Here is a 114,806-nt window from a genome sequence, read left to right as displayed (position 1 = left end):
CGTCTTCATCTTCGAGCTTTTGCAAGCAGCACAGGCCACAGCCGTCGCACAGCGATTCCCACTCCTGCGGATCGAGTTGATCGAGGGTTTTGCGTATCCAGAACGGTTCGACTTTGGCGGCCATGGCTCAAGCATCAACATCAGGTGGTGAAAAGGCCGCCAGTCTAGTGCCAAGGCCCTTGTGGGCCAAGCGTTGGCGACTGCCGGTAAAAACGGGCTTGTCAGTTATTGCGCCGCCCAGTAGGGTTTTGCGTCGCCCCTCACCTTCAAACGTAGCAAGGAATCTCTTGATGAGTGCCAATCCACGCGTTGCCGACTATGCCATCCACCCTCAGTTCACCGACCGCTGGTCGCCCCGCGCCTTCACCGGCGAAGCGATCTCCGAAGAAACCCTGCTGAGCTTCTTCGAAGCCGCACGTTGGGCGCCATCGGCCTACAACTCGCAGCCTTGGCGGTTTCTGTATGCGCGTCGCGACACGCCAAACTGGGAGCGCTATCTGGGACTGCTGAACGAATTCAACCGCAGCTGGGCGCAACACGCCTCGGCACTGGTAATCGTGATCTCGAAAACCACCTTCGCGGTGCCTGGCGCCACCGAAGAAACCCCAGCGTTGTGGCACACCTTCGACACCGGTTCCGCGTGGGGCCATCTGGCGCTGCAAGCGAGCATCAGCGGCTGGCACACCCACGGCATGGCCGGTTTCGACCAGGACCTGACCCGCAAGGAGCTGAACATTCCTGAGGGTTATGCGCTGCACGCGGCGGTAGCGGTGGGCAAACTGGGCGACAAGGCAACGCTGGCGGACTATCTGCAAGCACGTGAAGAACCGAGCCCGCGTCGTCCGCTGAGCGAGTTGGCCGCCGAAGGCGACTTCACCCTCTAAGCGCTCTATCCGATCGTTCCCACGCTCTGCCTGGGAACGATCATTGCGGTGAATTCAATACCCGCGATCGAAATCCACTTCCCCGCGCAACGCCTCACCTGCCTGATACGCCCGCAGGTTCTCGACAAACAGGTTCACCATCATCGATGGCGAGGTCGGTGCCGAGCTGTGGCCGGTCAGCAGCAGGCCCCAAGCGGTCCAGAACGGATGACGTTGCGGCAGCGGCTCCTGACGGCAGACGTCGATCACCGCACCGGCCAGATGCCCTTCTTTCAAGGCTTCCACCAGGTCCGCATCGACCACTGCCACACCGCGCCCGACGTTGATGAACAACCCGGTCGGCTTGAACTGCTTGAACAGCGCTGCGTCGTACAGGTCGTGGGTATTCGGCGTATTCGGCAGCAGATTGATCACGTAATCCACTTCACCGACCAGACGCGGCAGATCAGCCAGCGCCCCGACTTCGACAAACGGCGCCTGCTCGCGGGCTTCGCTGGCGATGCCGTATAACTCGACGCCAAACGGCAGAAGAAACTGCGCCACGGTCTGGCCGATGTCACCGGTACCGACGATCAACACTTTGCGCCCGGCCAGGCTTTGGCCCTGGCGACTGTCCCACTTGCGCTCGACCTGGCTGACCAGCCGCGGCAGCACTTCGCGTTCGTGGCCGAGCATGTAGGTCAGCACGTATTCGGCCATGACCTGACCGAAAATCCCGACCGCCCGAGTCAGGCGATAATGACGTGGCAAGCCGTCGGCCAGCAGCGGCGTAATGCCCGCCCAGGTCGATTGCAGCCATTGTGGCTCGTGGCCCTGACGTAGCAAGGTCGCCAGCAGGTCCGGCTGACCGAGCCAGATCGGACAATCAGCGGCCAGGCTGGCCAGTTCGGCGGAGTCGCCGCTGGTCAGTACTTCCAGGTCAGGTGCTGCTTGACGCAGCAGTTGGGCGTACACCGGGTGGTCGTGTTCAGCAATCAGAACGCGCATGGTTCAAACCTTTCAAAAACAGTGCAGACGGCCGCCGATGGAGTAAAGCTCCATCGCCCTGGCCATCGCCAAAATCATTCCAGTGTTTCATAAAGGCTCTGAACAGAGCCTGTCTGCCGGTCACATCGGGTCGTTGCGGCGCAGCAATTCTTCCGGCAAGTGTTCGATGTACTCGTCTTCGGCCGGCGGCATTTGCAAGTGGTAACCCTGCTTCTCAAGGTTTTCCAGGACCACGGTGATGTCCTCGCGCGACAGTTTGCGCTCGGGGGTCAGCACCAGGTCGAAGGCGTGATGCGGTTTGCCGAAGGCGGCCATCAGACTTTCCGGGACCCGCTCCAGTGCATCGCTTTTGAGCACATAGAGGTACATCTCGTTTTTCTTCAAGCTTCGATAAATGGAGCAAATACGTTTCAAGGCTGTTCTCCGGCGGTGGCCAGGCTGTCGAGCAGCGCCTGGCCCATCAATTCGCGGCGCCAGCCACGCAGCGAATCAGGCAATTGGTAGGGACCGTTGGGATAGCCACTCTTGAGCAGCGCTTCCAGGGTTTTCTTGCGCAGCATCAGCTCCGGCGCAATGTTCAGGCGTTCTGCTTCGGCCTGGCCGATCGCACGCAGCTGTTTGACCAGCGTGGCGGCATCCACCGGCAAAGGCTCCGGCACTGCTGGCGGCCATTGATCAGGCGACACACTGCCAGAGCGTTTGATCAGATCAAGCAGAAACTCGCCGTCCTGACGCACGGTACGCGGGTGCATGTCTTCGATTTTCGCCAACGCGCCGAGGTTGTCCGGCTGAGTCCGCGCCAGCGGCCACAGGGAATGCTCACGCACGATGCGGTTGCGCGGTAGATCACGGGCGCGGGCTTCACGCTCGCGCCAGGCGCACAGTTCACGCAACACGGCGAGCTGGGCGCGGGAAAGCTTCCAGGCCAGCTTGGCTTCGCGGTAGACCTCATACGGATCAACTTCGCGGCGCAGGTTGGCCACCAGCTCGGCGCCGTCTTCCAGGACCCAGGCGTACTTGTCGTCAGAAAGCTTCGGACGAAGCTGTACGAAAACTTCCGCCAGGTGCAAAGCATCTTCGGCGGCGTAGCTGATTTGGGTGTCGGAAAGCGGACGTTGCAGCCAGTCGGATCGGGTCTCGCCCTTGGGCAGGTCGATGCCGAGCACTTCCTGCACCAGCCGCGAATAGCCCATGGAAAAACCGAGGTTCAGGTAAGCGGCGGCCAACTGAGTGTCGAACAGTGGCGCCGGCAGGCTGCCGGTCAGGCGCAGCAGGACTTCGAGGTCTTCGCTGCACGCATGGACGACTTTGACCACGGCCGGGTTTTCCAGCAACGCGGCCAGCGGCTGCCAGTTGTCGATGCTCAGTGGATCAATCAGGTAAGCGCGTACGCCATCGCCGATCTGCAGCAGGCCTGCAATCGGATAAAAGGTGTCGACCCGCATGAATTCGGTGTCGAGGGCAACGAATGGCAGCTGCTGCCACTCGGCGCAAAACTGACCGAGGCTATCGTTGTCGCGAATCCAGTGAATATCGATGGCCACACGGCTCTCCCTTGAAGAATGGCGCGCAGTATATATCGCCCCCGGCGATTTCCGCGCATTCACTGAACAAGAGCTTTAGCGAAAATGCCTGCCTGACGGCAAGAAATGTCTGACAAGCGGATACTAGCCGGCCTTACGCAGTACGTAGACGCGCATCCGCGCACAGCCGGGCAAGAAGTCCTGATGACTGAGCAAGCGCAGACCTGCGCGCTTGAACTCGGCTTCCACGTCGGCCTTGCTGGCCAGCGGTCGGGCCGGAACGCCCTGTTCATCCGTGCGCCGGCCTTTGAAATGAGCATCGACCCGTACCGCCACAATCACCGTATCGCGACTGACCCGATGGAATTCCTTAAGCATGGCCAAGCGATGCTCGGGGCAGGCGATGTGTTGAAACAGTTGCATGCAAAAAATGCAGTCAACCGCATTCGCCGGCAAGCCGATGTTGAACGCTGAACTCTGAAAGGTCTTGACCCGTTTCAGCAGATTCTGCGGATGGTGGGTGCGGGCATGATCGAGTATGTCCTGCGACGGGTCGGCCGCGAGAATCACCCGGTTGGCATGCTCGGCCAGTACCGGCCAGAAACGCCCGACACCGCAGGCCAAATCGAGAACCAGGCCCGGCTCGCCAGCAGCCTTGAGCGCGCTGCGCACCAGTTGCTCTTCACGCCAGAACGTCAACCGCCCGGCCAGGCCACGCGGTCGCGGCTGAAGACAGACGCGGGCATGCTCCTGATCGTAGCGCCGGGCGATCTCAAGCTCGATGGCGGATGGGGATTGAGCGGACATGTGCAATGGTTCTCGGGAGGGAACTCCAACCGACCGCAAGTTAGCGGCCGGTGCGTGAAAAAAAGGTTGAAGCACTCACTCTCTGGCCAACACGCCGTCGATCACCGCTCCGCGACACCCGGCAAACATATCCAGGTCCTGGTTGTAGACCTTGCTCTTGACCTCCAGCAAACCGAGCATCGAATGGAACAGGTTGTCCTGGCTCAAGGGCTTTTCGCGACTCAGTTGCAGGCAATGGGTGTCCACCGAGAACGACTTTTGATAGCTGTCGGAAAACCAGGCCAGCATCGCAACATGCTTTTGTTGTTCCGGCGCGAGCATGTAAGGCGTGCCATGCAGGAACAAGTTGTACTCGCCCAGGGATTCGCCATGGTCCGACAGATAGAGCATCGCAGTGTCGACTTTCTCCTGATTGTTACGCAACAGATCGATCAGGGTGGACAGCACGTGGTCGGTATACACCAGGGTGTTGTCGTAGCCATTGACGATACTTTCGCGACTGCAATTGTTCAGGGCGTTACTTTCACAAACCGGGGTGAAGCGCTCGTATTCTTTCGGGTAGCGCTTGAAGTATTCCGGACCGTGACTGCCCATCTGGTGCAACACCAGTACCGTGTCTTTATCCAGGGTATCGATAAAGTGCTGCAAACCCTGCAGCAGGATTTCATCGCGGCATTCGCTATTGGCGCACAGCACCGGGTCTTTCAGGTTACTGACGTCGTCGATGGTTACCCTATCGCAAGTGCCTTTGCAGCCCGATTGGTTATCGCGCCAGATCACGTCGAGCCCCGCGTGCTTCAGTACATCCAGCAGGCCTTCCTGGTTCTTGGCCTTGCTGGCGTTGTAATTTTTGCGGCCCATGTCGGAAAACATGCACGGCACCGACACCGCTGTTTCCGTCCCGCAGGAATGCACGTCGGTGAACGCGATCAAGCCGGCTTCTTTATTCAGTTTGGGTGTGGTGTCACGGTTATACCCCAGGATCCCGAAGTTCTCGGCCCGGGCACTTTCGCCCACCACCAGCACGGTCAGGGATTTGCGGCTGTGGGTTTGCCAGGCGGGATTTCGCTGGGCATCTTCGCCCAGTTTGACGAAGGGTTGCCGCGCAGACGCGACCTGCTCACGCAGAAAGCCGGCCGAGGCGCCGATGTAGTTGCTCGGCACCACCATCAGGCGCAACTCATGGTGATTGCGAAACAATGAGGACAAACCTTGATAGTTAACCAGTGCGACACCACCGATCACCGCAACTGACGCGACACTCACGAGAACCTTACTGAGCAGTTCACGGTGCCAGCGACGGTAACTAACCGGCGTCTTCCATAACAAAATGGACGGCAAAACACCGAGCAAGACAATATAGACAAGCAATTTGATCGAGAGTAAGTCACGCACTTCCGTCGCATTGGTTTGAGCAAAGTTACGCAACATGCCGGTGTCAATCAAAACACCATATTGGCTCATGAAATACGCCACCCCGGCGCTGATCATGAACATCAGGGTCAAGACCGGTTTGAGCACAGGCCGGAACGCGAGCAGGGTCAGCACAATGTTGAAGGCGGCCAGAATCATCAAGCCGAAAGCCACGCGCATGACGATGCCCTGACCGTCAGATGCCGTGATTTCAAACAGGTGTTTCCAGAGAACAAGATTGAAGCCCGTTAATAGAAAGGCACTGGCAATCAGTGTCACCCACTCGGGGCGCACGGCTTTAATCTTCAACATGATGATCGGCGGGTCCTGAAAAGAGGTGCCTTCGGTAAATGTGAAAATTTCGTTTACCGCGACAGCACTAATTTTAGGTAGCCAGCCATCAATTTTTTGTGAAAAAGAAGCCAACGATTAGTTGGCTCGTGGCACCAGGCCAAAAATTATTGGCTTATTTGAGAATGGTTCATGTTCTGCTCAGGCTTGATGCAAATACCAACGCCAATCCTGTTCGCCGACTTCGCCCATGAACTGTCGATACTCGGCACGCTTTACCGCCAGGTAAACGCCGAGGAACTCACCGCCAAACGCTTCCCGTGCCCAGCTCGAACCTTCCAGCGCCCGCAACGTGGTCAACCAGTCAGTCGGCAACAGTTCCGTGGCCTGGGCGTAGCCATTGCCCTCCACCGGCGCGCCAGGATCGAGTTGTTCGCGAATACCGCGATGGATCCCGGCCAGAATCGCCGCAGCCGCCAGATACGGGTTGGCGTCGGCGCCACAGATGCGGTGTTCGATATGCCGGGAAAACGCCGGCCCGCCGGGCACGCGCAAACTCACGGTGCGATTGTCCACGCCCCAGGTGGGTGCCAGCGGCGCATAGCTGTTGGTCTGGAAGCGACGGTAAGAGTTGGCGTTCGGACAGAACAGCAGCAATGAATCGAGCAACGTACTGAGCATCCCGCCGACCGCTTGTTTGAGCAGTGGCGTGCCGTCCGGGGCTTCGCTGGCGAACAGGTTGTTGCCCTCCTTGTCCGCCAGGCTGACATGCATGTGCATGCCAGTGCCCGCCAGGTCATCGAACGGTTTGGCCATAAAGCACGCAGTCATCCCGTGTTTGTGCGCCACGCCTTTGACCAGTCGTTTGTAGCGCACCGCCTCGTCCATCGCCTGCAAGGCGTCGGTACGGTGTTCGAGGGTGATTTCCACTTGCCCCGGCGCGTATTCGGAAATCGCCGTGCGCGCCGGAATGCCCTGGAGTTTACAGGCGCTGTAAAGATCAGCCAGAAACGGCTCGATTTGCTCCAGCTCACGCAAACCGTAGACCTGAGTGCCACGCGGCCGTCCACCATCGACATCCCGTGCCGGTTGCGGCCGACCATTGCTGTCGCGCTGCTGATCCAGCAGGTAAAACTCCAGCTCCGCCGCCATCACCGGGTAGTAGCCGTCGGCCTGCAAACCTTCGATGACTTTTGCCAGCAGGTGCCGTGGATCGGCAATCGTCGCGGGCATGCCCTCCTTCGGGTGCATGCTGACCTGCACCGCCGCCGTAGGAATCAGCCGCCACGGCATGCGCGTCAAACTGCCGCTGATCGGGTACGCCCGGCAGTCGATATCGCCAACGTCCCAGACCAGACCGGAGTTTTCCACGTCATCGCCATTGATGGTCAGGCCAAGAATGGTGCTCGGCAATGGCCGCCCGCTTTCGTACACCGCCAGCAATTCATCGCGGTGCAACAACTTGCCCCGAGGTACACCGTTGTTGTCGAGGATGAACAACTCGAACATCTCGATATCCGGGTTCTGTTCCAGAAAGGTCAGGGCTTCTTGCTTGGAGGCGAAAGATGTCGTGGCAACACTCATGGGAATTCTCTTATTTCCGCGTCAGGCAAACGCACAGGCGTCGCCGCTTTGATCCCGGCGCATAGCGCGGGACCTGTAAGAACAATCAACGGGAAATGCAGGAATCCGGTGGGCGCGCGTGACGGCAGTGCCACAGCGCCCAAAAGGCTAATTCGGAGGGAAGTGCGACGGGACAACCGTCCATAGATAAAACCGCAAAGAACAGATGACCCGCAGCGTCACACGGGAGGTTAAGTCGTTAAATCGGGATTTGAAGAACTTTGGTTGCAGGTTGGCTAAACATTCACATTGGGGCTCGCGTCGCTGCAGAACTATTTAATTTCTAAATACTGCTCCGGACTTTCTGATTTGCGGCCCGCAGGCCTGGCGCGCCTAATCGGCTCCTTGTCATTCAAGGTCCGATCGATGGAAAACGTTCGCGCAATCTCCCGCCCCGCCCTCTGGCTGATGTTCAGCATCATGCTTGTCGCCCTGAACCTGCGGCCTTCCATGGCCGCCGTCGGTCCTTTGCTGTCGGCGATTCGCGGCGACATTGCACTGAGTTTCAGCCTGGCCTCGCTGTTGACCATGCTGCCCGTGATGGCGATGGGGCTGGCGATGTTCTTTGGGTTGAGCGTCAGCCAACGAATCGGCGAACAACGCACCGTGGTGCTCTCGCTGCTGATCATCGGCGTGGCCACGGTGTCGCGGTTGTTCCTCGATTCGGCGGCCGAACTGATCCTCAGCGCCGTGCTGGCGGGAATCGGTATCGCGCTGATCCAGGCATTGATGCCGGCGCTGATCAAATCCCGCTTCAGCGATAACGTTTCCGTGTGCATGGGGCTCTACGTCACGTCGATCATGGGCGGCGCAGCGATGGCGGCGTCATTTGCGCCGCTGGTGATGATCCGTACCGGCAGCTGGCGAGCAGGCCTGGCAATCTGGGCGGCACTGGCGCTGGTCGCGTTGCTGTTTTGGTGCGTACAACGTGAAAGGCTCCCGGCGCAGCCCGCTCAGGCGCAGCGCAATGGCGCCTTCTTCGGCAATTCCCGCGCCTGGCTGCTCGCCATTTTCTTCGGCCTGGGCACGGCGTCCTACACCTGCGTGCTGGCCTGGCTGGCGCCGTACTACGTGGAAAAGGGTTGGAGCGAACAAAACGCGGGGTTGCTCCTGGGTTTCTTGACCGCCATGGAAGTGCTGTCCGGCCTGCTGACACCGGCCATCGCCAATCGCAGCCGCGACCGGCGCGTGGTGCTGGTGGTATTGCTGTCGCTGATCATGGCGGGTTTTGGCGGGCTTATTCTCAGCCCGCAGTACCTGAGTCTGTTGTGGCCATGTCTATTGGGGCTCGGCATCGGCGGGTTGTTCCCGATGAGCCTGATCGTGTCCCTGGATCATCTGGACAATCCCCAGCGTGCTGGCGGCCTGACCGCGTTCGTGCAAGGCATCGGCTACCTGATCGCCGGTCTATCGCCGCTGATTGCCGGGTTGATCCGCGATCAGCTCGGCAGCTTCGAATGGGCCTGGTGGTCACTGACCGGCGTCATGGCACTGATGATCCTCATGGTATTGCGCTTCGATCCGCGGCATTACGCCCGACACATTCACTGACCCGGACACCCCACCATGAAACACACCGGTTTCGTCGCCGCTCACGTCGGCATGCTGCTCTGGGCACTGTTGATCGCTGCATCGTTTTCTGCGGCAGCACAGGTCAGCCAGGCCATCGACCCGATCCTGCTGACCGGTTTGCGCCTGCTGTTCTGCGCCCTGGTGTTTTTGCCGCTGCTGCTGATCAAGGGCGATACCGCCATGACCGCCCGCGGACTGTCCGGCCATGCCGTGCTCGGCTTGCTGCTGGCGGTGTATTTCGGCTCGCTGTTCGAAGCACTGCGCTACACCTCGGCCGTCAATACCGGAACAATGTTCGCCTTGGTGCCACTGCTGACATTGCTCTTCGAAGCCGTATTGATGCCCGACAGCGCCCTGAAACAGCGGGTGCTGCCGATGCTGATTGCCGCTGCCGGAGCCGTGTTGCTGGTATTGAAAGGCGCAGGCCCTGGCGAGCTGCCTTCGCTATACGCAGTGTCGGTGTACGGCGTCGGTTGCCTGGCGATGGCGCTCTACTCGCCCCTGAGTCAACGGCTCAAGGCCAGCAGCCTCAAGGGGCGCGGCCCGGTGGGCATGACGTTCTGGAACATGTTGTTCGGCGCACTGTTTCTGCTGGCATTCTGCGGGTTTAGCGGCGGCTGGCGATCGGTGTCATTGCTGACCGTGAGCGATTTCTGGTGGCTGATTTACCTGGCGGTGTTCGCCACACTGGCGACCTTCTGGCTGCTGCATCGGGCCATCGGTGTTATCGCCCCCTCCTCGGTCATTTCCTACATTTACCTGAGCACGCTGTTCCTCACATTGTTTCACTGGTTCTGGTTACGTCAGTCGCCACTGCCGCTGGAAATCATCGGCGCGCTGCTGGTGGGCGTTGGCATGTGGGCACTGCTGATGTCCAGCCGCCGCGGGGTGCCTGCAGCCGTTCAGGGCTGAAGACCTCTGGAACCGCCCCACAACTTTCCATGAAAACTCCTACAAGGCATTCTCCTGGCACCATCGTTCCGTTAGGATCACTCGCACAAGTTTGCGCACAGTCAGCGCAAGGAGCACAGCGAGACGAACGGATGTTGAACAGTAACTTGCTTAGAAAGCTCGATATGCAGGACCTCATGGTGTTTATCGCCGTGTATGAGCAAAGCAGCGTCAGCGGTGTATCCGAGGCGCTCTGCGTCAGCCAGTCCACCGTGAGTTACTGCCTGAAAAAACTGCGTACCAGTTTCGAAGACGAGCTGTTCATCAATACCCGCGCGGGCATGCGCCCCACCTACAAAGCCAGCACCATGTACGCCCACGTGCTGAAGATCCTCGAAAGCATCAACCTGTGTCACGCCGGCGCACCCGCATTCGACCCCACCCTGCAACCCGTCACCTTCAATATCTGCGCACCGGAATACTTCGAGCAGTTGATCCTGCCGCGCCTGTTGAAAAGCTTCGATTTCGCCGACCTGCCAGTGATGGTCAACATGCACAAGTTCGAAACCGACATCCCGGCCGAAGAACTGCGCGACGGCAGCCTAGACCTGGTGATTTGCTTCGGCCCGAACTTTCATCGCAGTCACGGCGATTTCAAATCCCGGATGTTGCTGGAGGACGACCTGGTCTGTGTCTTCGATAAACGTGCCACACCGCCGGAGCCGCGTTTAAGCCTGCAAGCCTTCGTCCAACGCCGACACGTGTTCCCGACACCCTGGACGTCCACCACCAACATGGTCGACGGCTGGCTGGCGCAGCAGGCGCAAAAACGGCAGATCGTTGCGCGTTCCAACAGCTACAGCGCGGCACTGAAGATGATCACCGGCACCGACTTCATCCTGACCCTGCCTCGGCGTATCCAGCAATTGCTGGCCAACGACGCGATCTTCAATCATTGCGAAGCGCCCAACGGCTTGCCGGGTTTCAGCCTCGACATGCAGTGGAGCCAGAATGTCGATCAGGACAGCGCCAACACCTGGCTGCGCGAGCAAGTGGTCAAGGCCTGCACCGAGCAGGAAATGGCCTGAAACTCAGTGGCTGATGGCAATCTTGGTGTAGGACTCTCGATCGATGTCGAGGATTTCCACGGCCAGCTGGACTTCAATGTCCGTCGGCCAATTACACAGATCCTGCACGACGGCCAGCAAACTTTCGGACAACTGCTTCTTGATCTGCGGTGAGCGACCGCTCAACAGTGCCAGCTTCACATGCACAAAGGCTCGCTCACCTGACACCGTGCCGACCTTGAACGTCTCAACCTTCACCGCTCGGCTCTTGATGTCGTATTCGGCAGCAAACTGACCGGAAGCCACCAACGCATTGTTGAGCCGGATCAACGCCAGGTCGGCATTGAGCTCGGGCAGGTTGGCGGTGTATTCCATGTGCAGGTGAGGCATGACTGAGCTCCTGAAAGTGGGCAGAAAGGTCGTACATATAACACAGCACCGCCCTCACTCGGGCGGTGGCTACTCCGCGCGTTCACTCATGAACGCCTCCAGCCGCGACCTCAACCAGCGCTCGGCAGGGTCGGTATCGACATGACTGAGCCAGACCATGGACAGATCCAGGGTCGGCGTCTTGAACGGGAACGGTTCCTTGAACAGCTGGCCGGACGCGGCCATCGCTTCGGCGGCGTAGTCCGGCAGGCTGGCGATCAGATCGGTCCCGGCGAGCAAGGCCGGTAACGAGCTGTATTGCGGCACGGAAAGGACGACCTGGCGCGTACGACCAATCTCCGCCAGCCACTCATCGGCGTAACCACTGACATTGGCGGTGTGGGAAACCAGCACGTGTGGTCGCGCGCAATACTCATCGAGCGTCAGCGGTGTGTCCGATGCGTCCGCGCGCAAAATGCAGGGCAGGATGTGCCGCAACAACTTGCGCTTGGCGTTGGCCGGCAGCCCGCGAGTCTGGCTGATACCAACGGTGATATCGCCGGACGCCAGCAAATCCGGGATCCGCCAGTAATCGACATGCTGCACCACGAACACCACCTTCGGTGCTTCATGGCGCAAGGCGCGCAGCAACGGCGGCAGCAGGCCAAACTCGACATCGTCCGACAGCCCGATACGAAAGGTCATGGTGCTGCTGGCGGGGTCGAAATCATGGGTCAGGCTCAACGCCACCGACAACGAATCCAGCGCCGGAGACAGGTGCAGAATAATCTCCTCGGCCCGCGCCGTCGGCTCCATACGATGCCCGACACGTATGAACAGCGGGTCGTTGAACATCGTGCGCAAGCGATTGAGCGCCGAACTGATGGTCGGCTGGCCGAGAAACAATTTCTCCGCCACCCGGGTGACGTTGCGTTCGAGCATCAGCGTTTCAAACACCACCATCAGGTTGATGTCGGCCTTGCGTAGTTCGTTACGATTCATCCACTGACCCCTCTCCCAAATCTGATGACAGTTTAGGTAGGCGTCGCAATCGGCGTCTATGCGACTCAAGCAGTTTGCGTTTTATCCGGATTCAGGCAGCGGCACTCGCAACCGTAAGACCGCCCGTTGAAACGAAGCTGCTCTGACTGAGCAGCTTCACCGTCTGAAGCCTAGATTTCCTTGACCGGGGTCTGATCGTGGGTCCCTTTGATCAAACTGATGGCATGCACACAATCAGACTTGTTGACGTAAGCCTCCCCGCTGGCAATCGTTTCATGGTTTCCCGCTCTCAAACGCCACCGCCATTGACCTTTGCCGGTCTGTGCGATGCCACGGGTTTGCCTGTAAATCTCAAAATACATTACTCGCTCCTTGCGATTGCTGATGACGGCAGATCAGTGAACTGCGAAACCAGAGTAGATGAGGTTTTTTTGCGGCAACGGGTTCCAATGTCAGGGGATGTTTCGTAGATACAGCCTTAATTGGCGGGACATCCAATAGATTCGGGGGGCGGTAAATTGGGTGACTGCGTTGAGTAACTTTTCCCTTGAAGAGGCATATTTTTCTTACGCTGCGATGCTGACTGTTCCGACGCAAAAAAACCTGACTCGAGCCTTTGGTGATCGCCCGGTCATACATGCCATACAGACTGTTCACTGATTTTTCTGCTGAGTTGAATCGTCAGCTGACAGGGCCAAAGGCTGTTCTTCCATCAGCACGGCATCTTCCTCAAGTTCTGTTTGAGGTTGAGCTGCTACCGTGGGGGTGACTGGGGCCCGATGGGGCAGGAAAACCCGTACAACCCGTTCAATCAGTGAAAGGATTCCATAGGTGATGAAGCCAAAGATCAGTCCGACAACCACAATGCTCAAAGGGTGCATCTGCTCTGCGTCGGGACTTTCCAACATGTAGCTAAAAGCCTGAACAGCAACAGCCAGGCAGGCTGCAAATGCTGCCACCAGCTTCACAAACACCCAAAACCGTCGCCATCTGTTCATGCACTCACCCGTCATCCGGTGATTTGCTCTGTATTGCATGATAGCTAATGACCAGGGTTACACCGAAAGTCAGAAAAAACTCATGAGGGATCGCTGACAGAAAGGCGACTCTGTTCAACAGATTGCGCAATCTGTTGATCGAATTCACTCATCGATACAGCGTATCTTGGCGGAGGTAGCGGCAACGCGGCTGCAGGGGTGCGAGGCGCTATTAGAGGCCTATGCCAAACAGGCTTTCGAGGCTCATGATGAAAACCACTGACAAGTCGGATGGCACTTCGGTTACTGCGCCAATCAAGAAGACGTCAACCGGCAACGTCTGGCGCACCATGCCTGGCGGCATCTGGGCGTTGGGCTTCGTCTCGATGCTGATGGACATCTCCTCAGAGATGATCCATGCATTGTTGCCGCTCTATATGGTCACAGTACTGGGTACCTCAGTTCTGGCGGTGGGTCTCATCGAAGGCATAGCCGAAGCTACGGCCTCGATCACCAAGGTATTCTCCGGGGCACTCAGTGATCGATTGGGCAAGCGCAAACTGCTCGCGGCGCTGGGCTATGGACTGGCAGCATTGTCCAAACCGATCTTTCCTTTGGCGGGCTCGCTGGAGTGGTTGACCGGCGCTCGCTTTATCGACCGCATTGGCAAAGGTATTCGCGGCGCTCCGCGCGATGCGTTGGTGGCTGACATCACGCCGCCCGAGATCCGGGGGGCAGCATTCGGCCTGCGACAAACTCTGGATACCGTTGGTGCATTCCTGGGACCGCTGCTGGCGATCGGATTGATGTGGCTGACCGCGAACCACTTCCAGACTGTGTTCTGGGTGGCCGTCATCCCGGCCTTCCTTGCCGTCGCGGTGCTGCTGGTGTTCGTTCATGAGCCCAAACAAGTGGAAGGGACGCACCGGGTGCGGGTGCCTTTGAGCCGACGGGAATTGGCCCGACTGGGCGCTGGCTACTGGTGGGTGGTGGGTGTCGCGGCGGTGTTCACCCTGGCGCGTTTCAGCGAAGCCTTTCTGATTCTGCGCGGCCAGGCCGTCGGGTTGGCGCCGATGTGGGCGCCAGCGGTGCTTGTCCTGATGGGGGTGGCGTATTCACTGTCAGCCTATCCCGCCGGGGTCTTGTCTGATCGTGTCAGCCGCGTGGCGGTGCTCGGCGTGGGTCTGATATTGCTGATTGCTGCCGACCTGACTCTGGCGTTCGCGCCGGGTATCGATGGCCTGGCCGTCGGTGTCGTTCTATGGGGGCTGCACATGGGGTTTACCCAAGGGATATTCGCCGCCCTGATCGCCGATTGCGCGCCGCCTGAACTGCGCGGGACGGCATTCGGCATGTTCAATCTGTTGACCGGGTTGACCTTGCTGCTGGCCAGCGTCATCGCTGGGGCATTGTGGGACACAGTAGGCTTCCAAGGCACTTTCTTGATGGGCGGGGGCTTTGCTGTTCTGACTTTGCTGGGATTGTGGGTGATCCAGGCGAGGGTTCAGATTCGATAGCAAAGAGCGATACCGCCGGGAAAACAGGCGGCCAATTTGCCCTGAAACGAAACGCCAGAAACGAAAAAGCCCCTGAAACTTTTAACAATTTCAGGGGCTTAGTCTTATTCAATAATGGCGGAGAGATAGGGATTCGAACCCTAGGTACCGGTGAAGGTACAACGGATTTCGAATCCGTCCCATTCGGCCACTCTGGCATCTCTCCAACGGCGCGCATCATAACAACACTTTTGCCGGAAGCGAACCCCCTAAGCGAAATTTTTCCGTGCTATCAGATGCTTGCGTCGATTAAAGCGGTACGCCCAGGCGATTGGCAACTTCTTCGTAAGCTTCGATGACGTCACCGAGGCCCTGACGGAAGCGGTCTTTGTCCATTTTCTTGCCGGTCGCCTTGTCCCACAGACGGCAGCCGTCCGGGCTGAATTCGTCGCCCAGGACGATCGAGCCGTCGGAGAACACGCCGAATTCCAGTTTGAAGTCGACCAGCAGCAGGCCGGCATCGTCGAACAGTTTGCTCAGGACTTCATTGACCTTGAGCGACAGTTCTTTCATGCGAACCAGTTGCTCGGCGGTGCCCCAACCGAAGGCCACGACGTGGGATTCGTTGATGAACGGGTCGCCCTTGGCGTCGTCCTTCAGGAACAGTTCGAAGGTGTAAGGGTTGAGCTTCATGCCTTCTTCGACGCCCAGGCGCTTGACCAGGCTGCCGGCGGCGTAGTTACGCACGACGCACTCGACCGGGATCATGTCGAGCTTCTTCACCAGGCATTCATTGTCGCCCAGCAGTTTGTCGAATTGGGTCGGCACGCCGGCTGCTTCGAGTTTCTGCATGATGAAGGCGTTGAACTTGTTGTTCACCATGCCTTTGCGGTCGAGCTGCTCGATGCGCTTGCCGTCGAACGCCGAAGTGTCGTTGCGAAACAGCAGGATCAAGCGGTCAGCGTCGTCGGTCTTGAAAACCGATTTGGCTTTGCCGCGGTAGAGTTCTTCACGTTTTTCCATGATGGGCTCCGCTTGCTAAGTAGGTGGGCTAGGCGATGTGTCGCCAGTCGAGCCCTGAATCTTGATCGGCCAGTTGCAGCCAGTCCGGGTCGCACCCGAGGGTGTCGACAAAACATTGCCGGGCCAGCTGCGGCAGGTTGTTCTTGCTGCTCAGATGGGCCAGGACCAGGTGTTGCAGGCCTTGCCAGCCCAACTCGGACACCAGGAATGCCGCCTGATGGTTGTTCAAATGCCCCAGTTCACCGCCCACCCGCTGCTTGAGAAAGTAGGGGTAGTGACCGCGAGCCAGCATGTCACGGCAATGATTGGACTCGATCATCAACGCATCGAGGTCCCGATAGCCGTCCAGCACCTTGTTGCAATACGAGCCCAGGTCGGTCAACAGGCCGAAACGCCGTTCACCGTCACTGAAGACGTATTGCGTCGGCTCCTGTGCATCATGGGCCACGGCAATGACGCCGATGCTCAGTGCGCCGATCTGCAGTTGCTCGCCGCCAGCCAGAAGGCCAGCCGGTTCAATTGGTTTGCGCATCCCGCGCAGGGTACCGCGACTGAGGTAGACAGGCAGATTGTAGCGCCGAGACAGCAAACCCACGCCATGCACGTGGTCGGCATGTTCGTGGGTCACGAGTATCGCGCTCAGCTGCGCAGGGTTCACACCCAGGCGCAGCAGGCGTTTTTCGGTTTCCCGCAGGGAGAAACCACAATCCACCAGCACATACGTGTCAGCGCTGGCTATCAGCGTGCCGTTCCCTTGGCTACCGCTGCCGAGAACGGCAAAACGCATGTGATCAGCCCAGGTTGTCCTGAATCACGCTCAACACTTTGCGCGCCACGTCTGCTGGCGCCACGGTGTTGATGTTTTTCTCGACGGTGACCTGGACGTTGTCGCCAACCTTGCTCAGGCGAACCTGATAACGCTCGGCACGGGCTTCAACTTCTTCCTTGCTCGGCGCGCTGCCGAACAGGCCGCTGAAGAAACCAGGTTTCTCGTCTTTCTTCTCGGCTTTTTCAGACAGGTTGATGTAGTACAGACCCAGGCTGCGGTTGATGTCTTCAACGCGCCATTCTCCCTGTTCCAGCGCACGACCGACGCTCGACCAGGCACGATCCAGATCGGTGCCGACGTTCAGGACAGGGTTACCGCTGCCGTCTTCGCTCAGGCTGACACGACCTGGCGTATCGGAGTCACGCGAAGCCAGCATGGAGACCGAACCGCCCTTCTCCGAAGTGCGGCTCATGCTCGCGAGCATGTCGTCGACCAGTGCCGCGTCCAGGCCAGTGTTGACCGAACGGTTGGTGAAGGCCACGTCGGAGGTGCTACCGGCAGGACGCTCGGCGCTGACCACGTAGATTTCACTGGTGTTGCGCTGCACGCCTGGCTCGATGCGGACCCGCACGCGGGTTTCGCTGTCGGCGCCGACACCGGCTGCGCTCAGGCGCTTGGCCATCGCGGCGGACAGTTCGTCGGAATGCTGCCAGGTGGTCGTGAATTCGCCGGTTTGCGGACGCTGTTCGTCCAGACGGAAACCGTTGTCCTGGAAGAACTGCACGGCCACTGGCCAGGCTTCGGCCGGCGGGTTCTGAGCGACGATCCAGCGCGAATCACCGGTCTTTTGCAGGGAGTAGGCGCTGGCGTCAGCCGATGCCGACAACGGCTGCGGACGAGGAACGATGTACTCGCCCTTGACGGAGTCATCGGCCACGTTGCGTGGGATCGGCAACAGCGGATCCAGACGTTTGGCGGTGCTGACATCCGGCGGCAGTTGCATGGGTGCAGTCTGTTGCGCTTCCAGGTAATCGCTACCGCGGTCACGGAAATAACCTTCCGGGCCCCAGACCCATCCGCAGCCACTGGTGCTGGAGATGATCAAGGCAAGTGCGGAAAGTCCGGCCAATCGCTTCATGCGTAGTACTTCCTCAATTAAACCAGGACGCCGGACTGGCGCATGGCCTGCCGCAGCGGTTCGTGACAGGCAGCACTGAGCCAGGTGAGCGGCAGACGGATACCGTCCGGCATCAAGCCCATTTCATGCAGTGCCCATTTCACGGGGATAGGGTTGGATTCGATAAACAGGGTTTTATTGAGCGGCATCAGCTTTTCGTGAATCGCGCGAGCCGTGACAGCGTCGCCTTTCAGCGCAGCGTTGCACAGGTCGGCCATGTCGCGCGGTGCGACATTGGCGGTCACCGAGATGTTGCCTTTGCCACCGAGCAGGATCAGCTCGACTGCGGTGGCGTCGTCACCCGACAGCACCACGAAGTCTTTGCTCACGCCGTCGATGATGGCTTTGGCACGGCTCAGGTCGCCGGTGGCTTCCTTGATGCCGATGATGTTTTTCACGGTCGACAGGCGGATCACGGTTTCGGTCAGCATGTCGCAGGCCGTACGGCCCGGCACGTTGTACAGGATCTGCGGGATGTCGACGGCTTCGGCGATGGCCTTGAAGTGCTGGTACAAGCCTTCCTGGGTCGGCTTGTTGTAATACGGAGTGACCAGCAGGCAGGCATCGGCGCCAGCGGTCTTCGCATTGGTGGTCAGCTCGATGGCTTCGCGAGTCGAGTTGGCGCCGGTACCGGCGATCACCGGAATGCGCCCTGCAACCTGCTTGACCACGTAACGAATCACTTCGATGTGCTCGTTCACGTCAAGGGTGGCCGATTCACCTGTAGTGCCGACGGCCACGATCGCGTGGGTGCCGTTCTGCAGGTGAAAGTCCACCAGTTTGCTCAGGCTGTCCCAGTCGAGACGACCTTGTGCATCCATGGGTGTGACCAGTGCCACCATACTGCCCGCAATCATGCAACCGCTCCTGCCGGAAAAAGAGAGCCGTAATGGTACTGGCGCCAAGATGCTTGTACAAGCGAAGTACTGCGCTGCTGCCATTCCCCTTGGCGCTGCTTTTCGCTACCCTTCAGACTTTGATCGGTACTGATAAGCTCGTACGCCGGGTTCCAGCCTCCATTTTCGGCATCACAAGCCCCGATCCAGCGTTGCCACCCCTCGCTCCTGCCACTCTGGAGCACGTTGCAACCTTCGGCCCGGGTTTTCTGAATTCGCATCCGCAGGCTCGCCCCCGGTAAAAAAAGCCCGTAGAAGTATCGACCGCTCATCGCTTTAGGAATGCTGCATGTCCACCCCCACAGTTCGCGAACAATTCCTTGTCATCAGTGCCCTCGGCGCCAACCCCATGGAGCTGACTAACGTCCTGTGCCGCGCCAGCCATGAAAACCGCTGCGCCGTGGTCACCTCTCGCCTGACGCGTCATGGCGAGTGCAGTGCGTTGATCCTCGAGATCTCCGGCAGCTGGGACGCCCTGGCGCGCCTCGAAGGCAGCCTGCCGAGCCTCGCCAAGAAGCACGCCTTTACGGTCAATGTGGTGCGTAGTGCGGCGCTGGAGAATCGTCCTCAAGCCCTGCCGTACGTCGCGTATGTCAGCTCGGCTTACCGCTCGGACATCATCAACGAGCTGTGCCAGTTCTTCATGGACCACAACGTCGAGCTCGAGAACCTGACCTGCGACACCTATCAGGCTCCGCAAACCGGCGGCACCATGCTCAATGCCACGTTTACCGTGACCTTGCCGGCCGGTGTGCAGATCAGCTGGCTGCGCGATCAGTTCCTGGATTTCGCCGACGCGCTGAACCTGGATGCCCTGATCGAACCGTGGCGCCCACAAAACCCAATGTAAGGAAGCTTTCATGGCCGTTGCCATCGACCAACCGGTTGCCGACTTCGAAGCGCCCGCCACCAGCGGGCAGACCGTCAGCCTCGCGAGCCTCAAAGGCAAGCAAGTGGTGATTTACTTCTATCCGAAGGACAGCACACCGGGCTGCACCACCCAGGGTCAGGGCTTTCGTGATCTGCTTGATGCTTTTAAAGCCGCCAATACCGAAGTCTTCGGCGTGTCCCGCGACAGCCTTAAATCACACGAAAACTTCAAGGCCAAGCAGGCGTTCACCTTCGAGCTGATCAGCGACAAGGAAGAAGCGCTCTGCCAGCAGTTCGACGTGATCAAGCTGAAAAAGCTCTATGGCAAAGAATATATGGGCGTTGATCGCAGCACGTTCCTGATCGACAAGAACGGTGTGCTGCGTCAGGAATGGCGCGGTGTGAAAGTGCCGGGCCATGTGGATGCTGTTCTGGCTGCGGCTCAGGCGTTAAACAAAGCCTGAATATCTGGCGTCTGTGGGAGCCCGCTCCCACAGGCTCCTTACAACAGCGGCGCCACTATCGGCTCTTTACGCGGCCACGCGTCCAGTACGGCCTTGAACAGGGTCGCTAGCGGAATCGCAAAGAACACGCCCCAAAACCCCCACAGCCCGCCAAACAACAACACCGCGCAGATGATCGCCACCGGATGCAGATTGACCGCTTCCGAGAACAGCAGCGGCACCAGCACGTTGCCGTCCAGCGTCTGAATGATCCCGTAGACCGCCATCAAATAGATGAACTGATCGCTCCAGCCCCACTGGAACAGCGCAATCAGCATGACCGGCACGGTCACCACCACAGCGCCGACGTAAGGCACCACCACCGACACGCCCACCAGCAATGCCAGCAGTGCCGCGTAGTTGAGGCCTAGCACAACGAAACCGATGTAGGTCACGCCACCGCAAATGAAAATCTCGATGACCTTGCCGCGAATGTAATTGGCGATCTGCCGGTTCATCTCATGAGCGACGCGGGTGATCAGCGCCCGCTCACGGGGCAAGTAACCACGCACCCACTGACCGATCATCTCCCGGTCCTTGAGAAAGAAAAACACCAGGATCGGCACCAGCACCAGGTAGATCATGATGTTCACCAGCAACGGCAGACTCGACAGCGAGAACGTCAGCGCCCACTGACCGAACTTGCCGATCTCGCCTCGCGCCACTTCGATGGCCTGCAGCACCTGCTCGTCGGATACCAGATGCGGGTAGCGCTCTGGCAGCAGCAATAACAGCGACTGCCACTTGGCGAGCATGCCGGGTAACTCGTTGAACAGCGTGATCAACTGATGCCAGAGCAACGGCACCACAACCACGATGAACACCAGCAATAGCCCCATGAACAATGCAAAGACCAACCCCACCGCCACCCCGCCCGGCATGCGCAGGCGCTCGAGAGTGACGACCAACCCCTGCATCAGATACGCCAGCACCATCCCGGCCAGCACTGGCGCAAGCATGCCGCCCAGCGTTAACACGGCGGTAAACGCCAGAAACAGCAGGACCGCCAGCACAACGGCCTCTTCATCAGAGAAGTAGCGCTGAATCCAGTCGCGTAACACTTTGAACATCAATAATCCTTAGAAACGAACGCAGCAGAATTCAGGCTTTTTTCAACCAGTAGCGGTAAACACCCGCTTCATCTTCTTCACGAAGCAGCGTATGACCGGCCAATCGGGCAAAGGTGCGGAAGTCGCGCTGTGAGCCCGCATCGGTGGCGATTACCTTCAGCACTGCGCCGCTGGCCAGTCGATTGAGTTCCATCTTGGCCTTGAGCAACGGCAAGGGGCAGTTCAGGCCACTGGCGTCGAGCTCGGCGTCATGGGCTACAGCGTCGGTCATTGCATCACTCCGGGGTCAGGGGGTCGAGCGGCTAGAATATCTGGTCCGAAGCGTAGTGTCCGGCTACAGTAAGGTCTTTGTCGACTAAGGCTTTGTGCATGACTTTTTTGCGCCCTACCCTGCTGACGCTCGCTTGCCTGCTCGCCTCACCGGGCTTCGCCGACGACTTGCCGTCACTCGGCGACGCCAGTTCTGCCATCGTCTCGCCGCAACAGGAACACCAGTTGGGCCGTGCCTGGCTGGCTCTGTTGCGCAGCCAGGTTTCGCAGCTCAACGATCCGCAGCTCAAGGACTACGTCGAATCCAGCGTCTACAGGCTGGTCGAGACCAGCCAGGTCAATGACCGGCGCCTGGAATTCATCCTGATCAACAGCCCGCAACTCAACGCCTTCGCAGCACCGGGCGGCATTGTCGGGGTTAACGGCGGCTTGTTCCTCAACGCCCAGACCGAAGGCGAATACGCCTCGGTACTCGCCCACGAATTGGCTCACTTGTCGCAGCGCCACTTCGCCCGTGGCGTCGAAGCCCAACAGCGTATGCAGGTGCCAATGATGGCCGCGCTGCTGGCCGGGATCGTGATTGCCGCAGCCGGCGCCGGCGATGCCGGGATTGCAGCCATTGCGGGCACGCAGGCGGCGGCCGCTCAGGAACAGCGGCGTTTCTCTCGCCAGAACGAACAGGAAGCTGACCGCATCGGCATCCTCAATCTGGAAAAGGCCGGTTACGACCCGCGCTCGATGCCGACCATGTTCGAGCGATTGGCGCGCCAATACCGCTTTGACGCCAAGCCACCGGAATTTCTGCTGACTCACCCGGTGACCGAGTCGCGGATCGCTGATACGCGTAACCGCGCCGAACAGGCAAAACCCGGCGGCATCGAAGACACGATGCGTTATCAGCTGATTCGTGCACGGGTCCAGTTGATCTATGAAGAAACCCCAGGCCTGGGCGCCAAACGCTTTCGCGCCCAGCTTGATGAAAACCCGAAAAATGATGTCGCTCGCTATGGCCTGGCCATCGCCCAGATCAAGGGCGGCCAGCTGAATGAAGCACGGGAAAACCTCAAGCTGCTGCTGGCCAAGTCGCCGAACGAGATCATCTACAACCTGGCGCAGGTCGATCTGGACATCACCAACAATCGTCTGCCGGACGCCCAGTCCCGGGTTGACCGGATGTTGACGCAGTATCCCGGCAACTACCCGCTGAATTCGGTGCGAGTCGATCTGCTGCTCAAGCAGAACCGTGCGCCCGACGCGGAAAAAGCACTGGAGAGTCTGCTCAAGAGCCGTCCGGACGATCCGGACGTCTGGTACATGGTGGCCGAGACTCGCGGCCTGTCAGGCAACATCATCGGCCTGCATCAGGCCCGCGCCGAGTATTTCGCCCTGGTCGGGGATTACCGTCAGGCCATTCAGCAACTGGACTTCGCCAAGCGCAAGGCAGGTACCAATTTCCCGCTGTCGTCGCGGATCGACGCACGACAACGTGAGCTGATGGAGGAAGAGCGCATGATCAAGGACATGATGGGCTGACGCTTGTCAGAAAAAAATTTCAGACACAAAAAAACCGCCTCTTTCGAGGCGGTTTTTTATTCAGCCAACAACCGGATTATTCAGCCAGTTTGAAGGTGATGAAGCTGGCGCGTCCTTGACGCAGAACCCGCATCGACACCGAGCGGTTCTTCGGCAGCGCCTTGGCGATATCCGTGAACTCCTTGGTGGAACCGATTGCCTGATTGTTCAGGTGAGTGATCACGTCGCCTGGCTGCAGGCCAATCAGAGAAGCAGGACCGTCCTGGACTTCCTTGATGACGACACCGCCTTTGAGGTCGTAGGTTTTCTTCTGTTCATCAGTCAGCTCGACCACGGAAACACCCAAGCGATTGCTGCTGCGCTCGGTGCTGGATTTCGGCAGCGCATCCAGCTCTTTGCCTTCTTCCGGGATAGCGCCGACAGTCAACTCGACATTCTTGCGCTTACCTTCACGAATCACTTCCAGATCAGCTTTCGAGCCGGCCTTCAGCGCGCCCACCAGGTGTGGCAAATCGGCAGACATGACGATCGGTTGGCCGTTCATGCTCAGGATCACGTCCCCTACTTGCAGGCCACCCTTGGCAGCCGGGCCGTCATCCTGGATCTGAGCCACCAGTGCACCGGCTGGCTTATCCAGACCGAACGACTCGGCCAGGTCCTTGTTCACTTCCTGAATCACCACACCCAACCAGCCACGGCTGACTTTGCCGCCGCTTTTGAGCTGATTGGAAACGTCCATGGCGACGTCGATCGGGATCGCGAACGACACGCCCATGAAGCCGCCGGAACGGGTGTAGATCTGCGAGTTGATGCCCACTACTTCACCGGCCAGGTTGAACAGCGGACCACCGGAGTTACCCGGGTTGATCGGCACGTCGGTCTGGATGAACGGCACATAGTTTTCGTTCGGCAGGCTGCGACCGATAGCGCTGACGATACCTTGGGTCACGGTATGGTCGAAACCGAATGGAGAGCCAATCGCCACGACCCACTGGCCGGCTTTCAGATCCTGGGATTTGCCTAGTTTCAGGACCGGCAGATCCTTGCCTTCGATTTTCAACAGCGCCACGTCGGAACGTGGATCGGTGCCGATCAGCTTGGCCTTCAATTCGCTGCGGTCGGCGAGACGAACGAGAATTTCGTCGGCATCGGCGATTACATGGTTGTTGGTGAGGATGTAGCCATCAGGCGAGATGATGAAGCCCGACCCCAGGGACTGGGCTTCGCGCTGACGATCACCGCGTGGCGTACGAGGCTGTGGCGGCATGCCGCGCTCAAAAAACTCGCGCAGCATTGGCGGCAAGTCATCAAGGTTAGGCATCTCCTGGCTCGACACTTTGCGGTCCGGCAGTTTCTGCGTGGTACTGATGTTCACCACCGCGGGCGAGGCCTGTTCGACCAACTGTGTGAAGTCAGGCAACTCGGCCGCCTGAACAGCGACCGCCTGACCAAGCACCAGCACGGTGGCAAAAATTGAGAGATAAGACTTCAAGCGTGGTATCGACATACGGCTCCCGTTACGACGAGCATGGTTAAGCGATATGGAGCAAGGAACACCGGGAACGATACGCCGGTATTTTTGTTCCGGGAACAACAAACAAGGCCAGAGCCGAGAGGCTCTGACCTATAGAAAAATTCGGGAATATTTGCAAGTTGAAATGCTCACCAAACATTTCGATTTCAGCTCACTACTTGGTTGCAGTGGCGTCGCTGCGCATGGATAGCGCAATCCGTTCAGCGGTGCCAATCGGAATCTCACCGACCACGGTCACCATCATTTCGCCTTGCGGGGTAGTCAAGCGTCGGGAGACTGCGGCGGTCGGCCCCAACTGGGTGCGAGTGTCAGTAATGGTTGCGCCATTCAACGGCTCAAGGAAAACCGAGAAACGGGCCAGACCGTCGTCATACATCAGACTGTTGACTTGGGTTTTGGTCTCTGGATCCTTGCGGGAGGTACTGCTGGTCAGCTCGAAACCAGGTGGCAACCAGTCCGAACGCCATACTTGCGCAGCCTTGATTGCAGAAGCCTTGTCACTGTCGAGGGCAACCGTTTTGCAATCGGCGCCAGGCTGCAAGTCACTGTCGGACGGAACATCGGCGGTATCCAGTTGTGTGAACTGGAATCGCTCCAGCAACTGCCCTCGTTCATTCAGAAGCAATGATTTGAGAGGCAGGCCGGTTTCTTTATCCAGATGCAATTCAAAACCGTAGCGATGTTGATCGCGAGGTGTCAGTGAAACGATCACTGCCGCACGCCCGGCCACACGCGACTTGCCAATGACGGCAAGGTCGTACCAATTCTTTAACTTTTGTGGATCGAGTGCCCGAGCAGAGGAGCTGGGGGAATCTCCAAGCCCTGCGATCAGAATGCCGCTGACGCATTGAGTACGCCCATCAATGCGCACGACTTCCTGTGCCGAGCCGTCGAGCTGGAGTAACCGCTCGCGGACCTTGCCATCCTGGACACGGTGCCAGATGTTGTGGGTAGAAAAACTACCGTTACGCTCGTAGACGAATGTACCGTGATAACTCTGCTGTTGCTCGGCTTGGCCCAGACGGGTCAACCAGTCCTGGGCTTCATCAGCATGGGCTGGAACAACAAACCAGCCACCGAGCAGAAGCGTAAGTAGAGGGATGGCGCGCATGATCCTCCTTAACGGTTTTCCAGACTGGCTGCACGAGCGTAAGGCAGAGCGCTCTCAGTACCTTTCAGTGCAGCCTGTTGAGCATGTTGGCGCAAGTAGCCTGGCAAACGCTGATCGTGCCAGCCTGGCTGACCTTGCAATACGCCGTTGGCCATAGGGCCAGTGGCTTCCGAACTCTCATTGTAGCCTGCTAATACAGCTGGACCCTTGACCTGAGGAACGGCCAGACCAGGTTGACTGGATTGCTGAGCCAATTCGACCCCAGCGATCTCGTCCTGGTTATACAGACGAACACCTGCCAGTACGGCGAGGGTTACCGAAGCAGCGACCGCCAAACGACCCAGGCTACGCCATGGACCACGGGAAGCTTTTGCTGGTACAGCTTCGTCAGCCAGCGCAGCAGAGACTGCCGCAGCGATATCCAGACGTGGAAGCAGCAAATCCTTGTGCATAACTGCCCGAGCGATTTGATAACGAGCCCAGGTATCACGGGTTTCGACATCGTCAAAGGCATTCAATACCCGACGCAATTCCAATTCGTCCGCTTCGTTATCCATCACTGCGGACAGCGATTCCTGCAGGGCTTCACGACTCATGGCGTTCCTCTCTTGGCTATCGCCGCTGTCTCAGTTTTCCTGCAACAACGGCTGCAGGGCTTTATCGATGGCCTCCCGAGCGCGGAAAATCCGGGAGCGCACGGTACCCACCGGACATTGCATGACCGCTGCAATGTCCTCGTAACTCAGACCATCGAATTCACGTAAAGTTAAAGCCGTACGCAAATCTTCTGGAAGTTGCTGGATGGTTCGATGGACGGTGCCTTCGATCTCATCCCGCAGCAATGCACGCTCTGGCGACTCGAGATCCTTGAGGCCATGATCGCCATCGTAGAACTCTGCATCCTCGGAACTGACATCGCTATCCGGCGGCCGACGGCCGCGTGAAACCAGATAGTTCTTCGCCGTGTTGATGGCGATGCGGTAAAGCCACGTATAAAACGCGCTGTCCCCGCGAAAATTGCCAAGTGCGCGGTAGGCCTTGATAAAGGCTTCCTGTGCCACATCCTGGGCTTCATGGGTGTCGTGCACGAAACGCACGATCAACCCGAGAATTTTGTGCTGATATTTCAGCACTAGCAGATCGAAAGCTCGCTTGTCGCCGCGTTGAACGCGCTCGACGAGCTGCTGATCCTCTTCCTGGGTTAGCATGAACACTCCTCGATAAGCTTGGAGGAGACTTGCATAACTAAACGACCAGGCTTGCAAACATAGACTCGGGCTTTTCGCAAAAGTTCTCCCCCTCCAAGCAAGTTTCCTGCGGGCTCTGATTTGGCACGCACGAAAAGCGCAGCTCGGCATGACCCGGCTGCGCGAATAATCTTGTCATCGGATTCACCGGGAAGGACCAAACCGCAAGTCCACCCCGAAGCCGACACTGTCCTTCTTTTCAGGCACCGTCTATTGATCTTGGGCCTTTGGCAAAAGTTCCAATTATTTATAGCCGCGCGAAAGCGACATTGTGCAACCGCGAATAGAAAAAGAGTGTTAAATCGTTGATACAGTCGTCTTGTCACCGAACCAGCCGAAAAACCATCCGACGAAGCGTCAGATATTTTCCGTCACAGTAGTTTCACAATGCCATGTGTGCTCGCTATTGTGCCGCTCCCCCCCTCTATATACTAGTGGGCTGTGTGGCTGTCTTGACTCGCCGATCCAGCTGTCTTGCGCCAACCCCGACCCGGGTCGCTTTGAGCGGAATCCTGAAATGAGCCAACAGTTTCAACACGATGTTCTGGTAATTGGCAGCGGTGCTGCCGGCTTGAGCCTTGCGCTGACCTTGCCCGGTCATTTGCGCATCGCCGTACTGAGCAAAGGCGACCTCGCCAATGGCTCGACTTTCTGGGCCCAGGGTGGCGTCGCTGCCGTCCTGGATGACACCGACACCGTTGAATCACATGTCGATGACACCCTCAATGCTGGCGGGGGCCTGTGCCACGAAGACGCTGTGCGCTTTACCGTCGAGCACAGTAAAGAGGCGATTCAATGGCTGATTGACCAAGGCGTGCCCTTCACGCGCGATGAACAGTCCGGCACCGAAGATGGCGGATTCGAGTTCCACCTGACCCGCGAAGGCGGTCACAGCCATCGGCGCATCATCCATGCCGCCGATGCCACCGGCGCAGCGATTTTCAGAACCTTGCTCGACAAGGCCAGGCAACGACCGAACATCGAACTGCTGGAGCAGCGGGTCGCGGTCGACCTGATCACCGAAAAGCGCCTGGGCCTTGAAGGTGATCGCTGCCTCGGCGCCTACGTCCTCAATCGCGGGACCGGTGAAGTCGACACCTACGGCGCTCGCTTTGTGATCCTCGCATCGGGTGGCGCAGCAAAGGTCTATCTCTATACCAGCAACCCCGACGGCGCCTGCGGTGATGGCATTGCCATGGCCTGGCGTTCGGGCTGCCGGGTGGCGAATCTGGAATTCAACCAGTTCCACCCCACTTGCCTGTATCACCCGCAAGCCAAGAGTTTCCTGATCACCGAAGCCCTGCGCGGCGAAGGCGCACACCTGAAGCTGCCCAACGGCGAACGCTTCATGCAACGCTTCGACCCTCGTGCCGAACTGGCCCCACGCGACATCGTCGCCCGGGCCATCGACCATGAAATGAAGCGCCTGGGCGTCGATTGTGTCTATCTGGACATCAGCCACAAGCCGGAAGCGTTCATCAAGACTCACTTTCCGACGGTGTACGAACGCTGCCTCGAATTCTCCATCGACATCACCAAACAACCGATTCCGGTGGTTCCGGCGGCGCACTACACGTGCGGCGGCGTGATGGTCGATCAGCAGGGCCGCACCGATGTGCCGGGGCTATATGCCATTGGCGAAACCAGCTTCACCGGCCTGCACGGCGCCAACCGCATGGCCAGCAACTCGTTACTGGAGTGTTTCGTTTACGCGCGCTCGGCGGCGGCGGACATTCTTGAGCAGCTGCCACAGGTTTCGGTTCCGATCGCCCTGCCCGTCTGGGATGCGAGCCAGGTCACCGACTCCGATGAGGACGTGATCATTGCGCACAACTGGGACGAACTGCGCCGATTCATGTGGGACTACGTCGGCATCGTGCGCACCAACAAGCGCTTGCAACGGGCACAGCACCGTGTGCGGTTGTTGTTGGACGAAATCGACGAGTTCTATAGCAACTACAAGGTCAGTCGCGATTTGATCGAATTGCGTAACCTGGCCCAAGTGGCCGAGCTGATGATCCAGTCAGCCATGGAACGCAAGGAGAGTCGCGGTCTGCATTACACCCTCGACTATCCGAACATGCTGCCGGTTGCCCTGGACACTATTCTGGTGCCGCCCACCTACGTCGACTGAACGTGAGCCGAACCCGCAGGCGCCGGTGCAGATCCGCCGCCTGCGAGTCGCGGGGAACGCAGATTGATCTGACCCGCCGCTCGTCTCGCAGACGAAAACGCAGCACAACGAGCAAAGGTAACGCCAGGCTGTCCGGTCGTAGCTGCACCGATTGCCAACCCTCCTCCTGATTCCACAATTGCCAGCCATCGGCATTGCGACGCAAGCCGCGAAATGCCCTTGGGTGTGTCAGCAGAATCTGTCGCGGTAACGCCCAAGCGCCGTGAGTCAGACAGCAAAAAGCGCCGAGCAGACTGGCCCAGGCCGGTATAGAGAGAAGGCACAGCGAACCCAGCGCGAACAGCTGGGCCAGAAGATACGCCGCCAGCAATTGCCGTGAGGCATGCCAGCGGCATTCGAACGCATTACTTGGGCTGGACACGATCCAGGATCATGCGAACCATGCGCTGAAGCTCCGGATCTTCCGATTCGGCGCGTTCCATGAACCAGCCGAACATGTCCTGATCTTCACATTCGAGCAGCCGACGGTAGCAATCCCGGTCGACATCATTGAGGTGCGGATAGACCTCTTTCACGAACGGCACCAGCAACACGTCAAGCTCAAGCATGCCGCGGCGGCTGTGCCAGTAGAGGCGATTCAGTTCAACATCTTCGACCATGGAGCGCTCCTCAAATAGGCGGCAAGTATACAGCCCCAGGCACAGTCGAACACTCGGCTTTGGTCGGCCACCAACGATCCTTTGTGAACTACCCATTTCAAGAGCGCCCCCTTATGATGTCCCCCAGACTCTTTACCCTGCGATGACCCATGGCCGACTCTGCTTTTTTCTGCACCCTGTCTCACGAAGGCGTTCTCGCAGTACGCGGCGCGGATGCCGGCAAATTCCTGCAAGGCCAATTGACCTGCAACCTCAATTACCTGAGTGACACCCAGGCCAGCCTCGGCGCCCGCTGCACGCAGAAGGGCCGGATGCAGTCGAGTTTCCGCATCCTGCTGGAAGGCGACGGCGTTCTGATGGCCATGGCCACCGAATTGCTGGAACCGCAACTGGCGGACCTGAAAAAGTACGCGGTGTTTTCCAAATCCAAACTGACCGATGAAAGCGCTGCCTGGGTCCGCTTCGGCGTCGACCATGGCGATGCGGCACTGATCAGCCTCGGTCTTGAGCTTCCGGCCGACACCGACAGCGTCGCGCGCAATGACGGCTTGATCGCCATTCGCGTCTCGCCGGACCGCGCCGAGCTCTGGGTCGCCGCTGACCAGGCCAACCTGATCAAGGGCAAGCTGTCCGCCCTATTGGCCGAAGGCGATCTGAATCAATGGTTGTTAGGCCAGATCCGCGCTGGGATCGGTCAAGTCATGCCGAGCACTCGCGAGCTGTTCATCCCGCAGATGCTCAATCTGCAAGCCGTGGGTGGCGTGAGCTTCAAGAAAGGTTGCTACACCGGCCAGGAAATCGTTGCACGCATGCAGTACCTGGGCAAACTCAAGCGCCGCTTGTATCGCCTGACACTGGATGCCAGCGAATTGCCTGAACCCGGCACACCGCTGTTCTCCCCTACCCACGGAAGCTCTATCGGCGAAGTGGTACTGGCCGCCAAGGCAGGGCAAAACATTGAACTCCTGGCCGTGCTGCAAGCCGAAGCAGCAGAAGGGGGTGATATCCATCTGGGCGCGCTCGAAGGGCCAGCCCTGCACCTGCTCGACCTGCCTTACGAACTGGATCGCGATCGCGAAATCCAGCGTTAACAGCAGCATTTGTCGCAATACCTAGAGAAACGAAATGAGTGAGCTGGCGGAAAAGGTCCAACAGGATTTGGTTGAGGCCATCGATAACGATGACCTGGTTCTGCCAACGTTACCGGAAGTGGCCCTGCAGATTCGCAAGGCCGCTGAAGACCCGGAAATCAGTGTCAGCACCCTGAGCAAAGTGATCGGCCGCGATACCGCGCTGTCGGCGCGCCTGATCAAAGTGGTCAATAGCCCGCTGCTGCGCGCGACCCAGGAAGTCACTGACCTGCACACGGCAATCACTCGATTGGGCGTCAATTACAGCAGCAACCTGGCCATCGGCCTGGTCATGGAACAGATTTTCCATGCCCGCTCTGAGGTGGTGGAACACAAAATGCGCGATGTCTGGCGCAAAAGCCTGGAAATCGCCGGGATCAGCTATGCATTGTGCCGCCGGTACACGCAACTCAAGCCCGATCAGGCAGCCCTTGGCGGTTTGGTGCATCAGATCGGTGTGTTGCCGATCCTGACCTACGCCGAAGATCACTATGAACTGCTGGCTGACCCGGTCAGCCTCAACCATGTGATCGATCACATTCATCCACTGCTCGGCGACAAACTGCTCAGGGTCTGGGATTTTCCGGAAATGCTGGTACAGGTGCCGGGGCTTTATCTGGACTTCAATCGACAGTCCGAGCGGGTCGATTATGTCGATCTGGTGCAAGTGGCCAACCTGTATTGCCACAAGGACACCGACCATCCCCTCGCGCGCATCGACGTATTTAGCGTGCCGGCGTTCAAAAAGCTGGGGATTGATCCGGAGAACGAGGCGATGTGCCGCGATCTGGAAGAGTCGCGGTCGATGTTTTACTGATTTCTGTGGCGAGGGAGCTTGCTCCCTCGCCACAGGGTTGTGTTCACTCCCCGGCGATAAAACTCACCCGCACCTTCAACCCCGCCTGCTCGCCATCGTGCAGGCTGATTTGAGCCAGGTGTGCGCGGCAGATCTCGCCAACAATCGCCAGCCCCAACCCCGAACCGGCCACCTGCTGGTTGCGCCGGTAAAAGCGTTCGAACACCCGATCGCGCTCTTCAAGAGGAATGCCGGGGCCGTCGTCCTCGACCTCCAGCACGGCCGGTGCCGTGACCCGAAGAATCACGTTGCCACCCGACGGCGTGTGCGCCAGCGCGTTGTCCACCAGATTGCTCAACAGTTCGTTCAACAGCGTTGGCTCACCGCGCAACCACACCGGTTCGTCCGCTTCCAGCGCCAGCGCCACACCGCGTGCATGGGCCAGCGGCGCCATGGCCATGCCGAGTTCGCGAGCCAGCTGACTCAGGTCAAGCAACTGCGCGCCGCCCTCGGCGATGGCCCGGGCACCATTTTCGACCCGTGCCAGCGAGAGCAATTGATTGGCAAGGTGGGTCAAACGATCCGTGCCTTGGGCGGCGGATTCCAATGTACTGCGCCAGGTTTCAGGTTCGGTCGAGCGCAAACCCAGTTCCAGTCGTGCCTTGAGCGCCGCCAGGGGAGTACGCAGCTCATGGGCCGCATCGGCGATGAACTGCGCCTGACGCTCGAACTGCCCGCGCAGGCGCTCGGTGAAGTGATTGAGCGCGCGCACCAGCGGCCACAATTCATGCTGCACTTCCACCAACGGCAATGGCCGCAGATCGTCCGACTGACGCTCTTCCACCGCCGTGCGCAAGCGTTCCAGCGGACGCAACGCGGCGCTGACCGCAAACCACACCAGCAACAACGCCCCCACCGCCAGCATGCCCAGACGCAGCAACGTGTCCGCTGCCAGGCTGCGGGCCATGCTGACCCGCGCTTCATCGGTTTCCGCGACGCGGATTTCCGCCATGCCGTTCATGTTTGGCTCGCTCACGGGTTTGAGCAGGCTCACCACACGTACGTTCTGCCCTTGGTACTTGGCGTTATAGAAACGCGCCAGTGCCGGATAGTCATCCGTTCGCGGGGTTCCCGGCGGCGGTGGCGGCAGGTTTTCGTAGCCCGAGATCAGTTTCTGATTGATGTCGTTGACCAGGTAAAAAATCCGTCCTGCGCTGTCGTAGGCGAAGGTGTCGAGGGCCACGTACGGCACGTCAGCACTCAGTGAGCCGTCGCGCTGGGAGACGCCCGCCGCGATGGTCCGCGCAGAGGCCAGCAAGGTCCGGTCATAGGCGGTGTCGGCAGCTTCGCGACCGTTCCAGTAAGCGCTCAAACCACTGGCCAACATCAACACCACCAGCAACAACGCCAGATTCCACAGCAACCGCCAGCGCAGGCTGCTGGGCTTATGCATCGCGGCTTTCCAGCAAGTAGCCGAGACCGCGGAAGGTCACGATGACCACCGGTTGGCCGTCCAGCTTTTTGCGCAGGCGATGGACATAGATCTCGATGGCGTCGGGGCTGGCCTCTTCGTCCAGTCCGAAGACTTGCGAGGCCAGTTGTTCCTTGCTCATCACCCGACCGGGCCGGGCGATCAGCGCTTCAAGAACAGCTTGTTCGCGGGAGGTCAGGGTCAGCAATTCTTCGCCGAGGGTGAAACGCCGAGTGTCCAGGTCATAGGCCAGCACGCCGCAGCGCTGCAGTCGTTCACCGCCGAGCACACTGCGACGCAGCAAGGCTTTGACCCGGGCTTCGAGTTCGGTCAGTTCGAATGGTTTGGCCAGGTAATCGTCAGCGCCGAGGTTCAGGCCGTGGACCCGATCCTTGACGTCGCTGCGAGCGGTCAACATCAACACTGGCAGGTTCTTGCCCCGCGCCCGCAGGCGCGCCAGCACTTCGAAGCCATCCATACGCGGCAGGCCGACGTCGAGGATCGCCATGGCGTATTCCTCGCTGCTCAACGCCAGGTCCGCCGCCACACCGTCGTGCAGCACATCCACGGTCAGCCCGGTGCTCTTGAGCGCCTGGGCGACACTTTCGGCGAGCTGCAGATGGTCTTCGACGAGCAGAACACGCATGGATCTTTACCTCATTCAGGGATGGTCGGCGCCATTCTTTGGCGCGGAGTTTACAGCCGCAACCGCCGCTGTGAAGCCCGAAAACCGTGAAAGTCTTCTGAAAGGTTAGCGAAAGGTTGGCCGGTTAGAGTCCAGCCACGGACAGTTTCGACTGCCGTTCGCTACCGCCCATAGCGATACGAAAAACGCCTCGAAGCGTTTTCGCCAATAAGAACAATAAACGGAGTACTTCAATATGCTGTCCATGCAGCTCCAGGCATGCCCGCCTGCTCGCTTTTCCCGTCTCAGCCACACCGCCCTTGCCAGTGCCGCCGCCCTCGCCGGCTTTTCTCCGTTGAGCCAGGCTGCCTTCTTCGAAGACAGTACGGCAACGCTCGAAACCCGCAACATGTATTTCAACCGCGACTTTCGCGACGGTACCAGCGCCCAGCAATCCAAGCGGGACGAATGGGCTCAGGGGTTCATGCTCAACCTGAAATCGGGTTACACCGACGGCACCGTGGGGTTCGGTGTCGATGCGCTGGGCATGCTGGGGGTCAAACTCGATTCGAGTCCCGACCGCACCGGCACCGGCCTGCTGCCAACCCATGACGACGGCCGCGCAGCCGATGAGTACTCCAAGCTTGGCCTGACCGGCAAAGTGAAAATCTCCGCCACGGAACTTAAAATCGGCAGCCTGATTCCGGAATTGCCGATTCTCAAGCCCAACGACGGGCGCATCCTGCCGCAGACCTTCGAAGGCGGAATGCTGACCTCCAAAGAGATCAAGAACCTGACCTTCACCGGCGGGCGTCTGGAGAAAGCCAAGGACCGCGACAGTACCGACTTCGAGGACATCGCCCTCAACAACAAGAACAGCCGCTTCGCTGGCACCGTGGCCGGCAAGCATTTTGACTTTGGCGGCCTGGACTACAAGTTCACCGACAAAATCACCGGCAGCTACCACTTCGCGCAACTTGATCAAGTCTACAACCAGCACTTCCTCGGTGTTGTCGCATCGCAACCCTTCGGCCCCGGCACTTTCGGCACCGATCTGCGCCTGGCCATCAGTGATGACGAGGGCGCGGCCCGTGGCGGCAATATCGACAACAAATCCCTCAACGGCCTGGTGAGCTACGCCTTGAGCGGGCATAAATTCAGCGCCGGCTATCAGCACATGTCCGGCGACAGCGCGTTCCCTTATGTCGATGGCAGTGACCCGTACCTGGTCAACTTCGTTCAGATCAACGACTTTGCCGGCGCCGAAGAACGTTCCTGGCAGGCACGTTACGACTTTGACTTCGCCAGGCTTGGGGTTCCCGGCCTGAGTTTCATGAGCCGTTATGTGAGCGGCGACAACATCAAGCTCAAGAACGGTGACGAAGGCAAAGAGTGGGAACGCAACAGCGAGATTAAATACGTTGTACAAAGCGGCGCGCTCAAGGATGTCGCCGTGCGCCTGCGTAATGCCACTTACCGTTCCAACTACTCCGCTCGCGATGCCGATGAAGTGCGTCTGCTGGTGAGCTATAGCGTTGCCCTTTGGTAATTCAGTAAACCTATAACAACAACTCCCAAGGAGACTTGAATGAACCTATCACTGCGTAAAGTTGCTCTCACCGCCAGCGCCCTGCTGTTCGCCGGCCAATTGCTCGCCGAACCCAAACGCCCGGAATGCATCGCCCCGGCCTCGCCCGGTGGCGGTTTCGACCTGACCTGCAAACTGGCGCAAAGCGCGCTGGTGAATCAGAAACTGCTGACCAAACCCATGCGTGTGACCTACATGCCCGGCGGCGTTGGCGCGGTGGCCTACAACGCGGTGGTCGCTCAGCGTCCGGCCGATGCCGGCACGCTGGTGGCATGGTCCAGCGGTTCGCTGTTGAACCTGGCCCAAGGCAAGTTCGGTCGTTTCGATGAAAGCGCCGTGCGCTGGCTGGCAGCGGTTGGCACAAGCTACGGCGCCATCGCGGTGAAAAGCGATTCGCCTTACAAGAACCTGGACGATCTGGTTCAGGCGTTGAAGAAAGATCCGAGCAAAGTGGTGATCGGTTCCGGCGGCACCGTCGGCAGCCAGGACTGGATGCAGACCGCCCTGATCGCCAAGGCTGCCGGGATCAACCCGCGCGACCTGCGTTACGTCGCCCTCGAAGGTGGCGGTGAAATCGCCACCGCCCTGCTCGGTGGCCACATCCAGGTCGGCAGCACCGACATCTCCGACTCCATGCCGCACATCCAGAGCGGTGACATGCGCCTGCTGGCCGTGTTCTCCGAGAAGCGTCTGGACGAGCCGGAAATGAAAGACATTCCGACCGCCAAAGAGCAAGGCTACGACATCGTCTGGCCAGTGGTTCGCGGCTTCTACCTCGGGCCAAAGGTTAGTGACGAAGACTACGCCTGGTGGAAAGACGCTTTCGACAAGCTGCTGGCTTCCGAAGAGTTCGCCAAGTTGCGCGATCAGCGTGAACTGTTCCCGTTCGCCATGACCGGCCCGGAGCTGGACACCTACGTGAAGAAGCAGGTCGCGGACTACAAAGTGCTGGCCAAAGAGTTCGGCCTGATTCAGTGATCGCCTCTGTCTAGCGGCTGCGGCCCCCGTTCTGGAGGGCTGCGGCACAGGAGTTTCCCATGCTCTTACAACGCATTTTTGCTTCGGTGCTGTTACTGGCCTGTGTCGGCCTGGCGCTGATGGCGTGGCCGTACCAAGCGTCTTTTTCCTACGAACCGGTGGGGCCGCGAGCCTTTCCACTGTTGATGCTCGGCCTGATGGGGCTGGCATTGTTGTACATGGTGTTTCGGCCGACGCCCATCGTGCACAGCGACGACGACCCGAAACTGGACCGTGAAACCCTGATCAAAATCGGCATCTGCGTACTGCTGTTGCTGGTGTTCGCCGGGACCTTCGAACCCCTTGGTTTCATCGTCGCCAGCATTCTGATTGGAATCCCTATGGCACGCCTGTATGGCGGCCGCTGGCTGCCCAGTACGGTGATCATCAGCCTGATGGCTATCGGTCTTTATCTGCTGTTCGACAAAGTGATGGACGTGCCACTGCCGCTGGGCGTGCTCGACGTTCTGGAGAACTGATATGGATACTCTTGGCTATTTGGGTCAGGGCTTCGGCGTCGCGCTGAGCCCGTACAACCTGGTGACCGCGCTGTGCGGCACCCTGATCGGCACCGTCGTCGGGCTGTTGCCAGGCCTGGGCCCGATCAACGGCGTAGCGTTGCTGATTCCGATCGCATTCGCCCTCGGCCTGCCACCGGAGTCGGCTCTGATTCTGCTGGCGGCGGTGTACCTGGGTTGCGAATACGGCGGCCGGATCAGTTCGATCCTGCTGAACATCCCGGGTGAAGCTTCCACGGTAATGACCACCCTCGACGGTTACCCGATGGCCCGCAAGGGGCTGGCCGGTGTAGCGCTGTCGCTGTCGGCGTGGAGCTCGTTCATCGGTGCGTTCATCGCGACGTGCGGCATGGTGCTGTTCGCCCCGCTGCTGGCGAAATGGGCAATTGCCTTCGGACCCGCGGAATACTTCGTGCTGATGGTGTTTGCGATTGTCTGTCTCGGCGGCATGGCCGGCGACCGACCACTAAAGACCTTTATCGCCGCGCTGATCGGTTTGTTTCTATCGACCGTCGGGATCGATGCCAACAGCGGCGTGTACCGTTTCACCGGGGATAACATCCATTTGACGGACGGCATTCAGTTCGTTGTGCTGGTACTGGGCTTGTTCTCCATCAGTGAAATCCTTCTGCTGCTGGAAAAAACTCATCGCGGCCAGGAAGCGGTGAAAGCCACCGGGCGCATGATGTTCAACTTCAAGGAAGCTTCGGCGGTGTTCGTGGTGAACATCCGTTGCGGTTTGCTGGGCTTCATCATGGGCGTGTTGCCGGGTGCCGGCGCGACGTTGGCCAGCGCTGTGGCCTACATGACCGAGAAACGTATCGCCGGCGCCAACGGCACTTTCGGACAAGGCGACATGCGTGGCCTCGCGGCTCCGGAAACCGCTATCGGTGGCGCTGCCTGCGGTGCCCTGGTGCCTATGCTGACCCTCGGCGTTCCAGGTTCGGGCACCACGGCGGTGATGATCGGCGCACTGTCGCTGTACAACATCACTCCGGGCCCGCTGTTGTTCCAACAACAACCGGACATCGTCTGGGGCCTGATCGCTTCGTTGTTCGTCGCCAACATCATGCTGGTGATCCTCAACATCCCGATGATCCGCATTTTCACCCGCATCCTTGCCGTGCCGAACTGGGCGCTGGTGCCAGTGATCGCGATCATTACCGGGATCGGCGTCTACGCGGTGCATGCCACGACCTTCGACCTGTTCCTGATGATCGGCATCGGCATCTTCGGTTACATCCTGCGCAAGCTGGACTTCCCGTTGTCGCCGGTTCTGCTGGGTTTCATCCTCGGCGGTTTGATGGAGCAAAACCTGCGTCGCGCCCTGTCGATCTCCAACGGTGCGCTGGAAATCCTCTGGTCGAGCCCGATCACCTTCGGTGTCTGGGTACTGACCGCAATCATGCTGCTGATGCCGATCCTGCGAATCTGGCGCAAACGTTCGGTCGCCCGGCGCGTTATCGCCGATGTCTGATCGAACACCCTTCAAAGCCTGGTGGGGAACGCCGCTGGTCGGTCTGCTGGGCGGTTACCTGGCCAGCCAGATCGGCTGGCCACTGCCGTGGATGGTCGGCTCGTTGCTGGCGATCATCCTGGTGCGTTGCCTGACACCCTGGCAGTTGGCGGAAATCCCTGGCGGCCGCAAGTGCGGCCAGTGGATTGTCGGCATCGGCATTGGCCTGCACTTCACCCCGGTGGTGATGGAGCAGGTGTTTAGCCACTTCGGTCTGATCTTCTTCGGTGCATTGGTCACCAGCCTCTCGGCCGTGGTCGGGGTCTGGTTGATGCGGCGCACCGGTGAAGATCGCGCCACCGCGTTCTTTTCCAGCATGCCGGGCGGCTCCGGGGAGATGGTCAACCTCGGCGCGCGTAACGGCGCGGTACTCAGTCGCGTTGCGGCGGGGCAAAGTCTGCGGGTGTTGGTGGTGGTGCTGTGTGTGCCGGCGGCGTTCAAGTATTTGTTGGGTGACGGTGCGCCGTTGTCCCATGCAACTTCCGTTGACTGGCGCTGGCTGGCACTTCTGTTTCCGGCGGGCGCCCTCGCCGCCTGGCTCTGGGAACGTCTGCGTCAACCCAATCCATGGCTGTTCGGGCCATTGCTGGTGAGTGCGGCGGTGAGTATCGGTTGGGATCTGCACATCAGTTTGCCCAACGGCGGCAGCCAGATCGGCCAATGGCTGATTGGCAGCGGGTTGGGCTGTCACTTCAATCGGCAGTTTTTCCGTCGCGCACCGTCGTTCATGGGCCGGACTTTGATCGGCACGGTGTTGACCATGTTGATCGCCACACTGGCGGCATTGGGATTGAGTGCGCTGACGCATTTGGATTTGCGTTCGCTGACGTTAGGCATGATGCCCGGCGGGATTGCGGAGATGAGCCTGACGGCAGAGACGTTGCAGTTGTCTGTGCCGCTGGTGACGGCGATGCAGGTGATGCGACTTTTGTTTGTGTTGTTTCTGGCGGAGCCGTTGTTCAAGTATTGGAATCGGCAGCCGGATTCTGTCTGATAGACCGAGTTGTCGCCTTCGCGGGCAAGCCTCGCTTCTACAGGAGTCTCGCAAACCCTGTAGGAGCGAGGCTTGCCCGCGAAGCTTTTAGACTGGCGGCAACCGCCACTCAATCGGCGTCTCGCCATTCTGCTCCAGAAACTTATTGGTTCGACTGAAGTGCCCGCACCCAAGGAAGCCGCGATAGGCGGACAACGGTGACGGGTGCACCGACGTCAGCACCAGATGCTTGGTGGCATCGATCAGTTTCTGCTTGCTCTGGGCATGCGCGCCCCACAGCAGGAACACCAGATGTGGCTGGTGTTCGCTGACCACTTCGATAATCCGATCGGTAAAGTGCTGCCAGCCCTTGCCCGCGTGAGCGTTGGCGTTGGCGCGTTCCACGGTCATGGTGGTGTTGATCATCAGCACGCCCTGGTCAGCCCAGCTTTGCAGGCAACCGTGGCTCGGGATGTCGATGTTCAGGTCGCGTTTCAACTCTTTGTAGATGTTCACCAGCGACGGCGGCGCCGGTACGCCCGGTTGCACCGAGAAGCACAAGCCATGGGCCTGTCCCGGACCGTGGTACGGGTCCTGGCCGAGGATGACGACTTTGACTTTATCCAGCGGCGTCGAATTGAGCGCGTTGAAAATCATCGGGCCTGGAGGGTAGATTTCCTTGCCGGCCGCGCGCTCCTCTTGCAGGAAGTTGCGCAACTCTGCCATGTAGGGCTGGTCGAATTCGGCACGCAGTGCCTCCTTCCAGCTCGGTTCGAGTTTGATACGGTCGTCAGCAGTCATGGTTACATCCGGCAAAAACAATGGGGCGAACCCTAGGAAAGCCCATCACGCTTGTCAATTGATCTGACACAGATCCGGCACTTTCCTACATAGCGATCATACTGAACGCTCAAATTCCCGATCGAGGTCACGATGAATCTGCACTTCGAAGAACTCACTGGCACCGATGGCGCACGCATCGGAGTCGCCAGCCTGGATGCCGAAAAGTCCCTCAATGCCCTGTCCTTGCCGATGATCAACGCCTTGCGCGATCAACTGGACGCCTGGGCCAAAGAGCCGCAAATCGTCTGCGTCGTGCTGCGCGGCAACGGTGCCAAAGCCTTTTGCGCCGGGGGCGAAGTCCGCAGCCTGGTGGAAGCCTGTCGTGCCCATCCCGGCGAAGTGCCGCCGCTGGCCGCGCATTTCTTTGCGGCAGAATATCGCCTGGACTTCAATCTGCACACTTACCCTAAACCGCTGATCTGCTGGGGGCATGGCTATGTACTCGGCGGCGGCATGGGGCTGCTGCAAGGGGCGGGCATCCGGATTGTCACGCCGAGCAGCCGGTTGGCGATGCCGGAGATCAGTATCGGTTTGTACCCGGATGTCGGAGCCAGTTGGTTTCTGTCGCGCCTGCCCGGCAAGCTCGGATTGTTTCTCGGCCTGACCGGCGCCCATATGAACGGTCGCGATGCGATCGATCTGGACCTGGCCGACCGTTTCCTGCTCGATGAACAGCAGGAAGAGCTGATGGAAGGCCTGCTGCAGCTGAACTGGCAGGAACAGACGCCGATGCAGCTGAACAGTCTGCTAAAAGCCCTGCAGCAGGAAGCCATCGCGCAAATGCCTGAAGCCCAGTGGCTGCCACGACGCCAGCAGATTGATGAGCTGCTGGATGTCAGTGACGTGCGCTGCGCCTGGAAGGCCATCAGCCAGCTGCGCGACAACACGGATCTGCTGCTCAGCCGTGCCGCGAAAACCATGAGCGAAGGCTCGCCCCTGACCGCTCATCTGGTGTGGGAGCAGATCGCCCGCGCCCGGCACATGTCACTGGCTCAAGTCTTTCAGATGGAATACACCATGAGCCTCAACTGCTGCCGTCATCCGGAGTTCAGCGAAGGTGTACGCGCACGGTTGATCGACAAGGATCAAAAACCTCATTGGCACTGGCCAGACATCAATAATCTGCCGGATGCAGTGATAGAAGCGCATTTCCACAAGGCCTGGGAAGGCCGGCACCCATTGGCCGATCTGTAGGAATACTGAAATCCGAGCATTGCCCGCGATGGCTATCTCAAGGGCTTATCGCGGGCAAGCCATGCTCCTACACGCTGTTAACGGCACTTCGTCCCTGCCCTATTCCCGGAACGCGCCTCCTACCGCAAGCGGAGGAATTGTTTGTAGTCATCACCCGTTTTTCGGCATCGAAGTAATAATTAACCGTTAAGCCTATAAAATTGTGTTATTTCCTTCAATGCCTGCAACGCGTCATCGTCATTGCGCAACAAGATGTCTTCCACATCCCTAAGCGGGGGCAAAGCGTGTAGAAGTTCAACAAGTTGGTCCGCAGTGTAGTCTTGGGGAGTTCTGTCCACTGCTTGTACTCTGATAAAACTTATCGCAGCATCGCCTCCTAAAAAATGATTAACCACTCGTATCTTCGGAGACGAACCATAATTCACCACTACTACCAGATCATCATTATCGCGGTGAAATTTCAGCTGATGGATGGATGCATCGAAATCCGTAAAATCGACTCCATCAATGCCGCCAGATGCATTAACAATCAAATCTCTTCCCAGCCCGTCATATTTGTAAACGTCATTGCCCGCGCCACCGACGAGAGTATCGTCACCCGGTCCTCCCCAAAGAACATCGTCTCCTGGACCGCCCGAGATCGAGTCATCTCCCTGCATGCCTCTTATCTCACCTGACCCACTCAAAGTGTCATCACCTCGACCACCAACGAGAGGAAGCGCTTTATTATCACGAGAAGATCTGACTAAAGGAGCGTCGACCACCAAAACGCCATCACGGTAAATATCAGGAGCAGGACCTAATTTACTGTTAGCGATAAGCTGTTCCAAGCGAATGGTCACACCATCTGCAAACTTTATAACTTCAATACCAGAACCACCAAGATCACTTGCATTCGGCAATACAATACGCACTTGTTGTTCCTTACCCCAGGAAATATCAAGTGTTGAGTACAGCATTAGCCCACGGGGTGGACTGCGAAAGGTGCCGCGCTGTGGTTTTGGTGATAACTCTATATTGACTGCTTCAACCAATACGGCACCCCAACTTAATTGCAACTGCTCAAGAATCACCCCCTCCGGAAGTCTAACGGTATCAGTATCGTCTAGTCCGGACTCAGATTTCCACCCAGCAACCCCAACTTCAGGACGGAGAAAAACAGGGCTTAACATATCCGCAATAATGGTAGTCGCTCCTGCATGCGCACCTATTATATAAGTATCAGGACCGTTTTCACCGTAAAGCCAATCATGCCCAGAGCCACTCACTAAATAATCCGCACCGTCTGATCCAAGCAGCGTATCGTTTCCTGCCCCGCCTGAAAGAAACGCACCGAGTGTGTTACCTTCATGTTCACCATAATAAACGTCGGGATCCTTAACAGTGACGACTAAATCATCGCCCGTCCCTCCATGAAAAATATTGCCACCTTCAAGATTTACTCTACCGCCTGCGTCATCGCCCTGAACAACTTGGTGCCTAACGGTTTCAGTGGTGACATCCCAACTGAACTGCTTATAACTAACCGCACCATCTTCGAAGCTTCCAGCAGGATAAACATACCAACCTTGGATGACACCTGTAACGCTTTTATTTTCGATGATAATTTCCCCGGCACTTAAAGCAAAGCCACTATTGTTTGAGCCAGAGGGATAGTATTTCGGCTCTTGTTTTGGCGTATACTTCAGCCCACCCACCACTGAAGGTATTGACTCAGTGCGGGACATCGTATTAGAGGATCTCTCACTGAGTACTGCTCTACCAGAAACAAGACTCATTCGATCCGGAGTTTCCGACAATGATCCTGCCTGGAAGCTTTCAACAATTAAATTGGTTTTTTCGTGGTAGTTGTACTCATCATCAGTAATATGGCTTTTACTCCAGGCGCCCTGAGTATTTAGCACGAACCCCGATGCCAGTATAAATGCCGAGCGGCGCTTTTTCATGTTCGCCAGAAACTCTTCGCCCCACAGTTTGTCATTATCACCTTCAAGGCGAGGAGTATCGACCGCTGCGTTAGTGGTATCCGTCGCCCCATTAGAATTGTCATTACCGGATTGCTCCGTAACATTATGATTATCTATAGCCCCGACGCTAGTTCCGTCTGTGCCACCTACCAGAGATGTTTCTGCCAAAGGCGAAACGTCTACCGGTCTTTGGACTATTTTCATAACATCCTGAAAACTTAAAACAACCCCGCCAGTGAAACCAAATGATGAATTTTGCCATTTTTCAAAATTGCGAATCAGAATGGCGTCACCTGAACCATTCGATAGTCGTAATACCGGCCCAACATCGACAACAATGATGTCAACCTTTAAATTATCCGCAGTAAATCCAGATCCAAATTTTATGACGTTATTTCCGCCTGTATCTGCGATAACGTCGAGACCATCACCGGCACCAAAATGATAAATATCATCACCGTCTAGCCCATCCAGATAGTCGTTGCCGACGCCACCTGCAAAAACGTTATTGCCGGAGCCACCACGAAGATAGTCCACACCAGCATCGCCATATAATGTGTCGTTTCCACCACCGCCTAATAGAGTGTCGTTACCTAGACCTCCATCAAGATAATCTGCGCCATGTTCCATTTCGGGTGTTTGCTCATAGTCACCCAGCAAGAAGTCATCATCAGCACCTCCGTAAAGTGTATCGGCGCCTAAGCCTCCCCAGATCGTATCGTTTCCTGCATCGCCTTGAACGTAGTCATCATTGGCTCCACCCGATTGTAGGTTTTGCTCATCTCCATCCAGGGCGTCAGCCCCTTGCCCCCCGATCAGCGTATCGGAGCCTCCCATGCCTCGGAGAGTGTCATCACCAATGCCGCCATCAAGGAAATCGTCACCGTGGTAGCGAATTGGGTGATCGGCATAATCGCCAGATAGATCATCGTTACCTGCGCCGCCATAAAGTAAATCATCAGCACCGCCACCTTGAAGGGAGTCGTCACCCGCACCACCATCCAGAAAATCATTATCAAAAGAATTCGCGGCGTCACCCTCAATACCCTGCAATACAGGGTCATCTCCTTTTAGATCATCGTTACCCATTCCGCCGTACAACACATCGCTACCACCGTTACCAGCAAGTTCATCATTGCCATCCCCTCCAACCAACAAATCGTTACCGTGGTGCCTGCTTTGGAGACCACCAGCCCAATCAAGGTTGTCTCCCGCCAATGTGTCGTTGCCCTCCCCGCCGCTAAGCGTGTCATTTCCCCCATCGCCGCTCAGGACATCGTTTTCAGTTCCGCCATCGAGCAAATCGTCCCCCCAGCCGCCAGAGATAAAGTCCCGACCACCTTGACCGTAAAGAATGTCATTGCCCCCCTCCAAAGGGTTGCTAAGGGACGCTTTGGCATACACGTTACGCATGCTGACGACACCGTCGCCGAGAGGAACGTCAATCCTTTTAAAATTCCAGTTTTTCTCCAACACACCGGTCACTTCATCACCGGATAAATTGTCGTCGCCGGCTCCCCCAATGAGCGTATCTCGACCGTTGCCTCCGAGTAGCACGTCTCGGGACCCGGTGCCCACAAGAAGATCATCGCCCTGCCCCCCATCAAGCCAATCACCACGACTCGCCTTCCCGCGAAGGGTTCCATCAGCCAACGCTTGTTCGATTGTTGATTGCTTATCTCCAAACAACCGGTCATTTCCAGCTTTACCGAATAACCGATCAGAACCACCAAGCCCAATAATTACGTCGTCGTTCGGCGATCCGTAAAGTGAGTCGGCCTTGTTTCTCTGCTTTACATTCGGCATCACCACAACATTGCCTAGTTCATCGTAAGAGAACTGATCACCGGGAACATCTGGGTCGGTATCTTTTGCTTTCCAATCACCCATTACGGTTAGATCGGGTCTCGGAATCGGCCGAACTTTGTAATCCGGGAGTTGGACGCCCAACATTCCTGGTGTGTAGTGCTTTATAACAACCAGGTCATTCTGACCGTATTTGATATTAAGTGTTTTTTCAGCGAGCTCTTCGATGAGGGTTAAAGTAATAGCGCCATCTTCAGTAATCCAAGTATTGCCCAGAGGGCCACTACGTTTAAGGACAGGAATCGGAAAACCATTTATAAGTATATGACCATCTGCGTTCAAATCGAAAATCTGATCGACTCCATCGCCACTCGAAAATTCATATCGATCATTGCCTGCGCCGCCAATCAGAATATCGTTACCTTTACCACCCACTAATACATCATCACCCGACATCCCATGTAGCGCGTCACTCCCCTCTCTGCCGCTTAACGAATCGCGACTATGACCACCTTCAATATAATCGTTTCCTTCTAGCCCGTTGAGAGTGTCATTGCCCGCGCCACCGTAAAGATGGTCGATATTTGCTCCCCCGCTGAACGAGCGGCCTCCATCATCACCAAACATGACCAGCGGATTTGAAACCCCTGTAGTCATTGGCGCTTGCTTGCCTGACGCAAGATCTGAGTAGGAAAACTTCTGAGCGGTGTTTTCTCCAAATGATCCGTTGGTCCTGGCTATCAGGCGGCCTAACATATCTGCGCGATCAATAAGCCATTGCTCGGTGATGACGCCTTCGCCGGTTTTCGAGTCATAAAGTTCCAGCCCTTGCACTGAAAAACCGTCGTCTCTTTCTATAACTATTTCGCTCAGGTGTTTCAGAGAGTTCCGTAACGCCTGCCCGATAGACGTATCTTGGGCAGCTAGTACTCCCCACTCAGAAGCGCTGCCGTACTCCCCAATTGTCTTCGCAACAATGCTTTGGGATTGGCTCGGTGGGAGCGCCGAGAAAAACGTATAGGCGTTAGCGGCAAACGTTTCATCCGTAGTAGGTGTAACAGTAGAGTCTCCTTCGTATGTTCGTCTAAACATGTCAAAGAAGGCATTCACGCCATATCTTAATATCAGATCAACCACTGGTGAAATAGGCGTGCCTTTAACCACATACTGGATTAGCGGATTAACACTACCGCTACTAAGTGCCACATTTATCTGCTCTGGCACAACTGAAAACAAACTCTCAAAAATATTCCTGCCGAAATTTTTGATCACTGCTTCAAGCGCCACACTGTATGAATCTATGGCAAACAGGATGTTCTTGAAATCATCGACTCTATTAACCTTTGCTTGTTCATGACTGCCTTTTAATTCCGATCCAGGATCACCTGCCGACATCAATCTCCACGTTTCATAGGGGAACTCCCCCCCCCCAACAGACTGAACGCGATTGTCCCCGACCAACCTGAGTTACGGCTTGAAGCAGTGTCTTCTTCACCAATCTTCCGCCTGAACAATATTTCGCCAACGGCTCTTGCATCGATGGAAGCGATTTGGCTAATTAAAGGCACGGTCCACGGCGCCAAATTATCTTTAGCTGATCCGTATACCAGAGCATTTACAAAATTGGCTGCCACCCCATTAGATGCTTCTTGTATCAACTCAGTGCTAAGCGTTTCCTTGAGCCTCAACTGTCCTTGCCGTAGCGTATAGGCACGAATTAAAGTAGAGTAAGCACCATTTCCTCCATTGGCATCAATCGCCACATCAAGCCAGAGCTTGGCGCTTTTTAAAGTACGCTTAACGCTTTCATTAAAAACCACTCGACCAGAGAGTTTCTCTCCAATAATATCTGATAACGTCTGATAGAAAGGTACGCAATTCTTACCTTCTATCGCTACTGCTTTATAGTCTTCTTTTACCGAATCAAACACCATCCCATCGCACATACTGACAGCATCGAAAATTCTTTTTTTCTCTAAGACACTAAAAACATAGCTCATATTTACTTCCCTGTAATTATAGCATTCGAAAGATATTCACTAATCAACTGAAGCGCTATGGGAGCGCCAAGTAACGATTCAGTTCCAGTTCCTATACGAGCATCTCCACCTGCAAAATCGAAATCATGCAATCCGACTGTACAATAGGCACTCAAATCACCAAAATCTAAATTCTCCAGTTGCGTTTTATTAAACTTCAACAGATCCGCCTTACTCACTCCACTTTCTAAAATTGCTTTCCTCGGGGACCCCAAACCGTCACACGATATCGTGCGCGGTGTTCCGTCACGTCGGCGCCAGTCTCGTATTACAAAATCTGTAACTGAGAACTCATTCTTAATACTAGGAGGTCGCTCATTAAGCCAAAGCTCCAAGCCAGGATAATTTTTGAGTTTCACAATCAGTTCTTCAGGCCAATCAACAACCTTAAACCCCATATTGTACGGTTCGGTGGATGGCTTTCTTATATACAGCCTGGCAGCCACATTGAAATGACCCCAGCTAGATGGTTTTTCTTTCCCGCTCTCCTGATATTCCGTGCGCAGTTCCGTCCCCGTCCACCAAAAAGAACCCTCAAGAACATCTGCAATACACAGCCCGTCCCTCGTTGAAGAACCAAAATGAAACCCTGGTATTTTAGTTCTATCAAGGAGCCCCCCTCCCGATATAGGAACGTATTCCATACTGGCAAGTTTCTGACTACATTTTTTTGATTCCTGATAATGACGTTCTCTTGCTTCTGCCATGCGCTCCCATTCAATATAAAAATCCACAACCCAATAACACAGAGCAAAAACCAAACCGTACTTCAGTATCGCCTTACACCACCGACTTACACCTTTGCGAAACAACTTATGCATTTCAAACTCCATTTTAAAATGATCAAACAGCCAATCTAGAACAACAACCAGACATCACGCGATCAAAAATCTCAAAATAGCTTTTGACACCATGCTTTACATCAAACTCGCTCGCTGTCAAATCCGAAAATCTTTTAATTATCCTAAAATCACCAGGAGACCTTAGAACATTGCAAACTTTTCCTGCTATCGATTCACTATCGAAGAAATCCACTAACAATCCATTTACACCGTCAACAATCACCTCTTTGACTGGAGCGGTATCGGAACCTATAACGACACATCCAGACGCCATAGCCTCAAGCAATGACCAAGACAGAACGAAGGGATAAGTCAAATAAACATGAACTACTGAAACCCGCAAAATAGCCCTATAAGTTTCATAAGGCAGTTTGCCGGTAAAATGCACCCTGGAAAGATCCACTTTTAATTCAGCCACCATTTTGCTGCGCCAATTTTTATGCCCCACCGGCATTCGCCCATAACTTACGCCATCCCCTCCTACTATTACGATTTGAGCGTCTGGACACTGCGCTTGAATATATGGTATGGCTCTCATGAAACTATGAAACCCACGATAGGGTTCGAGGTTTCTGGCAACGTACGTCACGATTGATTGGCCGGCTTTTATTACGTGTCCACTGGGTAACTTTACAGAGGCAACTGGCACAGGTTCAGGAGATTGCAAAGGGACACCTTCATGAATCACATGAATTTTAGAGTGATAATTGGGTGGAAACAGACTGCGCTGCCAATGTGTTGGTGAAATTCCAACATCACATTGCTCAAGGTTCAAAAGATGCATCGAATTCAGGAGACGAAGCCTTGATGATGCATCTACGGCACACGGGAATTCTGGATCGAAACCCATATCCGCACCCTTTGAATGATAATAATATTCACAGAGATGTATGAGCGGAGTGTCAGGATATACATCCTTTACGAACAGTGTTTCACCCCATCCCGGGTGAGCGAGTATCACATCAGGGCAATAACCTTCTCGTTTGAGTTTACTCAACACTCTAAGGACTTGCTGACCATCAAGTATCGCTTCTTCATATTTATGCAAATATGGATGAACATGATCTGGTTTTTTTCTTATAGGCCTATATCGAAAGAGCTTTATTCCAGGAACACCTGGAGCAGTATTTCGCCCTATCGCAGTAACTGTGATGCTTGGTCGTCTCAGCGCCGCCAATGCAACATGCCGAAATTGACCGGGGAAGTTTTGATGAATAATGAGTAAATTCATGATTTGACCGACTTTCTTCCTTGGATACCCCCGTTAAATTGAAGTTTTTCCAACATCAATGTGATGCACAAACGCTAACAAATGCGCAGAAATAAAACTGTAGGAGGGTTCCGAGAACACCCGAGGAGATGGGCAAGACGAGTGATTTTTCGAATCGAGTTGGAGCGCCTCTCTTTCTTTCCCGCCACCGGCTGTACGATTTCGTTGAGGGCTTCCCCCCCCCACGCCAGTCACGACCCAACGAGCGATGCCTGACGCAGCGCAAAAAAAAGCGGCGCTTGATGCGCCGCTATTTTGTAGAGGTTTTTGTGAGGACTACCGGTGGCCGCCTCGGCCGTCGTGATCGCCGCGACCATTGTGGTCGCCCCTTCCGCCACGGTTGTCGCGTCCGCCATGGCCGCCGCGATAGTCGTTGTTTCCACCGCGGTTACGGCCGTCCCAACCGCCACGGTTATGGCCATCCCAACCTTGATTCTGATGGGCCCGATAGTCGCCTCGTTGCGGCTGGTAATAGCGTGGTGCCGGTTGATAAACCCGCGGCTGGTAGTAATACCGCGGTGTTGGCTGGTAGTACCGAGCTGGCGGTGCGTAGTACCGGCGTGGTTGCGTGTAATAACCGTCGCCACCTGAATAGTAACGTCCGCCGTCATAGACCTCGGAACGGTAATAGCTGGCTCCTCCATCGGAATAAGGCACGCATGCACCAAGAGACAATCCCAATACAGCAATCAGAAGAATTCGCAGATACATGGCGGCCTCCTGGACCGCGAGTGAGCCACACCAGCGACGCTGGCAGGCGACAGTCAATTATTCGGTGACTGTCGAAAGATCAGACATCGTTTTCCAAATCTGGTGCGTTCCTGAAACAGATTGAAACAAGTCGCCGATGAAAGGTTTGTCATCCATTCACCCGCTGATTAATGGTGGCCACCACGATATCCACCTCCGTAATGACGTGGCCCGTGCCCGCCCCAATAGTAGTAGCGATAGCCGCCATAAAAGCGCGGACCATAGTAATAATGCGGTCCGTAATAGTAGGAATAGGGCGAATAGCCAGGGTAGTAATAAGGCTCGGAATACACATCATAGCCACCGGCATAGTAGTAGCAGCCGGCTAGCCCAAAACCCAGAACAACACCAAGCAACAGTCGACGAAACATGGCGGCCTCCTGAAAGACCCACAACCGGAACAGGCCGGCTGACATCTGTTTTGACTGGCAATGTTGTACCGAGTGCCGAGCCGCCCGGACCTTCAGATCAGCGGCCAAGCCGATCCATTGCGGTGCACCCACGCACCATCACAAGGCAACGCCGCCACCTGCCTCCAACGCGCCAACGGCGCAATCGCCCACGCTAGAGCGCTCAAGCCGACTTGGCACGGCTCTCGCTTTAGCAAAGACGTGCAGGAGTCATCACAGGTTCGCGGCACCACAATTTGCAATGGCTGACTAGGGTTCCGGCTCGCTAAGGCGAGTGGCTGGTCCGAGAGTTGGCGACCTCCAGTTGAGGTTACACGGCGGGATAAAAGCCCGGGAGACAAGCCACCGTTCGCGGTGCCGCGTTGACTCCTGCCCGCCCTTGACCAACTGGAGAACCACCCATGTCCCAGCTTCGTTTACCCGCCCTGCTTGCCGCTGCTTTCGCCGCCTTCGTGAGCTTCTCGTCCCAGGCCGCCCAGAAAGACCACTTCAGCGTCTGCTGGACCATCTACGCCGGCTGGATGCCCTGGGAATACGCTGGCAGCCAAGGCATCGTCGACAAATGGGCAAAGAAGTACGGCATCAAGATCGATGTGGTGCAGCTCAATGATTACGTCGAATCCATCAACCAATACACCGCTGGCCAGTTCGACGGCTGCACCATGACCAACATGGATGCGCTGACCATTCCGGCAGCCGGTGGCGTCGACAGCACCGCGCTGATCGTCAGCGACTTCTCCAATGGCAACGACGGCATCGTGCTCAAGGGTGACGGCAAGAAAGTCACCGACCTCAAAGGCATGGACGTCAATCTGGTGGAGCTCTCGGTTTCCCACTACCTGCTGGCCCGGGCGCTGGATTCGGTCGATCTCACCGAGAAAGACCTGAAAGTGGTCAACACCTCCGACGCCGACATATCGGCAGCCTTCAACACCGATCAAGTCAACGCCGTCACCACCTGGAACCCGATGCTTTCGGACATCAAGGCCAAGCCTGCGGTGACCGAAGTGTTCAACTCCAGCCAGATCCCCGGCGAAATCATGGACATGATGGTGGTCAACTCATCGACCCTCAAAGACAACCCGGCCCTGGGCAAAGCGCTGACCGGTGCCTGGTTTGAAGTGGTCGAGTTGATGAACGCGAAAAACGCCGCCAGCAAAGCCGCGCTCGAACACATGGCTAAAGCTTCCGGCACCGATCTGGCCGGTTTCCAGGCGCAACTGGACACCACCAAATTGTTCGCCACCCCCAAGGAAGCCCTGGCGTTCTCCACCAGCAAGCAACTGCCGGAAACCATGCGCAAGGTGGCCGAATTCTCGTTCCAGCACGGCTTGCTGGGTGAAGGCGCCAAGGACACCAGCGCGGTCGGCATGGCGTTCGCCAATGGCGTGACCAGCGGCGACAAGACCAACCTCAAGCTGCGCTTCGACCCGACCTACGTGCAGATGGCTGCCGACGCCAAGCTGTAATCAGGAGGACCTGGCCATGCGCCTGATCAATCGCCACCCGGATCGCCCGAGTCGCCTGCTTTTGGTGATCCTGCCGTTCGCCCTGGTGCTGTTTGCCTACTTCATGGGCTCGGCCGAGCGGCTGACGGACAACCCCAATGACAAGCTGCTGCCGAGCGCCGTGCAGATGACCGACGCGGTGAAACGCCTGGCGTTCACCGCCGACACCCGCACCGGTGAATACGTGTTGTGGCAAGACACCGCATCGAGCCTGCGACGCTTGGCCATCGGCCTCGGCATCAGTGCGCTGGCCGGGCTGTGCCTGGGTATCGCCGCCGGTACGCTGCCGCTGTTTGGCGCGCCTTTATCGCCGTTGCTGACGGTGCTGTCGATGGTACCGCCGCTGGCGATTCTGCCGATTCTGTTCATCGTGTTCGGCCTGGGGGAGTTGTCGAAAGTGATGCTGATCGTGATCGGCATCACCCCGTGCCTGGCCCGTGATCTGGAGCAACGCGCCCGGGAAATTCCCGTCGAGTTGCTGATCAAGGCCCAGACCCTCGGCGCTTCGACCTGGACGCTGATGCTACGAGTGGTGCTGCCGCAACTGTTGCCACGCTTGTTGATCTCACTGCGGCTGATGCTGGGTTCGGCGTGGTTGTTCCTGATCGCCGCCGAAGCCATCGCCTCCACCGACGGCCTCGGCTACCGGATTTTCCTGGTGCGCCGCTACCTGGCGATGGACGTGATTTTGCCCTACGTGGTCTGGATCACCCTGCTCGCCTGGCTGATGGATTGGGGCCTCAAGCGCCTGACCCAACGGGCGTTTCCTTGGTATGAAGGGGCCCGCGCATGAGCTTCATCACGGTGAAAAATGTCTGGCAGCAATACGCTGATCAGGTGGTGCTCGAAGGGCTGAACCTGAACGTCAACGAGGGTGAGTTCTGCACCTTGGTCGGTGCGTCGGGTTGCGGCAAGTCGACCTTCCTGCGGTTGTTGCTGGGACAGGAACGCGCCAGTCGCGGCGAGATTCTGTTGGATGGCCAGGCCCTGGCTGGCGAGCCGGATGCCAGCCGTGGCGTGGTGTTCCAGCGCTACTCGGTGTTCCCACATTTAACGGTGCTGGACAACGTCGCCCTGGGCCTTGAACTGCCACGTTCGCCGCTGCTCGGGCGGTTGTTCGGCAGCGCTAAAAAAGACGCACGCGAACAAGCCTCAGTGTTGCTGCACAAAGTCGGTCTCGGTCACTCGCTGGACAAGTACCCGGCGCAACTCTCCGGCGGCATGCAACAACGACTGGCGATTGCCCAGGCGCTGATCATGAAACCGCGCGTGTTGCTGCTCGACGAACCGTTCGGCGCCCTCGATCCAGGCATCCGCAAAGACATGCACGGCCTGCTTCTGGAGCTGTGGCGCGAGACGCAACTGACGGTGTTCATGGTCACCCACGACCTGTCCGAAGGCTTCAGCCTCGGCACCCGCCTGCTGGTTTTCGACAAGGTCCGCGTTGATCCACACGCCCCCGGCGCCTATGGCGCGCGCATCACTTACGACATCCCTTTGAACAGCGACCGCCGCGTGAATCGCGCCGCCGTCGACGCCCTGCCTGAAGCGCTGGCGGGCACGCTTCGTATCGCTTAGAGGAATTTTGAAATGACTGATTCGACTCAACTGTTCCCGCCCTTCGCCGAAGAAGTGCTCCCCGGTGGCGGCCATCGTTCCTTCGTGTTGAAACGCGGCCAACTGCTGCGCCTGACCGACCTGCGCGGTGGCGCCAACGTCAGTCTGACGCTGCTCAACGCCAACGAAAAAACCGAACGCCTGAACCTGCCTGACAGCCTCAAATGCCAACACACCGCCAAACTCACCAGCGGCCATTGCCTGTATTCGGACATGGGCCGCGTGCTGGCCGCCATCACTGCTGACACCTGCGGCTGGAGCGACAGCCTCGGCGGTGTGCTCTGCGCTGAAGAGGTCGCAGAAAAATACGGCGAGGGGCGCTATCAGGAACTGCGCAACGGCTTCTTCCGCAACGGCACCGACAACCTGTTGGTGGAGCTGGGCAAGTGGAGTTTGGGTCTGTCCGACCTGCTGATGACGCTCAATTTGTTTAGCCGGGTGAACGTCGATGAGGCCGGGGGTTTTCACTTCGTCGAAGGCAATTCCAGGGCCGGCGACTACATCGAGTTGTATGCGCCGATGGACACGCTGGTGGTGCTCACCGCTCTGCAACATCCGATGGACCCTTCGCCTGAGTACGCGCCGAAACCATTGAAGTTGAGCTGGATGAACGCTGACGCCAGCGTCGCCGAACACTGCCGCACCTCGCGCCCGGAAAACGAGCGCGGCTTCATCAACACCGACCGTCTGTTCGCCTGAGGATCGCTGCCATGTCACTTGCAATCGCTACCACTCAACAGCTGCCCGAAACCGCGATCTACCGCGCCACCATCCCGGCCGGCGAACCGTGGCTGATGGAGGTCAAGGCTGGCCAGACCTTGCGCATCCTCGATCTGGAAGGCAATCAGGCTGTCGACACGTTGTTCTACAGCGTTGCCAACCCAAAGGAACGCTATGACGTGCAACGCACGTTGCGCCGACAGAACAGCGTCTACCTGAGCACCGGCAGCGTGCTGTATTCCAACCTCGGCAAGCCGATGCTGACCATCGTTGCCGACACCTGCGGCCGTCACGACACCCTCGGCGGTGCCTGCGCGCAAGAGAGCAACACCGTGCGTTATGCGTTGGAGAAACGCTACATGCACAGCTGCCGCGACAACTACCTGCGCGCCTGTGTGCACGACGGGCGACTGGTCAAGGGCGACATCGGGTCGAACATCAACTTCTTCATGAACGTACCGGTCACGGCGGATGGCGGGCTGACGTTTGAAGACGGCATCTCGGCGCCGGGCAAGTACGTCGATCTGCGGGCCGAGATGGACGTGATCGTGCTGATCTCCAATTGCCCGCAACTGAACAACCCGTGCAACGCCTACAACCCCACTCCTGCGGAGCTGCTGGTATGGAACTGAAATTCTCGCGGTTGCGTAGATGGTTGTTTGCCCTGTGCCAGGCCCGTTCAGGCCAATGCCTGAAAAAATAAGAACACCGCAATCCCAATGTAGGAGTGAGCCTGCTCGCGATGGCGTCAGCAAAGTCACCTTTGATGTCGACTGACCCACCGCTATCGCGAGCAGGCTCACTCCTACAGGGGAACGGCGGCGTTTGAGAAATCCGATTTTTCATCCGGGACGGCCCGGATGCATCAAGAAAAACTGCGGGACGGCCCGCATCCCCTCCAGGGGTTATGCCATGTTCGAAAAAGTCCTGATTGCCAACCGTGGCGCCATTGCCTGTCGCATCCTGCGCACCCTGCGTCAGTTGCAGGTCCAGGGCGTTGCCGTTTACTCCGAAGCCGATGCCGCCAGCCTGCACATCTTGCAAGCCGATGAAGCCCACAGCCTTGGTGAAGGCGCAGCCGCCGGCACCTATCTGGCAGTGGAGAAAATCCTCGCCATCGCCAAATCCACCGGCGCCACGGCGATCCATCCGGGCTACGGTTTTCTCTCGGAAAACGCCGCGTTCGCCGAAGCGTGCCAAGCCGCCAACATCGCCTTCATCGGCCCGACGCCAGAGCAGCTGCGAGTGTTCGGCCTCAAGCACACCGCCCGCGCCTTGGCCAAGCAACACGGCGTGCCGATGCTCGAAGGCACCGAGTTGCTCGACAGCCTCGACGCAGCACTGATTGCCGGCGAACAGGTCGGCTACCCGGTGATGCTCAAAAGTACCGCCGGCGGTGGTGGCATCGGCATGCGCGTGTGTCGCAGTGCGGTCGAGTTGAGCGAATCTTTTGAAGCCGTCAAACGCCTCGGCCAGAACAACTTCAGCGACGCCGGGGTGTTCATCGAAAAGTACATCCAGCGCGCCCGGCATCTGGAAGTCCAGGTGTTCGGCGACGGCCATGGTGAAGTGATTGCCCTCGGCGTGCGCGACTGTTCGGTGCAGCGGCGCAACCAGAAAGTCCTCGAAGAAACCCCGGCGCCGAACCTGCCCGAGGGCATGGCCGAAGCGCTGTGTGCGGCGGCGATCAAACTGGCCAAAGCGGTGAATTACCGCAGTGCCGGCACTGTTGAATTCGTCTTCGACAGCGAGACTCAGCGCTTCTACTTTCTCGAAGTGAACACCCGTTTGCAGGTGGAGCACGGCGTCACCGAGCAAGTCTGGGGCGTGGATCTGGTGCGCTGGATGGTGGAACTGGCGGCGGGTGATTTGCCGCCGCTGAGCATGTTGAGCCAAGGCTTGAAAGCCTGCGGCCATGCAATTCAGGCACGGCTTTACGCGGAAGACCCGGGGCGGGATTTTCAGCCGAGCCCAGGCTTGCTGACCGCCGTGAACTTCCCCACCGCCGATGGCAAACACCTGCGCATCGACACCTGGGTTGAGGCCGGTTGCGAGATCCCGCCGTACTTCGATCCGATGATTGCCAAAGTCATCAGTTGGGCGCCGAGCCGTGAACAAGCCGCTGCCGATCTGCATCAGGCATTGGGCGACAGCCTGCTCTACGGGGTGGAAACCAACCGCGATTATTTGCGGCAGATTCTGCTCGATGCGCCCTTCGCCAGCGGTCAGCCGTGGACCCGTTGCCTGGAAGGTCTGGTGTATCAGGCCAACACGTTTGAAGTGCTCAGCGCCGGTACCCAAACCAGCGTTCAGGACTATCCGGGGCGCCTTGGATATTGGGCGGTAGGCGTGCCGCCATCAGGGCCGATGGACAGTCGCGCGTTGCGTCTGGGCAACCTTTTACTGGGTAACGACGAAGGCGCCGCAGCACTGGAAATCACCATGAGCGGGCCGTTGCTGCGCTTCAATTGCGATGCGGTGGTGGCGGTCACAGGCGCGATGATTCCATTGGCGCTAAACGGTGAAACGGTACCGATGAACACCGCGCTGCTGGTTCCGGCAGGGGCGACTTTGAGCCTCGGCACGATTGCCGGCGCAGGCGCTCGCAGCTATTTGTGCCTGCGTGGTGGCCTGCAAGTGCCGGATTATCTGGGCAGCAAAAGTACCTTCACCCTCGGCCAGTTTGGCGGGCATGGCGGGCGTGCATTGCGGGCTGGCGACGTGTTGCATATACCGACCTTGAGCGACCGCAGCGCCGGTCAACAACTGGCTGCAGAACAGCTCACCGAGTTGCCCGTTCTGCGGCAGATCCGGGTGATCTACGGCCCTCATGGCGCACCGCAATACTTCACCGAAAACTACATCGGCACCTTCTTCGCCACCCAGTGGGAAGTGCATTTCAACTCCAGCCGGACCGGTATGCGGTTGATCGGGCCGAAGCCGGAATGGGTACGTGCCGATGGTGGCGAGGCGGGTCTGCATCCGTCGAATATTCATGACAACCCGTACGCCATTGGTGCAGTGGATTTCACCGGTGACATGCCGGTCATCCTCGGTCCCGACGGCCCGAGCCTCGGCGGGTTTGTCTGCCCGGTGACGGTGATCGAGGCGGATCTTTGGCAGCTGGGCCAGCTCAAGGCTGGCGACAAAGTGCAGTTCCTCCCCGTCGACCTGAAGACCGCCCGCAACCTCGCCTTGAAATGGAATCCCCCCTGTAGGAGTGAGCCTGCTCGCGATGGCGGCAGTACAGCCAACATTGATGTGACTGACACACCGCTATCGCGAGCAGGCTCGCTCCTACAGGGGATTGTGTCGCCTGTGGTTTTGGACTTGGGTCAGGAGGATACGCGGCTGGTTGCCAGATTGTCGGGAGATACTCACTTATTGCTAGAGATCGGCGCACCTGAGTTGGACCTGGTCCTGCGCTTCCGCGCCCACGCCCTGATGCAAGCACTGGAAAGCCAAAACCTGCACGGCGTCATCGACCTGACACCCGGCATCCGCTCGCTGCAAGTGCACTACCAACCCGAACAACTGCCGCTGGCCGATCTGCTCGGCATCGTCGCCGGCGAATGGGACGCCGTGTGCGCCGCCAAGGACCTGCAAGTGCCCTCGCGCATCGTGCATTTGCCGCTGTCCTGGGACGACCCGGCCTGCCAGTTGGCGATCGAAAAATACATGACCACCGTGCGCAAGGACGCCCCGTGGTGCCCGAGCAATCTGGAGTTCATCCGCCGCATCAACGACCTGCCAAACCTCGACGAAGTGCAGCGCACGGTGTTCGACGCCAGCTACCTGGTGATGGGCCTGGGCGACGTCTACCTCGGTGCACCGGTCGCCACGCCACTCGACCCGCGGCATCGTCTGGTGACCACCAAGTACAACCCGGCCCGCACCTGGACCGCGGAAAACTCGGTGGGCATCGGTGGCGCGTACATGTGCGTGTACGGCATGGAAGGCCCTGGCGGTTATCAGTTCGTCGGCCGCACTTTGCAGATGTGGAATCGCTATCGCGAGGTCGCCGCATTCGATGGCAAACCATGGCTGCTGCGCTTCTTCGATCAGATCCGGTTCTACCCGGTCAGTGCCGATGAACTGCTGCGCATTCGACGGGATTTCCCACTCGGGCGCTTCGACCTGAACATCGAGCAAAGTCAGCTGAATCTGGCGGATTACCAAGCCTTCCTGACGAAAGAAGCCGAGAGCATTGCCGCGTTTCGCGATCAGCAAAAAGGCGCGTTCAACGCCGAGCGCGAGCGCTGGATTGCCAGTGGCCAGGCGCATTTCGACAGCGAAGAACTTGTCCCGCAAGTGACCGAAGACGCGCCGCTGGCCAGCGGTCAGCAGAGCGTCGACAGCCACATCGCCGGCAACCTCTGGCAGGTTCAGGTGGAGACCGGCAGCCGCGTCGCCGCCGGTGATGTGCTGGTGATTCTGGAGTCGATGAAGATGGAAATCCCATTGCTCGCACCCATGGCCGGAGTGGTACGCGAGATTCGCGTGCAACCGGGTTCGGCGGTGCGCGCCGGACAGCGCGTCGTGGTGCTGGAACTCGACTGAACCCATTTTGAAAAGGATTAACGCCATGAACATCAATCTGCAACTCGACGCCCTGCGCAACGCCTATCGCGACGGCAGCATCGCACATCGGCAATTGCTGCTGAGCCTGCGCGATAAAGCCGCGGCGCTGAACCCGGATTATCACCTGTTCATCCACTTGCTCAGTGTTGAAGAACTGGAACCTTACCTCGCCGCACTCGACGGTCGCGACCCCGATAGCTTGCCGCTGTTCGGCGTGCCATTCGCGATCAAGGACAACATCGACCTGGCGGGTATTCCCACCACCGCAGCGTGCCCGGCGTTTGCCTACGTGCCGGAACGCTCGGCGACCATCGTCGAGCAATTGCTGGCGCTGGGCGCGATTCCGTTGGGCAAGACCAATCTTGATCAATTCGCCACCGGGCTTAACGGCAGTCGCTCACCGTATGGCGTGTGCCCGAACAGCGTGTTGCCGGAGTATCCGTCGGGCGGTTCCAGTGCCGGATCGTCGCTGGCGGTGGCGCTCGGCGTGGCGAGTTTCTCCCTCGGCACCGACACGGCGGGCTCCGGGCGCGTGCCGGCAGCGCTGAACAATCTGGTGGGGTTGAAAGCCACCAAAGGGTTGATCTCCACGGCCGGTGTGATCCCGGCGTGTCGCACTCTCGATTGCGTGACCACGTTCACCGCAACCGCTCGGGAAGCCAGTCAGTTGCTCGCGCTCACTGCGCACCTTGATCCCCGCGATGAATACAGCCGTAGCAATCCGTTGTGGAATGACGGCTCGGCGTTTGGTGCACCTCGCCCCTTCCGCTTTGGCGTGCCGCGTGTTCAGGATCTGCAGTTCTTCGGCTGCCCTGAGGGTCCGCTGTTGTTTGGTGATGCCATCGATCAGCTCAAGGCGTTGGGCGGTGAAGCCGTGGAACTGGATTTGTCGCCGTTCCTTGAAGCGGCGCGGTTGCTCTATGAAGGGCCGTGGGTGGCCGAGCGCTACAGCGTCGCCGGCAAATTGATGGAACAAAATCCTCAAGCCGTACTGCCGGTGATCCGCGCGGTGCTGGCCAAGGCGCCGGCGGTGAGCGGCGTGCAAACCTTCCGCGCCCAGTACCGGCTGCAAGCGCTGAAAGCCCTGTGCGATCAGGCACTCAACGACCTCGACTGCGTGCTCACACCCACCATCGGCCGCTCCGTCACGCTGGCGGAACTGAACGCCGAGCCGGTGCTGCGTAATTCGGAACTGGGCTACTACACCAATTTCATGAACCTGCTCGATTACGCCGCCGTCGCCGTACCCAGCGGTTTCATGGGCAATGGTTTGCCTTGGGGCGTGACGTTGTTCGGGCGGGCGTTTACTGATCAGTATTTGTTGGGTGTGGCGGATGCCTTGCAGCGTCAGCAAGGTTTGCTCGCGCCTGCGCCGACGGCTGTCGCGCGCAATGACCTGGCGCGATTGGTGGTGTGTGGCGCGCATCTGGATGGGCTGGCGCTGAATTGGCAGCTCAAGCAGCGCGGGGCCCGACTGGTCGAGACGACATTCAGCTCGCCGGACTATCAACTGTATGCCTTGGCCGGCGGCCCGACGTTTCGTCCCGGGATGGTTCGTGTGAAGGATGGAGGTGTGGCTATTGCCGTGGAGGTTTGGGAACTGCCGAGCCGCGAATTGGGTTCGTTTTTGACCGGGATTCCGGCACCGCTGGGATTGGGCAAGGTGCAATTGGCGGATGGGCGTTGGGAGAGCGGGTTTATTTGTGAGGCGTATGGGTTGGAGGGGGCGGTGGATATTAGTCACCTTGGTGGGTGGCGTGCGTATCTGGAGACTCGTGTCTGATCCGGAATCCACCCCTCACCCTAACCCTCTCCCCAAGGGGTAGAGGGGACTGACCGAGGTGTTTGTTTGAGCTACAGCGACCTGAAATATCGAGCCGAACTCTGGTTTTGAACAACATACAAATCTGCTCCCTTTCCCCTCTCCCCTATGGGGAGAGGGCTGGGGTGAGGGGTGGCCCTACCTGACACCATTCCCCCCACAAATGCAGCAGTTATTTCCCGGCAGTGCCATTAGAATGCCTGCCATCGGGTCACTGCCAACGGAATCGTCATGCCGCTTCGCTCGTCGCTGTATTCGCAACGTTCGTTGGTCCTCACGCTGATCGCGCTGCTGGGCGCAGGTTTTCTCGCCACGTCCTTCCTCAGTTACTACGCCTCGCGAGCGTCGATCCGTGACAGCATCGTCAACACCGAACTGCCGCTCACGTCGGACACGGTCTACTCGGAAATCCAGAAAGACCTCGTCAGACCGATCCTGATTTCCTCGATGATGTCCCGCGATACCTTCATGCGTGACTGGGTGGTAAACGGCGAGCAAGACCCCGAAAAAATGACCCGCTACCTCAACGAGGTCATGACCCACTACGGCGCCTACACCGCATTTTTCGTCTCCAACACCAGCCTCACCTACTACCACGCCAAGGGCGTACTCAAACAGGTCAAAGCCACTGAACCCCGCGATGCGTGGTATTTCCGCGTACGGGACATGGCCGATCCCTACGAGATCAATGTCGACCCGGACCTTGCCAACCAGGACAACCTGACCTTCTTCATCAACTACAAGGTCTACGACTACAACAACCGTTTCATCGGCGCGGCCGGCGTCGGTCTTACAGTCGATGCGGTGATCAAGCTGATCGACAAGTATCAGCAGCGCTACCAGCGCAGTGTGTACTTCGTCGACAATTTCGGACGCCTGGTGCTCACCGGAGCCGAGGGCGGCCCGCAAGGCGCGAAGATCGGGCAGCGCCTCGGCGAACTCGACAGCATGAAAAGCCTCGTCAGTCAGTTGCCCAAGCCCCACAGCGGCAGCTACGAATATTCCGCCCAGGGCCAGGGACATTTCCTCAATGTGCGTTTCATCCCGGAGCTGAACTGGTACTTGTTCGTCGACAAACGCGAAGACAGCGCCCTCAGTGAAATCCGCCAGTCGCTGTACCTCAACCTCTTGATCTGTCTGATCGTCACGCTAATTGTGCTGGCCCTGCTCAACCGGGTGATCAAGCGTTACCAGGGCAAGATCCAGGCCCAGGCGATCCTCGACAGCCTGACCGAATTGCCGAACCGCCGCGGTTTCGACCTGTTGGCGGCGCAAGCCATGCACGAAGCCCTGCGCGAGCCCAAACCGCTGACCGCGTTGCTGCTGGATCTGGACCACTTCAAGGCGTTGAACGACACCTACGGTCACCTTGCCGGCGACCAGGTGCTGATCGGCTTTGCACGGGATCTGGAGAGTTGCCTGCGGCACTCCGACATCGTCTGCCGTTGGGGCGGGGAGGAATTTATCGTGTTGCTCAAGGACACCGATGGTGAGACCGGTCTGATGGTCGCAGAGAAAATTCGTCGGCATATCGAACAACAGCGTTATGCCTACAACGATAAGGCCTTGCAGCTGACCGTCAGCATCGGCTTGACCACACTGCAGACCGATGACACCTTGCACACGCTGCTCTCAAGGGCGGATCATGCGATGTACCGGGCCAAGCAAGCCGGCCGTAACCGCACCTGCGTGGAAATGCCTCACTCCAGTTATGCATACCCCTAAATGAACAAGCAAGATTTCTGCCCGGCCTGCGGCGCCTCCAACGACTGCACCCTGGCCGACCCGCGAACCGCCGATCGGGCCTGCTGGTGCTATGGCGTCAGCATCGACCCGGCGGTGCTCGAAGCGCTGCCGCCCGAACTGCGTGACAAATCCTGTTTGTGCCCACGCTGCGCGCAAGTCGAGGCGCAGCTGTAAGCAACCGCACAACCGATCACGTAAGATACGCGCCCCTTTCCTACCGATCCCTCGTCATGCGCATTGACCGTTTCCTCAGCAACCTGCCGCGCTTCAACCGTAAGCAGGTGCGTCTGTTGCTGGTGGAAAAGCGCGTCAGGATCGACGGAAAAGTCGTCAGCGACCCCCACGCCGACGTACTGGAATTCAGCCGTGTGGAAGTCGACGATGAGCTGCTGCAAGTCGGCAAGCCTGCACGCTACTTCATGCTGCACAAACCGTCTGGCTGCGTCAGCGCCACCCGAGATCCGCAACACCCGACCGTGCTCGACCTGATCCATGAGCCGGACAAGGAGGACCTGCACATCGCCGGGCGCCTGGACTTCAACACCACCGGCCTGATGCTGATCACCAATGATGGCAGCTGGTCGCGACGCCTGACCCAGCCGCAAACCAAACTGCCCAAGGTCTACTACGTAGAAACCGAGCAAGAGATTGGCCCGCAATACGCATTGAAATTCACCGAAGGCCTGTACTTCGCTTTCGAAGACCTCACCACCCAACCCGCCGGGCTGGACGTGCTCAGCCCCAAGTCCGCACGACTGAGCATCGTCGAGGGTCGTTACCACCAGGTGAAGCGTATGTTCGGCCATTTCGACAACAAGGTGCTGCGCCTGCACCGCGAAAGCATGGGCCCGCTGGTGCTCGACAGTGCCCTGAAACCGGGCGAGTACCGCGCGTTACGCACCGAAGAGATTCAATTGATCTAAGCAGGCGACCGCTCAGCAGAAGTTGTCGAACAATTTGCCAAAGATACTTGCGCGATGACGTGACCCCTGCTTGAATCAGGACGTCGGCCGAAATGTGACCGACGAGTCACAACATACTTCTAAGAAACTTTTTGCCGGTAGAGAACCCTCAGGTTCCGCTTTCCCCCGGCAGACTGCCCGCCAATAACAATACCCGTCGACCGGACTGCATTGGATCGACATGGGCCTCCAAATTCCAGGCGTATGCCTACCTGTCACAAAACTCGTGCAATCTCATTTGCGCGCATACCCGCTTGCTTGGAGTCTTATGACATGAGGCCAGAAATCGCTGTGCTGGATATACAGGGTCAGTACCGGGTTTACACGGAGTTCTATCGCGCAGACGCCGCAGAAAAGACCATTATTCTGGTCAACGGCTCGATGGCCACGACTGCGTCGTTTGCACAAACCGTGAAAAACCTTCACCCGCAGTTCAATGTGGTCTGCTACGACCAGCCCTACGCGGGCAAGTCGAAAGCCCACAACCTGCACGAGAAATTGCTGACCAAGGAAATCGAAGGGCAGATCCTCCTCGAGCTGATCGACCACTTCGCCGCCGAACACGTGCTGTCGTTTTCCTGGGGTGGCGCCGCGACCCTGGTCGCCCTGGCCCACCAGCCACGACGCATCGAGAAAGCCGTGATCAGCTCGTTCTCTCCGGAGATCAACGCGCACATGCTCGATTACCTCGAGCGCGGCATCGATTACCTCGGCAGCCGGGACGGTGACCGGGTCGGCAACCTGGTGAACAGCACCATCGGCAAACACCTGCCGACACTGTTCAAGCGCTTCAATTATCGGCACGTCAGTTCCCTGGCCGAGCATGAATACGGGCAGATGCACTTCCACATCAGCGATCTGCTGCAAAGTGATCGCCAGTGCTTCTTCAAAGCCGCGGAGAAAATCAACGTGCCGGTGCTGTTCATGAACGGCGAATGGGACGAGTACACCGCTGCCGACGGCGCTCAACTGTTCGCCAACCACGTGCAACACGCTACTTTCACCACCCTGCAGGCCACCGGCCACTTTCTCGACATGGAACACAAATCTGCTTGCCGAGACAGCCGCAACGCATTGCTGGGCTTCTTGAAACCTTCGCAACACGAAAGTCGACCGCGTTATCACTACGTCCAGGACCAACATGCATTGGCCATCTGAAACAGCGTCATCGCGAGCAAGCTTCGCCCTACAGTGTTGAATGCATTCCTGTAGGCGCAAGGCTTGCCCGCGATAGACCGTTTCCCTTGCGCTAAACGCATCGCGCACAAAGAAAAACTTCATTTCCACGCGCACATCTGGTACAAAGTCAGCCGCTCTGAGCGGGTGTCGTATAATGGCATTACTCCAGCTTCCCAAGCTGATAACGAGGGTTCGATTCCCTTCACCCGCTCCAATCGAATTTCAATCTCACGTCGTTTTTTGACGGGGGATGCAGGTAAAGAAAAAACCGGCCTTGATGGCCGGTTTTTTTGTGTCTGGGGTTTGGTGGAATTGCCTTTTGCCCTTAGGGCCGTTACGACTAAGCTGAGATTCGTTAACGTTTTTTTGTGGAATGACAGTTTTAGTATCAAAATTCACACAGGATTAGTATTTTCGCGTCGCAGGAAATTAACGTTTTCGCGCCATATTGGTGTTTTATTAGCGTTTTCATTGCCCTGTTAAGGAATTCGTCAATGCCAGTCGGTTTCAAGGCCCTCGCCGATCGCTACGACATCGCACTTGCACAGCCTCTGCGTGTCGAGTCTGAGATCGGCACTGCACGTCTCAGCCGCGAGAGTGACGGGAATGTGGAGAACCGGTACCCGCCAAGTTACAGGCCCGAAGACGATTTCGCAGGGCATTTCGAATTCGGTCTGAAGTACGAAGAGATTCATCTTGAGTTCTTCTCTCGCCTGTTTGCGGCGATAGGCCCGCAGCCTATCGAAGACTGGTGTCGACGAGAGCCTTTCGGCCAGTACGCACGGCGCACCGGGTTCCTTTACGAATGGCTGACAGGGGAACGTCTGGATGTGCCTGACGTGACCAATGGCGCCTATGTCGATGCAGTTTCGCCCCAAAAATACCTGACTCGTTGCGAGTCACTGCGAACGCGACGCTGGCGAATCAATAACAACCTGCCGGGCACGGCTGAGTTCTGCCCCTTGGTTCGTCGTACCCCATCAGTGCAGGAAGCTCTGCAATTCGATTTGCGCGAAGCATTGGAAGAGTTGGATCACGCCTATGGCTCCGACATCCTGATGCGTACGGCCAGTTGGCTGACGTTCAAGGAATCGCGCGCGAGTTTTCTCATCGAGAAGGAAGCCGACCAGGCCGATCGCATTCAGCGCTTTGCCCATGTCATTGCCCAGCACTGCGGTCACATCAAAAACCCGTTGAGCAACGACAGCCTGCACTCCTTGCAAGCCGGCATCCTGGGGCGTGATGCCATCGGACTGGGCTTACGCGGCTCTCCTGTGTTTGTGGGTCAGGCCACAATGCGCGAGGACATCGTGCATTACATCGCCCCCCATTTCGCAGATCTTCCTCAGCTATTGGCAGGACTTACTGAGTTTGAGGTCGCGACGCGTGGTGCGGAGTCACTGGCACGTGCCGCTGTGTTGGCATTTGGCTTCGTGTATATCCACCCCATGCGAGACGGCAATGGCCGGATTCATCGCTTCCTGATCAACGACACCTTGATTCGAGATAAGGCAGTGCCGGACGGCGTGATACTGCCGGTGTCAGCCACCATTACCAGTTCGATCGACTTCAGGGCCGGCTACGATCGTACGCTCGAAGTGTTCTCGCGACCGTTCATGCGACGCTACGCAACGGCCTATCGGTTCGGCGAACTCGTGACCTACGAGGACGGCACTCTCAGTAACTTCATCTTCGATGAATACGAGGACGCATGCTTTGCCTGGCGGTATCCCGACCTGACCGAGCACGTCCTGTACACCGCACGCGTCGTCAAGCACACGATCCAAAAGGAAATGGCAGACGAAGCTAAAGTACTGGTGATCTTTCAGCGAGCTCAGGAGCAACTGAAAGAGGTGCTGGAGATGCCAGACCAGGACGCGAACCGCATTATCCGTTCCATCAAGGAGAATGGCTGGGTGGTGTCCGGCAAGCTAAAGAAAGGGTATCCGCAGCTTGAAGATGAGGCCATGGCTGAACGTGTCATAGAGGCGGTGCGCTCCGCGTTCGAGGATAGGGAGATGGGGGCCGGCAAGGAGTGACTTTCGACGGATTAGATAAGGCTTTGGGGTGGATCAGAGAAATGGCCCGCCCCCCACATTCCGGGCACAAAAAACCGGGCGAAGCATCAGACCGCCTGCATCCCGCCCCCATGCCTGAATGATATGCAGTGCTATACTTTTTTATGCTTTGAATGAAGCAAACAGCGTTGCCCACGGGTACTGATACCGACTGCAAATCTCGACTGGCAGCTACAAGACAAAGGAGGTCTACGGCAAGCACGAGATGGGAGGTGTGGCATGAATCGACACTATTACATCAGCAATAACCTCGACGATCTTGAAGCCGTTGAAAATGAGCTGGAAGCCAGCGGCATCAATTCCGAACAAATTCATGTGCTCAGTGAGCACGTTGCCGATGTTGAACAACATCACCTTCACGAAGTTACTTCGTTAATGGAACAGGATGTTGTCCACTCTGGCGAAATTGGTGCCGTGATCGGTATACCACTCGCTGCACTGGTTCTTGGCGGCGCTTATTGGCTGGGTTGGACCGAATCCGCCGCAGGCTGGATGCCTTTTATCTTTCTTGCCATTGTTGTATGCGGCTTCTGCATCTGGGAAGGCGGTTTTTTTGGTATTCAGGTACCAAACACTCACTTCCGCAGTTTTAAACAGGTGGTAGCGGAGGGAAAACATATTTTCTTCGTCGATGTCGAGCCGGATCAGGAGTCGGTATTGGACGGGGTTATCGAACATCATCCAATGCTGGAGATCGCCGGTACGGGAACGGCAGCCCCCCACTGGACGGTCGCCTGGCAGCACAAATGGCATCAGTTCAAGCGAGTGATATCGGGTTAGCCTCTGGAGACTGAAGGCCATCCAGACGCTGCTTATTGGCCGAAGGAAATGACCCGACTGAGGAACACATAGTCCGCCTCGGTGGCCATCAGTCCGACGAGTACCAGCAAACACAACGGTGGCACCAATATGGCGTAGACCATGGCCAACCGTTCCCAGGCCATATGCATGAAGATGGAGACAATTAAACCTGCCTTCAACAACATGAACGTGATAATCAGGGCCCACCGAAGATAGCCATGGAAGTGAAAATAGTCGACGAGATACGACATCGTGCTGAGGACGAATAACAGCCCCCAGATTTTGAGATACAAACTAATCGGATGTTGTTGACCCTGAGCATGTGCCATCACCCGTGCTCCTCTACCATAAATAGAAGAAAGCAAAAATAAACACCCACACCAAATCCACGAAGTGCCAGTAAAGCCCGGCTATCTCGACGTTCTGATAGTTTCCGGAGCGCTCATAATCTCCCCGCAATACTTTCCGCGCCACAATGCTGAGGTAGATCGCTCCGATTGACACATGCAGTCCGTGGAAACCGGTAATCATGAAAAAGCTGGCGCCAAACTGCGCCGCCCCCATAGGGTTCCCCCAAGGACGCACGCCTTCTGCGATGAGCTTGCTCCATTCGAATGCCTGCATGCCGACGAAGGTCACACCCAAGGCAGCGGTCGCCAGCATCAGGGCCGTGGTTTTCGCACGATCACGGCGATAGGCGAAATTGACGGCCATGGCCATGGTGCCGCTGCTACTGATCAGCACAAAGGTCATGATGGCGATCAGAATAAGCGGGATTTCTCTACCGCCGATCGTCAATGCGAACACTTCACTGGGGTTCGGCCAGGCGGTAGTGATGGTCATGCGTACCGACATGTAGCCGGTTAAAAAACAGGTGAATATAAAGGTATCGCTGAGCAGGAATATCCACATCATCGCCTTGCCCCAGGGGACTTGCTTGAAAGCCTCCTTATCCGAGGACCAGTCGCTGGCGATGCCCTCCCATCCCGGTACAAGCGGTGAGCCGGGGGGACTGGATGAACTGGACTCGCCTGGGGTTGCTGGGTGCGATGCCATGGCTGATTACCTCAGGCCGCAGAGTCTGGCGATGGCTTCATAGGTTTGTGGCGTGCTGGTCAGCAGAGCAAATAGCACGAACCACAGACCCAATAAGTAATGCCAATAAATGGCACAGAGTTCGATGCTGGCGCTGAGTTGCGGCAACGGCACACGTTGCAGGAATTTAGCAACGGTTCTGCCCCAGGCAATCAACCCACCCAGCAGGTGGAGCCCGTGCACACCGGTCAACAGGTAGAAGAAGCTGTTGGCCGGGTTGCCGGCGACAAAGTAGCCCCAGGCGACAAACTGCTGCCAGACCCAGAATTGCCCCAGCAGAAAGGCCATTGCAAATAGGCCTCCCAACACAAAGCCGATGACCGTTGCGTCGAGCCGAGCCTTGCGAGCGGCCATGCGCGCCCACTGCAATGCAATGCAACTCAAGACCAGAAATGCCGAATTCACCCATAGCTGCCCTGGATTGGCCAACGGCGCCAAGGGCTCTGTCAGGGGCTGCCAGTCGGTCATTTGTGAACGGGCGATAAAGGCGAGCAAGAACAGGAAAAATAACGAACTCACCACGACCAGAAACAAACGCAGGCCTGTTCTTGCGATTTGGTATCGATCGGCGCCCTCGCCGGCCTCTGTACCCCGCGGGTCGCGATTCCAGCTGCCGCCGGGGTCAGCGCCGTCGGCGTTTCTCAATAGCAGCCTGCTCATGGTTTAACGCCCGCTATCGTGGTTCCGGCACTGAGTTGGCGCATCTGCTCCAGCTCCTCGGCGGAGACTGTTTGCGGAACGAAATCCTGTTCTATCCCCGGCACGCTGTAGTCATAAGCCCAGCGATGCACGACCGGCAGCTTCGCTCCCCAGTTGCCGTGTATCGGTGGGGTGTTCGGCGTTTGCCATTCCAGACTGGCCGCGCCCCAGGGGTTACTGCCTGCGGGCCTGCCTTTAAACACACTCCAGGCCAGGTTGAACACGAACAGCAATTGGGAAACGCCGACCGTCAATGCGATCACCGTGATGAAGGCATTCAACTCCTGCGCCGACTGCGGGATAAACGCGTAGTTGTCATAGGCGTAGTAACGGCGTGGCATGCCCTGGAATCCCAGGTAGTGCATGGGGAAGAAGATGGCGTAGGTGCCCAGGAAGGTAATCCAGAAATGCAGCTTGCCCAAGGTGTCGTTCAACATCCGCCCAGTGACTTTCGGGAACCAATGATAGATGCCGCCGAATACCACCAGCACCGGTGCGACACCCATCACCATATGAAAATGGGCCACCACGAAATACGTGTCCGAGAGCGGTATATCCACGATCACATTGCCCAGAAACAATCCAGTCAGACCGCCGACCAGGAAGGTGACGATAAAGGCCAGGGCAAACAGCATCGGCACGGTCAGATGAATGTCGCCCCGCCAGAGGGTCAGCACCCAGTTGTAGACTTTCAGTGCGGTGGGCACCGCGATGATCAAGGTGGTGACGGCGAAGAAAAAGCCAAAGTACGGGTTCATTCCGCTGACATACATATGGTGCGCCCAGACCACAAAGCTGAGTACGCCAATCGCAATAATGGCCCACACCATCATTCGGTAGCCGAAGATGTTTTTACGCGCATGCGTGCTGATCAAGTCAGAGACCAGACCAAACGCAGGCAGAGCAACGATGTAGACCTCCGGGTGGCCGAAGAACCAGAACAGGTGCTGGAACAAGATCGGGCTGCCACCCTGGTGAGCGAGTGGCTGCCCCAGCGAGATGATCGCCGGCATAAAGAAGCTGGTGCCCAACAGTTTGTCGAACAGCATCATGACCGCACTGACGAACAACGCCGGGAAAGCCAGCAGGGCCATGATCGAGGCCATGAAAATGCCCCATACGGAAAGCGGCATGCGAAACAATGTCATGCCGTGCGTGCGCGCCTGCAATACCGTGGTGACGTAGTTCAACCCGCCCATGGTGGCAGCGACAATAAAAATCGCCAGTGAGACGAGCATCAGGACGATGCCCCACTCCACCCCCGGTGTCCCCTGAGAAATGGACTGTGGCGGATAGAGCGTCCAGCCCGAACCGGTGGGGCCGCCCGGTACAAAGAAACTGGAGAGCAACACTACTACCGCCAGCAGGTAGAACCAGTAACTCAGCATGTTGACGTAGGGGAAGACCATGTCGCGGGCGCCCACCATCAGCGGGATCAGATAGTTGCCGAAGCCCCCGAGAAACAAGGCCGTCAGCAAATAAATGACCATGATCATGCCGTGCATGGTCATCGCCTGATAGTAAGTACTGGCGTCCATGAACGCCAAGCTGCCGGGGAAGCCTATCTGTATGCGCATCAAGCCGGACAACACGATGGCGATAAGACCCACGAACAAAGCCGTCAAGGAATATTGAATGGCTATGACCTTGTGGTCCTGACTCCAGACATATTTGGTCAGGAAACTTTTGGGCTCGTGTAGCGCTTCTGTTTCGGCTTGCTCCGCATAGGCCATCACGTCATCCTCCTGTTCGAAGTTTCAGTGCATTCCTGGCTGCTTTACGGCTACTTCCCTGGCTCCGCCTTGCTCGCATCAGCGTCGGCATTCGCTTTGGATTTGATAAAAGCGATCAGCGCGTTCAACTCCTGATCACTCGGGGTAAAGGGCGGCATGACGGCTGCGTAGCCCTTGACGATTTTGGCGCCGGGATTAAGGATCGAATCCTTTATATAGCCCTCGTCGGCCTTTATCGTCGAATCGTCGGCAAGGGTTTCTGTCTTGCCGTACAGGCCCTGCCAGCTGGGGCCGACACCCTTGCTGCCATCGACACTGTGGCAGGCCAGACAGCCGAGCGACTGAGCCAGCCGTTGACCCTGTGCCACCAGGTCCTCACCCGGGGCCGACGCTTCGCCGGGAGAAGCTTCTTCAGCTTGCGGTCCGGTACCCAGTGATTTGATCAGGGTGATGACCGCACCCAGTTCATCGTCATTGAGAGTATAGGCCACCATCACCGGCGGGTAGCCTTGCACCAGGCGGGCCTTCGGATCGAGGATCGACTCTTTCAGGTAGGCTTCATCGACCTGCACGCTGGTGCCATCGGCCAGTTGTTCGGTGCGCCCGTAAAGGCCCTTCCATCCCGGGCCGAGACTGGCACTGCCGTCCTGGCTATGGCAGGCACGGCAACCATACTGCTCGACCAACAGGCGGCCTTTTTCCAACACGCTGTCCCGACTGGGTTTGGCAGCGGTCGCCAATGTTTGCGCAAAGGTCGGTTGGCTGCCCAGCCACTGGGCGAAGGTAGCCTGGTCTTCCACGATCATAGTGCCGCGCATGTTGTAATGACCGACACCACAATACTCGGCACACAGGACTTCATACTTGCCGATAACAGTTGGCGTAAACCAAAAGTACGACACCATCCCAGGCACCATGTCCATCTTGCTGCGAATCTGCGGTATATAAAAGTTGTGCAGCACATCTTTGGAACGCAATAACACTTTCACCGGTTGATCGAGCGGAAGGTGAACTTCATTACTTCTGACTATTACATCGTCCTGCCCGACAGGATCTTTGGGATCAACGCCGAGTGGATTGACCGAATTAACCAACTTTATATCCGACTTACCCAACTTTCCGTCCTGGCCCGGAAAACGGTAAGCCCATTGCCACTGCTGGGCGATCACTTCAAGTTCAGTAGCATTTTTAGGCACCCGGATGAAATCATTGTAAACAACCAGGCCGGGCGCCAACATCCCGGCAATACCGATCGAGGTCACGACAATCAACCAGAATTCCAGCCGTTTATTTTCTGGCTGGTAGGCCGCCCTGGAGCCTTCCTTGTGACGGAAGCGCATGATGGCCACCGCCATGAAAGCGGTAATGGCGATGAAAAATATGCCGCTGATGACCAGTGTGATAAACAGGGTGGTGTCTATAGAACCCCAGTTCGACGCGGGCGGCGCCGCATGCCAAGGCGCTACCAGATGGAACAGCACGGAGGCAATAACGATTAGCACAAGAATAATTGCTATTGCCATTTGCCTTCATCCTATTCCTGTTACTCATCGGCATGCCTAAGCATTCCCACAGAACAACATCGTCAAACTCATACTAATCTGACGCCAAAACAGGTTGGACAAATACCACTTATCTTCGTAGCAAAGTCCGCAGGAAGTATAGTTCATGGCCGGAGCAAACGCTTTTCCGGAAAAGCCTTGCCGCCTGGATATTCCAACTTCAGCATCAACTTGATCAGTTGAAATCTATTCGCTATATATAACTGTAACTATTGAGCAACACCTCTCGCCTGAACGACACGTCGAGCAAGCGAGGCCCGGTTGCCAGCTATAATTAAAATCTGATTACGGAAGGCAAAGATCGGCTAAAAGCGCCCGAAAGATCCTCGCCTATGCATAGCGGTCAGACAAATGACGGCCAAGGGCGATAGCGTCCATCCGTCCATAACGGAGATTTCGTCATGAGTGCCTTGACGATCGAAGGTCGGTGCAAACTCAACGGTGCAGAAAAGTCGGAACCAATAGGTGAAATCCATTTTTACGTCGATAACCCTCTCCGTCTGAGACTGGAGGAAGCTGAAGAACGCCTGCAGAAGACAGATGGGCGTGAAACCATGGTCGATGTCGACATGGATACACTGGAGTTGAAATTGCCGGAGGGATACGGCCCGTTGTCCGATTGCCAGATGCGCGTCTATATACACTACGAGCGCGGCCAGTTTCATCTGGTCGGGCATCGAGCGAGTGATGGAAGCTTGATCTATAGCAACGCTGTTTTGATCGATCAACTGCTTGATTAGCGGCGGCAGGTTGCTCGGCCATCAGTGCGAGAAAGGGACAGACGGAAAGAGCGGGATCTGTCCCTTTTTTCATTAATGCATCAACGCGTCGCAACGATAAACAACCGTGGGAACGGCAGCAGCACTGATCCATCGGCCAACGACGGATAGGCCCGCTCGATCGCCGCTTGGTACTGCTTGAGATACTGCGCCCGCTCCGCCTCATCCAGCGGATCAAGAAACGGCCGCAAACCGCTGCCCTTGAACCACTCGACGACACCAGACGCGCCGCCAGCAAGTGGATGATGGTAAGTCGTGCGCCACACATCGACACGGGAACAGTGGGCTCGCAGCATCGAGTAATACCCACTGGCATCTGCCATGTCCGTTCGCTGCCCGGCGGCGCCCGCCAGTTTGCCAACCCATGGGCCATCGGCTGCAACTTCGCGCATCAAGCGATGCGAAGGTTCGTTGAGATTGTCCGGCATCTGGATCGCCAGGCTGCCACCCGGCGCCAGCTTGCTCGCCAGTGCAGGCAGTAACTTCGCGTGGTCAGGAACCCACTGCAACACCGCGTTAGCGAAAATCACATCAAACGGGCCGTTTTCGTTCCAGGTATCAATATCAGCCGTATCGAATTGCACTTGCGGCAAGCGCTTGCGGGCGGCCTCGATCATATCGGTCGAACTGTCCAGGCCACGCACCGTAGCATTGGCGAAGCGCTCAACCAGCAATTCAGTGGAGTTGCCAGGGCCGCAACCGATGTCGATGGCCGAGCGCGCATCCGTGCCCGGAATGGCAGCCAGCAAGTCACGGGCCGGGCGTGTGCGTTCATCTTCAAAAGCGACGTATTGTTTGGCGGACCAACTCATTGCGTTCTCCTGTCGGTGCGAAGTTGCCTGAGGCAGACATCCGGTCAGCTAGGTTACATCGACCGGCGCGTGCGCCCTATCCCGACCTTCGGATGGCGACGCAACATAGAGGAATCCGGGCGGGCATTTTTATCGCCAAATCTTCTTGCGCCATAACCAAACCGACCGTTCGTCGAGACAGAAGCCAAGCAATTTTGACAGCCTGCATATCGCATCTATAGTCCTAATCGCGGCCCGTCGGAAGGAACCCGAACCCGTTAGTTTGCACGCAAGGAGCAAGGCCAGCTCATGCCCGTGACAGGTGGGTTCCGCCCGTAGTGTGTTCGCAACGGCCGTAAGGCAAGCAAGCGTTGTTGCGCCTGAAAAGTAACCAGGCATTCACTATGAACAAGGAGCTTTACTATGTCTCGAGTCACGGATGTACTTGTTTCAATCGACACTGAAACCATTCTGAAAAACTACCCGAACATCAGCAAAAACCCTGCGTCGCCGACGTTAATCGACGTCAATCATGTGTACATGGTGACCAATCAGAACAACGTGGTCAGCGGCCAGGCCGGTGGCGAACTTAACTTGAAAGCCCAGGTAGGCGACTTGATTCGCTGGCGTGAAACCAGCCTGTCGCAGAGCTTCGAGACTGCAGTGATTTTTTACAAGTTCGTTGGCAACGTCGGCAACGAGTTGATCTCCACACCCACGCCCCGCAAGGCTACAGCGTGCGTTGCCGTTCCCAACACCAGCAACCCGTCGGTGCCTAGCTGCCAGAAAGTCGATAACCATTACTGGTCTTCGGAAACACTTTCGTGCGGTAGCGTGACCTACCACTTCCATTTCCTGATCGTTGATCGCGACTGCAAGATCGTAGGCTGCTGCTCGTGGGATCCTTTCATTACCATCCGTAACTGACGATGACCAGGCCCCTTGGCAACGAGGGGCCTACCGAGTTCGTTGCCGCTTCGGCCGGGACGGGATGTCTTGCTTGAACTGATGCGGCTGCCGTCTTGAATCAACATCATGAAAGGAATCCATGATGACTTCCGAACCGATTACCTCCCCCTCGACGAGTATCGCGCCAGCCAACAATGTGCTGCTGATCGTCGATGCCGAATCACTGCTGTCACGCTATCCGCAGCCCAGTCTTGAACCGCAAAACCCGACCGGTATTGAAGAAGGTTTCATCTTCGCCATCAGCGGAACAAAGTCAACACAAAGTACAACAAATGACAGCTTAATGACGCTCACCGCGAATAACGGCGAGAACTTCCACATCCGTGGCAGGACCGTCAGCTTGCTCGCCGAACACAGCGTGGTGTTCTACGAGATGTCTGCAGGTGATGCAGGGGTACTTTCACCGCCTGAACTGGTGGTCCACGCAAACCTGACAGTCCCCGCACCCGATCCCGAAAACCCGACCCAACCGGGCAGCCACATGGCCGATGATCATTACTGGCATTGCACGCAATTGGCGGCTGGGGTTGAGGCGTGCGAACTGAAATTCATGTTGATCAATAAAAGCTGCGAGGCACTGGGGTACTTCAGTTGGTCGGTGGACGTGAAGTTGGCGGAGTGAACAGAAACCCCCAAAACACCAGCTTCTAGGGCAAATGCCGATCAGTTAAGCCAAAACGCAATCCGTAGCAGCTGGCGCAGCCTGCGTTCGGCTGCGAAGCAGTCGTAAAACCTGAGTTTGCGGTACTCCTGAAACACCGCATCGTCTGATTTCACGACTGCTTCGCAGCCGAACGCAGGCTGCGCCAGCTGCTACGGATTGTGTCGTTCCTTAACTGATTGGCATTAGCCTCAAGGGCCAAATGCCCACAAAAAACCGGCCGCGATGGCCGGTTTTCTTTCGCGCCGAGCAAGCTCGGCTAGTCGTAATACCCAACAGTCTTCTTCAAGTGATCCGAGTATTCGTAGATATCGTCTATCGAGTTTATTGCATGCCGGGTTTCATTTTTCTCTTCGTCAAAAATCCCGATGTACTTCTGTGAACGATTGAAGTGCAGACGGCAGATCGGTTTGCGGTTGTTGTCGTCGAGCAGAATGCCGAAATAACTCTGTGTATCGCGCTGAACAATCCGCTTTGCATCGACAACAGACCGAACGACGGCACGGACGATGTGATATCCCTCCAGCTCTTCCAAGGTGGTCAGAACCTTGTCCTCGGACTCGTCTCGCAAATCCGGCTGCTCAGCGCCACTGGAGGAAACCGGCAAAGAGGCCAACGCGGGTTGAATGGCGCCGCTCATGGCCGACTTGAGCCTGTCGTTAATTTGGTCGTTGAGAAACTGCACCACAGCTTTTCTCGTTAGCTCATGGAACTGCTCACGGACCTTCTGAGTAATCACACCGTCGTATACACGCGAAGCGAACACTTTCACAAAGTCGTCATCAGGTTTGCTGACCTGCGAAGCAATGACCTTTTTGATTTGGCTGACGTACTTCAGCTCACCTGCGGCGCTAATAATCGAATCCACATCGAAGGCTGACTTGGTGAGCTTGACCAATTCGGGGACGGAATACTCATCGATATCCAGAAGGTCGAGTTCAAGAAATGGCTTCTCATCCATCTTGTTGGGCGCATCCAGGTCGGTGAAAAACTTGTAGACCTGACCGTTGGTAAGGATAGAGATTCGGGCGCTGGTGACGTGGAAGTAGCGAAACAACTGGGAGGCGTGATTGATGTGCAACGGCTCGCCTATTTTTTTGCACTCAATGAGGATTTGAACCTCTCCTCCCTTCATGATTGCGTAATCAATTTTTTCTCCCTTTTTCGTTCCAATATCGCAAACGAATTCGGGAGTTACTTCCGTCGGATCGAAGACATCGTAGCCCAGCACCGTACTGATAAATGGCATGACAAACGCGTTCTTGGTCGCTTCTTCCGTCTTAATGGCAGCGCCTTGCAAACGAACTTTGGCGGCTAAGCTTGCTAACTTTTCGAAGAATTCCATGAGTGGCCTCTTATCTGGTTCGGTCCGTGTGTTTGCATGCTGGCAAATTGATTGCCTTTGATACTAGACACAAACCGGCACAAAGAAAGAATCCAACCAAGAATTGGGAACAACAGAGATTTCTTCCATCCATATCCGGGTCAATTTGTCCTATAAGATCGCTAGCTCGCAGCCTTCGTCAGCTCCTCCGAGCTACCGGCTTATCATTGAACCCAGAATTTAATCAGAATTTTCATCATGCCCGTGCTGTCTGAAAACCAGGCGCATCCCTATAAGGAACACGGCAATGAAATTCGCAAAAGTCGCTCAGAAACTTGCCCTGTGGGCCGGCAGCCCCAAGACGTTCATGGGGGCGATCATTCTGATTTTTCTGTGGGGTCTGAGTGGGCCGATTTTTCACTTCAACGATACCTGGCAACTGATCATCAATACGTCGACCACCATCATCACGTTCCTGATGGTGTTCCTGATCCAGAACACCCAGAACCGCGACACGGACATTTTGCATTTGAAGATTGATGAGTTGCTGCGGGTGACGAAGGATGCGCAGAACGCAATGCTGGGCCTCGAGGCGCTGGATCTCAAGCAGCTGGAAGCGCTGAGAAAGCAGTATCGGCAACTTGGCGAGGGCGAAACAGTTTCCGTGGACGGGACCGTCGCCGAGGAAAAAGGCAAACCGGATTTGAATCAATGCTGATCGGGAAGTCGCGGGTGGCCCCAGACCACCCGCTCACTCCGATGGCTAGCGACTGGCTTGCAGCGCCTTGGCCATTTGCAGGTGGTTCTGCAGTTTGGGCAACGTTTCTTCGGCGAAGGCTTTGATTTCAGGCACGTCAGTGGTCTGCGCTGCCTGTTGAAGCTGTTCGATGGCTTCCTGGGTGGTTTTCACCTGACTGGCCGCGTAGGCCTGGTCGAAGCTCGCGTCGTCCTGCACTTGCGGCATCAAGGCTTTGGCTTTATCGACGACCTCTTCGCGCGGGGCCACCGGCAAATCCAGCTGCTTGGCGATTTTCGCCAGGTGCTGGTTGGCGGTGGTGCGGTCGTTGATGACGACGATGGTGTAGTCCTTGACCTCTTTGGATTCGGTTTTCTGGTGCGCCAAGCGGCTGGCTTCGATATCGGCCATGCCTTTGGCCGACGCATCGTTAATGAATTCGGCGGGGGACTGGGCAAAGGCGCTGCTGGCGCACAGGGCCAGCAACGTGGCAAAACTGGCATTGCGTAATCGGGTGGCCATCCGGCTCATGGTCGCGCCCTCCTCGTAAAAAATTCAAACGGGAGCTTACGCTCCCGCCTCTCAATCAAAACTACCTTCACCGCTACTTCGATTTCTGACCACCTTTGCGGCCCATATCGGGTTTCGCAGGGTCTTTATCGACAGTCGTGGTGGTAGTTTTCCCACCTTTGCGACCGGCTTCAGACGCCTTGGTTCGATCGTTGGCGAAGTTTCCCGAGTTCGAGTTTCTTGAATTAGGCATGATTCTCTACCTCTTGGTAATGATCGCGGCGAGCAGGAGCCCGCATAAAATCAGAATTTCGATCACCGCAAAGGTTTAGAGAAATTGAAATTTACGCGACGAACGGTGGCAGATTTTTCAGGCCCCGAGGCGCTGATGATGTTGGCGCTTGGCGGCGTACATGGCTTCATCGGCATGCCGAAACAACTGATTTTCTTCAGTGCCGTGGTCGGGGTATTGCGCAACGCCGATGCTCGTCTGGATGATCAGGCTGTGGCCGTCCAGACGCAGGGGCTGAGCCAGGACCTGTCGGATTTTTCCCGCCACGATGTCGGCGTCTTCCGAGGCGTGGATGCTGTGCAACAACACTACAAACTCATCACCGCCGATGCGCGCCACGGTGTCGGTTTCGCGCACGCAGCCTTTGAGCCGATTGGCGACCGCTTGCAGCAGCATGTCGCCGACCGTATGACCGTGGGTGTCGTTGACTTGCTTGAAGCGGTCGAGGTCGACGTACAGCAGTGCCATTCGGCCAGAGTCCGCTCGCGCCTGCGTCAGTGAGTCTTTAAGACGGTCACGGAGCAACTCTCGGTTGGCCAGTTGAGTCAGTGGGTCGTATTGGGCCATGCGCTGCAGTCTGGCATGCAATTGCTTGCGCTCAATCGCGGTGGCGACCTGGGCGCAAACGTATTGCAGCAGCTCCTTGTCCTGCTCGGTGTAACGCTCGCCGCCCGGTACGCTTTTGACGATCAGCGCACCGATGGTGCCGTTTTGAGAACTCAACGGCACACCCAGCCAGCAGGGTGAATGCTGGCCCGCGACCAGCGCCTCAAACCCTTCCGGCAAATTGTCCTGACCCGCGGTCAGCAGAATCGGCTGGCCGCTGCGAATCACTTCGGCGCAGAGACGTCCGGTGATCGTTCCGGGCTGCTCGGGTTGCAGCTCCAGGTCGTCCACGTGATAAGGGAAATTCAGCTGTGCACAGTGTTCGTCATACAGCGCCACGGAGAAATTCAGCGCCGGCAGCCATTCACCGATGATCAAATGGATGCGTTTGAACAACGCCAACAAGTCTTCCGCCGCGTGGGCCGCTTCGGAGATCGCATACAACGCCGCTTGTCGGGATTCGGCCTGCTTACGCTCAGTGATGTCGCGTGCCACGGCGATGCGCAGCTGGTCGACCTCAGACCAGCGCGCCGACCAGAGGATGTGCGCCACCCGGCCATCCTTGCGCAGATAGCGGTTTTCGAAGTTGAGCTTGGGGTCGCCGCCCATGATTTCCCGCGCGGCATCGAGGGTGCGCTGTCGATCGGCGGGATGCACCAGGTCGATCATCGGCTGGCCGATCAGCTCTTCGGGGGTATAACCGAAAATACGTTCGCAGGCCGCGCTGACAAATACGAAGCGACCTTGTTTGTCGACCGCACAGACGGCGTCCAGCAAGAGATCGATGAAGCTCGCCAACGGCGCGGAATTTCTGGTTGCCATAGTGCGGTGAGCGTGTCCGGATATGCAGCAATAATGAACCTTCCCTTCCCCAGCAATACAACTGACGCGTCCCTGCGATCAGCCTCACGCCTTGTTCGTCACCAGCCCCGGCAATGCATGCGCCAGGGCGTTGATGGCGAAACCGATAAACATCACCCCACACAACCGGGTGATCAACAGCTCATGGTGCTGGTACAAGCTGCGCACCTGCCGCGCACCGACAATGCCAATGAGGATAGCGTAGGCCATGAGGCCACCGACGAAGCTCAGAACAATCAGCCACGGCAGCATCGACCAGTGCAGCAATTCGGCACGGCTGGACAGCAACGCCGTAAAAGTCGCTACCGCCACCGGGTAAGCCTTCGGATTGGTCAGGCCAAACAGAATGCCGTGCCAGAACGGCTGCCGCGCCGGCCCCTGTGGCGCTTCGACACTGCTGCGACGGGCACGAACCGCGCGCAGGCCGAGCCAAAACAGGTACAGCCCACTGAGTACTCCCAGCACATCGAACGCGGTGCTACCGATTTCCCGCGCACCGACAATCGCAATCAGCGCCGTGCTGCACCAGACCACATCCCCCAGCAAATGCCCGCAGAGAAACCCCGCCCCAGCCCGCCGACCACGCGCCGCACCGATGCCGAACACCGCCAACACACCCGGCCCCGGCGTGATGCCGTAAATAAAGCCCGAGGCCAGAACAGCCATTAGCAGCGATGGGGTCATTGGAAGTCCTGTTGAGCCGGGTTGAATGCACGCAAGTCTATCTCAGGTCCCCGGAGCCTGACTTACTGATCGTCGCAGAACTTCATTGCCGCATAGGGTCGCTGTCGACAGGCCGCCAGTCGTGACGCCAGATCGCCAACATGGGCTTCTAGCTTGTGCCCGTCTGGGTCGAGGAAATAGAACGATGCGCCTTCGCTCCGGTTATCACGCCATTCCTGGACGTTGGATGATCGCAGGCGTTCGACGAACAGCGGGAAATTCGATGCACTGATACCGAAGGCGTAATGGGTGTAGTCGGCGGCGGGTTCGGATTTGCGCAGTGGATCGAGGGAAAGGCACAACCACAGACCCGGCAGCGAGAGATAGGCGCCGGTGTCCCAAATAGCTTCGAGGCGCAGTTGCAGCAGATCTTGATAAAACGTCACGCTGCGGTTCAAGTCGGTGACGGCGAGCGTCAGGTGGTTAAGGCCAGTGAGCAATTTTTTTACCTCAATCGCTAATTGATGAGCCCGTGGTTTGGTCGCCGCGCACTATCCCCTCCCCAATCCGCCCATTCAACCAGTTCAACGCCTGATCCCCACCCCGCCGCTTGTGCCAAACCAACACAAACGTAAACGACGGAATATGAAACGGCGGCGGGACTACGATCAACGACTGCTCATCGATATTGAGCAACCCTCGGGAAGCGACGGTGAGGATCAGGTCGGTGCCGCTGATGAATTCCGGGGCGACGCTCCAGTGCGGCAGGCTGATCGCCACGCGACGGCGTTCACGCAGGGCGGTCAGGGCCCGTTCGATTTCCGGGGTGCCGCTGCCGCGCATTTCCAGCAGGACGTGGGGTCGGGCGAGGTAGGTCGGCAGGTCGAGCACGCCATCGGCGGGCAGGCTGTTACGGTCGAGCAGGCAAGCGTAGTGCTCTTCGAACAACGGGGTGCTGCGCAACTCGTTCGGCAACTCTGGAAAGACGCCTGCCGCCACGTCGATGTCGCCGTTGAGCACTCCCTCGATCATGCCTTCGCGGCTGGCATGGCTGATTTGCAGATCGATGCCCGGTGCTTCCCGGCGCAAAGTCCGTATCAACCCCGGCAGGACGATGGCAGCGCCATAGTCGGACATCGCCAGTCGAAACGTGCGCTTGGCGGTGGCCTGATCAAAGGTATTCGGTGCCAGCAGCGATTGCACTTGGGCCAGGGCTTCGGCCAATGGAGCCATCAACTCCAGGGCTCGCGGGGTTGGCACAAGGCTCGCGCCAGCCCGTACCAGCAAAGGATCGCCGAGCAGATCACGCAATCGCGCCAAGGCATGACTGACGGCCGGCTGACTCAGGTGCAGGCGCTCGGCGGCACGGGTCACGTGTTGTTCGCTGAGCAAGGCGTCGAGGATCACCAGCAAATTGAGGTCGACGCGCCGAAGATCATTCATCTGATGCATGTTCTGCATAGCTATTTGGAATTTAAATCTGCGCGACGAATACTCTAGAGTCCAGCAAAACCTGTTGGAGAATCTTCATGAGTACGTTGCATTGGGCCGGGCTGTTGCTGCTGGCCGTGATAGCCGGGGCGGTGGTGCCTTTTCAAAGCGCAATCAACGCCAACCTCGGGCGCGGCTTGGGCCATCCGTTGTGGGCGACTCTCGCGTCGTTGTTGGTGAGTATTGTGGTGTTGCTGCCGGTGATGTTGGCGCTGCGTTTGCCGTTGCCGTCGCTGGCGTTCATCAGCAAGGCGCCGCTGTGGATATGGACCGGTGGCGCGTTTGGGGTGTGCTTTATTTCATTGGCGCTGATGTTGCTGCCCAAGCTCGGGGCATCGGGGTTTATTGCGTTGGCGCTGGCGGGACAGGTGGTGGCGTCGCTGGTGCTGGATCACTTCGGGTGGTTTGGGTTGGTGGAGCGGGAGATGACGTTGCCGCGGGTGTTTGGGGCGGTGTTGTTGATAGCAGGCGTGGCGTTGATTCAGTTCAGTGCCACACCGGTTAAAGGGGTGATCACGACTTGAAGATCAAAAGATCGCAGGCTGCGCCAGCTCCTACAGGGATGCGTGGTCCATGTAGGGGCTGAGGTAGCCTGCGAAACCTTTAAAACTTGTCGAGCGTGCGCAGCTTCTGCGGCAACCCCCACAGCAGCAGCGCGACGGCGATCAGTGCAGCGACGCCGATAACATACAGTGCTGGCGTGGTGCTGCCCGTCAGGTCTTTGATCCGCCCCACCATCACCGGGCTGACGATGCCGCCGAACTGGCCGAGGGTGTTGATGACTGCGATCCCGCCAGCAGCCCCTGCGCCAGCACCGGCCAGCAGTTTGGGCGGCAGGGTCCAGAAACTCGGGATGGACGCGATAATCCCGGCACCGAGCAAGCCCAGCGCGACAATCAGGAAGGTCGTGTGGTTAGCGAAGATCCCCGCACAGAAGAACCCCACCGCACCCACCGCAACCAGACCTGCGACAAACTTGCGCCGCTCACCGGTCGCGTCGGACAACCGCCCGATCACCACCATGCTGATCGCGCCGCAGATGTAAGGGATGGCGGTCAGTAAACCAATCATCACCGGGCTCTCGGTACCGGCGCTGCGAATCAGTTGCGGGGCCCAGAAGTTCAAGCCGTAGGACGCCACCTGAATCAGGAAGTAGATCAGCCCGAGGGTCAGGAAACCCGGAATCCGCAGTGCGGCGAGCAACGAGCCGCCACTCTTGTGCGGTTCATGGTGCGCGATGCGGCTGGCCAGCAGCGTTTTCTCGGATGGCGTCAGCCAATGGGCGTCTTCGATGCGGTCCTTGAGCAACGTCAGCACCAGCAAGCCAAGGCCAATGCAAGGCACGCCGCCCAGCAGAAACAGCCAGTGCCAGCCGCGCATATCCATAAAACCGTCGAGGTGTTGCAGCACCAGCCCGGAGAACGGTGCGCCGACCAGGCCGGCAAACGCCGACGACAGAAACAACATCGACGTGATGCGTCCGCGATAGTGCTGCGGGAACCACAGCGTCAGGTAATACAGGACTCCCGGCGCAAAACCGGCCTCCATCGCACCGATCACAAAGCGCAGCGCGTAGAACTGCCATTCGCTATTGACGAAGACCATGGCCGCAGTAGCGAGGCCCCAGGACATCATGATCCGGGCGATCCAGCGCCGGGCGCCGACCTTGTACAGCATCATGTTGCTCGGCACTTCGAAGATCACGTAACCGACCACAAATAACCCGGCGCCGAGGCCGTAAGCGGTGTCGCTCAGGCTCAGGTCGGCCTGCAACTGGAACTTGGCGAAGCTGATGTTGATGCGGTCGAAAAATGCGAACAGGTAGCAGACCATAATCAACGGCATCAGGCGCCAGGCGACTTTGCTGACCAGGGCTTTTTCTTCGTCGTGGCTAACGGACGGGCTCGCGCCCGCCTCCAGTACATTAAGGCTCATGATGGTTCTCCAGGCGGACTGCCCGTGGGTGTCCGATTGTTTTTGTTGTCTGGTTGAGAGGCTTTGTGGACGCTTTTACTGTAGGAGTGAGCCTGCTCGCGATGACGGAGTCATATCCGACATCGCATGAACTGACCCACCGCTATCGCGAGCAGGCTCACTCCCACAGGGTTTTGAGTTGGGTCAGGAAGGCACTGGATGCAGATCGCAATTGCGTCCGGCTTTGGCCAGCTGACCGGGCACTTCGTGGCCCAGCAGCGCGGGTAATCCTCGCGACAATTGCAGCAACAGCGGCAGATCGATGCCGGTATGAATGCCGATTTCATCGCACAGGTTGACCAGATCTTCAGTACAAATATTGCCCGAGGCGCCCGGCGCGAACGGGCAACCGCCGAGCCCGCCGAGGGCCGCGTCGAAGCGTCGGGCACCGGCCTCATAGGCGGCCAGCACGTTGCATAAACCGAGGCCGCGAGTGTTGTGGAAATGCAGGGTCAGATCAGCCGGCGAAACTCGCTGCAAGACCCGCCGCACCAGACGATCAACCTGCCGCGGATTGGCCATGCCAGTAGTGTCGGCCAAGGTAATGCCCCGAATCCCGAGTTCCTGATAGGCCTCGACGATTTGCAGCACGCGATCCTCATCGATCTTGCCTTCAAACGGACAGCCGAAGGTGGTGGCGATGCTGGCGTTGAGTCGCACCTTCGTCCCTTGGACGTATTGCACGATCTCGCCGAACGCGGCCAATGAGGCTTCGCAACGCATGCGCATGTTGGCCAGGTTGTGGGTCTGGCTGGCGGACATCACCAGGTTCAACTCGTCGGCCTTCGTCGCCAGCGCCCGTTGCGCGCCTTTCAGGTTGGGGATCAACGCGACGTAGATCACCCCCGGTTGCCGGGCGATGCCCTTGAACACCAGCTCACCATCGCGCAGCGCCGGAATCGCCTTGGGGGAAACGAACGAGCCGGCTTCGATGCGGCTGAAACCGGCCAGCGACAGCTGATCGATCAAGGCAATCTTGTCGACGGTTTCGACCCAGGTCGGCTCGATCTGCAAGCCATCGCGGGGGGAGACTTCCTGAACAATCAGGGTCTCGGAAAAATCAGTGATCATTGCACCACCCCTTGAGCTTTTAGTCGTTCGATGTCCGAACCGGTAAGGCCCAGTCCCGCGAGGATGCCGTCGGTGTGCTGGCCCAACGCAGGTCCGGACCAGTTCACGCCACCGGGCGTCTCGGACATTTTCGGCACAATGCCGGGCATCTTCACCGTGGCACCGCCCGGCAAGTCGGCGTTGAGCAGCATGTCCCGCGCCTGATAGTGCGGATCGGCGACGATGTCGGCGACTGAATAGATGCGCCCGGCCGGGACTTCGGCAGCTTCCAGTGCCGACAACACCTCGTCGATCGGCAGGCTGCTGGTCCAGTGAGTGATCGCCGCGTCGAGCACGTTGCTCTTGGCAGCACGCCCGTCGTTATGGGCAAACTCCGGCGCATCGGCCAGATCACGGCGACCGATGACGTCCATCAGGCGCTTGTAAATCGGGTCGCTGTTGCCGGCGATCACCACATAAGCGCCATCGGCTGTCAGGTAAGTATTGGACGGCGCGATGCCTGGCAAGGCGCCGCCGCTGCGCTCACGAACGTGGCCGAGCATGTCGTATTCCGGCACCAGGCTTTCCATGACATTGAACACACTTTCAGCCAGGGACACATCGACGACTTGCCCACCGCCCTGCCCGGTCTTGACCCGCAGCAGCGACATCAAGGCACCGATCACCGCGTGCAGCGAAGCCAGGGAATCACCGAGGCTGACGCCCACCCGAGCCGGCGGTGAACCGGGGGTGCCGGTGGTGTAGCGGATCCCGCCCATGGCCTCGCCAATCGCACCGAACCCCGGACGATCGCGGTACGGGCCGGTCTGGCCATAACCGGAAATACGCACCAGCGTCAGGTTGGGATTGAGGGCGTGCAAGACATCCCAGCCCAAGCCGAGTTTCTCCAGAGCGCCGGGACGCAGGTTTTCGATCAACACGTCGGCGCTGCTCGCCAGTTGCTTGACCAGTTCGATGCCTTCGGGGGATTTCAGATTCAGCGCCAGGGACTTCTTGTTTCGCGATTGCAGGTACCACCACAGCGACGTGCCTTCGTGCAGCTTGCGCCATTTGCGCAGCGGATCGCCCTGACCCATGGCTTCGATCTTGATCACTTCGGCGCCGAACTCGGCGAGCATGCGCGCGGCGAACGGCGCGGCGATCAGCGTACCGATCTCGATCACTTTGATTGCACTTAAGGGGGCAGTCATCGCGGGGTACCTCATGTTGTTCTTGGAATATGAGCCAAGGCTAGAGGACCACGGGTGAAGGAATCCAACCTTCAGTTGGCAACGTTCGTTCGCGAAACGCGAACGCTCAACCCGCTCCGCGCAAATGCTCGAACAACATCCGGCTCACCGGCGACAGCGCCGCCTCATCGCGCACCACCAGAACCAACGCACGATCCGACCAGTCATCCGTCAACGGCACCGCGTGCAAGCCCAGTGCCCGGCCAAACAGTTCATAGGCCTTTTGCGGCAGGATGCCGATGCCCATGTTGGCCTGGACCATCCGGCACATCGCATCGAAACCCGGTACATGAATCCGTAGCCGCAGCACTTTGCCGGCCTCTCGCGCGGCCGCATGAGTTCGCATATTGATCGAACTGGCGGAGTGCAGACCGACGTAATCGCTGCCCAGCGTATCGGCGAAGGCCAGGCTGGAACGACTCGCCAACGCATGATCGGGCAGCATCAACACCATCAGTTTGTCCTGTCGATAAAGCACGCTGTGCAGACCTTTGACGTCACTGTCACTGGAGCAGATCCCAAGGTCGGCCACGCCATCCAGCACACCCTGAATCACCCCGCTGCTGGGGCGTTCTTCGAGGTCGGTCTTGACCTCAGGATGACGCTCGGAAAAGTCCCGCAGGTCTTCGGGTAGAAACTGGATGATTGCCGACAGGTTGGCGAGCATCCGCACATAGCCGCGGATACCGTGGCTGTGTTCGCCCAGTTCGAGCCCCATTTTCTCGACGTTGAACAGCATCTGCCGGGCATGGTGCAACAAGGTTTCACCGGCCGGCGTCAGGGTCATGCCCTTGGCCTGGCGCACGAACAGACTGATGCCCAGCGCTTCCTCCAACTCCATCAGCCGCTTGCTGGCGGCCGACACGGCGATGGCTTCACGGGCGGCGGCACGGGTCAGCGTGCCCTCCTCATGAACGGCGACAAACAGCTGGAGAGTGATCAGGTCGAGGCGGCGGATCAGGCTTTTTTGCAGCATGGAGGGCTCGATGACTTCTGTTCGACTGAGTCGGCAGGATAGCCCGGTTTCTCCGCGACTCGGCAAAGCATTTAGCCCACAACATCACGAGGCATCGCCCTACACATAAATCTCTTGTAACACTCAGCCGTACCGGAAACAGCCGATTCAAAGCCTCCGCCGCGCTCTGTAAAGTCTGGAAACACACACGAACTGCAACACACCCATGGATCGTTTCACTCAAGGAAAGTCATCTTCACATGGACCAGACAGCACACGCGGCAAACCGCTACACCAACTACCGCAAAGTCATCGCGTTGGCCGACCACGATTGGGAGAGCGCTGAAGCCGGGAAAATTTCAGGGCTTAACGTCGAAATCAAAAGTGCCAACCGGATGCTCGATCAGCACGGGCGCGCGTTTCATCATTTCTGCACGACGTCATACCTGGGCCTGGATCACCATCCCGACATTCTCGACGGCGCCATAAATACCCTGTGGGAAGCCGGCACCCTACGCGTCGCCAATTCAAAGAACCGCTGCAAGCTGGCCATTCTGGAACAGTACGAAACCGAACTGTCCGAGTTGTTCGGCGCCAGCTGCCTGAGCACCTTGTCGTGCAGTGCGGCGAGTGCCGGAATCCTGCCGCTGCTGGCCAGCGGCGTGTTCACGGACAACCGCCCTCCCGTGATGGTCTTCGACCGGTTGGCGCATTACTCGATGAATCACCTCAAAGCCGCCTGCGCCGATGAAACCACGGTCGTGACCTGCCCTCATAACGACATGGATTTTCTCGAGAAGCAGTGCCAGCAGCACCGCACCGTCGCGTATGTCGCCGACAGCGCCTACAGCATGGGCGGGGTCGCGGACCTGGATAGTCTTTTGTATCTGAAGGACCGCTATGGGTTGTTTCTCTATCTGGACGATTCCCACGCGCTGTCCGCCGTCGGAACATCGGGCGCAGGCCTCGTGCGCCCCAGGTTGCATGCACTGGAGGATGACTGCCTGATCGTCGCCTCGCTGGCCAAGTCGTTTGGCGCCAGCGGTGGTCTGGTGATGCTGGGTAATGAACGGCAGAAGAAGCTCATTGCCCGTTACGGCGGCCCCAGCAATTGGTCGCAAAGCCTGAACAGTGCAGCCATTGGCGCGGGCAGAGCGTCCATCCTGCTTCATCGCACGCTGGAATTTGCCGCGTTGCAGGAAAAACTTCAGGTTAATATCCGGCTGTTCGACAGCCTCATACGCACCGATCAATACAACAGCAATATGGCTATTCGTCTGGTCAACTGCGGCGAAGCAGCGCTGGCCAACAACATCGCCATGGAACTGGCCAATCACGGTTTCTTCACCTCGGCCGTGTTTTTTCCGGTGGTCGCACAAGGCAAGGCAGCCATCAGAATCACCCTGCGCGCCGACATGGAGCCGACGCTGATCCGCCACTTTTGTGAACTCATTTCCGAGCTTTTACGCACCCAAGGCCGGGAAATCGGCTGTTGAACTGAAATCAGGGAAGATTCAATGAAGAGCAGCACCACCCTCCTCGTCACTTGCTGCACGGTTTTCCTCGCCCAGTTGGGCATGAGCATTTACCTGCCGGCGCTGCCGGACATGGCCCGGGATCTGTCCGCCGACGCCTCGCAGGTGTCCTGGGGGCTGGCGGTGTATCTGATCGGCATGGCGTTGCCGATGTTGTTCTGGGGCAGTCTTGGCCAGCGCATCGGCCGCAAACCGGTGCTGCTCGCCGCGCTGGGTATCTACGGGCTGGGCAATCTGGCCCTGCCCCTGAGCCAGAAGCTTGAGTCGTTCCTGGCGTTTCGACTGATTCAGGGCATTGGCGCCAGCGGCATTTCGGTCATGGCCCGGGTGCTGATCCGCGACAGTTTCCGCGGCGAGCTGCTGGCCAAGGCGTTGTCCTGGATTTCGATTTCCTTTGTGGTCGCGCTGGGGATCGGTCAATACCTGGGGTCGATCATTCAGGTGGCGCTGCGCTGGCCAGCGATTTTCTACCTGTTGGGTACTGTGAGTCTGATGATGGGGGTGGTCGTGGCTCGGGTGACGTTCCCGGTGCTGGCCGAGGAGAATGCCCCGTCATCCGCCTGGCCGAGCTACTGGCGCATTTTGCGTCATCGAGCCTTTCTGTTGCCGGCCCTCACCGGCGGCCTTGGGTACGGGGTGATTGTGGCGTTCAACACCGCAGCGCCGCTAATTCTGCAAGGACCGTTCAACTGGTCGGCCGTGGAATACGGGTTGTTGGGCTGGCCGATCAGTGCGGCGTATTTTCTGGGGGCTTTGGCGGTCAATGGCTTTGTACTTCGCACCGGTCAACGCGGATTGATGACGGCGGGCGTAGGGCTGGTGCTGGCTGGCAGCGCAGTGATGTTGCTGGGGAGTCTGGTGGGCACTTCAGTGGCGCTGCTGTTCTGGTTGCCCTATTGCGTTGCGGTGTTCGGCCAGTCTTTGACTTACCCGATCAGCCTGTCCCTGGCCAATGACGGTTCGCCGGTCGGCGGTGCGTATGCGATGGCGTTGAGCGGTTTCATTCATCAACTGATGGCTGCCGTTATCGGCGGGATCGCCAGTTTGATCGCGAGCCCGCAAGCATGGCCGCTTTCACTGTTGTGTACCTTGCTGGCATTGGGCGCGATGCTCTGCGTGATGCTCGCGCCCGGTCGCAAGACTTCCTAGAAGGCGCTGCGGAAAATCTCCTCGATCTGGCGCTGATCCGCCACGCGAGGATTGGTCAGGCCGCACGCGTCTTTCAAGGCATTGGTGGCGAGGGTCGGGATGTCGTTGAGCTTGGCGCCGAGTTCACGCAAACCGGCGGGAATTTCCACGTCTCTGGACAGGCTGCGGATCGCCACGATGGCCGCCTGGGCGCCCGCTTCCGGGGTGAAACCGTGAACATTGGCGCCCATCGCAAGGGCGACATCAGTAAGGCGATCGGCGCAAACCAGCGCGTTAAAGCTTTGTACGTGGGGCAGCAGTACCGCGTTGCACACACCATGAGGCAAGTCGTAGAACCCGCCCAACTGATGAGCCATGGCGTGGACATAACCCAGGGATGCGTTATTGAACGCCATGCCGGCGAGGAACTGCGCGTACGCCATGTTTTCCCGCGCGGCCATGTCACTGCCGTCGCGGACGGCCAGGCGCAGGTTGTTGCTGATCAACGTGATCGCCTTCAGTGCGCAGGCATCGGTGATTGGATTGGCCGCCGTGGAAACGTAGGCTTCGATGGCGTGGGTCAGTGCGTCCATGCCAGTGGCAGCCGTCAGGCCCTTGGGCATGGCGACCATCAGCGCCGGGTCGTTGACCGACAACAACGGCGTGACGTTGCGATCGACAATAGCCATTTTCACGTGACGGGATTCATCGGTGATGATGCAGAAACGGGTCATCTCGCTGGCCGTGCCGGCGGTAGTGTTGATGGCGATCAGCGGCAGTTGTGGCTGGGTGGATTGATCGACGCCTTCGTAATCGCGAATCTGCCCGCCGTTGGTTGCGCATAACGCGATGCCTTTGGCGCAGTCATGGGGCGAACCGCCGCCCAGGGACACAACGAAATCACAGCGGGTTTCTTTCAGCAGACCCAGGCCGCTCTCGACGTTGGCCATGCTCGGGTTGGGCTTGGCGCCGTCGAAAATCACCGAATCGATGTCCTGCATCGCCAGTTTCTCGGCAATCATCTTCGCTACGCCCGCCTTGGCCAGCCCGGCGTCGGTGACGATCAGCGCCTTGCGAAAACCGTACTTGCGAATGGCGTCCATGGCTTCGTCGAGGCAACCGATGCCCATGATATTCACGGAAGGGATGAAAAACGTGCTGCTCATGAGCGAGTCTCCTGGCTGAGGCCGAACCGGTAGCGCCGATCCAGCGGGTACCCACAGGATCGACCTATCGGTCTCGCAGTAACTTGATCTGGCTCAAGTCTTGGTCGTGATAAAGTCGCCGCCCATCAGACCTTCTGCTTTGAGACTTTGAACGCAATGACCGATTTCCAGGATGTTGATGCCCAACTTGAAGACTGGAACGCCTTGCGCGCCACCGCCTCGTTCAGCGGCCTGCTGGTGGGCAACGGCGCCAGTCGCGCCGTGTGGGACGACTTCGGCTACGACTCGCTGTTCGAAAACGCCCGTACCGTCGAAGAAAAACCCCTGAGCCAGTCTGAGCTGAGCGTGTTCGACGCGATGCAGACGCGCAGCTTCGAGCAGGTGCTCAGCGCGCTGAAAACCACCAGCCGGGTCAACAAAGCCCTGGCCGTGAGTTCCGCCGCACCACGCAATCGTTACTACGCGATCAAGGAAGCGCTGATCAACACCGTACACGCGGTGCATATCCCGTGGCGGCTGGTGGTGCCTTCGACGCTGGCGACGATCAATCAGGAACTGGGTCGCTATCGGACGGTGTTCACCACCAACTACGACTTGCTCAACTACTGGTCGATCCAGCACCAGCCTGATGCGATCAGCGACCTGTTTCAGGGTGCAGAATCAAGCTTTGATCTGAGCACCACGGCGACCGATAAAACCCGCCTGCTTTATCTGCACGGCGGGTTGCATCTGGTGCGCAATCAGGACGGCACGGCGCGCAAACTGATGTCGACCGAGGGCACGTTGCTCGGCAGTTTCGCGATCAACAACACGATCAAGACCCTCGACGACGTGCCGCTGTTCGTCAATGAAGGTCCGGCGCAGGACAAGCTCAAGACCATTCGCAGCTCGGACTATCTGTCGTTCTGCTACGACCAGTTACTTGGCCATGGCGACGGCTTGTGCCTGTTTGGCCATGCCCTGGGCGAGCAGGACAGCCACATTATTCACGCCTTGCGCCAGGCGAAACCGCCTGTGGTGGCGATCTCGATTTATCCGCGCAGCAAAGCGTTCATTCAGCACCAGAAGCGGCACTACGCGAAGGTGTTTGAGGGCACCGGGAGTGAGTTGCGGTTTTTTGATTCGAAGACGCATGCGCTGGGCAGCCCGAAGCTGACGGTGCCGGTCGAGGTCTGAATGTGATGATCGTTCCCGCGCTCTGCGTGGGAACGATCTCGGATCAGCGGTATGTTTAGAGCACCGGCAAGGTTTTGTCCTTGATCACCGTGGTCGGCCCGTTGGCCTTCACGCTGGCAATGCCTTTCTCCAGCGCAGCAGGGGAGGAGTAAGCCTCGCTGCTACCGATGATCTCGTGGTTACCAGCCTTGAGGTTGAAGTAAGGATGGCCATCCTTGGTGGTTTTCTTCTCGTAGCGTTCATCTTTGGGGCTGTTGCTCTGAACCGCCACGATGCCTTTGTCAGCGGCCGCGCGGGTGGTGTACAGCTCGCTGGTCAGAATGGTTTCCGCGTTGGCGGCCTTCAGTACAAATTTGAACTGACCATTGCTGCTTTTGCTCACTTCATACCATCCAGACATGCTCTTTCTCCTTGGCAATTGAGAGGTTTCGCGCTTCAGAGTAAAGACCAACCCCAGACATCTGTCGCCTGTACCGGCCCCATCGCGAGCAGGCTCACTCCTACAATGGAAATGCGATCCCCTGTAGGAGTGAGCCTGCTCGCGATGGGGCCGGTGAAGATGGCGCCCCCCCTACTTCACCACCGCGCGCACCACCGATAATTCCGGTGGCTGCACCCGTCGCTGACTCAGGTACCGCGTACAGCTGACCCGCAAAAACGAGGCGAAATTCACCACTTCGCCGCGGTAGTCCATCACCTCTTCATACAGCTTGGCGATCAACTGGTTGGTGGTCATGCCGTCGGCCTCGGCGATTTCGCTGAGGATGTCCCAGAACTGATTCTCCAGCCGCAGGGTGGTGACCACCCCGCAGATGCGCAGCGAGCGGGAGCGCGACTCGTAGAGAATCGGATCGGCTTTGACGTAGAGCTCGCACATGGAAAGGTCCCTCGTTACAGCGTGATTTTGGTGCCCAGCAACCCGAGGAAACCGGCGAGCCAGCTCGGGTGCGCCGGCCAGGCTGGCGCAGTCGCCAGATTGCCTTGTACGTGACCTTCCGTCACCGGAATATCGATGAACGTACCGCCGGCCAGGCGCACTTCCGGGGCACAGGCCGGGTAGGCGCTGCACTCGCGACCTTCGAGAATCCCCGCGGCCGCCAGCAATTGAGCACCGTGACACACGGCAGCGATCGGTTTGCCGGCCTTGTCGAACGCTCGCACCAGTTCCAGGACTTTTTCGTTCAGGCGCAGGTACTCCGGCGCACGACCGCCCGGCACCAGCAGGGCGTCGTAGTCCTCGGACTTGACCTTGGCGAAGTCGAAGTTCAGGGCAAACAGGTGACCGGGTTTTTCGCTGTAAGTCTGGTCGCCTTCGAAGTCATGGATCGCCGTGCGCACGGTCTGACCAGCGGTTTTGTCCGGGCAAACGGCGTGCACCGTGTGGCCAACCATCAGCAGCGCCTGAAATGGCACCATCACTTCGTAGTCTTCGACGTAATCGCCGACCAGCATCAGAATTTTTTTAGCCGCCATGGGGAGGACTCCTCTGGGAAATACGTGGGCCTGCAGGAGTATTCAAAGTAGTCCTTATCTGCGGGGTCGGGTAATAACCAGCTACTACCTGATGGACCGCGATGGCGTCCTCAAACTGTACGGATAACTCTGCACCTAGCTGTAACAGAGCAACGCCCACGGTTTATGGCTAGATGAAGGTCTTCCCGCCACCCTCGATTCTGGTTGCCATCATGTCCTCGCGCGAAAACACCGGCATGGCCCTCGGCCTGCTCGGCGTTGTGATCTTCAGCCTCACCCTGCCCTTCACACGGATCGTCGTGCAGGAACTCCATCCGCTGCTCAACGGCCTGGGCCGTGCGCTGTTCGCGGCGGTTCCGGCGGCGCTGCTGTTGCTATGGCGTCGGGAGAAGTGGCCGACGTGGAAACAGGTCAAAGGCCTGACCCTGGTGATTGCCGGGGTGATCCTCGGTTTCCCGGTGTTGTCGGCCTGGGCCATGCAAACCTTGCCGGCGTCCCACGGTGCACTGGTCAACGGCTTACAGCCGTTGTGCGTGGCGCTGTACGCGGCGTGGTTGTCCCACGAACGACCGTCGAAAGCCTTCTGGGCTTGCGCCGCGCTGGGCAGTGCGCTGGTGCTGGGGTATGCGTTGATCAGCGGTGCCGGCAGCATTCAGGCCGGTGATTTGCTGATGCTCGGGGCGATTGCCGTGGGCGGTTTGGGGTACGCCGAGGGCGGCCGATTGGCCAAGGAGATGGGCGGTTGGCAAGTGATCTGCTGGGCGCTGGTGCTGTCGACGCCATTGCTGATCGGGCCGGTGATGTACCTGGCACTGCAACATCAGGGCGAGATTTCGGCCAAGACCTGGTGGGCCTTCGGTTACGTCTCGCTGTTCTCGCAGTTCATCGGTTTCTTTGCCTGGTACGCCGGGCTGGCGATGGGCGGCATTGCCCGGGTCAGTCAGATCCAGCTGTTGCAGATCTTCTTCACCATCGCCTTTTCGGCGCTGTTCTTCGGCGAACACATCGAGCCGATCACCTGGCTGTTTGCCGCCGGGGTGATCGTGACCGTGATGTTGGGACGCAAGACCGCCGTGCGCCCGGCGCAACCGGGCACGTTACCGGCAGGGATTCAGGTCAAGCCTTAGCAACCAGCAACCCATCGGCCCGCAGCAGGGTTTCGAGGCAATGTTCGCTGATGTGGTAGAAATCCTTCAGTTCCTGAATCTTCACCAACAGCTGGGCCGGATCGACCGGCTCGGCACGCTTGACCGCCAGGATCATCTTGTTCTTGTTGGTGTGGTCCAGTGAGATGAACTCGAACACCTTGGTCTCGTAACCGCAGGCTTCCAGGAACAACGCACGCAAACTGTCGGTGACCATTTCCGCTTGCTGGCCCAAATGCAGACCGTATTGCAGCATCGGCTTGAGCAGCGCCGGGCTCTGGATCTGCAGGCGGATCTGCTTGTGGCAGCACGGCGAGCACATGATGATCGAGGCGCCGGAACGAATACCGGTGTGGATCGCGTAGTCGGTGGCGATGTCACAGGCATGCAGCGCGATCATCACGTCCAGCTCGCTCGGCGCCACGCTGCGCACATCACCGCACTTGAACACCAGCCCCGGATGTTCGAGCTTTGCGGCTGCGGCGTTGCACAAATCCACCATCTCTTCGCGCAGTTCGACGCCGGTCACAATGCCTTCGGCCTTCAGGGTGTTGCGCAGGTAGTCATGGATCGCGAATGTCAGGTAACCCTTGCCCGAGCCGAAGTCCGCCACCTGAACCGGTTTGTCCAGCGCCAGTGGTGACGTGGTCAGCGCGTGGCTGAAGACTTCGATGAACTTGTTGATCTGCTTCCACTTGCGCGACATCGCCGGGATCAGCTCGTGCTTGCTGTTCGTCACACCAAGGTCGGCAAGGAACGGCCGGCTCAGGTCGAGAAAGCGGTTCTTCTCGCGGTTGTGCTCGGCGGATGGCACTTCACGCAATTGCTGAGGTTTGCTCTTGAACAGCGAAGACTTGCCCTTTTTGCTGTATTCCAGCTGAGCTTCATCCGTCAGCGACAGCAAATGCGCATTTTTGAACGATGCCGGCAAGAGTGCGGCGATGGTCGCTACGCCCTCGGCAATCGGCAAATTCTTGGTGATGTCGCGCGTCTTGTAGCGGTAGACGAAGGACAGGCAGGGCTGATCCTTGACCGTCAGCTGTTTGATGATCAGCCGCTGCAAATCCACTTCAGTGCCGACGTACTTGGCCAGCACCAGTTTGATGAAGGCGTTATCGTCGAGGCTGGTTTGCAGCAAGTCGATGAACTGGGCGTGGTGATCCGGCGCGAGGCTGGCGGGAGTGGCGGTGACAGACATGGGAAAAACGGCCTCGGGCGGTGCGGATCGGGGAATGGCGGGTATTTTAGGGGGGATGGGGGTTGGGGACACGCAGTTATTTACCGAACGGTTTGAAAACCACCCCTCACCCCAGCCCTCTCCCCAGGGGGGAGAGGGGAAAGGGAGCCGATCGGGGGCTTTTCAAAACCTGAGTTCGACTCAAAATTTTCAGGTCGCAGTATCTCGAACATCCAACTCGGTAGGCTCCCTCTACCCCCTGGGGAGAGGGCTGGGGTGAGGGGTGGATCTCAAGTCGAACAAGAATCCAGAAGCCTACCCCAACACCACCAACCGATTCGGCAACTCATTCCTCACATGCGTCACCGGCACATGCACCTTGAGCAACTCGCCACACGCCTCCACACACGTCACAAACCCCTGCAACGTCTGCCCCTGCTTCACCTGTTGGGTAAACGCCGCAACAATTCCATCCCAGTTCTTGTTGTCCAGCCGTTTCGAAATCCCTTCATCCACCAGAATTTCCACATAGCGTTCAGCCTCACAGACAAAGATCAGCATGCCGGTGCTGCCCACCGTGTGGTGCAGGTTCTGCTCCAGAAACTGCCGGCGCGCCAGGTTCGAGGCGCGCCAATGACGCACCGAGCGCGGGATCAGGTGCGTGGTGATTTTCGGAATCCGGAACACCAGGCACAGCACGATGAACGAGATCCATTGCACCAGCAGCAAGCTGTGCAGGGTCAGCCAGCCGGTCAGGTAATGCACGATTCCCGGCACGACCAGCGCCAGCAGGCTGGCCCAGAGCAGCGGGATGTACGCGTAGTCGTCGGCGCGGGCCGCGAGCACGGTCACCAGTTCGGCGTCGGTGTCACGCTCGACCCGGGCAATCGCCTCGGCAACTTTGCGTTGTTCGTGTTCAGTCAGTAATGCCATGTTTAAGAATGCCCGCTCGCTATTGTTGTGTGATCACCAGCCGCCCGAGGAACCGCCTCCCCCGAAACTGCCCCCGCCGCCGCTGAAGCCCCCGCCGCCACCGCCGCCACCAAAACCTCCACCGCCGAACCCGCCGCTCGAACCGCCTCGACCGCCGCCGCTGGGCAGAATCCCGAGCATCTGGCAGACAAACATCGTCAGGATGAACAGCATCACCAGAAACACGAAGATCCCCGGATGCCGTGAGACGAAGTCGCTTTCCTGATTGCCGCCCGAGTCATACACCGTGGACGGCTCATCCAGCGGATTGCCGCCCAGCACCACAAGCATTGCCGCGACCCCGTCGCTGATGCCCTTGCTGAAGTTGCCGGTCTTGAACGCCGGGGTGATCACCTGATTGATGATCACCGAGCTCTGCGCATCGGTCAGCCGGTCTTCCAGGCCATAACCGACTTCAATCCGCAGCTTGCGATCGTCACGCGCCACGATCAGCAAGGCGCCAGTGTTCTTGTCCTTCTGGCCGATGCCCCAGTAGCGCCCCAGTTGATAACCGAAGTCCGCAATGTCGGTGCCCTGTAAATTCGGCAACGTGACCACCACCAACTGCTCGCCAGTGGCTTTTTCATGGGCCTGAAGCTGTTGCGTCAACTGCTCACGCACTGCTGGCTCGATCATCTGGGCGTTATCGACCACCCGTCCGGTCAGTTCCGGAAACTTCAACGCAGCCTGGGCCGTCAGGGTAAACACCCAGAGCAACAGCACCAGGCCAACTTTCAACACACGCATTGGCAACCTCATCCTTGGTGATGCTTCAAGCCCCTCGCGGCGCTTACTGGAACTTCACTTGAGGCGCTTTTTCCGCATCGGGGCTGGTAGCCTCGAAGGTTTCGCGGATCGGCAAATCGCTGTACATCACGCTGTGCCACAGGCGACCGGGGAACGTACGGATTTCCGTGTTGTATTTCTGCACGGCGAGGATGAAGTCGCGACGCGCCACGGCAATGCGGTTCTCGGTGCCTTCAAGTTGCGACTGCAACGCCAGGAAGTTCTGGTTGGCCTTGAGGTCCGGGTAACGCTCGGACACCACCATCAAACGGCTCAAGGCACCGGTCAACTGATCCTGGGCCTGCTGGAATTGCTTGAGTTTTTCCGGGTTATCCAGGGTTTTGGCATCGACCTGGATCGAAGTGGCCTTGGCCCGGGCTTCAATTACGGCGGTCAGGGTTTCTTCTTCGTGCTTGGCGTAGCCCTTGACGGTTTCCACCAGGTTGGGAATCAGGTCGGCGCGGCGCTGGTACTGGTTCTGCACCTGGCCCCAGGCAGCCTTGGCCTGTTCGTCGAGGGTCGGGATCGTGTTGATGCCGCAGCCAGCCAGCAGCGTGGTCAACAACATCAAGGCTGCAACCTGCAGGCTCGACCGATAGTGGTGTCGTACATTCATCTGGTTGACGCTCCCTTGCACATTCCGTTGAAAAACAACCTTCGAACTTTGAACCCGGCTCTTGGGGCATAATCTGCGGCCACCACTGGATTGCATCGAGCCAATGGGCTAAAAGATGCCCCAGCGCGAAAACACGCAGAAGTGTGCTGCATTTACCTGAACAACAATAGTCGCTCCCTAAATTTTGGCTGACCGGCGCGTATTCACTGCCGTTTAGGCTTTTGAGAAAACAATTCATGAAGAAGCTGTGTTTGCTGGGCCTGTTCGTCAGCCTGGCCAGTCATAACGTATTGGCCGCCACGACGCCCGCACCTTTGGAAAACAAGGACGCGTTCATCAGCAACCTGATGAAGCAGATGACCCTCGATGAAAAGATTGGCCAATTGCGCCTGATCAGCATCGGCCCGGAAATGCCGCGGGAGCTGATCCGCAAGGAAATCGCCGCCGGCAACATCGGTGGCACGTTCAACTCGATCACCCGCCCGGAAAACCGTCCGATGCAGGACGCGGCCATGCGCAGCCGGCTGAAGATCCCGATGTTCTTCGCCTATGACGTGATCCACGGCCACCGCACCATCTTCCCGATCCCTATTGCCCTGGCTTCGAGCTGGGACATGGACGCCATCGGCCTGTCCGGGCGCATCGCCGCCAAGGAAGCCGCGGCGGACAGCCTCGACATCACCTTCGCACCGATGGTCGACATCTCCCGCGACCCGCGCTGGGGCCGGACGTCCGAAGGCTTCGGTGAAGACACGTACCTGGTGTCGCGCATCGCCGGCGTGATGGTCAAAGCCTTCCAGGGCACGGGCGCGAACGCGGCCGACAGCATCATGGCCAGCGTCAAGCACTTTGCCCTGTACGGCGCAGTCGAGGGCGGTCGCGACTACAACGTCGTCGACATGAGCCCGGTCAAGATGTTCCAGGACTACCTGCCACCGTACCGCGCCGCCATCGACGCCGGTGCTGGCGGGGTAATGGTCGCGCTGAACTCGATCAACGGCGTGCCGGCCACCGCGAACACTTGGCTGATGAACGACCTGTTGCGCAAGCAATGGGGCTTCAAAGGCCTGGCCGTCAGCGACCACGGGGCGATTTTCGAGCTGATCAAACACGGCGTCGCCCGTGACGGTCGCGAAGCCGCGAAGCTGGCGATCAAGGCCGGCATCGACATGAGCATGAACGACACCCTGTACGGCAAAGAGCTGCCGGGGCTGTTGAAGGCAGGTGAGATCCAGCAAAGCGACATCGACAACGCCGTGCGTGAAGTGCTCGCCGCCAAGTACGACATGGGCCTGTTCAAGGACCCGTACCTGCGCATCGGCAAGGCTGAGGATGATCCGGCCGACACCTACGCCGAAAATCGCCTGCACCGCGCCGAGGCCCGCGATGTTGCGCGCCGCAGCATGGTTTTGCTGAAGAACCAGGGCGAAACCCTGCCGCTGAAGAAAACCGCGAAAATCGCCTTGGTTGGTCCGCTGGCCAAGGCACCGATCGACATGATGGGCAGCTGGGCCGCCGCCGGCAAACCCGCGCAATCGGTGACCCTGTTCGACGGCATGACCACTGCACTGGGCGCGCAATCGACGCTGATCTACGCCCGTGGCGCTAACATCACCAGCGACAAGAAGGTCCTGGATTACCTGAACTTCCTCAACTTCGACGCACCGGAAGTGGTGGATGATCCGCGTTCGGCCCAAGAGCTGATCGACGAAGCCGTGAAAGCCGCCAAGGATGCCGATGTGGTGGTGGCAGCGGTGGGCGAGTCCCGTGGCATGTCCCACGAATCGTCGAGCCGCACCGACCTGAACATCCCGGCCAACCAGCGCGATTTGATCAAGGCCCTGAAAGCCACCGGCAAACCGCTGGTGCTGGTGATGATGAACGGCCGTCCCCTGACGATTCTCGAAGAGAAGGAACAGGCCGACGCGATTCTGGAAACCTGGTTCAGCGGCACCGAAGGCGGCAACGCCATCGCCGATGTGCTGTTCGGCGACTACAATCCGTCGGGCAAATTGCCGATCACCTTCCCGCGCTCGGTAGGCCAGATTCCGACCTACTACAACCACCTGAGCATTGGCCGGCCATTCACGCCGGGCAAACCGGGCAACTACACCTCGCAGTATTTCGATGACACCACAGGTCCTCTGTTCCCGTTCGGTTTCGGCCTGAGCTACACCGATTTCAGTCTGAGCGACATGGCACTGTCGTCGACCACACTGAACAAAACCGGCAAGCTCGACGCCAGCGTCATGGTGAAAAACACCGGCAAGCGTGACGGCGAAACCGTGGTGCAGTTGTACATCCAGGACGTGACCGGCTCGATGATCCGTCCGCTCAAGGAACTGAAGAACTTCCAGAAAATCACGCTGAAGGCCGGCGAACAGAAAGTCGTGCACTTCACCATCACCGAGGATGACCTGAAGTTCTTCAACACCCAGCTCAAGTACGCGGCAGAACCGGGCAAGTTCAACGTGGAGATCGGCCTGGATTCCCAGGACGTGACGCAGCAGAGCTTTGAATTGCTGTAATTTTCAGGCAACACATAAAACCCTGTAGGAGTGAGCCTGCTCGCGATAGCGGTCTATCAGCTAGATCAATGCTGAATGACATGACGCCATCGCGAGCAGGCTCACTCCTACATTTTGTTTTGGGTGTGACGACTATCCCCGTCGATCCAGCAGATTCACCACCAGCCGATCCACCCATCCCCAAATCCTTTGCTTCACCCGCCGCCACAGCGGCCGGCGTTGCCATGCCTCCAGGCTGACTTCCTGGCTCTGCGCAAAGTCCCTCTCGAAACTTGCCGCCACCGCACGCGTCAGCCCCGGGTCCAACGCCTCTAGGTTGGCTTCCAGGTTGAAGCGCAGATTCCAGTGATCGAAATTGCACGAACCGATGCTCACCCAGTCGTCGATCAGGACCATTTTCAAATGCAGGAAACACGGCTGGTATTCGAAGATCTGCACCCCGGCCTTGAGCAATCGCGGGTAATAGCGGTGCCCGGCGTAGCGCACCGACGGGTGATCGGTGCGTGGCCCGGTCAGCAGCAGGCGCACATCGACACCTCGGACGGCTGCCCGGCGCAGTGAGCGACGGACTTTCCAGGTCGGCAGGAAATACGGCGTCGCCAGCCAGATCCGTTGCTGCCCGCTGTTCAGCGCACGGACCAGCGATTGCAGAATGTCCCGGTGCTGACGGGCGTCGGCGTACGCCACCCGGCCCATGCCCTCGCCCGTGGACGGCACGCGTGGCAGACGCGGCAAGCCGAAATGCGAAGCGGGTTTCCAGGCGCGCCGATGGCGGTTGGCGATCCATTGGCGGTCGAACAGCAACTGCCAGTCGATGACCAAGGGACCGGTGATTTCCACCATCACTTCGTGCCATTCGCTGGTGTCTTCGCCCGGTGTCCAGAATTCATCGGTCACCCCGGTGCCGCCCACCACGGCCAAGCTCTGATCGACCAGCAACAGCTTGCGGTGATCGCGGTAGAAGTTGCCCACCCAACGCCGCCAGCTCAGGCGATTGTAGAAACGCAGCTCCACACCCGCGGCCATCAAACGCTGACGCAAAGTCAGAGTGAACGCGAGGCTGCCGTAATCATCGAACAGGCAGCGCACGCGCACCCCACGTTCGGCAGCCAGGACCAACGCCTGAACCATCGCTTCGGCACAGGCACCCGCCTCCACCAGGTACAACTCCAGTTCGACCTGCTCTTCGGCGCGAGCAATCGCGACCAACATGCGGGGGAAGAACTGCGGACCGTCGATCAACAGTTCAAAACGGTTGCCTTCACGCCAGGGGAAAATCGCGCCGGCCATGTCAGCGCGCCGTGAAAATCAGTACCGCACCCACCGGCACCGACAGACTGATAGCCGACAAACCGGCGACCTTGCGCAAACTGTCCAGGCCGGGGGTCAAGTCGAAATCCGCGGCATTGATGATCAGCGGTTCGAGGGTCACCACCTGGAAGCGTCGGTCATCGAGACGGGTTGCCAGCAGTTCGGCGTTGTATTCATGTTGTTTGCCATGGAGGTTGACGGTCAGCGGCAGGCGCAATTCAAGTTGCGCGCCGGGCGCCAGATCGTTGATCGGGCGTAGATCAATCTGCGCGGTGATCAGTGCTTCGGGGAAAGTCTGGATTTCAAACAGCTCCTTGCGCATGCGTTCATCGCGCAGCGGGATGCCACTGTTGACCGAGTCCATCTCGACTTCCACCTCGGCCAGGCCTTTGGGATCGACCTTGCCGTGCAACACCAGAAAGCGCTGCACTTCGGAGATATTGGTGTTTTTGGTGCTGATGAACGACAGCCGCGAGGACTCACCATCCAGATACCAATCGGCGTGGGCCGACAGCGTGGCACTGGCCAGCAGCAGGAAGGCGAGGGTTTTGCAGAGGAAGCGGTTGAACATAGAGACTCGTGGGGCAGATAAACCTGCACGAACCTAAACCGCCCCTGAGCCAATTGCAAACTTGTGTAGCAGCTGGCGAAGCCTGCGTTCGGCTGCGAAGCAGTCGTAAAACCGGGCACCGCGGTGTTTCAGTAAAAACGAGGTGGCAGGATTGGCGACTGCTTCGCAGCCGAACGCAGGCTTCGCCAGCTGCTACAAGGACAGTGGTGTTCAGGGATTCAGTCGGCAGCCTTGGCGTTCGCCGATCCATTGCGCGCTGTTGCTGCGGCCCATGCCGCTGACGGTAACGCGCTTGCTGGCGGCGTCATCAGTAAAGCCACTGGTCGGCAGCCACTGCTTCACATAGCCGTGGCAATACTCGGCCGGGTTGTTCATCACGTAACGGCACGAACAATATTCCTTGGCGGTATAGCTGCTGATGATGTCCGGGAACGCCCACAGCGCCACGCGCTCCTGCCAGATCCAGCCGAGCAAGGCGACCAGCAGGATCAACAACAGCGTGCTGAACGGTCGGCGACGAACAAAGCTGCGACGGTTCATGGCTGCCCCTTCGCGGCAAATGCCTTGAGCGCGAGTTTGAGCAAATCGTTGTGCCGGTAGCTGCCGTCACGGTCATCGCCGTAGCGCACGATCACCAGGCTTTCGCTGGGAATTACGTACATCGCCTGCCCCCAATGACCCAGCGCGGCGAAGGTATCGTCGGGGGCAGCGGGCCAGGGTTTTGCCGCGCCTTCCACCGCGCGGTTAAGCCACCAATGGCCGCCGGGCACGGCGTCGTCCTGATTGGCTTGATAGCGGGCGAACGGTTCGCGGTTGAAGGCAACCCAGTCTTTAGGCAGCAATTGCCGCTCGCCCCAACGGCCGTCGCGGGCCATCAACAGACCGACTCGCGCGAGGTCCCGGGCGGTGAGGTAGGCATAGGACGAAGCGACGAAGGTTCCTGTGGAATCGCTTTCCCAGACGGCGTGGCGAATCCCCAAGGGTTCGAACAGAGCAGTCCATGGATAGTCCGGATAGCGGGTCGGGCCGACGATGTTTTTCAGCGCGGCGGACAACAGATTGCTATCACCGCTGGAGTAACGGAATGCCTGACCGGGTTTGGCGTATTCACCGTGATCGGCGGTGAACGCAGCCATGTCCGGGTGACCACGGGTGTCATGAGTTTTCACTTCGATTGGAATTCTTTTCATTAAGAATGGAACCAGCCAACCACAGCCAGCCGTGTCGCGAAAACCTTGAACGCCAACATGGGCGCCGTTTGTGAAAGGTTTTATGTCGTGAAGTCGGGCCGTTGCTAGAAGAATTTCCGCGGTGCGGCGCTGAACAGCCCCACTCCGAAGCACACCTCCTACTTGGCAATACTCTTGGCTCCCCAGCTAGTATCTCTCAAACATTGAACGACCTCGGAGAAGCTGCCGACTCCGGCGCTGCGCACAACGCATTCGATACTGCTGAAGGTTTCCATAGACGCCACTATAAACTTGTGGCTTAGACGGCCTATTGCATTTACTACCTACCTTTCCTTCAATGGTCATTAGAAAATCAAACGGAATCACCAGAAAATAAAATGCGAAGGTTGAAACGAGGGACTCGGAGCCACAACACGCCCTTACTTGGGTTGGGCCGCCGGCATTGGAAATGGGGCTCTGGATTGTTATCAGTAGAGCTGGACTGATCGCACCAGATTAGAGCAAGAACGGTGAAAAGCCACCTAAGCCGCAGAGGCATAGATGGTCGGACTGACCGCCTTCAGCTCGGCTCCGATGGCCGCGATATCGCAAAAGAACAAGGAAGCGTTCACCTTCCACCGCTCGTTCATTGCATTGCATTGCTGTGGGTAAATTTGATCTCGCGAGCGGATGAAAAAGAGAAAGCGACCGGTGCTCCCCCCGTTCGTGAATGAAACCTATGTACAACCCCTCCCCATAAAGGGGAGCATAACAACACCTTTTTTCTCGATCGCCTTTTGTGATATCTCCTCGTCTAAAAGTCTCAGGAACCCCATTCAGCCTTTGACCACTCAGGGTGCGACTATCCACATTGGGTCCTCCTCATGCAGATTAATCGTCCACCAGCCATTGATACTCCCCCCCCCTCCGTTGCCACTCATACCGCTGCAGCCTCAAGCACGACTGAGGCAGCAGTCCCTCCGAGGGCCAGCTTAAAAAATCGCCTCACGCCGCGTACCGAGGATTATCTCTTACGTCTGCAAATGCATGGCACTCCGACGCAGCGGTTACTAGCCAAATCTGCCTCCTTTGGATTAATGAACGACCTATTCATGGCTAATCCGGCTCGGGATAAACCAGTGTCCCAGTTCGGTGTCGGGATGAGCCTTGATGGGTGCATAGGTATTTTGCTAGCCAACTTCATGCCGCATGACGACAAATTTGAGCTTGAGGCGTTAGCCTTTCGCGCAGAGCGCATTTTCGATAGTGAATCTATCAGTATGGAAAAGGTGATGCTGGAGCATGCGCGAGAGTTGCCAGAAGTTGAAGTCGACAAACATCCCAGCCAATCTACGGTCACTCCAATGCCAGCAAATTCGGAGCAGACGCCACAGGGCGATATCGCCGCTGAACGGAAGGCGATACATAAAGAACTCCAGCGCGTTAATGGCCAGACTATGCATCGGAAAATGGCAAGTATGCTTGCGGATAGGCGTGTCAATGACGGACGTTCCAGTAGCCGTCTGACTGCGCTGCCCACCGCCCATGCCTATCTCGTAAAAGGCAAGTTACGGCAGATGTTCGGCAAGAGCGCTGCATTACAACCACAGCGGACCACTATGTCGGCGAAGACATCTGCTACTTCCGCGCTTATCCCGCTCCGTGGTCCGCAGTATCAATTCAGCCATCAAGAATTCGCCGACTTTTTCGAGGACCATTGGCTCATGGATCCGAAAAACACTCGGCAAGTCGAGGCCGTCCGGAAGAAAAAGAACGCCTCTTCTTCCAAGGAGGATAAAGTTGTAAACCCGCCAAATTCGGGTATTTCACCGCAGTTAGAACTGCGACGCGGACAATTCACTGGTGACTATATAAAGGCAGAGTTGCAAAAGCGTCTGGATCAGGATTTGGCATCTTCTGCAACTAACCAGGCTCCAACGCTGCCGAATCGGCGAGCTGGAAGGGTTGTCGACAACGGCCTCCGGCAACAACTAGCAGAGCATCTGGAGACCGGCCGGGCGCCGAGTGCAAATGTAACCCCGACGCCGCCCTCGCAAAATCAAAGCAGAAAATAGTGATATCGCCATAGGTTCACTGCAGATGACCAAGTCCTTCGCCGGATCGTTAAAAGCATTTTTCCATAGCAAACTGTTGGTTTGAAGAAAGGCAAATCGAATACCCAGCCTCTCCCGAGACACAGCCTCGTCAAGCCTAGGCGCGAGAAATGCCTCTAGATCATCCGTAATCGCGAGATTGAATACGTAGTGTGACTTTTGAGGGGAGACCGCAGTGTTGAACTGTTCAAGTAAATCCGGACACCGGTTACGGTGTGTATGCCGCTTTTTGCTCCATAGCTATTGGCGACAAGTATTTGTTGTAGCTATGGAGCCTTTATCGCAGAGCGACTCGTTAGCGCCGTCATGGTTCTGTTTACCTGCTTCAGGACCTGAATGTTTGCGACCATTGTCACTAGGTCTATTACGGCAAAAAATCCAAAAAGGCATCGGGCAAAAGTCAGCTTCGGGACTATGCCTATTATCATCGCATTGGAACCGATGCCTACCGCTTTGAAGGCGCACATGTCTGTGTGAATCAGCAGATATAAATGACCGTCTAGATGCACTTGTGTGGCAGCAAGTTGTTGAACTGCTTGCCCACCCGGTAAGGCTAAAGAGTGAATATGAACGCAAGTTGGGTGCCCTCGTTGATCCGGATCTCGGTTTTAACGCCAGCGAGAGTTCAACTGAACCAGACAGAAGAGAAAAACGTATGCAAGATCGTACGCGCCGTAAGCGGGCCGCCTTTCGGCGCCCCGCAGCCGCTCTCCTCGACCACGCCATTGATCAGCGTTCCCGCATCCAGATACGTCCGAAGCAGCCGGATAACCGCCCGATCCACAATCCGCCTGCGTAAGCGATCAACCAAAATATCGTGATCGACCCGGTCGAAGAACTTCTCCAGATCAACATTTGTTCGCCTCCCAGGCTGTGATCACCGAGAAAGCACAGCCGATTTTCGGAGAGTTTATTTTGCGACAGAACACTAGTAATTGATTTTGGAGTCCCCACCGCCAGCGGTGGCAACGTCTGTTGGATCCAGCGGCTTTGGTGGTTTGAGTTTTGCCAGATCACTCGCCGCGCTAGCGCCTTGCAGCACATTGGCGGCAGTGTCAGCAGCCTTAAGTACCTGAGGTAATCTAGTGACCGCTGCAGCTATCAAAGGAAACATATTAACTCTCCATATTTTGATACTAAGCGTTAATGCCTAGTAAAGGTGAGTGACCCCTTCGGGCACTTCGGTTCCCTCCACTGGGCATTTATTTCGGCATCAATTGGAAATACGCCTGCCACTATGCGTTCGCTGCTCAACAGTCCCGCACCAGCGGTTTAATCTGTCGAGACTGAATGTGAATACCCCAACGTTGAGCGTTTTTCTACGGCATCGCCGGAAAAACAAGTTCACAGATAAATTCATGGAAGTGCTTGCGTTAAAGAGTCAAGCGGGGATGTTGGCCGCTGGCCCAAAGTGGTGATGTGTTCGTCAGGCAGAAAGGTAAGTTTTGCTGGGGCCCGCGCCAGGCTCCAAGCCTTGGCACAGGATCGATTCGAGGCTTTTTAACTGCATGCGCTCAGTGCCAGCGCACTCTGGCAGGCGGCTTCCAGGCTTATCGAAAACCTGACCCACGAGTCTCGCGGCTCGCTGCGCTTGAAGTTTGCCAAGCGCAGCGAGCAGTTGAATCCGCAGTAGGCCAGCTTGCTCGATGACCTGATCGAGACCGATATCGCCGCGATTGAAGATGAGCTTCACCCCTTACAAACCCCTCCGCCACCGACCGAGAAAAAGCAAAAGCCTAAACGCAATGCGTTGTCAGCAGAGTTTCCACGCACGTTGATCCATCACAACCGGGACAACACTCACTGCCCAGGTGGCTGCGCACTCAACGTCAGCGAGAAGCTGGACTATTCGCCCGGCGTGTTTAGTATCGAACGTCATGTCGGGGGCAAATGGGTCGGTGATGACTGCGAAACGCTGATCCATTTACGCGGCTGAATACGGCAAGAAAAAGCGGTTCCGGTGATGAAGACCCTACACGCCTGAATGATCGCCAAGGCGATCTTGTGCGTGCTCGACTATTGGCAGAGCGCTGGATTACAGCTTAACTCTGGGCAGCGCGGTCGCGCTACCTCGATGACGGGGCCATACCAATTGATAATAATGAGTGCGACAACCAGATCCGCCCGTGGACACCAGGGTGCAAGAACTGGCTCTTCGCAGGTTCGCTGCGCAGCGGCAAACGGGCGGCCGCGATCATGAGCTTGATCCAGTCTGCGCGGCTGAATGGTCATGATCCGTATGCCTATCTCCTTAGGCAGATTGAAGCCAAAGCAAATGCAGGCCTTGCAATGCGCGCAGGCGCTTGAGAAAGGTTTCGTGCTATAGGAATTGCCCAAGTCGTAGTAGAGATACGACTCACTGTCCTGCCGGGCGATGACGTCATGGTCGATCTATAGTGAAATCATGGGGGACATATGGGTAGCGGCTCGCGCTCATCGCGACGGGCCCACACTGTCTGCAAATGGCGAATGGTCATTATTGTTTCAACTGAACTGTCAACTTGAAGTCTTAGACCCTGTTCCGTCCATGCGCACCGATGAATTAGCTTGCTGCTGTGGCATAGCCGCGAGGATGTATAGCTAGTGAGTGTACGTCCGTTCAAGTCATGCGCTTCATCGACGAACATGACGATGGGTTTCTTTCCCTTCAAAATCATCTCTTGAAGCTGTCGGTCGCGGCGCTCGATCTTCTTAGGTATCTGCACCTGTTTTTCAGACGATAAGTCGTAATAAAGGGCCTCGATCAACGTGGCCAGCTTGATATTGTGCTTATCCACGGCGACAGACTTGGAGACGATCACTTTCTTGTCGTCTTGCAGCATTTTGGTCAACCTGCGTAACAGCACAGTCTTACCGCTACCGATCACACCACAAATAGCGACCAGGCGACCTTCCATTACGGCACCGCGAACGTCCTTGATCAGATCCTTGTGGTGCTCCGTCTCGTAGTAACCTGACTGCTTGAATGGCACCGCCAACCCGAAATGCTGCATCACCTCAGCTCGCATGTTGAGACCCCTTTTTATTTTTATGTCGGAAGTTCTCACGCACGCGCGCTAGAACAAGGCTGCGCGTCAGCGTTTCGGCCAGCATCTGGTCGATGAATGTTTTGTCTTCAACCGTAAGCTTGGCCAGTGGTTTAGCCAACTCTTCGGCGATGGCTAATTTGGCCGCGATCACCGTCGGATAGTGATACTCGTGTGCGTGCGGGTCGAACGGCTGACGAGGAATACTTGCCGCCGATGTGGGAGCATCCGTCAAGCGCACGTCGGTGCCTGATAGGGCGGCAATCGGCAGTCCAAGTTGGTCAGCCAGCAAGCGAATACGGTCTGCGCGCTCATCCGCCTTGGTTCGTTTGACGGCCCGATAGCGGCGCAGCGGAATAGGGCCGTTTACCGGATAGTAGGGGCCGAAGCGCTCGCCCTCATACTCGGCGTACAACTCATTGTCGAACAGGCCCCACAGCAGAATCGCATGGTCGCCGGCCATGCCCGGATCAAGCTCATATTGCGTACCATCGATGGTGATACGTGCATCGATACCGACCTTGCGCCGCTCAAGCTCGCGCGCGAAGCGACAAAATTGCTCCCAAGTACACATCTCGCGCAAGCCATCGTCTGGCAGCATAGCGAGCCAGTCCGCCATGCGAGTGCGCGACTCTGAACGATGACGCTGCTGATTGTAGGTATGCACCAGATAGTGCGACAGCCATTCGTTCGCCTGCTGCTCAGTTTCCGGCTTGTGAAAGTGGTACAGAGTCTCGTGGGCTTCCTTGACCGTGCGAAACGGACGTTCGACCTTGCCCTTGGATCGAGCCGTTGTTCGCGTGCCGTCCTTGCCGGCAGGAAGATGTGTCTGCCATTCAATCGCGAGTGCTTGCATCACGTTCTGGAAAACGCGGGATGTAGCGACAGGGCCATTGTCTAGATAGATCATGTTAGGTCGACCCTAAAACGGGTTCTGCGCGTCGGCCTTGGGGGGTCATGGCATTGAACAGGAAACGCAGTGCTGTTTCCGCATCTTCACCGTAGATGCAGTGGTACTCCTGGTAAGCGGTACCACTTCGGTCATCAACCACACTGAAAATCGCCAGTGTAGGCTCGCCCTTGCTGGGGTCGATCCAGTTTGGCTTGTCGATGCGTTTGAGGTCGGACGGAGATATGTCGAACTGCCAGCAATCGTTGCTATGCTCAGCTTGGAAACGCACGGCAGCGGGCTCGCGCGTCAAATGTGAATGGTCCAAGTGCCAGCGGTCGAGATAACGATTGACGGTCGGCTTGGTCAACAGCCCCTTGGGCGCCTTTATTAAGCCTTGTTTCGTCTCGACGCCAAAATTCTCCAGCAACTTGATCGCGTTGGGTGTGGAAAGGTGGCGATTGTTCTTGTTGGTGGTGCGCAGTTTCAAGGCCGCGACTAGATCGCAGTAACGCTCTAATTCGGCTTGTGGAAGTACGCGCGGTTTGCCGTGGTCAGCGCGGTGTACCGAGTGTGGTTTTTTGAAGGCATATAATGCGCGATAAACAGTGGTGGACGACACACCGTATAGTTCGGCAACGGCCTGTACCTGCCTGGCGCGCTCAGGGCTTTTGCGTGGCAAACGATCAAGCCGCTGTCGCAGTTGCAACAGCGAATCTGTGGGGATTTGCTTATGCCGCGCGAACGGCATCGCTATCAGCCTTCGCGAGGTAGTTGTACAGCGTCTCGCGGCTAATGCCAAAATCGCGTGCAACCTGCACCTTAGTTTCTCCGGAGGCTACCCGCTGACGCAGTTCCGCGATCCGCTCCGGGGATAGTGATTTCTTCCGGCCCCGGTAGACACCGCGCTGCTTAGCTAGCGCTATGCCTTCACGCTGTCGCTCGCGGATCAAAGCTCGCTCGAATTCTGCGAAGGCTCCCATCACAGAAAGCATCAGCGTGGCCATTGGCGAATCATCGCCAATAAACGTCAATGCTTCTTTAACAAACTCGATGCGAATTCCGCGCTTGACCAACTTTTGGACAATACCGCGCAAGTCGTCGAGGTTACGCGCCAAACGATCCATGCTGTGCACGACTACGGTATCGCCCTCGCGGACAAATGCGAGTAATGCGTCGAGTTGGAGCCGCTGGATATCCTTACCCGACGCCTTGTCGATGAAAGTACGATCAACCTGAACATGCTCCAGCTGACGTTGAGTATTCTGCTCTAACGTACTGACCCGAATGTAGCCGACGCGTTGCCCTTGCATCTTTCTCTTACCTCAACTTTGTCAAGTTGACATCTTAGACCCTGCTCCATCCGTGTCAATCAATAGAGATACCCACCTTAAATTGGCGTTATTTGCCAGTGTGGCTGACTGTCAATCTGGGGTGTACCCATATGGAACAGTACAGGCGGCCGCTCACTTGCAATTAGTCTTGGTCGGCCGTGTTGGATTGCAGGTCGAAGCGGATAAATGCAAGTTCATTCGCCATTAACCCCGGTTCGCAGGCCGGATAGGCGCAATTAATTCCGGTCGAAAAACGCGCTAATTGCAGGTCGGCGTGTTTATGAATGCAGGTCGCTACAATTATCGATTCCCTTGCTCATCATCTGGTGAGGGAGACCGGGAATCATACCCGTCAGGCCCTGGAGATGCGACGGGCGGCCCTTGATAGGTAGCAGGCGGATTTTTAAATGGTGGATATTGAAAAGTGCCCTCAGGAGACGATGGGATGTCCGGGGAGTCGGGAGGCACCGGATGCCCGTGAGGGTTGGGTAGCGCAATATAGTGGCGTGGCGGGAAAGCACCGTTGAACTGCAGAATGTCCATCTCAGGCTTTCCTGCCACGTCAGGGACCTTTACAAAACTTTGAAGATGCGGCAGCTGTCGAGCTGTCGCTTGATCCCTAAGGGATGGTTCCCATGCTGTATGCGGGCCGGGTGGATGGCTGTGCCCCAAGGTGCGCCCGGACCGCTTTTCGGGATCGGGAAAATCGTCTAAACTGACATGCCCATGTTCTCCAACGGCAACTTCCCCTGCCTCCAAATTATTAGAACTGCCACTATAGTGGCTGACTTGTGCCTTCTCCTGAAATGTTGGATCTAGAGAGTAAGGGCGGTTAGGGTTTGATTCCACACCAGGAATCGATCTAAAGTTGTTAATTCCATCTCGTAGGTCAGACGATTGATACTTATAACCATTGAACTTGCTATTTAAACTGTTCTCTCCATCACTTTCCTGCTGTGCCATTTCATTTATCTTACGACAGTAAGGGTCAGTGGGGTCAGTGGAAAGAACAGGATTTTGTGGGTGTCGTTGTAGGGGCCATGAGTGGGGGTTTGGTTGGACCAATAGGGCAGGCTCGTAGTTAATAAAGTTGCCGTTAACAGTAGGCCTCAGCACATTGTCGGATGTCTCAATAATTGGCTGCCGCCTCACTGAGAAGCGTAGCCCCGTAGACGATGGATCAAGGGCAGCCTGGGACAACGACGTTTTTTGTGAGGGATTGCCCGGTTTGATCAGTGCGCCTGTCGCATCCGTACGTGCCGCGCGTTGTGGCTCTGGTGGCTCTGGTGGCGCTGTCGTTGAAGTCGAAGTTGAAATGGGGGCGACTGCCGAGGGTGGCTGGTCTGGCACAACCGCGTGTGGCGGCGGGCTGGCTGAGGAAATACGCATCGGTTATAGAGTCCTTACGGTACAGCGGACGGCCAGGCACACCGAGCTTGGGAGAGTCCGTGAGTTGACTCACGGCCTTGTGTCGAGAGTATTGAGTGGTCTGAGAGCGATTCGAGTTCCGGACACGAAAATACAATAATTGAGTTGTCCGGAATCGAGAGAATGTAATTAGTTTTTTGTAAAAAGTCTTGGCAGGAGACTGCCTACCTCTAGCGGCTCGCGTTTGAAAACACGCTGGCCGGCATTCCACTGTTAGGCAAAACCGCCATCCGCCATTTGCAGATAGCGTGAGCCCGTCGCAATGAAATGCGAGCCCGCGCCGTCGAATGCGAGCTCATTTGCAATTAATGTGAGCCGGCGGCTTTCGCTGGTTGCAGTTAATGTGAGCCAGAAATGCCGATGAATGCGAGCCAGCGTGTTTTCAAACGCGAGCCGCTACAGGTAGCGCCCCAGGTCAGATGGCGACTAACACTGATGTCGTGCGGTACCGATGACTTGGCCTGATTGGCGAGTGGGAAACGAAACAAGGGCGGGCTTGCCGCCCTCTTTTGGCGACGTTGCCTTCCTGTCTTTTAGTTTAGGAATGCCGTCCTCATTCTTCGAACCGAAGGCGCTGGGTCATATCGCCCGCGCCATGACCTTGTGTGTGCTATCACTGGTTTGGCCCGGGAAAAGAGGGTTCCCCAGAAGCAGGCCCTTGCTTTCTTGCACTGCGAATCTCCTCGACACGGACACCTAGCTGCGCCGCCAAAGCTAGTTCCTGAGCCTGAAGCGTTGCAAGATCAGCAGCCGTGGCCGTCGGACCTAATTCCCGAACGACTTGGGCGGCTATCATTGCGCGGTTGTAATCCGTGGCGCTGGCGTCGGGACCGAACATGGCCTTCGCGAGTTTGTCTTTGTTCGCGCGAGAGTAATCGTTGGCGGTGGCGTCGGGACCGGACCTGGCCTGCGCGAGTTTGTCTTTGTTCGCGCGGTCGTAATCCCTGGCGGTGGCGTCGGGACCGAACCTGGCCTTCGCGAGTTTTTCTTTGTTCGTGCGGGAGTAATCCTTGGCGGTGGCGTCGGGACCGAGCCTGGCCTTCGCGAGTTTGTCTTTGTTCGCACGGTCGTAATCGGCGACGGTGGCGTCGGGACCGAGCCTGGACTTCGCGAGTTTGTCTCTGTTCGCGCGGTCGTAATCGGCGACGGTGGCGTCGGGACCGAGCCTGGCCTTCGCGAGTTTGTCTTTGTTCGCGCGGTCGTAATCGGCGACGGTGGCGTCGGGACCGAGCCTGGCCTTCGCGAGTTCGTCTTTTTTCGCGCGAGAGTAATCGGCGGGGGTGGCGTCGGGACCGAACATGGCCTTCGCGAGTTTGTCTTTGGTCGCCCGGGCGTAATCGGCGGCGGTGGCGTCGGGACCGAACATGGCCTTCGCGCGTTTTTCGCTTTTCGCGCGGGAGTAATCGGCGGCGGTGGCCTCGGGACCGAGCCTGGCCTTCGCGAGTTTGTCTTTGTTCGCGCGCTCGTAATCGGCGACGGTGGCGTTGGGACCGAGCCTGGTCTTCGCGAGTTTGTCTTTGCTCGCGCTGAATTTCTCAGATAATACTTTTGGATATGGCGTAACTCCAGCGGAGGCATTCGCGTAGAAAGCAGCGGCCGCTTGTTGATCAATGGGTGTCTTTCCGGGCTGGGCATTGATCGCTGCGACACCCTCTTTAAATCGTTGATTTACCGCCGGACTATTTTTCCCTACTTTACCTTTTTGCGCATGGAGTATGGTGTTATTAACCAGTTGCTCCAGCGATTGCTTTCGTTCAAGGGGAATCCCCTGAATCTGTGTGCCCCCCAGTTGGG

The 114,806-nt window shown here is 57.7% G+C and carries 105 protein-coding genes, 2 tRNA genes, 4 pseudogenes and 1 riboswitch (1 of these 112 running past the window's edge); of the genes and pseudogenes, 44 read left to right on the top strand and 67 right to left on the bottom strand.

Features of this window, described 5'->3' with window-relative positions; all coding sequences use genetic code 11:
- On the bottom strand, window positions 1–124 hold the 5' portion of the coding sequence (locus QF010_RS17425) for a YcgN family cysteine cluster protein (RefSeq protein WP_033054039.1). Its footprint begins 326 nt before the window's first position; only the first 124 of its 450 coding nucleotides appear in the window; it begins with the start codon at window positions 122–124; its stop codon lies beyond the left edge, outside the window.
- Between the two features lie 166 nt (window positions 125–290).
- On the opposite strand from QF010_RS17425, the gene QF010_RS17420 reads away from it, so the two are divergent.
- Complete coding sequence (locus tag QF010_RS17420; protein ID WP_033054040.1) at window positions 291–884, top strand: nitroreductase family protein; 594 nt, start codon at window positions 291–293, stop codon at window positions 882–884.
- Between the two features lie 54 nt (window positions 885–938).
- Here the strand turns inward: QF010_RS17420 and QF010_RS17415 are convergent, their stop codons facing one another.
- From QF010_RS17415 to QF010_RS17390, 6 genes are all read right to left on the bottom strand, one after another.
- On the bottom strand, window positions 939–1,871 hold the full coding sequence (locus QF010_RS17415; protein WP_033054041.1) for a D-2-hydroxyacid dehydrogenase: 933 nt from the start codon (window positions 1,869–1,871) through the stop codon (window positions 939–941).
- A 120-nt stretch (window positions 1,872–1,991) separates the two neighbouring features.
- On the bottom strand, window positions 1,992–2,285 hold the full coding sequence (locus tag QF010_RS17410) for a YcgL domain-containing protein (protein WP_007898694.1): 294 nt from the start codon (window positions 2,283–2,285) through the stop codon (window positions 1,992–1,994).
- Window positions 2,282–3,415, bottom strand: a complete 1,134-nt coding sequence (gene rnd / locus QF010_RS17405) for a ribonuclease D (RefSeq protein ID WP_033054042.1) — start codon at window positions 3,413–3,415, stop codon at window positions 2,282–2,284. Before rnd ends, QF010_RS17410 begins: the two co-directional genes overlap by 4 nt.
- Window positions 3,416–3,538: 123 nt before the next feature.
- Entirely contained in the window at window positions 3,539–4,201 is a 663-nt protein-coding gene (locus QF010_RS17400) for a class I SAM-dependent methyltransferase (protein ID WP_033054044.1), read from the bottom strand.
- 75 nt (window positions 4,202–4,276) lie between these two features.
- A complete protein-coding gene (locus QF010_RS17395) occupies window positions 4,277–5,926 on the bottom strand; it encodes a phosphoethanolamine transferase (protein WP_429533598.1) in 1,650 nt (549 codons plus the stop codon).
- A 180-nt stretch (window positions 5,927–6,106) separates the two neighbouring features.
- Window positions 6,107–7,489 (bottom strand): glutamine synthetase family protein, encoded by a 1,383-nt coding sequence (locus tag QF010_RS17390; protein ID WP_033054048.1) that lies wholly within the window; start codon window positions 7,487–7,489, stop codon window positions 6,107–6,109.
- Between the two features lie 405 nt (window positions 7,490–7,894).
- Between QF010_RS17390 and QF010_RS17385 the strand changes: the two genes are divergently transcribed.
- From QF010_RS17385 to QF010_RS17375, 3 genes are all read left to right on the top strand, one after another.
- On the top strand, window positions 7,895–9,079 hold the full coding sequence (locus QF010_RS17385) for a cyanate transporter (RefSeq protein ID WP_429533597.1): 1,185 nt from the start codon (window positions 7,895–7,897) through the stop codon (window positions 9,077–9,079).
- A gap of 15 nt (window positions 9,080–9,094) precedes the next feature.
- Window positions 9,095–10,012: a DMT family transporter gene (locus QF010_RS17380; protein WP_429533596.1), complete on the top strand. Its 918-nt coding sequence runs from the start codon at window positions 9,095–9,097 to the stop codon at window positions 10,010–10,012.
- Window positions 10,013–10,143: 131 nt separating this feature from the next.
- Entirely contained in the window at window positions 10,144–11,079 is a 936-nt protein-coding gene (locus tag QF010_RS17375) for a LysR family transcriptional regulator (RefSeq protein ID WP_033054051.1), read from the top strand.
- Window positions 11,080–11,082: 3 nt separating this feature from the next.
- Here QF010_RS17375 and QF010_RS17370 read toward each other — a convergent pair whose 3' ends face one another.
- From QF010_RS17370 to QF010_RS17355, 4 genes are all read right to left on the bottom strand, one after another.
- On the bottom strand, window positions 11,083–11,448 hold the full coding sequence (locus QF010_RS17370) for a 5-carboxymethyl-2-hydroxymuconate Delta-isomerase (RefSeq protein WP_033054052.1): 366 nt from the start codon (window positions 11,446–11,448) through the stop codon (window positions 11,083–11,085).
- Between the two features lie 69 nt (window positions 11,449–11,517).
- On the bottom strand, window positions 11,518–12,429 hold the full coding sequence (locus QF010_RS17365) for a LysR substrate-binding domain-containing protein (RefSeq protein WP_033054053.1): 912 nt from the start codon (window positions 12,427–12,429) through the stop codon (window positions 11,518–11,520).
- 170 nt (window positions 12,430–12,599) lie between these two features.
- A complete protein-coding gene (locus tag QF010_RS17360) occupies window positions 12,600–12,791 on the bottom strand; it encodes a YegP family protein (RefSeq protein ID WP_008074435.1) in 192 nt (63 codons plus the stop codon).
- A gap of 291 nt (window positions 12,792–13,082) precedes the next feature.
- Entirely contained in the window at window positions 13,083–13,427 is a 345-nt protein-coding gene (locus QF010_RS17355; protein ID WP_033054102.1) for a hypothetical protein, read from the bottom strand.
- Between the two features lie 329 nt (window positions 13,428–13,756).
- Between QF010_RS17355 and QF010_RS17350 the strand changes: the two genes are divergently transcribed.
- A complete protein-coding gene (locus QF010_RS17350) occupies window positions 13,757–14,923 on the top strand; it encodes an MFS transporter (protein WP_429533634.1) in 1,167 nt (388 codons plus the stop codon).
- Window positions 14,924–15,038: 115 nt separating this feature from the next.
- Here QF010_RS17350 and QF010_RS17345 read toward each other — a convergent pair.
- The 5 genes from QF010_RS17345 to dapA form a co-directional block, all read right to left on the bottom strand.
- Window positions 15,039–15,128, bottom strand: a tRNA-Ser gene (locus QF010_RS17345).
- Window positions 15,129–15,211: 83 nt separating this feature from the next.
- Complete coding sequence (gene purC, locus QF010_RS17340) at window positions 15,212–15,925, bottom strand: phosphoribosylaminoimidazolesuccinocarboxamide synthase (protein WP_008034929.1); 714 nt, start codon at window positions 15,923–15,925, stop codon at window positions 15,212–15,214.
- Window positions 15,926–15,953: 28 nt separating this feature from the next.
- Window positions 15,954–16,712, bottom strand: coding sequence for an MBL fold metallo-hydrolase (locus QF010_RS17335; protein ID WP_008153089.1), 759 nt, complete (start codon window positions 16,710–16,712; stop codon window positions 15,954–15,956).
- Window positions 16,713–16,716: 4 nt separating this feature from the next.
- Window positions 16,717–17,832 (bottom strand): NlpB/DapX family lipoprotein, encoded by a 1,116-nt coding sequence (gene bamC, locus QF010_RS17330; protein ID WP_033054057.1) that lies wholly within the window; start codon window positions 17,830–17,832, stop codon window positions 16,717–16,719.
- Between the two features lie 17 nt (window positions 17,833–17,849).
- Complete coding sequence (gene dapA / locus QF010_RS17325) at window positions 17,850–18,728, bottom strand: 4-hydroxy-tetrahydrodipicolinate synthase (RefSeq protein ID WP_033054058.1); 879 nt, start codon at window positions 18,726–18,728, stop codon at window positions 17,850–17,852.
- A gap of 328 nt (window positions 18,729–19,056) precedes the next feature.
- Between dapA and QF010_RS17320 the strand changes: the two genes are divergently transcribed.
- Both QF010_RS17320 and QF010_RS17315 read left to right on the top strand, forming a co-directional pair.
- On the top strand, window positions 19,057–19,617 hold the full coding sequence (locus QF010_RS17320; RefSeq protein WP_008034925.1) for a glycine cleavage system transcriptional repressor: 561 nt from the start codon (window positions 19,057–19,059) through the stop codon (window positions 19,615–19,617).
- A 10-nt stretch (window positions 19,618–19,627) separates the two neighbouring features.
- Window positions 19,628–20,101: a peroxiredoxin gene (locus tag QF010_RS17315; protein WP_429533595.1), complete on the top strand. Its 474-nt coding sequence runs from the start codon at window positions 19,628–19,630 to the stop codon at window positions 20,099–20,101.
- A gap of 38 nt (window positions 20,102–20,139) precedes the next feature.
- Here the strand turns inward: QF010_RS17315 and QF010_RS17310 are convergent, their stop codons facing one another.
- Window positions 20,140–21,210, bottom strand: coding sequence for an AI-2E family transporter (locus QF010_RS17310; protein WP_033054061.1), 1,071 nt, complete (start codon window positions 21,208–21,210; stop codon window positions 20,140–20,142).
- Window positions 21,211–21,241: 31 nt separating this feature from the next.
- Window positions 21,242–21,481, bottom strand: a complete 240-nt coding sequence (locus QF010_RS17305) for a sulfurtransferase TusA family protein (protein ID WP_007930235.1) — start codon at window positions 21,479–21,481, stop codon at window positions 21,242–21,244.
- A gap of 98 nt (window positions 21,482–21,579) precedes the next feature.
- Here QF010_RS17305 and QF010_RS17300 point away from each other — a divergent pair, with 98 nt between their 5' ends.
- Window positions 21,580–23,013: a M48 family metalloprotease gene (locus QF010_RS17300; protein WP_429533594.1), complete on the top strand. Its 1,434-nt coding sequence runs from the start codon at window positions 21,580–21,582 to the stop codon at window positions 23,011–23,013.
- A 76-nt stretch (window positions 23,014–23,089) separates the two neighbouring features.
- Here QF010_RS17300 and QF010_RS17295 read toward each other — a convergent pair whose 3' ends face one another.
- The 4 genes from QF010_RS17295 to rpoE all read right to left on the bottom strand — a co-directional run bounded on the left by QF010_RS17295 (window position 23,090) and on the right by rpoE (window position 26,866).
- Window positions 23,090–24,520: a DegQ family serine endoprotease gene (locus QF010_RS17295; RefSeq protein ID WP_033054064.1), complete on the bottom strand. Its 1,431-nt coding sequence runs from the start codon at window positions 24,518–24,520 to the stop codon at window positions 23,090–23,092.
- Window positions 24,521–24,701: 181 nt separating this feature from the next.
- Window positions 24,702–25,658 (bottom strand): MucB/RseB C-terminal domain-containing protein, encoded by a 957-nt coding sequence (locus QF010_RS17290; RefSeq protein WP_429533593.1) that lies wholly within the window; start codon window positions 25,656–25,658, stop codon window positions 24,702–24,704.
- Window positions 25,659–25,666: 8 nt separating this feature from the next.
- Complete coding sequence (locus QF010_RS17285) at window positions 25,667–26,254, bottom strand: sigma-E factor negative regulatory protein (RefSeq protein ID WP_033054066.1); 588 nt, start codon at window positions 26,252–26,254, stop codon at window positions 25,667–25,669.
- Between the two features lie 30 nt (window positions 26,255–26,284).
- On the bottom strand, window positions 26,285–26,866 hold the full coding sequence (gene rpoE, locus QF010_RS17280) for an RNA polymerase sigma factor RpoE/AlgU (protein WP_007944079.1): 582 nt from the start codon (window positions 26,864–26,866) through the stop codon (window positions 26,285–26,287).
- A gap of 556 nt (window positions 26,867–27,422) precedes the next feature.
- On the opposite strand from rpoE, the gene nadB reads away from it, so the two are divergent.
- Entirely contained in the window at window positions 27,423–29,039 is a 1,617-nt protein-coding gene (gene nadB, locus QF010_RS17275) for an L-aspartate oxidase (RefSeq protein ID WP_033054068.1), read from the top strand.
- On the opposite strand, the gene QF010_RS17270 is transcribed toward nadB, so the two are convergent.
- Window positions 29,008–29,460 (bottom strand): protein YgfX, encoded by a 453-nt coding sequence (locus tag QF010_RS17270; protein ID WP_429533592.1) that lies wholly within the window; start codon window positions 29,458–29,460, stop codon window positions 29,008–29,010. The genes nadB and QF010_RS17270 overlap by 32 nt on opposite strands.
- Window positions 29,444–29,698: an FAD assembly factor SdhE gene (locus QF010_RS17265; RefSeq protein WP_033054070.1), complete on the bottom strand. Its 255-nt coding sequence runs from the start codon at window positions 29,696–29,698 to the stop codon at window positions 29,444–29,446. The genes QF010_RS17270 and QF010_RS17265 overlap by 17 nt, the downstream gene beginning before the upstream one ends.
- A gap of 149 nt (window positions 29,699–29,847) precedes the next feature.
- Between QF010_RS17265 and ygfZ the strand changes: the two genes are divergently transcribed.
- Both ygfZ and QF010_RS17255 read left to right on the top strand, forming a co-directional pair.
- Complete coding sequence (ygfZ, locus tag QF010_RS17260; protein ID WP_429533591.1) at window positions 29,848–30,789, top strand: CAF17-like 4Fe-4S cluster assembly/insertion protein YgfZ; 942 nt, start codon at window positions 29,848–29,850, stop codon at window positions 30,787–30,789.
- Window positions 30,790–30,823: 34 nt separating this feature from the next.
- Window positions 30,824–31,645 carry an HDOD domain-containing protein gene (locus QF010_RS17255; protein ID WP_033054073.1) on the top strand — a complete coding sequence of 274 codons (822 nt, stop codon included), beginning with the start codon at window positions 30,824–30,826 and terminating at the stop codon, window positions 31,643–31,645.
- Window positions 31,646–31,688: 43 nt separating this feature from the next.
- Here QF010_RS17255 and QF010_RS17250 read toward each other — a convergent pair whose 3' ends face one another.
- Together QF010_RS17250 and QF010_RS17245 are read right to left on the bottom strand one after the other, a co-directional pair.
- On the bottom strand, window positions 31,689–33,077 hold the full coding sequence (locus QF010_RS17250) for a sensor histidine kinase (RefSeq protein WP_429533590.1): 1,389 nt from the start codon (window positions 33,075–33,077) through the stop codon (window positions 31,689–31,691).
- A complete protein-coding gene (locus tag QF010_RS17245; RefSeq protein WP_008153060.1) occupies window positions 33,070–33,741 on the bottom strand; it encodes a response regulator in 672 nt (223 codons plus the stop codon). The genes QF010_RS17250 and QF010_RS17245 overlap by 8 nt, the downstream gene beginning before the upstream one ends.
- A 235-nt stretch (window positions 33,742–33,976) precedes the next feature.
- On the opposite strand from QF010_RS17245, the gene QF010_RS17240 reads away from it, so the two are divergent.
- The 5 genes from QF010_RS17240 to QF010_RS17220 are packed head-to-tail and all read left to right on the top strand — an operon-like array spanning window position 33,977 to window position 39,353.
- A complete protein-coding gene (locus tag QF010_RS17240) occupies window positions 33,977–35,269 on the top strand; it encodes an OprD family porin (RefSeq protein ID WP_429533589.1) in 1,293 nt (430 codons plus the stop codon).
- 39 nt (window positions 35,270–35,308) lie between these two features.
- Window positions 35,309–36,286 carry a Bug family tripartite tricarboxylate transporter substrate binding protein gene (locus tag QF010_RS17235; protein WP_046055726.1) on the top strand — a complete coding sequence of 326 codons (978 nt, stop codon included), beginning with the start codon at window positions 35,309–35,311 and terminating at the stop codon, window positions 36,284–36,286.
- Between the two features lie 59 nt (window positions 36,287–36,345).
- On the top strand, window positions 36,346–36,804 hold the full coding sequence (locus QF010_RS17230; protein ID WP_429533588.1) for a tripartite tricarboxylate transporter TctB family protein: 459 nt from the start codon (window positions 36,346–36,348) through the stop codon (window positions 36,802–36,804).
- Between the two features lies 1 nt (window position 36,805).
- On the top strand, window positions 36,806–38,320 hold the full coding sequence (locus QF010_RS17225) for a tripartite tricarboxylate transporter permease (protein ID WP_033054084.1): 1,515 nt from the start codon (window positions 36,806–36,808) through the stop codon (window positions 38,318–38,320).
- On the top strand, window positions 38,313–39,353 hold the full coding sequence (locus QF010_RS17220) for an AbrB family transcriptional regulator (RefSeq protein ID WP_429533587.1): 1,041 nt from the start codon (window positions 38,313–38,315) through the stop codon (window positions 39,351–39,353). Before QF010_RS17225 ends, QF010_RS17220 begins: the two co-directional genes overlap by 8 nt.
- Before the next feature lie 87 nt (window positions 39,354–39,440).
- Here QF010_RS17220 and ung read toward each other — a convergent pair whose 3' ends face one another.
- Entirely contained in the window at window positions 39,441–40,133 is a 693-nt protein-coding gene (ung, locus tag QF010_RS17215; protein WP_429533586.1) for a uracil-DNA glycosylase, read from the bottom strand.
- Window positions 40,134–40,265: 132 nt separating this feature from the next.
- Between ung and QF010_RS17210 the strand changes: the two genes are divergently transcribed.
- Window positions 40,266–41,369, top strand: a complete 1,104-nt coding sequence (locus QF010_RS17210) for an enoyl-CoA hydratase/isomerase family protein (RefSeq protein ID WP_033054092.1) — start codon at window positions 40,266–40,268, stop codon at window positions 41,367–41,369.
- Between the two features lie 179 nt (window positions 41,370–41,548).
- Here the strand turns inward: QF010_RS17210 and QF010_RS17205 are convergent, their stop codons facing one another.
- The 6 genes from QF010_RS17205 to QF010_RS17180 form a co-directional block, all read right to left on the bottom strand.
- Entirely contained in the window at window positions 41,549–46,537 is a 4,989-nt protein-coding gene (locus QF010_RS17205; protein ID WP_429533585.1) for a calcium-binding protein, read from the bottom strand.
- Window positions 46,537–47,142: a hypothetical protein gene (locus QF010_RS17200; protein ID WP_429533584.1), complete on the bottom strand. Its 606-nt coding sequence runs from the start codon at window positions 47,140–47,142 to the stop codon at window positions 46,537–46,539. Before QF010_RS17200 ends, QF010_RS17205 begins: the two co-directional genes overlap by 1 nt.
- A 2-nt stretch (window positions 47,143–47,144) precedes the next feature.
- On the bottom strand, window positions 47,145–48,002 hold the full coding sequence (locus QF010_RS17195; protein WP_429533583.1) for a hypothetical protein: 858 nt from the start codon (window positions 48,000–48,002) through the stop codon (window positions 47,145–47,147).
- Between the two features lie 22 nt (window positions 48,003–48,024).
- Window positions 48,025–49,254 (bottom strand): glycosyltransferase family 4 protein, encoded by a 1,230-nt coding sequence (locus tag QF010_RS17190; protein ID WP_429512181.1) that lies wholly within the window; start codon window positions 49,252–49,254, stop codon window positions 48,025–48,027.
- Window positions 49,255–49,569: 315 nt separating this feature from the next.
- Entirely contained in the window at window positions 49,570–50,004 is a 435-nt protein-coding gene (locus QF010_RS17185; protein ID WP_429533633.1) for a hypothetical protein, read from the bottom strand.
- A gap of 167 nt (window positions 50,005–50,171) precedes the next feature.
- The gene (locus QF010_RS17180; RefSeq protein ID WP_429533582.1) at window positions 50,172–50,414 is read right to left on the bottom strand and encodes a hypothetical protein; all 243 of its coding nucleotides are present in this window, start codon (window positions 50,412–50,414) and stop codon (window positions 50,172–50,174) included.
- Window positions 50,415–50,691: 277 nt separating this feature from the next.
- A riboswitch (guanidine-I (ykkC/yxkD leader) is annotated at window positions 50,692–50,792 on the top strand.
- 62 nt (window positions 50,793–50,854) lie between these two features.
- On the opposite strand from QF010_RS17180, the gene QF010_RS17175 reads away from it, so the two are divergent.
- The 14 genes from QF010_RS17175 (at window position 50,855) to QF010_RS17110 (ending at window position 67,446) form a co-directional block, all read left to right on the top strand.
- The gene (locus QF010_RS17175; protein ID WP_033054094.1) at window positions 50,855–51,922 is read left to right on the top strand and encodes a putative urea ABC transporter substrate-binding protein; all 1,068 of its coding nucleotides are present in this window, start codon (window positions 50,855–50,857) and stop codon (window positions 51,920–51,922) included.
- A 16-nt stretch (window positions 51,923–51,938) separates the two neighbouring features.
- Window positions 51,939–52,754 (top strand): ABC transporter permease, encoded by an 816-nt coding sequence (locus QF010_RS17170; RefSeq protein WP_033054095.1) that lies wholly within the window; start codon window positions 51,939–51,941, stop codon window positions 52,752–52,754.
- Entirely contained in the window at window positions 52,751–53,539 is a 789-nt protein-coding gene (locus QF010_RS17165; RefSeq protein ID WP_429533581.1) for an ABC transporter ATP-binding protein, read from the top strand. Before QF010_RS17170 ends, QF010_RS17165 begins: the two co-directional genes overlap by 4 nt.
- Window positions 53,540–53,551: 12 nt before the next feature.
- Window positions 53,552–54,277: an urea amidolyase associated protein UAAP1 gene (locus QF010_RS17160; protein WP_429533580.1), complete on the top strand. Its 726-nt coding sequence runs from the start codon at window positions 53,552–53,554 to the stop codon at window positions 54,275–54,277.
- Window positions 54,278–54,288: 11 nt separating this feature from the next.
- On the top strand, window positions 54,289–54,930 hold the full coding sequence (locus tag QF010_RS17155; RefSeq protein WP_429533579.1) for an urea amidolyase associated protein UAAP2: 642 nt from the start codon (window positions 54,289–54,291) through the stop codon (window positions 54,928–54,930).
- A 280-nt stretch (window positions 54,931–55,210) separates the two neighbouring features.
- Window positions 55,211–58,858 carry an urea carboxylase gene (gene uca, locus QF010_RS17150; protein ID WP_429533578.1) on the top strand — a complete coding sequence of 1,216 codons (3,648 nt, stop codon included), beginning with the start codon at window positions 55,211–55,213 and terminating at the stop codon, window positions 58,856–58,858.
- A gap of 25 nt (window positions 58,859–58,883) precedes the next feature.
- Window positions 58,884–60,662, top strand: coding sequence for an allophanate hydrolase (gene atzF, locus QF010_RS17145; RefSeq protein ID WP_429533577.1), 1,779 nt, complete (start codon window positions 58,884–58,886; stop codon window positions 60,660–60,662).
- A gap of 270 nt (window positions 60,663–60,932) precedes the next feature.
- A complete protein-coding gene (locus tag QF010_RS17140) occupies window positions 60,933–62,426 on the top strand; it encodes a sensor domain-containing diguanylate cyclase (RefSeq protein WP_429533576.1) in 1,494 nt (497 codons plus the stop codon).
- A complete protein-coding gene (locus QF010_RS17135; protein WP_429533575.1) occupies window positions 62,427–62,621 on the top strand; it encodes a cysteine-rich CWC family protein in 195 nt (64 codons plus the stop codon).
- A 56-nt stretch (window positions 62,622–62,677) separates the two neighbouring features.
- Window positions 62,678–63,370 carry a pseudouridine synthase gene (locus QF010_RS17130; RefSeq protein WP_033061404.1) on the top strand — a complete coding sequence of 231 codons (693 nt, stop codon included), beginning with the start codon at window positions 62,678–62,680 and terminating at the stop codon, window positions 63,368–63,370.
- A gap of 312 nt (window positions 63,371–63,682) precedes the next feature.
- Window positions 63,683–64,567, top strand: coding sequence for an alpha/beta fold hydrolase (locus QF010_RS17125; RefSeq protein WP_033061402.1), 885 nt, complete (start codon window positions 63,683–63,685; stop codon window positions 64,565–64,567).
- A gap of 161 nt (window positions 64,568–64,728) precedes the next feature.
- Window positions 64,729–64,802 (top strand) — tRNA-Gly (locus QF010_RS17120).
- A 280-nt stretch (window positions 64,803–65,082) separates the two neighbouring features.
- Window positions 65,083–66,627 carry a Fic family protein gene (locus tag QF010_RS17115; protein ID WP_429533574.1) on the top strand — a complete coding sequence of 515 codons (1,545 nt, stop codon included), beginning with the start codon at window positions 65,083–65,085 and terminating at the stop codon, window positions 66,625–66,627.
- Window positions 66,628–66,885: 258 nt separating this feature from the next.
- The gene (locus QF010_RS17110) at window positions 66,886–67,446 is read left to right on the top strand and encodes a magnesium transporter (RefSeq protein WP_429533573.1); all 561 of its coding nucleotides are present in this window, start codon (window positions 66,886–66,888) and stop codon (window positions 67,444–67,446) included.
- A 32-nt stretch (window positions 67,447–67,478) separates the two neighbouring features.
- Here QF010_RS17110 and QF010_RS17105 read toward each other — a convergent pair whose 3' ends face one another.
- From QF010_RS17105 to QF010_RS17085, 5 genes are read right to left on the bottom strand one after another with little or no spacing between them, the layout of a single operon-like run.
- Window positions 67,479–67,796, bottom strand: coding sequence for a cytochrome C oxidase subunit IV family protein (locus QF010_RS17105; protein ID WP_033061398.1), 318 nt, complete (start codon window positions 67,794–67,796; stop codon window positions 67,479–67,481).
- A gap of 13 nt (window positions 67,797–67,809) precedes the next feature.
- Window positions 67,810–68,523, bottom strand: coding sequence for a heme-copper oxidase subunit III family protein (locus QF010_RS17100; RefSeq protein WP_429533572.1), 714 nt, complete (start codon window positions 68,521–68,523; stop codon window positions 67,810–67,812).
- Between the two features lie 6 nt (window positions 68,524–68,529).
- The gene (locus QF010_RS17095) at window positions 68,530–69,222 is read right to left on the bottom strand and encodes a cytochrome c oxidase subunit 3 (RefSeq protein WP_429533571.1); all 693 of its coding nucleotides are present in this window, start codon (window positions 69,220–69,222) and stop codon (window positions 68,530–68,532) included.
- On the bottom strand, window positions 69,219–70,994 hold the full coding sequence (gene ctaD, locus QF010_RS17090; protein ID WP_033061394.1) for a cytochrome c oxidase subunit I: 1,776 nt from the start codon (window positions 70,992–70,994) through the stop codon (window positions 69,219–69,221). Before ctaD ends, QF010_RS17095 begins: the two co-directional genes overlap by 4 nt.
- Window positions 70,995–71,044: 50 nt before the next feature.
- The gene (locus QF010_RS17085; RefSeq protein ID WP_429533570.1) at window positions 71,045–72,517 is read right to left on the bottom strand and encodes a c-type cytochrome; all 1,473 of its coding nucleotides are present in this window, start codon (window positions 72,515–72,517) and stop codon (window positions 71,045–71,047) included.
- 440 nt (window positions 72,518–72,957) lie between these two features.
- Between QF010_RS17085 and QF010_RS17080 the strand changes: the two genes are divergently transcribed.
- On the top strand, window positions 72,958–73,296 hold the full coding sequence (locus QF010_RS17080; RefSeq protein WP_046055747.1) for a hypothetical protein: 339 nt from the start codon (window positions 72,958–72,960) through the stop codon (window positions 73,294–73,296).
- 80 nt (window positions 73,297–73,376) lie between these two features.
- Here QF010_RS17080 and tam read toward each other — a convergent pair whose 3' ends face one another.
- Window positions 73,377–74,147 (bottom strand): trans-aconitate 2-methyltransferase, encoded by a 771-nt coding sequence (gene tam / locus QF010_RS17075; protein WP_033061389.1) that lies wholly within the window; start codon window positions 74,145–74,147, stop codon window positions 73,377–73,379.
- A 402-nt stretch (window positions 74,148–74,549) separates the two neighbouring features.
- Here tam and QF010_RS17070 point away from each other — a divergent pair, with 402 nt between their 5' ends.
- Both QF010_RS17070 and QF010_RS17065 read left to right on the top strand, forming a co-directional pair.
- Window positions 74,550–75,053 (top strand): inclusion body family protein, encoded by a 504-nt coding sequence (locus tag QF010_RS17070; protein WP_033061388.1) that lies wholly within the window; start codon window positions 74,550–74,552, stop codon window positions 75,051–75,053.
- Between the two features lie 124 nt (window positions 75,054–75,177).
- Entirely contained in the window at window positions 75,178–75,717 is a 540-nt protein-coding gene (locus QF010_RS17065) for an AidA/PixA family protein (RefSeq protein ID WP_429533569.1), read from the top strand.
- 298 nt (window positions 75,718–76,015) lie between these two features.
- On the opposite strand, the gene QF010_RS17060 is transcribed toward QF010_RS17065, so the two are convergent.
- Window positions 76,016–77,101 (bottom strand): type I restriction endonuclease, encoded by a 1,086-nt coding sequence (locus QF010_RS17060; RefSeq protein WP_429512153.1) that lies wholly within the window; start codon window positions 77,099–77,101, stop codon window positions 76,016–76,018.
- Window positions 77,102–77,387: 286 nt separating this feature from the next.
- Between QF010_RS17060 and QF010_RS17055 the strand changes: the two genes are divergently transcribed.
- Window positions 77,388–77,798, top strand: coding sequence for a low affinity iron permease family protein (locus tag QF010_RS17055; RefSeq protein WP_033061385.1), 411 nt, complete (start codon window positions 77,388–77,390; stop codon window positions 77,796–77,798).
- A 45-nt stretch (window positions 77,799–77,843) separates the two neighbouring features.
- Here the strand turns inward: QF010_RS17055 and QF010_RS17050 are convergent, their stop codons facing one another.
- The 6 genes from QF010_RS17050 to QF010_RS17025 all read right to left on the bottom strand — a co-directional run bounded on the left by QF010_RS17050 (window position 77,844) and on the right by QF010_RS17025 (window position 82,200).
- Window positions 77,844–78,347, bottom strand: coding sequence for a DUF4142 domain-containing protein (locus QF010_RS17050; RefSeq protein ID WP_033061383.1), 504 nt, complete (start codon window positions 78,345–78,347; stop codon window positions 77,844–77,846).
- A gap of 73 nt (window positions 78,348–78,420) precedes the next feature.
- Complete coding sequence (locus QF010_RS17045) at window positions 78,421–78,579, bottom strand: KGG domain-containing protein (RefSeq protein ID WP_010462447.1); 159 nt, start codon at window positions 78,577–78,579, stop codon at window positions 78,421–78,423.
- 117 nt (window positions 78,580–78,696) lie between these two features.
- A complete protein-coding gene (locus tag QF010_RS17040) occupies window positions 78,697–80,046 on the bottom strand; it encodes a sensor domain-containing protein (protein ID WP_033061382.1) in 1,350 nt (449 codons plus the stop codon).
- Between the two features lie 84 nt (window positions 80,047–80,130).
- The gene (locus QF010_RS17035) at window positions 80,131–80,769 is read right to left on the bottom strand and encodes a LysE family translocator (RefSeq protein ID WP_429533568.1); all 639 of its coding nucleotides are present in this window, start codon (window positions 80,767–80,769) and stop codon (window positions 80,131–80,133) included.
- Window positions 80,770–80,831: 62 nt separating this feature from the next.
- Window positions 80,832–81,248 carry a fosfomycin resistance glutathione transferase gene (gene fos, locus QF010_RS17030; RefSeq protein WP_429533567.1) on the bottom strand — a complete coding sequence of 139 codons (417 nt, stop codon included), beginning with the start codon at window positions 81,246–81,248 and terminating at the stop codon, window positions 80,832–80,834.
- Window positions 81,249–81,258: 10 nt separating this feature from the next.
- A complete protein-coding gene (locus tag QF010_RS17025) occupies window positions 81,259–82,200 on the bottom strand; it encodes a LysR substrate-binding domain-containing protein (RefSeq protein ID WP_429533566.1) in 942 nt (313 codons plus the stop codon).
- 77 nt (window positions 82,201–82,277) lie between these two features.
- Between QF010_RS17025 and QF010_RS17020 the strand changes: the two genes are divergently transcribed.
- A complete protein-coding gene (locus tag QF010_RS17020; RefSeq protein WP_429533565.1) occupies window positions 82,278–82,763 on the top strand; it encodes a DMT family transporter in 486 nt (161 codons plus the stop codon).
- 79 nt (window positions 82,764–82,842) lie between these two features.
- On the opposite strand, the gene QF010_RS17015 is transcribed toward QF010_RS17020, so the two are convergent.
- The 4 genes from QF010_RS17015 to QF010_RS17000 form a co-directional block, all read right to left on the bottom strand.
- On the bottom strand, window positions 82,843–84,174 hold the full coding sequence (locus tag QF010_RS17015; protein ID WP_429533564.1) for an MFS transporter: 1,332 nt from the start codon (window positions 84,172–84,174) through the stop codon (window positions 82,843–82,845).
- Between the two features lie 183 nt (window positions 84,175–84,357).
- Window positions 84,358–85,284, bottom strand: a complete 927-nt coding sequence (locus QF010_RS17010) for a hydroxymethylglutaryl-CoA lyase (protein ID WP_429533563.1) — start codon at window positions 85,282–85,284, stop codon at window positions 84,358–84,360.
- Window positions 85,281–86,474 carry a CaiB/BaiF CoA transferase family protein gene (locus QF010_RS17005; protein ID WP_429533562.1) on the bottom strand — a complete coding sequence of 398 codons (1,194 nt, stop codon included), beginning with the start codon at window positions 86,472–86,474 and terminating at the stop codon, window positions 85,281–85,283. The genes QF010_RS17010 and QF010_RS17005 overlap by 4 nt, the downstream gene beginning before the upstream one ends.
- 106 nt (window positions 86,475–86,580) lie before the next feature.
- On the bottom strand, window positions 86,581–87,489 hold the full coding sequence (locus QF010_RS17000) for a LysR family transcriptional regulator (protein WP_429533561.1): 909 nt from the start codon (window positions 87,487–87,489) through the stop codon (window positions 86,581–86,583).
- Window positions 87,490–87,728: 239 nt separating this feature from the next.
- On the opposite strand from QF010_RS17000, the gene QF010_RS16995 reads away from it, so the two are divergent.
- Window positions 87,729–88,964 (top strand): aminotransferase class I/II-fold pyridoxal phosphate-dependent enzyme, encoded by a 1,236-nt coding sequence (locus tag QF010_RS16995; RefSeq protein ID WP_033061365.1) that lies wholly within the window; start codon window positions 87,729–87,731, stop codon window positions 88,962–88,964.
- A gap of 21 nt (window positions 88,965–88,985) precedes the next feature.
- A complete protein-coding gene (locus tag QF010_RS16990) occupies window positions 88,986–90,152 on the top strand; it encodes an MFS transporter (RefSeq protein WP_429533560.1) in 1,167 nt (388 codons plus the stop codon).
- Here QF010_RS16990 and yiaY read toward each other — a convergent pair.
- Window positions 90,149–91,297 (bottom strand): L-threonine dehydrogenase, encoded by a 1,149-nt coding sequence (gene yiaY, locus QF010_RS16985; RefSeq protein WP_429533559.1) that lies wholly within the window; start codon window positions 91,295–91,297, stop codon window positions 90,149–90,151. The two genes, QF010_RS16990 and yiaY, sit on opposite strands and share 4 nt — an antisense overlap.
- A 156-nt stretch (window positions 91,298–91,453) precedes the next feature.
- Between yiaY and QF010_RS16980 the strand changes: the two genes are divergently transcribed.
- Window positions 91,454–92,473, top strand: coding sequence for a DUF4917 family protein (locus tag QF010_RS16980; RefSeq protein WP_033061360.1), 1,020 nt, complete (start codon window positions 91,454–91,456; stop codon window positions 92,471–92,473).
- 55 nt (window positions 92,474–92,528) lie between these two features.
- Here QF010_RS16980 and QF010_RS16975 read toward each other — a convergent pair whose 3' ends face one another.
- From QF010_RS16975 to QF010_RS16965, 3 genes are all read right to left on the bottom strand, one after another.
- Window positions 92,529–92,873 carry a YegP family protein gene (locus tag QF010_RS16975; protein ID WP_033061359.1) on the bottom strand — a complete coding sequence of 115 codons (345 nt, stop codon included), beginning with the start codon at window positions 92,871–92,873 and terminating at the stop codon, window positions 92,529–92,531.
- 171 nt (window positions 92,874–93,044) lie between these two features.
- The gene (locus tag QF010_RS16970) at window positions 93,045–93,350 is read right to left on the bottom strand and encodes a ribbon-helix-helix domain-containing protein (RefSeq protein WP_033061357.1); all 306 of its coding nucleotides are present in this window, start codon (window positions 93,348–93,350) and stop codon (window positions 93,045–93,047) included.
- Window positions 93,351–93,364: 14 nt separating this feature from the next.
- Complete coding sequence (locus tag QF010_RS16965; protein WP_008152949.1) at window positions 93,365–93,946, bottom strand: DJ-1/PfpI family protein; 582 nt, start codon at window positions 93,944–93,946, stop codon at window positions 93,365–93,367.
- 212 nt (window positions 93,947–94,158) lie between these two features.
- On the opposite strand from QF010_RS16965, the gene QF010_RS16960 reads away from it, so the two are divergent.
- Entirely contained in the window at window positions 94,159–95,073 is a 915-nt protein-coding gene (locus QF010_RS16960; RefSeq protein ID WP_429533558.1) for a DMT family transporter, read from the top strand.
- On the opposite strand, the gene QF010_RS16955 is transcribed toward QF010_RS16960, so the two are convergent.
- From QF010_RS16955 to QF010_RS16940, 4 genes are all read right to left on the bottom strand, one after another.
- Window positions 95,063–96,289, bottom strand: a complete 1,227-nt coding sequence (locus tag QF010_RS16955) for a class I SAM-dependent methyltransferase (protein ID WP_429533557.1) — start codon at window positions 96,287–96,289, stop codon at window positions 95,063–95,065. The two genes, QF010_RS16960 and QF010_RS16955, sit on opposite strands and share 11 nt — an antisense overlap.
- A gap of 294 nt (window positions 96,290–96,583) precedes the next feature.
- A complete protein-coding gene (locus QF010_RS16950) occupies window positions 96,584–97,201 on the bottom strand; it encodes a TPM domain-containing protein (protein ID WP_033058909.1) in 618 nt (205 codons plus the stop codon).
- 33 nt (window positions 97,202–97,234) lie between these two features.
- A complete protein-coding gene (locus QF010_RS16945) occupies window positions 97,235–97,987 on the bottom strand; it encodes a TPM domain-containing protein (RefSeq protein ID WP_429533556.1) in 753 nt (250 codons plus the stop codon).
- Between the two features lie 43 nt (window positions 97,988–98,030).
- Window positions 98,031–98,642 carry a LemA family protein gene (locus QF010_RS16940; RefSeq protein ID WP_033058913.1) on the bottom strand — a complete coding sequence of 204 codons (612 nt, stop codon included), beginning with the start codon at window positions 98,640–98,642 and terminating at the stop codon, window positions 98,031–98,033.
- A 236-nt stretch (window positions 98,643–98,878) separates the two neighbouring features.
- Here QF010_RS16940 and bglX point away from each other — a divergent pair, with 236 nt between their 5' ends.
- The gene (bglX, locus tag QF010_RS16935; protein WP_429533555.1) at window positions 98,879–101,170 is read left to right on the top strand and encodes a beta-glucosidase BglX; all 2,292 of its coding nucleotides are present in this window, start codon (window positions 98,879–98,881) and stop codon (window positions 101,168–101,170) included.
- 132 nt (window positions 101,171–101,302) lie between these two features.
- On the opposite strand, the gene QF010_RS16930 is transcribed toward bglX, so the two are convergent.
- The 4 genes and pseudogenes from QF010_RS16930 to QF010_RS16915 all read right to left on the bottom strand — a co-directional run.
- Entirely contained in the window at window positions 101,303–102,460 is a 1,158-nt protein-coding gene (locus QF010_RS16930) for a phospholipase D-like domain-containing protein (RefSeq protein ID WP_429512136.1), read from the bottom strand.
- A 1-nt stretch (window position 102,461) separates the two neighbouring features.
- Window positions 102,462–103,052 (bottom strand): YceI family protein, encoded by a 591-nt coding sequence (locus tag QF010_RS16925; RefSeq protein WP_429533554.1) that lies wholly within the window; start codon window positions 103,050–103,052, stop codon window positions 102,462–102,464.
- A 210-nt stretch (window positions 103,053–103,262) separates the two neighbouring features.
- Window positions 103,263–103,592 carry an amidase gene (locus QF010_RS16920; protein WP_429533553.1) on the bottom strand — a complete coding sequence of 110 codons (330 nt, stop codon included), beginning with the start codon at window positions 103,590–103,592 and terminating at the stop codon, window positions 103,263–103,265.
- Window positions 103,589–104,206 (bottom strand): annotated as a pseudogene (locus tag QF010_RS16915) (serine hydrolase domain-containing protein); the annotation flags it as partial. The pseudogene QF010_RS16915 and the gene QF010_RS16920, both read right to left, overlap by 4 nt.
- 1,127 nt (window positions 104,207–105,333) lie before the next feature.
- Between QF010_RS16915 and QF010_RS16910 the strand changes: the two are divergent.
- Window positions 105,334–106,296, top strand: coding sequence for a hypothetical protein (locus tag QF010_RS16910; protein ID WP_033058921.1), 963 nt, complete (start codon window positions 105,334–105,336; stop codon window positions 106,294–106,296).
- 712 nt (window positions 106,297–107,008) lie between these two features.
- Here QF010_RS16910 and QF010_RS16905 read toward each other — a convergent pair.
- Window positions 107,009–107,191 (bottom strand): annotated as a pseudogene (locus QF010_RS16905) (group II intron reverse transcriptase/maturase); the annotation flags it as partial.
- Window positions 107,192–107,974: 783 nt separating this feature from the next.
- Here QF010_RS16905 and QF010_RS16900 point away from each other — a divergent pair.
- Both QF010_RS16900 and QF010_RS16895 read left to right on the top strand, forming a co-directional pair.
- Entirely contained in the window at window positions 107,975–108,271 is a 297-nt protein-coding gene (locus tag QF010_RS16900; protein WP_197281756.1) for a hypothetical protein, read from the top strand.
- Window positions 108,272–108,359: 88 nt separating this feature from the next.
- Window positions 108,360–108,585 (top strand): annotated as a pseudogene (locus QF010_RS16895) (IS66 family transposase); the annotation flags it as partial.
- A gap of 152 nt (window positions 108,586–108,737) precedes the next feature.
- Here the strand turns inward: QF010_RS16895 and QF010_RS16890 are convergent.
- The 4 genes and pseudogenes from QF010_RS16890 to QF010_RS16875 form a co-directional block, all read right to left on the bottom strand.
- Window positions 108,738–109,343, bottom strand: coding sequence for an AAA family ATPase (locus QF010_RS16890; RefSeq protein ID WP_429512130.1), 606 nt, complete (start codon window positions 109,341–109,343; stop codon window positions 108,738–108,740).
- Window positions 109,333–110,977 (bottom strand): annotated as a pseudogene (locus QF010_RS16885) (transposase family protein). Before QF010_RS16885 ends, QF010_RS16890 begins: the two are co-directional and overlap by 11 nt.
- Before the next feature lie 4 nt (window positions 110,978–110,981).
- On the bottom strand, window positions 110,982–111,563 hold the full coding sequence (locus tag QF010_RS16880; protein WP_033058928.1) for a recombinase family protein: 582 nt from the start codon (window positions 111,561–111,563) through the stop codon (window positions 110,982–110,984).
- 2,062 nt (window positions 111,564–113,625) lie between these two features.
- Window positions 113,626–114,806, bottom strand: a 1,181-nt coding sequence (locus QF010_RS16875; protein ID WP_429533552.1) for a hypothetical protein, incomplete at its 5' end; no start/stop codon positions are given.

The organism is Pseudomonas silensiensis, assembly GCF_050434865.1.
In the GTDB taxonomy this organism is placed as follows: Bacteria; Pseudomonadota; Gammaproteobacteria; order Pseudomonadales; family Pseudomonadaceae; genus Aquipseudomonas; species Aquipseudomonas fluorescens_W.
The sequence above is the reverse complement of the archived record's forward strand: the minus strand, read 5'-3'. Positions and strand labels throughout refer to the sequence as shown.

Bases quoted from the DNA above. Each gene is read 5' to 3' on its own strand.
- QF010_RS17355 (WP_033054102.1), bottom strand. From the start codon at position 13,427: ATGAACAGATGGCGACGGTTTTGGGTGTTTGTGAAGCTGGTGGCAGCA.
- QF010_RS17155 (WP_429533579.1), top strand. From the start codon at position 54,289: ATGTCACTTGCAATCGCTACCACTCAACAGCTGCCCGAAACCGCGATC.
- nadB (WP_033054068.1), top strand. From the start codon at position 27,423: ATGAGCCAACAGTTTCAACACGATGTTCTGGTAATTGGCAGCGGTGCT.
- QF010_RS17170 (WP_033054095.1), top strand. From the start codon at position 51,939: ATGCGCCTGATCAATCGCCACCCGGATCGCCCGAGTCGCCTGCTTTTG.
- QF010_RS17130 (WP_033061404.1), top strand. From the start codon at position 62,678: ATGCGCATTGACCGTTTCCTCAGCAACCTGCCGCGCTTCAACCGTAAG.
- QF010_RS17100 (WP_429533572.1), bottom strand. From the start codon at position 68,523: ATGGCATCGCACCCAGCAACCCCAGGCGAGTCCAGTTCATCCAGTCCC.
- QF010_RS17370 (WP_033054052.1), bottom strand. From the start codon at position 11,448: ATGCCTCACCTGCACATGGAATACACCGCCAACCTGCCCGAGCTCAAT.
- QF010_RS17135 (WP_429533575.1), top strand. From the start codon at position 62,427: ATGAACAAGCAAGATTTCTGCCCGGCCTGCGGCGCCTCCAACGACTGC.
- tam (WP_033061389.1), bottom strand. From the start codon at position 74,147: ATGAGTTGGTCCGCCAAACAATACGTCGCTTTTGAAGATGAACGCACA.
- QF010_RS17240 (WP_429533589.1), top strand. From the start codon at position 33,977: ATGCTGTCCATGCAGCTCCAGGCATGCCCGCCTGCTCGCTTTTCCCGT.
- QF010_RS17335 (WP_008153089.1), bottom strand. From the start codon at position 16,712: ATGCGTTTTGCCGTTCTCGGCAGCGGTAGCCAAGGGAACGGCACGCTG.
- rpoE (WP_007944079.1), bottom strand. From the start codon at position 26,866: ATGCTAACCCAGGAAGAGGATCAGCAGCTCGTCGAGCGCGTTCAACGC.
- QF010_RS17160 (WP_429533580.1), top strand. From the start codon at position 53,552: ATGACTGATTCGACTCAACTGTTCCCGCCCTTCGCCGAAGAAGTGCTC.
- dapA (WP_033054058.1), bottom strand. From the start codon at position 18,728: ATGATTGCGGGCAGTATGGTGGCACTGGTCACACCCATGGATGCACAA.
- QF010_RS16960 (WP_429533558.1), top strand. From the start codon at position 94,159: ATGTCCTCGCGCGAAAACACCGGCATGGCCCTCGGCCTGCTCGGCGTT.
- QF010_RS16890 (WP_429512130.1), bottom strand. From the start codon at position 109,343: ATGCGAGCTGAGGTGATGCAGCATTTCGGGTTGGCGGTGCCATTCAAG.
- QF010_RS16980 (WP_033061360.1), top strand. From the start codon at position 91,454: ATGACCGATTTCCAGGATGTTGATGCCCAACTTGAAGACTGGAACGCC.
- QF010_RS17020 (WP_429533565.1), top strand. From the start codon at position 82,278: ATGAGTACGTTGCATTGGGCCGGGCTGTTGCTGCTGGCCGTGATAGCC.
- atzF (WP_429533577.1), top strand. From the start codon at position 58,884: ATGAACATCAATCTGCAACTCGACGCCCTGCGCAACGCCTATCGCGAC.
- QF010_RS17005 (WP_429533562.1), bottom strand. From the start codon at position 86,474: ATGACTGCCCCCTTAAGTGCAATCAAAGTGATCGAGATCGGTACGCTG.
- QF010_RS17360 (WP_008074435.1), bottom strand. From the start codon at position 12,791: ATGTATTTTGAGATTTACAGGCAAACCCGTGGCATCGCACAGACCGGC.
- QF010_RS17250 (WP_429533590.1), bottom strand. From the start codon at position 33,077: ATGCATAAGCCCAGCAGCCTGCGCTGGCGGTTGCTGTGGAATCTGGCG.
- QF010_RS16910 (WP_033058921.1), top strand. From the start codon at position 105,334: ATGGCTAATCCGGCTCGGGATAAACCAGTGTCCCAGTTCGGTGTCGGG.
- QF010_RS17210 (WP_033054092.1), top strand. From the start codon at position 40,266: ATGAATCTGCACTTCGAAGAACTCACTGGCACCGATGGCGCACGCATC.
- QF010_RS17290 (WP_429533593.1), bottom strand. From the start codon at position 25,658: ATGCGCGCCATCCCTCTACTTACGCTTCTGCTCGGTGGCTGGTTTGTT.
- QF010_RS17110 (WP_429533573.1), top strand. From the start codon at position 66,886: ATGAATCGACACTATTACATCAGCAATAACCTCGACGATCTTGAAGCC.
- QF010_RS17085 (WP_429533570.1), bottom strand. From the start codon at position 72,517: ATGGCAATAGCAATTATTCTTGTGCTAATCGTTATTGCCTCCGTGCTG.
- QF010_RS17295 (WP_033054064.1), bottom strand. From the start codon at position 24,520: ATGTCGATACCACGCTTGAAGTCTTATCTCTCAATTTTTGCCACCGTG.
- QF010_RS16940 (WP_033058913.1), bottom strand. From the start codon at position 98,642: ATGAATGTACGACACCACTATCGGTCGAGCCTGCAGGTTGCAGCCTTG.
- QF010_RS16975 (WP_033061359.1), bottom strand. From the start codon at position 92,873: ATGTCTGGATGGTATGAAGTGAGCAAAAGCAGCAATGGTCAGTTCAAA.
- QF010_RS16990 (WP_429533560.1), top strand. From the start codon at position 88,986: ATGAAGAGCAGCACCACCCTCCTCGTCACTTGCTGCACGGTTTTCCTC.
- QF010_RS17350 (WP_429533634.1), top strand. From the start codon at position 13,757: ATGCCTGGCGGCATCTGGGCGTTGGGCTTCGTCTCGATGCTGATGGAC.
- QF010_RS17315 (WP_429533595.1), top strand. From the start codon at position 19,628: ATGGCCGTTGCCATCGACCAACCGGTTGCCGACTTCGAAGCGCCCGCC.
- QF010_RS17200 (WP_429533584.1), bottom strand. From the start codon at position 47,142: ATGAGCTATGTTTTTAGTGTCTTAGAGAAAAAAAGAATTTTCGATGCT.
- QF010_RS16925 (WP_429533554.1), bottom strand. From the start codon at position 103,052: ATGTTCAACCGCTTCCTCTGCAAAACCCTCGCCTTCCTGCTGCTGGCC.
- QF010_RS17190 (WP_429512181.1), bottom strand. From the start codon at position 49,254: ATGAATTTACTCATTATTCATCAAAACTTCCCCGGTCAATTTCGGCAT.
- QF010_RS17055 (WP_033061385.1), top strand. From the start codon at position 77,388: ATGAAATTCGCAAAAGTCGCTCAGAAACTTGCCCTGTGGGCCGGCAGC.
- QF010_RS16955 (WP_429533557.1), bottom strand. From the start codon at position 96,289: ATGTCTGTCACCGCCACTCCCGCCAGCCTCGCGCCGGATCACCACGCC.
- QF010_RS17010 (WP_429533563.1), bottom strand. From the start codon at position 85,284: ATGATCACTGATTTTTCCGAGACCCTGATTGTTCAGGAAGTCTCCCCC.
- QF010_RS17300 (WP_429533594.1), top strand. From the start codon at position 21,580: ATGACTTTTTTGCGCCCTACCCTGCTGACGCTCGCTTGCCTGCTCGCC.
- QF010_RS16950 (WP_033058909.1), bottom strand. From the start codon at position 97,201: ATGGCATTACTGACTGAACACGAACAACGCAAAGTTGCCGAGGCGATT.
- QF010_RS16945 (WP_429533556.1), bottom strand. From the start codon at position 97,987: ATGCGTGTGTTGAAAGTTGGCCTGGTGCTGTTGCTCTGGGTGTTTACC.
- QF010_RS17050 (WP_033061383.1), bottom strand. From the start codon at position 78,347: ATGAGCCGGATGGCCACCCGATTACGCAATGCCAGTTTTGCCACGTTG.
- QF010_RS17305 (WP_007930235.1), bottom strand. From the start codon at position 21,481: ATGACCGACGCTGTAGCCCATGACGCCGAGCTCGACGCCAGTGGCCTG.
- ung (WP_429533586.1), bottom strand. From the start codon at position 40,133: ATGACTGCTGACGACCGTATCAAACTCGAACCGAGCTGGAAGGAGGCA.
- QF010_RS17175 (WP_033054094.1), top strand. From the start codon at position 50,855: ATGTCCCAGCTTCGTTTACCCGCCCTGCTTGCCGCTGCTTTCGCCGCC.
- QF010_RS17015 (WP_429533564.1), bottom strand. From the start codon at position 84,174: ATGAGCCTTAATGTACTGGAGGCGGGCGCGAGCCCGTCCGTTAGCCAC.
- QF010_RS17060 (WP_429512153.1), bottom strand. From the start codon at position 77,101: ATGGAATTCTTCGAAAAGTTAGCAAGCTTAGCCGCCAAAGTTCGTTTG.
- uca (WP_429533578.1), top strand. From the start codon at position 55,211: ATGTTCGAAAAAGTCCTGATTGCCAACCGTGGCGCCATTGCCTGTCGC.
- bglX (WP_429533555.1), top strand. From the start codon at position 98,879: ATGAAGAAGCTGTGTTTGCTGGGCCTGTTCGTCAGCCTGGCCAGTCAT.
- QF010_RS17375 (WP_033054051.1), top strand. From the start codon at position 10,144: ATGTTGAACAGTAACTTGCTTAGAAAGCTCGATATGCAGGACCTCATG.
- QF010_RS17035 (WP_429533568.1), bottom strand. From the start codon at position 80,769: ATGACCCCATCGCTGCTAATGGCTGTTCTGGCCTCGGGCTTTATTTAC.
- QF010_RS16965 (WP_008152949.1), bottom strand. From the start codon at position 93,946: ATGGCGGCTAAAAAAATTCTGATGCTGGTCGGCGATTACGTCGAAGAC.
- QF010_RS16970 (WP_033061357.1), bottom strand. From the start codon at position 93,350: ATGTGCGAGCTCTACGTCAAAGCCGATCCGATTCTCTACGAGTCGCGC.
- QF010_RS17180 (WP_429533582.1), bottom strand. From the start codon at position 50,414: ATGTTTCGTCGACTGTTGCTTGGTGTTGTTCTGGGTTTTGGGCTAGCC.
- QF010_RS17255 (WP_033054073.1), top strand. From the start codon at position 30,824: ATGAGTGAGCTGGCGGAAAAGGTCCAACAGGATTTGGTTGAGGCCATC.
- QF010_RS17105 (WP_033061398.1), bottom strand. From the start codon at position 67,796: ATGGCACATGCTCAGGGTCAACAACATCCGATTAGTTTGTATCTCAAA.
- QF010_RS17245 (WP_008153060.1), bottom strand. From the start codon at position 33,741: ATGCGTGTTCTGCTCGTCGAAGACCATCTGCAGCTCGCCGAAAGTGTC.
- QF010_RS17365 (WP_033054053.1), bottom strand. From the start codon at position 12,429: ATGAATCGTAACGAACTACGCAAGGCCGACATCAACCTGATGGTGGTG.
- QF010_RS17000 (WP_429533561.1), bottom strand. From the start codon at position 87,489: ATGCTGCAAAAAAGCCTGATCCGCCGCCTCGACCTGATCACTCTCCAG.
- QF010_RS17235 (WP_046055726.1), top strand. From the start codon at position 35,309: ATGAACCTATCACTGCGTAAAGTTGCTCTCACCGCCAGCGCCCTGCTG.
- QF010_RS17265 (WP_033054070.1), bottom strand. From the start codon at position 29,698: ATGGTCGAAGATGTTGAACTGAATCGCCTCTACTGGCACAGCCGCCGC.
- QF010_RS17225 (WP_033054084.1), top strand. From the start codon at position 36,806: ATGGATACTCTTGGCTATTTGGGTCAGGGCTTCGGCGTCGCGCTGAGC.
- QF010_RS17095 (WP_429533571.1), bottom strand. From the start codon at position 69,222: ATGAGCAGGCTGCTATTGAGAAACGCCGACGGCGCTGACCCCGGCGGC.
- QF010_RS17115 (WP_429533574.1), top strand. From the start codon at position 65,083: ATGCCAGTCGGTTTCAAGGCCCTCGCCGATCGCTACGACATCGCACTT.
- QF010_RS17395 (WP_429533598.1), bottom strand. From the start codon at position 5,926: ATGTTGAAGATTAAAGCCGTGCGCCCCGAGTGGGTGACACTGATTGCC.
- QF010_RS17380 (WP_429533596.1), top strand. From the start codon at position 9,095: ATGAAACACACCGGTTTCGTCGCCGCTCACGTCGGCATGCTGCTCTGG.
- QF010_RS16995 (WP_033061365.1), top strand. From the start codon at position 87,729: ATGGACCAGACAGCACACGCGGCAAACCGCTACACCAACTACCGCAAA.
- QF010_RS17165 (WP_429533581.1), top strand. From the start codon at position 52,751: ATGAGCTTCATCACGGTGAAAAATGTCTGGCAGCAATACGCTGATCAG.
- QF010_RS17065 (WP_429533569.1), top strand. From the start codon at position 75,178: ATGACTTCCGAACCGATTACCTCCCCCTCGACGAGTATCGCGCCAGCC.
- QF010_RS17420 (WP_033054040.1), top strand. From the start codon at position 291: ATGAGTGCCAATCCACGCGTTGCCGACTATGCCATCCACCCTCAGTTC.
- QF010_RS17195 (WP_429533583.1), bottom strand. From the start codon at position 48,002: ATGCATAAGTTGTTTCGCAAAGGTGTAAGTCGGTGGTGTAAGGCGATA.
- ygfZ (WP_429533591.1), top strand. From the start codon at position 29,848: ATGGCCGACTCTGCTTTTTTCTGCACCCTGTCTCACGAAGGCGTTCTC.
- QF010_RS17205 (WP_429533585.1), bottom strand. From the start codon at position 46,537: ATGTCGGCAGGTGATCCTGGATCGGAATTAAAAGGCAGTCATGAACAA.
- QF010_RS17220 (WP_429533587.1), top strand. From the start codon at position 38,313: ATGTCTGATCGAACACCCTTCAAAGCCTGGTGGGGAACGCCGCTGGTC.
- QF010_RS17185 (WP_429533633.1), bottom strand. From the start codon at position 50,004: ATGTATCTGCGAATTCTTCTGATTGCTGTATTGGGATTGTCTCTTGGT.
- QF010_RS17400 (WP_033054044.1), bottom strand. From the start codon at position 4,201: ATGTCCGCTCAATCCCCATCCGCCATCGAGCTTGAGATCGCCCGGCGC.
- QF010_RS16880 (WP_033058928.1), bottom strand. From the start codon at position 111,563: ATGCAAGGGCAACGCGTCGGCTACATTCGGGTCAGTACGTTAGAGCAG.
- QF010_RS17140 (WP_429533576.1), top strand. From the start codon at position 60,933: ATGCCGCTTCGCTCGTCGCTGTATTCGCAACGTTCGTTGGTCCTCACG.
- QF010_RS17230 (WP_429533588.1), top strand. From the start codon at position 36,346: ATGCTCTTACAACGCATTTTTGCTTCGGTGCTGTTACTGGCCTGTGTC.
- QF010_RS17385 (WP_429533597.1), top strand. From the start codon at position 7,895: ATGGAAAACGTTCGCGCAATCTCCCGCCCCGCCCTCTGGCTGATGTTC.
- QF010_RS17045 (WP_010462447.1), bottom strand. From the start codon at position 78,579: ATGCCTAATTCAAGAAACTCGAACTCGGGAAACTTCGCCAACGATCGA.
- QF010_RS17080 (WP_046055747.1), top strand. From the start codon at position 72,958: ATGAGTGCCTTGACGATCGAAGGTCGGTGCAAACTCAACGGTGCAGAA.
- QF010_RS17025 (WP_429533566.1), bottom strand. From the start codon at position 82,200: ATGCATCAGATGAATGATCTTCGGCGCGTCGACCTCAATTTGCTGGTG.
- QF010_RS17415 (WP_033054041.1), bottom strand. From the start codon at position 1,871: ATGCGCGTTCTGATTGCTGAACACGACCACCCGGTGTACGCCCAACTG.
- QF010_RS17285 (WP_033054066.1), bottom strand. From the start codon at position 26,254: ATGAGTCGTGAAGCCCTGCAGGAATCGCTGTCCGCAGTGATGGATAAC.
- QF010_RS17310 (WP_033054061.1), bottom strand. From the start codon at position 21,210: ATGTTCAAAGTGTTACGCGACTGGATTCAGCGCTACTTCTCTGATGAA.
- QF010_RS17040 (WP_033061382.1), bottom strand. From the start codon at position 80,046: ATGGCAACCAGAAATTCCGCGCCGTTGGCGAGCTTCATCGATCTCTTG.
- yiaY (WP_429533559.1), bottom strand. From the start codon at position 91,297: ATGAGCAGCACGTTTTTCATCCCTTCCGTGAATATCATGGGCATCGGT.
- QF010_RS16930 (WP_429512136.1), bottom strand. From the start codon at position 102,460: ATGGCCGGCGCGATTTTCCCCTGGCGTGAAGGCAACCGTTTTGAACTG.
- QF010_RS17320 (WP_008034925.1), top strand. From the start codon at position 19,057: ATGTCCACCCCCACAGTTCGCGAACAATTCCTTGTCATCAGTGCCCTC.
- QF010_RS17390 (WP_033054048.1), bottom strand. From the start codon at position 7,489: ATGAGTGTTGCCACGACATCTTTCGCCTCCAAGCAAGAAGCCCTGACC.
- purC (WP_008034929.1), bottom strand. From the start codon at position 15,925: ATGGAAAAACGTGAAGAACTCTACCGCGGCAAAGCCAAATCGGTTTTC.
- ctaD (WP_033061394.1), bottom strand. From the start codon at position 70,994: ATGGCCTATGCGGAGCAAGCCGAAACAGAAGCGCTACACGAGCCCAAA.
- bamC (WP_033054057.1), bottom strand. From the start codon at position 17,832: ATGAAGCGATTGGCCGGACTTTCCGCACTTGCCTTGATCATCTCCAGC.
- QF010_RS17125 (WP_033061402.1), top strand. From the start codon at position 63,683: ATGAGGCCAGAAATCGCTGTGCTGGATATACAGGGTCAGTACCGGGTT.
- QF010_RS16920 (WP_429533553.1), bottom strand. From the start codon at position 103,592: ATGAACCGTCGCAGCTTTGTTCGTCGCCGACCGTTCAGCACGCTGTTG.
- QF010_RS17070 (WP_033061388.1), top strand. From the start codon at position 74,550: ATGTCTCGAGTCACGGATGTACTTGTTTCAATCGACACTGAAACCATT.